This window comes from Pseudomonas sp. TAA207 (genome assembly GCF_001529285.1).
Lineage (GTDB): Bacteria > Pseudomonadota > Gammaproteobacteria > Pseudomonadales > Pseudomonadaceae > Aquipseudomonas > Aquipseudomonas weihenstephanensis.
The window spans coordinates 115,343-230,685 of the sequence record NZ_LLWJ01000068.1 but is presented as its reverse complement, the minus strand read 5'-3'; the positions used below and the strand labels follow the sequence as shown (position 1 = coordinate 230,685).

Genomic DNA, 115,343 nt, shown 5'->3' with positions numbered 1-115,343 from the left:
AGCGGGTGATTCGCACCTTGCGCGATTGGGATATCCGGCTGGATGAGTCATTGTTTTTGGGCGGGCTGGACAAGTCGGCGTTTCTGGAGGCCTTTGCCGCCGATGTCTTTTTCGATGATCAGGCGGGGCATTGCGAAAGGGCGCGCCAAGTCGTTGCCACCGGTCACGTGCCCCACGGCATCAGCAACCCATTGCGTGATTTGCCCGCCGACTGAGTGCAGCGATGTTAGCCATCGCACTTGCCATGGCGCTGCTAAGCTCAATCCATCTCGGCCATTCAGGCAGTCGGGGAGGTCGCATGATTCGCTCGATACTGTTTGCCACTGACCTCGGTATTTATGCGCCGGTGGTGATGCAGCACGCCTTGGGCATGGCACGCACATTCGGCGCTGACTTGTATGTCGTACACGCGGTTGAACCGATGGGATTGTTTGCAGAATCAGTGTTGCAAAGTTACCTCGATGAGCAGGCGTTCAATGACCTGCACCAATTGGGCATGAGCACCATGCTCTCGAACATCGAATCACGCGTACTGGACAGCCTTCGCGAAGAGTTGGGCGAAGGCGAGCAAGAGCTTGACCTGATTCGCTCGGTCAAGGTGATACAAGGCGAGCCAGCGCAGGTGATTTTACAGCAGTCGCAGAGCTTGTCGGTTGACCTGCTGGTGCTGGGCAGTCATGGCCAGCCTGCCGGGGGCATTACGCATTTGGGGCGTACAGCCGCGCGGGTGATCGAGTTGGCTCAAATGCCGGTCTACCTGGTGCCGCTTCTTCAGCGTCGACGTCGCACTGATGCATAAAGGGTGGGCGCCGCTAAAACGATAAAAAAGTTCTAGATTTATTCTTCTTACCTTCCATATAGTTATATACCGCCGCCGATACCCTTGGCGTCTATTTGCTTTGAGGGATGCATATGAAGCTTCAACAATTGCGCTACATCTGGGAAGTGGCGCACCACGACCTCAACGTTTCCGCCACTGCGCAGAGCCTTTACACCTCACAGCCGGGTATCAGCAAACAGATTCGCCTGCTTGAAGACGAGTTGGGCGTCGAGGTTTTTGCCCGTAGCGGCAAACACCTGACCCGCGTCACACCGGCCGGTGAACGCATCATCACCACGGCCGGCGAAATTTTGCGCAAGGTTGAAAGCATCAAGCAAATCGCCCAAGAGTTTTCTAACGAGAAAAAGGGCACGCTGTCGATTGCCACGACGCACACCCAGGCGCGTTACGCTTTGCCCCCTGTCATCAGCAATTTCATCAAACAATACCCGGATGTTTCGCTGCACATGCATCAGGGTTCGCCGATGCAAATTGCAGAGATGGCCGCTGATGGCACGGTTGATTTTGCAATTGCCACCGAGGCTCTGGAGTTGTTCGGCGATCTGGTGATGATGCCGTGCTACCGCTGGAACCGCTGCGTGGTGGTGCCGCAAGGTCATCCGTTGACCAAATTGCCAAAGCTGACCCTCGAAGCGCTGGCTGAATACCCGATCGTGACCTACGTGTTCGGCTTCACCGGCCGCTCCAAACTTGATGAAGCATTCAGCCATCGCGGCCTCACGCCCAAAGTGGTATTCACTGCCGCCGACGCCGACGTGATCAAGACCTATGTGCGCCTGGGTCTGGGTGTGGGCATCGTGGCCAAGATGGCCGTTGATACCCAGCTTGATAAAGACTTGGTAGTACTGGACGCCAGCGAACTGTTTGAGTCCAGCATCACCAAAATTGGCTTCCGTCGCGGTACTTTCCTGCGCGGGTTTATGTGCGACTTTATCGAAAAGTTTGCCCCCCACCTGACCCGCGAAGTCATGGCTAAAGCCATCCAGTGCCATAACAAGCAAGAGCTTGAGGACCTGTTTGAAGGGGTTGAATTGCCCGTGCATTAAGTGCTTGGAGCTACACGCGCTCTGCAAGGCTGCGGGTGAACTGTGCAACATTGCAGAGGCAGTTGGTCAGAGGCAAGGGTTCAGGTCGCACTTATCCTGAACCCCCGGTCTAGAGGGTTATTGCTGTGCGTTGCGTGTATGGCGGTATTCACTGATTGAGTCATAGACCGCCTTGCGCAGGCGATTGATACCACCAATCGGCCGGTGCGCCTCGATGCCATGCCACGGGCTGAACGACAGGTTGTCACAGGCCAGGTTTTGGCTCGGGGTGTCAAAGTCTTGCGCTGGCACGGTCACACGCGCCACCGTTTCAAACGGTGCATCCGATTCACGCCATTCGATACTGGTGTCTTCGATAGGCATGAATCGGTTGGCGTTCTGACGCTGAATTTGCAGCACGAAACACGCAGGTACACGGTCGGTCGACAGTTGCCGGGTCAGTGCGCTGCGCAAAAAATTAGGCAAGGCCTGGTTTTGCTCGGGCAGGGCATAGGCTGGGCAACTCTCAGGATCGGGCGCTACGCGGTACTTGGCGTTCACGCTGCCAAATTTGTAAGGCGATACCGAAAAGTAGGTGGTTTGAGTCGGGCTGGCCGGAGCCGGTGCCAGTGTGGCCAGGGCAATGAACAAGTGGCGAACTTGCCATTCCTTCGGGTTCCATGAAGGAAAAAACGCCATGACTTTTTTGCCGTCGGCCTGTGCGCCAATGTTTTGCCGGTACTCGGCCACATCGCTGACAAAGAAGTTGGGATGGTTGAACATCACAAAATCCTGTTCGTTGCGACCTTGCTGGCTCGGCATCAGTTGAGTGCCGGGTACTGCTTGCAGCTTGATCGCCATGCCCCGCGCATCACGAATGCTGTCGAACTGTGGATACGCATTGCCATTGGACAGGCGCATTACCGCTTGCCAGGTTTTGCCTGGTTCGGCAAACACCCCTTGGCGCAACGCCGGCTCAAGATCTGTCAGCACCTGAACCTCGGCTTTGACGCAGCCGTGGGCCTTGGCATGGGCATCGCGCAGGTAGCGGGTGTTTTCACGGTGTTGATCCACGATTTTGATCGCGGTCTGGATCGTGTCTTGAGTCATCGCGGCTTCACCCGCCGGGATTTCTTCCTGGGTAGACACCGGGCCTCGGTGTTGCCACGCGTACCAGCCGGTGGCCATTGCCCAGCCGATCAGACCCAGCGCGATCAACATCACAATCAACGTGCCCAGCCACGTGCCGAGGCGAAGCCAAAGTTTAGTCAGCATGTAAATATCCTTTTAGCCAAAGAGGCGGTGCGTGTAAGAGGGCACCTCATGGTGTGGGCAACTGTTGTTCGAGCGGGCTGCCCAAGACTTTCAAATACTCCAGCAGCGCCCAACGTTCCTCAGGTTGCAGCAGACGCCCGATGACGCCATTGCCGCGTGGCCCGGGGCGGAACTCGTGGCCGCTGTTGTGGTTGCCGCTGATACGGGTGTCGAGCACAAACCCGCCCTCAAATGCGGTGGTGCGATACCCCAGGTGGCGCGGGTCGTATTCAAACGTACCGCGATAAAAGGTCGGGTCCCGTTCGGACTGAGGTGACAGCAGTTGATAGAGGGTTGGCACCGATCCGTTGTGCAAATACGGCGCCGTGGCCCATATGCCATCCAGAGGCCGGGCTTTGTACGCGCGCACTTCCTGTACCGCAATCGGCAGGCCAAAACCATTGAGGCGGTCTTGCTCTTGCGCGCTGATCCCCGCTACGCCGTACGCATGCTTTTCAACAAACGCGGTGATGTAGGCCAGCCCTTTGGCCACGGACAATGCGTGCAAGTCCAACGGTTCGTCGGTCTCGGGAAACAGCGTCACGTTCATTTTGGCCAACTCGGTCGGGTCCCATTGCAGGGCGCTGACGTCATAGCGGTTATCGGCGATGTTGTTGGCGGTATTGGGGTCCGTCCCGATGAACTCAAGCGGGATGACCTTGAGTTGTTGTACCCAGCGGCCATTTTCATCCTTGACCTGCGGGACGTGGCACCCCGCACAATTTTCAGCAAACAGGGCACGGCCTTTGGCCGCCAGAGGGCGATCTACCTGACCAAAAAGCGCTTCAGGCCACGCCGGTGGTTTAAGCTTTTGCAGGGTTTGTTCGATCACATGCAAGTCATGCACGCGCACGCTCGACGGATAGCGAGCGTCACCTTGCAGCGGCTGGCCGTGGCTGTCGAAGAAGTTCAGCGTTGCACCTACGCCCAGTGCTTCGCCGATGTTGCGCGCCATAGGCTGTTTGGCCGAGGCGTTCCATTGCACCCAGTCGAATGTCCACATATCCCACAGATGCGGGTAATCGACTGGCGCGTTCGCGATGCGGTAGTTGTCCGGGGAAATAGCGTCACCAAAGCTTGCGTTGGCAATGCGCCCGAAAGCATCCGTACGGCCGGGGCCTTCCTGTGTGGGGTACAGGCCGCGATGGGTGTCGTTCCAGGCCACCGCGAGGAAGTTGTCCAGTGAGGCTTTGAACTCGCTGCGCAGTTGAGTGTGCTGCGCCTCATAGTCGTCACCCAACACGGTGCGTGCGAAGCGCTCAAATTTCCACGGGTTGTAGTAGGTGGCTGCCAGGCTGGCGACCAGTGCTTGCCCAAAACTGCCGCCGCGCAAGGTGGGTACGCTTGAAGGCAGGACGTGTTGCGCCGGAGCGCCATCAATGCGCAGCGCCTGGCCGTTGTAATGCAGTTCACCGGTGTGGCAGGCCGCGCAGGTGATGTCCAGATACTGGACGTCGCTGCCCGGGTTGGTGTGACGCGTAAAGCCTACGGGCAAATTGCCAGGGTTGGCGACGCTGGCTTTTTGTTGCGGCTCCACCAGAAACCCGAAGCGCGCCAAGTACTCAGGGGCTGCAAACGGTTGCTTGGAAAACGGCAGCTCCAGCGCGCTGAACCAGTTATAGCGCAAGCCTTTCACTTGCGTGCCTTGGGGCGTGTAGTAGTAGGTCTGGCGGTCGGCCTGGCTCCATTGATCAAGGTAATGCAGTTGTTGCGGCGCTTTATAGGTCGGTAATTTGGGGTTGGCAGTGAAATACACAATCAGGCCAAGCAACCCTCCCAGGGCCACCAGCAGTACCAGCAAAACACGGTAAAACAGACGCACAGTCATGCTCCTTATAAGATTTTTCACACTCTTATGCCTTAGCTCATGTCTGTCATCAAGTGGCCATAAGTTCCCTCTGAATAATCCAGGCCAGGCTTGACAGGTGCCCAGATGTGTTAGCAAAAGTTACGCTGAATATGAATTGTGTTTTAAGCGTGAACTTCTGCGCCATTTACCGCTCTCATGCCGGTAGCCATTGGTCGCGGCCGCCTGATAAGCTCGCGGCTTTATTCGATTGCCCATTTGGCGCATGAACAAGGAAATAGCATGAAACAGCATCGGTTGGCGGCAGCTGTGGCTCTGGTAAGCCTGGTACTGGCGGGTTGTGATTCGCAGACCAGCGTAGAGCTGAAAACTCCGGCGCAAAAAGCTTCTTATGGCATTGGCCTGAACATGGGCAAGAGCCTGGCTCAAGAGGGCATGGATGATCTGGACTCCAAAGCCGTTGCTTTGGGCATCGAAGATGCCGTGGGTAAAAAAGAGCAAAAACTTAAGGATGACGAGCTGATCGAAGCTTTCTCTGCCCTGCAAAAGCGTGCAGAAGAGCGCCTGACCAAGATGAGCGAAGAAGCGTCATCTGCGGGTAAAAAATTCCTCGAAGAAAATGCCAAGAAAGCCGGTGTGACCACCACAGCTTCTGGCTTGCAGTATGAAGTGATCAAAAAAGCCGACGGCCCTCAGCCTAAGGCCACAGACGTGGTGACCGTTCACTACGAAGGCAAGCTGATTGACGGCAAGGTGTTCGACAGCTCCGTTGAACGCGGCAGCCCGATTGATTTGCCAGTGAGCGGCGTGATCCCGGGTTGGGTTGAAGGCTTGCAACTGATGCACGTCGGCGAGAAGTACAAGTTGTACATTCCTAGCGAACTGGCTTACGGCGCACAAAGCCCAAGCCCGGCCATCCCGGCGAACTCGGTGTTGGTATTCGATCTGGAACTGTTGGCCATCAAAGACCCGGCCAAAGCTGAGCAAGAAACTGCACCGGCAGCCCCTGCCAGCAAATAAGCGGTTCTGGCTTCACGTAACGCCCCGTCTCGACGGGGCGTTTTCGTTTCTGTAGTTCTATTCCTACGCGCCTGATGAACCCGATGCAGACTATTACTTCACCCGTAATCCTCTGTCGCTAGTGGTTGCTGACTGCCAAGTCAATGAATTTATGGGTTTTTTTATGTGTGTAAAAAACGCCCGATCTGAGCGCAGCCCTTATGGTGCGGGGCTTTCAGCGATGAAAATCAGCTCTGTTCACAAGGTTATCCACAATTTGTGTGGATAACATTTGTCATTCTTCGGGCTGTTTATCCTCACTCAATGATTTTTTCCTACGCAAGATCAAAAACCCCAGAGACCTTATCCGCTGTTAGGATTAAGCTTCTAAGGAAAGTTCCGACTCGATTTACTTAAAAGTCTGACGGGGTTTAGTAATGGATCTTCAAATTATCAAGCGCAATGGTGAGCCCGAGTACGCGGTTTTGTCATGGGAAAGCTATCAGGCACTCCTCACAGCGGCGGGTCTTAATCAGCCGTCGGCCCCTGTTGAGCCAATACCGGCGCCCTCCACCGAGCAGGTGCTACCAGGGCTTGATCAATTGCGCACTCTGCGCGAAGCCAAGGGGCTGGCGCTTGAAGCGTTGGCCCGTACGGTAGGCATCAGCCCGTCTTACCTGAGCATGATTGAAACCGGAGAGCGAAAGCCCGACAGCGCCATCAGTCGCAGCCTGGGTTGGGAACTTGGCATTGCCGGGTGGAGGGACGCGTCATGAGCGTACGCATCAGTCGTCAACATTGGGAAGGTTTACTGACTGAGCTTGACCAGGCGCGTCGACAGCGCCACTTGCTGACCTATCGCGCGTTGCTGGAGCGTTTGCAACTGCCCAGTCCAGCCATGTTGACCCTGACCGCTGCGCTTGAGCATTTGGCAGCCCTGGACGCCAAATCGGAACAGCCGCTGCGCAGCTCGCTGGTGATCAGCCAGGGAGCCAGCCGCTTGCCGCGCACTGGTTTTTTTGAATGTGTTGAGCGGCTAGGACGTTTTAGCGGGCCGCCTGATGGTATTGCAGCGGCTTCATGGCACGCCTCCGAGGTGGTCCGCGTTTTTGAGTACGCTTATGAACACGAGGAGGCTTGAGTGGTGTGGCGTCTTAAGGCGCGCTTAAGCTACTGGGTGGCGCGCAAGTTGTTCCACTGGCCGTGGTGTGTACGCCAGCCACGGCTGTGGCGCTGGATGGAGGGTCAATTCGCGCGCATGGCGAACTTGGGCGATACCGATGCTCAAAGCTTCTATGGGCACATTCTGGCCTTTCGCGGGCAAGGGCTGGGCGCCAAGCAGGAGGGTGTGCGCTTGTTGCGACTGGCAGGTCTGGCGGGCGATGGCAAAGCAGCGTATCAAGTGGGCGCTTTCAGCCTGGCGGGCAGCGTGAATAAAGCCCCGGATGCTGCTGAAGCGGTTCGCTGGTGGACGATGGCCGCCAAGGCGGGTCATCCGCTGGCGTCCATCAAGCTGGTGGAGTTATATCAGCAGGGCGGCCCAGGGTTGATGCCGGATCCCGATCTGGCACGGCGCTACCAACGCGACGCGAATTAAGTCAGCTCAGTGACCAATAAAAAGGGCGGATCGCATAATGCGACCCGCCCTTTTTACATTGAGTGAACGCCGGTGTAGTCGCTAAGGCGCTTAGCGACGCGACGGGTTCTGTTTTAGCGTTTGGCCACCTGACCATTAAGCTTGAGGTAGTCCAACAGAATCCGCCCGGTTTCACTCAGGTAGGCGTCATCTTCCGGTTTGGTCTTTTCAGGTTCTACCGGCAGGGCGTCTTCGTCTTCTTTCTTCATTTCTTTGAGTGGCGCTTCACCTTTGGCCTTGCGACGGGCGTTTTCCATCGCCAGTTGCTTGGCTTCAATGTCTGCATGTTGCGCGCGGCGCTCAGCTTCATTGAGGCTGACGGTCTTCTCACTCATCAGCTTTTCGGCCAACGCCAGCTTGTCACGGATAAAGATGAACTCGGCATCTTTGGCCGTGCGCGCATCATGATCAGCCTTGAGCTGAGCAATGAATGGCTTGAACGGGTCAGAAGCAGGTTTGATGGCCGGGCGGATGGTGTCCCACGGCATGGCTTCAGGCAGTGCGCTTTCGCCGATTTCCTTGGTGTCGATGATCGACGGGAAGGCGACGTCAGGCAGGACGCCCTGGTGCTGGGTGCTCTGGCCGGAAACCCGGTAGAACTTGGCCAGGGTCAGTTTCAGTTCGCCATGATTGAGCGGCTGAATGGTTTGCACTGTTCCTTTGCCGAAGGTCTGACCGCCGATGATCAGTGCGCGGTGATAGTCCTGCATGGCACCGGCAAAAATTTCAGAAGCCGAGGCTGACAAACGGTTAACCAACAGTGCCATCGGGCCTTTGTAGAACGCGCCAGGGTTTTCATCTTCAAGGACATCGACTTTGCCGTCGGCATTACGCACCAGCACGGTTGGGCCTTTGTCGATAAACAGGCTGGTCAGTTCTGTCGCTTCCTGCAACGAACCGCCACCGTTGTTGCGCAAGTCGATGATCACACCGTCGACTTTTTCTTTCTGCAATTCGGTCAGCAGTTTTTTAACGTCGCGGGTGGTGCTCTTGTAGTTCGGATCACCGGCACGGAATGCTTTGAAGTCCAGATAGAACGCCGGGATTTCAATCACGCCCAGTTTGTAGTCTTTGCCATCCTGTTTCAGGTTGAGAATCGACTTTTTCGCCGCTTGCTCTTCAAGCTTCACGGCTTCACGGGTGATGGACACGATTTTGCTGGTCTGGTCATTTGGCGCGTTGCTGGCCGGAATCACTTCCAGGCGCACCACAGAGCCTTTAGGGCCGCGAATCAGCTTGACCACTTCGTCCAGGCGCCAGCCGATCACGTCGACCATCTCTTTGTCGCCTTGGGCAACTCCGACGATTTTGTCCGCCGGGGCCACTTGCTTGGTCTTGTCGGCAGGGCCTGCCGGCACCAGACGCACGACCTTCACCTGATCGTTATCGCTTTGCAACACGGCGCCGATGCCTTCCAGCGACAGGCTCATGTTGATGTCGAAGTTTTCCGCGTTATCGGGTGACAGATAGTTGGTGTGCGGGTCGTAAGACATGGCGAAGGTATTGATATACGCCTGGAAGATGTCTTCGCTGCGCGTCTGATCGAGGCGCGAGAGTTGATTCTTGTAGCGCTTGGTCAGCAGTTCCTGAATTTTTGCAGGCTCTTTGCCAGCAATTTTCAGGCGCAGGACTTCATCCTTGATGCGTTTGCGCCACAGGTCATTGAGTTCGGCTTCGGTTTTGAGCCACGGTGCGTCCTTGCGGTCGATCTCCAGCGCTTCTTTTGCGTTGAAGTCGAACGAATCGACGCCCTTGTTCAGTTCGGCAAGGGCAAAGTCCAGACGCGATTTGACACGGTCCAGATAGCGCTTGTAGATCGTGAAGCCAGGGTTGAGGTCGCCGCTTTTGAGGAAATCGTCAAATTGGGTTTTCCATTTGTCGAATTCGGCTATATCGCTGGCCAGGAAATAACTGCGCGAAGGATCGAGCAGCTTCAGGTAGCTGTCATAAATGATCGCGGAACGCGCGTCATCCAGTGGCGGCTTGCTGTAATGATGGCGTTTGAGCAGCTCAACAACGTTAAGACTGGCAATTACCTCATCACGATCGGGCTGAAGGTTATCCCAACTGTTAGCGGCGAATGTATTGGCCGACAGCGGCAAAACGCCGAGGCCAATGAATAGGGCGAGTGCGGTGCTAGGGAATAAATGCTTCATGCTGATTCGACGCGGGGGCAATTGATAACGCATATTAGGCCGTCTTTGAAGTCGCCGGTTCCATCAAGGACCGGTCGCATAATGCAAAAAGCCCGGTGCTTCAGCGCCGGGCTCAGTCCAGACTCACTATGGAGGCACTGTGAAAGCATTGCAAGGCGTTGAAGGTCAGGTGAAGTGGCTAGAAGAGCCAAGTCCTACCTGTGATGCAGGACAAATTCGGATTCGTGTGGCGGCAGCGGGGCTTAATCGTGCCGACCTTTTACAACGTGCGGGGCTGTATCCGCCACCACCGGGGGCGAGCCAAGTGTTGGGGCTTGAGTGCTCCGGGATCGTCAGCCAAGTAGGACCTGGCTCGTCATGGCAGGTCGGCGACCGCGTATGCGCGTTGCTGGCCGGGGGCGGCATGGCTGAAGAAGTAGTCGTGGATGCGCGCCATGCGCTGGCGGTGCCAGAAGGTTTGTCTCTGGTTGAAGCGGCAGCTGTGCCAGAGGTCTACAGCACCGCGTGGCTGAACCTGTTCCAGCTCGCGGGCCTGCGCCCCGGTGAAAAAGTGCTGTTGCACGCTGGGGCAAGTGGTGTTGGATCAGCGGCTATTCAGCTGTGCAAAGCGTTTGGCAGCCCGTGCTGGGTGAGTGTGGGGTCTGAGGAGCGACTGGCATATTGCCAATCCTTGGGCGCTCAGGGTGGGGTAGTACGCACCGAGGGGATTGATGCGCTGGGCGCATTTGGCCCCTTCGATGTCATCCTCGATCCGGTGGGCGCCAATTACGCTGCCAACAACCTTAAGCTGCTGAATCTGGATGGCCGTTGGGTGCTGATTGGCCTGATGGGCGGGCGCAATGCGCAACTGGATTTGGCCCAAGTGCTGGCCAAGCGGGTGCAATTGCTGGGTTCGACGTTACGCAGCCGCGATGATCAGTTCAAGGCGCAACTGTTAAGTGACTTGAACCAACACGTGTGGCCCTTGTTTACAGAGGGTCGCTTGAGCCCGCAACTGGCCAAGACCTTCCCGGTAGAGCAGGCAGAAGCCGCGTTTAATGAGCTGGCGGACAATAACGTGTCAGGCAAGTTAGTGTTAGTGATTGATAGAACACTTGTTTAATAGCCTCTCGTTCTATAAGCCAGTTTAATCAAACAGTGGGGGCGGCCAGCGCCCCTCTTCTGCACCTGGTGAATACCCATTCCCAATGCCCGCCACTCGTAAAATGAGTTAATACCGCCGTTAGCCCGTTAGCCCGTTAGCCCGCCAGCCTGTCATTTCTGACAGTAGACACAGCCTTTCAATAAGAGTGCAGTAGCACTGTGCTCAAAGTGCAAAACGTGGCTGCATTTAGGGTTATCGCTTCTAGCAAAGACTTGTGGGTCTACGTTGTCATCCTGCGTGTTAACTATATGTGATCAAAACATGACTAGAAAAATTGAGACTTTATTGGGTGCTTCTGATACGGACCTCGTACCGTTAGTAGAGCTGAGCGTTCCCGTAGTAATTGATCCTGATGATCCGGTCGGTTTACTTCCCAGTGGCTCTGACACAAAAGACCTGGAGGTGTTCATTGATTCGCTTTGGCCAAACCCGGCCAGGGCGCCTTTTTATGATGTGGTCAAATGGTATTGGGCCGAGTATAAAACAGAGCCTGCCGACGAGAACAATTTGGCGGGGAGTCGAACGCTTGCCGGGGATATTGATCCAAGTTTGTTTCCCTTGAAGTTGGTGTACGACCAACGATTTCTGCAAACGGACGGGCCGTTTGAGGTCTGGTACACCGTCACCAGTTCTTTCAGTGGTGAAACCGTATCTTCTTTTGCAAGGACGTTGACTGTCGACTCACAAACACCCGGTGAGGATAGGCAAGGCGAAGCACTTGTTCCGCCTGCCGATCTGGGGGGGGTGATTACTGATGCTTATCTGCAGGCGCATGGCGATACAGTTGAATATACACTTCCGTTGCCCCTCTATAACGGTGCGCGAGACCTGGATGTGGTGGCGTTGTATTGGTTCGAGAGCATTCCTGGTGTAGGCCTTCCCGTCGCTGAAGTGACGGTGTATCAAGCGGATATCGATGCCAATCTTATTAAAGTTATTTTGCAGGGGGATGTGATTCGCGCCCCCATGAAAAACGGAACGTTCTATGCGGCTTACAAACTAAGAGACCGCGCCGGTAATGAGTCGTTAACCATTTCCAGAGAGATCAGTGCTGTGGTGGCGTTGACACCCTGGCCCAGCGTGCTGCCGCCGCCCAGGGTTCCTTTACATGAGGACGATGCACTGATTCACCGAGCGGATGCTCGCGCGGGCGTAAAAGTAGTCATAGATTGGATCGTCGATATTCAACCGGGGGATGTTATTGCGTTTGATTGGGATGGCTTCGCACTGTTAGAGGTGCCCGCTGTTTTTCCGTTGTCTGTGCTTGTGCCATGGAGTGCGCTGACAGCTAAAGGGGTAGGTCCACTGAGCGCGTCGGTCAGTTATAAGTTGCGCCGTGGCTCAACGTCAAAGGTATCGCCCTCTACTGTAGTGAACATTGATTTTACCGTCGCAGGTCAAGATCACCCCGGTGCGCCAGCCTTGGTGAACCCTCTGCTGGATCGGGTCGAGGTGATGGGTGAGTCTGGAATACCCAACGAACTCAGGGCCACTGACAAAGCGTATCCGGTGAAGGCGAGCGTACAGCTGTATCAAAGCCCAGTCGCTGGGCAGATACTCAATCTTTACTGGGGGGCGTGGCCCGAGATCGCCGCCACTTATACCGTGCAGCCTCGTGATCAGGCGGGGCAGAGCGTATTTTTCACGGACGTCCCCTGGCACATTATTGATGCCGATCCCCATAATCTTGCGTTACCGGTGTATTACACCACCAGTAATAACGTAAACCAGCAGTCCTCATCCAATACGCTGGTTAAAGTTCAGGTTGTCACGATTGACGATCTGTCAACGCCCAAGTTTCCTGGGGCTGATAAATGGGGTTACATCAATTGCACCAGTCTAGAAAAGCCATGGGACGGGATCCGGATCAATATTGAGTTCAATGGCGGTTATTTTGAGCTAGCTGATGAAATAACCGTCTTTTGGCAGGGGTGTAATAACTTTAATGGCACCGATCCAATCGCAGGCACTGAAAAAGTTATTAGCCTACGAGTGCTACACACACACCTCGTCTTAGGGTATGCAGAGGTGATAGTTGGCCCTTATGAGCCGCATATTAAACCCATGGTGGAGGGGTCGGGGCTGGTGTACTACACCCTTTCGAAAACAGATGGGCGATTCGGTGAATCCGCACCGGACTTTGTAAAAATTACCCGGGCCGTTCCTGGAGGAGATCCCTGCGAGCCGCCGAGCAGCACAAAGGGGTAATGAATATCTACGTATGCCCGGCTGCCTGCTCGCGTATTCATAGTTGGCACGTTTGACCGGTATCACTAACAAGTCTCATTGTTTGGAGGTCTGTTCAGTTTTAAAGGTTGAACTTTATAAGCACGCAACGTGCCGTTGTTGCTCGGTTGTTACATGGCGTATTTCGCAGGTTTCCAGAGAGTGTGTTGATTGTCTAAGTAGCACTTTCTGAATGCGGGGTGACTCCATGTGCGGGATTCACAGATTCAGCAGTAACGCATTCAGCAGTTCATGCTGATGCAGACGGTGTGCAAAAGGTTGTTTGATACCTTTGTCTGGTATGTATTTTTAGTGTTGACGGCAGGTGAGGTGTCTTGAATGTAAAGGGCGAAATCTGGAAGTGACGGGGCAATGCGCAAGGCCGCTTGTTATTGAAGGTGGTCGATTAAGTTGGTTTTATTCTTTCGTTTCGTGGAGATCAAAACAGTGAAAAAAACTCAGAATACGCTGACCTCTCAGCAAGCACGCGAACGCTACAGCCATTGGCTTAGAAATCGTACTGCCGCCGATAGCACGCTCCGGGCTGATGACAACCTGCCGCTTCCCACGTTTCCAGAATATTTCTATTGGCCTGAGCAGCCTGAGTATGACGGTCTGCTTCCTGTCGCTCATCAAAACCAGGATTTAATTATTAATGTGCCCGCATGGCCTTTGGGTGCTGCCGCGCCTATTTTTGAAGATCTCTTGACGATTGAGTGGAAATATCGTGAGGAAGCAGATTTTAAAACAATTATTACTTTGCCGCAGCCTGGGCCTAACTTGCCTACAGATCCAGATGTTCAAGTAACTATCCCGAAATTTTTCTTTCGGGATAACGGTGTGTTTGATATGCGCTATCGAGTGACTGGTTCTAACGGCACCAGTGACAGTTCCTTGGTGCAATCGATCACGCTGGATAGGATTGCGCCCAATTACGGGCATGAACCAGATCAGTTGTCATTTGTTGAACCCGACGCTGAAGCTGGCGATATAACGCAGGCTTATTTAGACGCCCATGGGGATATGTTGAAGGTTAGCATACCCGATTATTTGCAGGCCAAAGAGGGTGACACGGTACAAGTGTTTCTTGAGGGGAGCGATCCTGATCCCGCCGGTATCCCGGCTTATGAGGGGGATATTTTTATAGATCCTCGTGAAGTTGATATTCCAGGCAGTCGCATTCGACGAGTGCCGGACGGCCCGCTGTTTATCAGGTATCGTCTGATTGACAAGATTGGTAATGCCAGTCCGAGATCGTCGGCCAAAGTTTCTTACTTAGCCATTAAACCATTGCCCACAGGCCCGTTAGAGGCTCCGCGTATTTATCTGGCAGAAGATAACTCTACGCTGATCAATATGGCGGATGCAGCAATGGGGGTTAACGTTTACATAAAACGTTACCCGAATTGGTCTCCAGTGGATGATATCGAGGTGAGTTGGGGGGGGGAGGTTCGTGCACTTTTCTCGGTCGGCCAAACCTCCGCCGATCCTATTGAAATTCCGATACCCTATGCGATTTTGAAAGCGGCGTATGGTGCAACAACCCTTGGAAACAAAATTACGACTGTAAAATACTCGGTGATTCGAGGCAGTAACCGTGTTGATTCTCTTGAAACCATTATCAATGTGGATCTTTCACTGCCCGGCCCGGTTAACCCTGATGAACCAAGTCCGGTCAACCCCGATTTGCCTCTGGTGACGGTGCGCGGGGGAGGGGGGGCTCCGGAAGATAACAAGTTGCTTGCCTCGGATATTGGTCTTTCAGCGATTGCATTGGTAAATCTCTATGATCCGGTCGAGGTGGGTCAGCGTATGGAGCTTTATTGGGGTAGTCTTGAACTTCCCGTTGCGACCTATGACATTCGAGCCGCCGATGTTCCGGGGCAATCGGTGTCTTTTATCATTCCCTGGAGTGACATAGAAACAGAACCGGGCAGTTCAACCCTTCCTGTGTACTACAAAATACGTCTTATTTCTGGCGGGGGTGATGCCAATACGCAGCAGTCGGCTAATCGGCTTGTCGATGTCACCGGGGCTTTACCGCTGTCCTTAGGTAACCCTGAATTCCCCGATCAGGGTATGACATCTGGGAGTAACCCACTACCAGTACTTAACTGCAGGTCTTATATCAGTGATGGCTCAGGTGATTACTACGTTCGGGTAAAAATCCCAGGGAATGCACCACTTCTAAAAGGCGGCGATACCGTCAGTGTTATTTGGCAACCCTATAGTGACTATACGGCGACCACGCCCGTCGACTCTGGCAGGCTGGTACTGCCGAATAAAGTACTGACAAATAATGAAGCGATCAACGGGTATGAAATTCAGATTAAACCTTATGCCACCCATATTGAAGTAGTGGGTAACTTCGGTGCTGTAAAAGTCAGTTATACGGGCACGCCGGTTGGAGGTAGCCCTATTCCCGGGGAAGCGACAATTTACGCGTCTTCTACCAGTCCAGCTGGCCCGTGCTACATAATAACGCCGTAAATGTATAACCAGGCGTCTTAAATTAAGGGGGCTGTACGCCCCCTTTTCATTCACAGGCAATTTGTGCGTATTCATTAGGCGGTATTTTAAGTAGTGAGCTTTTGAGTGGCTTGGTTCAATAAAGCTTCGTCACAATGTATGTATGTTTCTGTCGATGATGACAAAGACAAATGTAGGCGTTTTCCTACATGCATACAGGGTTTTTACTACATTGGGCGAACAGCTTTGTCAGTACTCTAGCGCACTTACGCTTGGCCTGACTTATTTGTGTTGATTTGAGAGGGCCTGCTCGTAACTTTACTACTAAACTTTAAGGAGTGCCTGCATGGGTATCTTACGGACTTCACGGTGGTTCCCCTCTGTATTAGTTCCTCATAGCGTCTTGCTGGGCTTTTTTATATTGGCGAGCCCCTCAGTCGGTGCTGTGGTCATCGAAAATGGCGCGGTGGTAACGTTAAATCCCGCAGTGCCTGCAACCAATTACACACTTAAAACAGGGGCCACGCTCAATATACAGGGTGCTACCACGAATGAGATTCGTTCTGATGCGTCAACCCTGAATATTGCAACGGGTAATACTGCAGCACTCTACGGCAGCAATAATTCGAACTTTACGATCAGTGGTGCAACCGTTACGGCGGCGCCGGGAAGTACAGCAGGCATACAGTTGCTCAATAGTGAAGCCACTATAACCGCGGGTAGCACTGTGATCAGTGACCGTATTGGTTTGTTGGCGCAACAGAGTGCAGGGCAAGACAAAGGCTCAACGTTCAACGTTTTTGACAGCACGATTATCGGCACTACAGCAGGTGCTCAAGCGTCAGCTTTTAGTACGCTGAATTTTACCAATTCACATGTGCAAGCCACGGGAGAGGGCAGCGCCGGGATTATTGTTTTCAGTTCAGATGTCACGGCTAAAGGCAGCACTATCATTGGCGAGGCCAATGGCATCCAGATTTATTCCAACGGTTCCCTCTCGCCCAGAGCTGGCCATGTGGTCCTGGACGGGACATCGGTTGAAGGTAAAACCGACTCGGCGATTGTTGTGAATGGATTTGATCTTGATGGCACCGATATCCAGCTGGATATTCTTAACGGCTCAACGCTTCACGCCGGTAACAATATCTTGCTGGATGTTACAGGTGGCGCTTTAGCGACGATGAATGTGCAAGACAGTGTCTTGAACGGCAATATACAGATTGCAGGCGACAGTACTGGCAATTTGAATTTTACGCATGGCTTCTTGAACGGAGACGTCAGTGCCGAAGCCGGTAGTACAGCGCGTATTGCCTTGGACCAAGCCTCTGTATTTACGGGCAATGTGGATAATGTCGAGCGTATTGCCATCAGTAATGCTTCGCGTTGGAACATGATGGGCGACAACACCGTGGGTGAGTTGGCACTACAAAACGGCACCGTTGATTTTGGCTCAAGCGCGCCTGGAACCTTTTACCAGTTGAATATTGGCCAACTTTCAGGCCAAGGCACATTTGTCATGGACGTGGATATGGCACAAAATCTGGGCGACAAGCTCAATGTGACAGGAGATGCCACCGGCAACCATAGCCTGCTGGTCACTGCGACAGGGGCTGATCCAGTGACCGACCCGGCCAACCTGACGTTGGTGCATATTGCGTCTGGTGATGCAACGTTTGGGCTGGCCAATGCGGCACCCCGCGTTGATCAGGGCACGTACTCCTATGCGCTTGAATCAAAGGCTGATGGCGCTGGCGGCACAGAGTGGTATTTAGGGGCTAACAAAAAAATCAGCCCTAGCACAAGTTCGGTGTTGGCTCTGTTCAACACGGCACCGACTGTTTGGTACGGTGAGCTGAGTTCGTTACGCAGTCGTATGGGGGAGTTGCGTTTCGATGGTGGCCGGTCAGGTTTCTGGATGCGTTCGTACGGTAACAAGTTCAATGTCTCTGAAAGCACAGGCCTGGCTTACAAACAAACTCAGTACGGTTTCTCGTTGGGCGCCGATGCTCCCCTGCCAATCGGTGATGGGCAGTGGTTGGTCGGGGTGTTGGGGGGGACCAGCAAATCGGACCTGGACTTGAGTCGTGGTACTTCGGGCACAGTAAAAAGCTACTACGTAGGTGCCTACACCACCTGGCTTGATCAAAGCAGCGGCTATTACGTCGATGCTGTGCTCAAGTTCAACCGTTTTAACAACGAGGCCAAAGTTTCCATGAGTGATGGCGTCCGCGCCAAGGGCAGCTACGACAACGTAGGTCTGGGGGCATCTGCTGAATTCGGTCGGCACATCAAGCTGGATGATGGTTATTTCATCGAACCCTTTGCCCAAGTTGCGGGTGTTGTGATTCAGGCCAAGGACTACGATCTGGATAACGGGATGGAAGCTGAAGGTGATCGTACACGTTCATTATTGGGCAAAGCGGGTATGACCGCAGGGCGTAACGTGGCATTAAAAAATGGGGCCATAGTTCAGCCTTATATTCGGGCAGCCATGGTTCATGAGTTCGCCAAAAACAATGAAGTTCAGGTGAATAACAACGTGTTCAACAATGACCTGTCGGGTTCACGCGCCGAGTTCGGGGCGGGTTTGGCAGTGTCAGTTACGAGCAACCTGCAAGTGCATGCCGACTTTGATTATGGCAACGGTAAAAATATCGAACAGCCATGGGGGGCTAATGTCGGGTTGCGCTACAGCTGGTAATCAGTGCTCGGCTTAGCTTAATGGCTGTTTGAGAACACGTGCGCATCACGGGTATCTCCTTAATAACCTCAATCTCCCTGACTGTGGAGATTGAGGTTTTTTTATGGGGGGAGGGGAAGTGGGACATGTTTAATAAACGCCTCGGATGAGGCGTTCAGGGGCAGTGTGGGTTTATTTTTTCAAGTACAGTGCTTCCCACTTAACAAAGTCAAAGTAAGCGAAGGTGGAACCGTTCAGTAAGTTGTAGGCCCAATACTTTTTAGGGAAGAAGAGCGCCTCGTCTGAGGTCCAGAGTGGTCCGCCAAAGGGAAAACCACTTCCCCCGAACGTTTGGTAAATCCTGGACATGTCGCCGCGCGACGGTAACCAGCCTCCTTTTGACTGCGCGAATCGGGTTAATGAGGGTTGTGATCCACTCCCTGCATACAGGATCTGGGTGACACCTGAAACGATGACGCGATAGGTTTGCCGCTGTCCCGCTCTGTCCTGCACAGTAATGTTGGATTGCCCGTTGCCGAATGCACGGACGTACCCGGAGCTGGAGTCGACTTTCGCAACGTCTGTATTGGATGAGTAATAGGTGTAAGGGGGAACACCGCTGCTGGGGGTGCGAGTCAGTGAGTTGCCGGAGCCGTGCTGAGATTGAACCTGTCCTTGCGGGAAAATATAAATATGCCCGGACAAACGTGCGTCACCGTTATCGATGACGAGTGGCGGCGTGGCCACTGAGATAGTAAAAGCCCGTGCGGCTGAAGTAAGGCCACTCCCGTACAGCGCTTTGGCTGTGATGCTATGGGATCCCGTAGCCAGCCCTGGCAGTGAATAGATCCAGTTTGCGTTTGAGTCTACGTTTGCCACTCCCTTGGTCGTGGCGCCATCAAAGATCTCCACTTTCTCACTTGGCATTGCCGTGCCGGCTGCTGTGAAACTGGTAGACGTCGTTGTACCGCCGTTGGGGATTTCTGTTCCTCCCGAATCCTTGACTGAGCTGATGAGAGGCACTATTTGGACGGTCACGGTAAAGGTCCACGGTGCAGAGGATAAGGCGTTGCCATACAACGCTTTTGCCGTGAGGCTGTGCGCCGTCGAGGCCAGTCCGTTGAGTGTGTAAGTCCAAATACCAGCGGCGTTAACGTTTACTTTGCCCTTGGCGGTGCTGCCATCGTAGATTTCCACGCTTTTACTGGCCTCTGCACGGCCGTTTACTGTCACGCTGGTGTCGCTGGTGCTACCGCCATTGGCGATAGCTACCCCGCTAGAATCCCTGACTGAAGAGATCTGTGGTACGACTTCGTCTGTGACGGTGAATGACCAGACGGCTGAAGTGGGTTGGTTATCGTAGAGGCCTTTGGCGGTGATGTTGTGCACTGCCAGGGTCAGCCCGCTAAGTGTGTACACCCATTCTCCGGCACTAGTTACGAGGGCCTGGCCCAAAGATTTTATGCCATCGAAAATTTCAACCGTTGCACCCGCCAATGCTGTGCCAGCCAGTCTTAGCTGGGTTTGCGTCGTGGCCCCACCATTAGGGATCTCCAGATTATTTGAATCCCTGAGCGAGGTAATGGCAGGAAAAACCGGCTCCTCGATGGTGAGCGTCCACGGCAAAGAGATCAATTGCTCGCCATACAGCCCCTTTGCGGTAAAGCTGTGGCTGGACACGCTTAGCGTGCCCGGTTCCAGGCTCCATTTTCCTGATGGTTCAACGGCGGCTTCACCCAGTGAGTTGGCACCGTCGAACACTTCAACTTTGAATCTGGCGCGGCCTGTCCCAAACACTCTCAGGTGTGTGTCGCGGGTGGTGCCACCATTGACGATATCTGTGCCGTTAGAGTCCTGGACCGAAGCAATGATGGGGGCTTTATCTGATTCCACTCTCAAGTGCAAAGTAGCGGAGTAACGGTATAACCCATTGCTGGCTTGCAGCACGTTGTAGCGAACTTTGGCACCTACATCTCGGCTGGCCTCAATGTATGAGTACGGCACGTGAAAGCCCACAGGTTTGCCAGCAGATCCTATCGTGATGGGTATCCAGTCGCTGACGGTTCCTTCTGGCGAAAAAGAGGTCCAATAGTAGGTCACGACATCGCCTGGCTCAGTGCCCAGGTAATTAATCCGTACATCCGCACCGTTGGGGACCCACTCAGGTTCTAGTACATCATCAGGCGCCTGTTCAACTTTTGGGGCAGGCAATTCCTGACGTAATTCGCCCACGTTTATCAGTAAATGGTCCGATTTGCTGGTACCGAATGTCTGCACACGATCATCGTTGAAGGCGGTATACGATAAATCCAGTTTCCCGTTTGCCAGGCCTGTGAAGTGTTCAGGTTCCACATACAGGGTGAGGACTTTGCCTGCCTCGTTACTGGTCACGGAGTGCTGGATTTCATGAACATACGGGTTACCGCTGGCGGTGGTGCCCAGCCAGATGACGTCGAGAGTGTCGCCGGCTTTGATCAATTGCGACGCAGGAATTTGTACCGTTGCCCAATTATTCGAGGGTTCCAGAGTGTCCCCGACGACTTCAAGAATAGAGGGCGCGGCCAACGGATTAGTCTCACCGATGACTTTGGCGAAGGCCCTTTTTGAGGAGACGGGCGGATCGCCATTGCCTCGCATGACCATATAAGAGGCCACGGCGGACCCTTTGATAATGTCTTTGATTTTGGCGTTAGGCACCCTCGCGTCAATGACGGAGGGGATATTGAAACCGTCAAAGCGTTCTTCGTGAGGGACGATAGCGCCATTCATGGATGTCCCTAGCCAGCTCATGATGACTGAATCGCCGGGGCCGAAATCACTGGCGCGAACAACGATTTGAACAATCACATCCGCCGTACCAAGCTGTTCGAAATCAATGATGCCGGCCGCGTTGACATTCTTGATGATGGGCGCATCAAGGCGCCAGCCGCCGGCCTCCACTGCCACCTTGGTGTTTTTCGACCAGTCCTCGGAGAAATTCCACACCTCGTCGAATACTTGATACTCCACGAGCAGCTGGTTGGTATCGCCTGCGGAGAGAATCGTTTGTTGATCGACTAATACAGTGACTGGTGCAGTACCGGCGGCTTCTGCTGGCGTGATTGGCCGACGTAGAAAAACAGTTCCCCATTTCAATTGCACGGTATCGCGGCGGAATCTCCCGGGATAGTTCTCTATCACGACGGGTACGCCTCTGCTGGCCCATTCGGCGCTGACCCCGTTGTCGATGACATCCTGGGGCAGCCCCGGCTTCTTCAATTTTGAATGTCCGGGAAGATGTGGATCGCCGTCTGGGCCGCCGGGCAAATCGAGCTTGACCAGTAAGGTGAGGGGGATGGAGTCTTCGGGAGGTGTTGTGGGGTTAACGCGGTTCAGCGTGTAATACACATCGTCTATCAGGCCGGGTACGATTTTGTCTTCTGGCAGATAGAGAAACAGTCGCGTATCAACTTCGGAGGCACTCACCCGCCGCGTGGCGATCTTGTTACCTGCGCCCCAGTAAATATCAATACTGTCGTTGGTGCTCATCATGTTGTAGGGGTCAATCGCGCAGAGCAGGCCGAACGAACTGCCATAAACCACACTGTGTCCTATCCCGCCATCAGCATCCACGACCGGTCTAGCCAAACCTGAAATCAGGATCGGGCGCAACGTAAGTGTCGAGTTGTCCTGGTTTACAGGCGGGAACAGGCGAGTTGTAAATCGAGTCATTGTCTTATCCTCGAGGCGATGTTTTTGTGTTGCGCTCTGAAGTGGACTTAGGTGTGAACTAACGCCTGAGTCCTGTTGGCGTTGTTGTGCAGCCAGGCACAGGAGGGGGGGAGCTTCCAATCATGGTTATGGCCTCCCGCTGTAAACGAGAGGTACAGCAGATAGTCGTGATGCCACTGCTTGATCGCGCAATTGAAATAATACGCAGGGTTCAATCACGCACCCAGACGAGCATCTGTGACGGCTGCTGACTCGCGCTTTTACGCAAAAATGGAGCCTCGACATCGCTGATCTCTGGCTTCTTTAACTGATCCGGCGGCCCGCAGGCGCGCCGGAATAACGGTTAAATGCAGATGAATCAGCGGGGTTGAGGTTTGGACGACGTGTGCTTAAGCAACCAGCGGTTAGCCATCAGCCCACGGCCACGTGACGCGCTTGTGGCTTTGTAGGTGACTTTATCTTTGAGGAACTCCTGGACAGCGCTGCTGTTGCCACCACCGGTCGGATCCCCCCATGTCACGACACGGCCGTCGGAGGTCAGGGCTACGAAGGCATTGTTGTTGGCGTATATCGCTTGAACATCGGTCAGGTGCGAGGCCACAGGCGATACATCCCCACCGGTAGATGCCAGCCCCCATGCCACCACCCTGCCGTTTTTACGCAAGGCCGCAAATGCGTTGCTGTTACCGGCCACCTGTACGATATCGTCCAACTGCGCGATGCTGGCTGGCACCGTTCCGCCCGTATTGACAGACCCGCCCCAGGCCACAACATGGCCGTTTTCCCTGATCGCCGCGAATGATGACCAAGTGCTCACAACCGATACGATATCAGTCAAACTGGCGATGTCGGAGGGGACGCTTCCTCCATACGCGGAAGCTCCCCATGCCACCACAGATTTCGTCTCAAGCAGCGCGGCAAAGGCATAGAAGTTTCCGCTAGCGATGTAATCGACATTATCGAGGCTTGCAATGATTGCCGGGACGGCACCACCATAAATAGCATAGCCCCAGGCTACGATGCGTTTGTTTGCACGTACCGCTGCAAACGCGTAGTAATTGCCAACAACTTGCTTGATGTCCGTCAGTCCAGCGATGTCGGTTGGGACGGTCCCTCCCATGCCGGCAGCGCCCCAGGCAACCACTGCGCCATTGTTGCGCAGACCGGCGAACGCGGTTCCGGAACCGTACAGATGACGAAAGTCGTCATACTCCGAGAGCTTAGGGGGAACTTGACCCCCATTCGCTACGGTGCCCCATGCCGCGATCTTGCCGTCGGTTTTAATCCCCGCAAAAGCAACCGTATTGGGGATGACCTCTACAAAGTCCGACAACGGTAAATTATAAGAACCGCCCTCGCCGGGAGCTCCCCAGACCGCCACGCGTCCGTCTAGCCGGCGTGCTGCATAAGCACTGTGGGTGCAACTGACTTCGGCGACATCGTCATAGGTGATGATGGTCGACGGAATGTCGCCTCCACTGCTCCCGTGGCCCCAGCCAGTCATGGCGCCTTTGTTGCGATGAGCGACGAAGGCCGAGTAGGTTGAGGTATAGCTCTCATGGCCGGAGCCAACAATGTTGGCCGGATTTAAATTGACGGCATCATCTGTGGTGCGCACGTGAAGGACTTTCCAGGGCGCAGTGTCGCGCCACACGGAGGCAGCCACCCACGCTGTATCACCCTGATACTGCCATTGAGCCGTAAGGGGCTGGTCAGTGTTGGCGTTAAAAGCCATCAATATTTGCGATGAGCTATATGCCCGAGAGGTACTGCGGTTGTAGCGCGCGCCCATCACCTTTATCACACCTGAGCCGACCGTGCTCATGACGCTATATTCTGCGCTCGCCGAAGGATCCTGCGGCGAGCCGTCTGCACGCGCTACGCTGTAGAACAGTTCAATATCGAATCCGTCATTGGCGACAACCGTCGCGTACTCGACCGTGATTTCAAGATCTTCACCATCCTGGCTCACGGTTTTATGTTTCGACACCGTGCCACTGCCAGGCTGGCCTTTCCATTCAAGAGTGACCTGGTCGTTCTTTTTGAGGCCGGCCTTTTGAATCAGAACCGTAGCCCCCTCGCGCGCGTCACCAGGATTGAGGATGTCACCCCTCGCTTCCTTGATCTGCGGCGCCGGTAACTGGCTCTCAGCAAGGCTGACCACGAACGTCAAGGGTGCCGATGTTCTGTCATCAGCCTCAGCGTCATACGGGTCCACGCTATAGGTCACGGTTACAGTCGCGTCAAGAAACTTGATGGCGTCGGCATAGGGAACATAGAAAAGCACAGGTTTATTGTCCATGCTCCCGCTAATGGACCGGTAATCAGTGTAGGGAGCGGCCCCATTGGCAGCCGTCCACGTCATAAATACCTGATCCCCCGGATTCATTTCGTTATTGGGGTCTTCAGGAGAACTTATCCAGGGTTCTATCGTGACAATGACTTCGCCTTTTTCACCAATTCCTTTCAGGTCCAGAACCCCGCCCTCGACTACCCCTTCTATAGAGGCAGGGGTAAGCAGTTCGCTTTGAGCTTCGCCCACGCTCAGGGGCAAGATGTTGGATTGGCTGACATCACCGTTGGCGCGCTCAACCCAATAAGACGCTTCAATCGTGCCGCCCAGATTGGGTGTGACGTGTTCTTTGGCGATCTGAAAAGGAATTTCGCGCGTAGCCGAACTGCTGTTGAGTTTGATCCAGTCTTCGGTCTTGCCGGTTTTGGAGCCGACCCAGTTGTAATGCACGGTGTCGCCAGCCTCTATGCCGTTATACATCGGCACAATCAGTGTGACGCCGCGCGGAAACAGCTCAGGATCAATGACCCCATCCACCTTGTCGACATGAGGTGCAGGCAACTCTGCACGGGGTTCGCCGACATTCAACCGGGCGGTATGCAGTGATTTACGTTCGGAATCACTACCCATCAGTATGTAAAAAAGCTCTAGCGTTCCCCCCTCGATAAGCTTTAGATGCTGCCCGTCAATATACATATTGATGGGTTGTTGGGCAGACCACTCTGAACCGGTAATCAAGTGCGGCCGCAGTTTTGGTAAATAGATGCTGCCGTCGGGCAGTGTGCCGAGCCATTGCAAGTCAATCGAATCACCGGCGTTCATGGACGCGTCGAATGGGATTTCGATGGTGGTCTCGATCAGGTCAGGGTCGAGCGCGCCCGCCGATGCGTCGATAGCTGTCGGGGCTTTAAGCAGGTAAGGCTGTCCTGTGACTATGGCAAAAGTGGCCTTGGACTTAAATGTCCCCGAGCCATTGCCTTTGGTCAGCTCATAGGAAAACGAGACGGTCGTTTTGACTAACGTGCGCAGCAGAGCAACGGAAACAGGGATGTCATAAACACTAGGGACATTTTCGATGCGCTGTGGGTAGGTTTCTAACACGGCGACGCCGGCTATCGTGGTGCCCTTGAGTGTCAGAACTAAATTGTCCCCACTGGAAAATGCAGGTGGAAAACAGGCCACAGCCACATCCGTGGTTTCGCCCTCAAGCAGGTCTAGATCCAGAGTGTTGCCATTCACCAGTTTTCTAGGAATGGGGGGTAGTAGCCGATTGCTCGCGGTATCCACCACGATACGTTGTTCTGCACTCCAGTCCTCAGACTGGTTATCAACAAGGTCATAGACCTCGAAGGCCACCGGTAACTCATCCGAATCCTCGGCAGCGAGAATCGTTTCATAATCGACGACTATTTCAATAGGGTTCTGTATCGGGTTTTCAGCTTGCGCATTGCTCACCTCGTGCCTGATGTGCTGCGAGCCCCAGATCAAGTCGATAATATCCAGCTCGGTAATGTGCATATAAGGAAGGATGGTGACTTTGATGCCCGCCATTGCCATCTCTTTATCGACGCCGTTCGCGATAACCTCTTCGGGTAAGCGAAAGAGCAGTGCCGAATGGCCGGGGGTGTCACCATTCTGATCCTGGCCGCCTGGCAGTGTCAGTTTGACGTAGATATCTACCGGGACCGAGGGTTCGGGCGTTGAGGCCCCTGTGCGCAGTACGTTATAGCTGATGCTATAAGAGCCTTCTTTAAGACGTGAAGACGCAATAAAAGCAGTAACAATCTGATTCTCTTCACCGATATTAATGCTTTTGCTAGCCACGATAACGGGGCCACTGTTATCCGTCAGGATGACATTAAGCCTGTCGCCGGGTGCCATGTTAGTCCAGGGGTTAATCCGAACTTGCAGGCCCCTGTCCGGGAAGTTTTTTTGCGCGGCGGCAATATTGATACCCAACTCACCGCTGTCTAGAGCACCGGTTGAGCCAGGAATGTCTATCGGTTGAAGGGTGGTCAGTGGCGTATGCATTGTGACGGCTCCAGATTGTCGTGATGACTGGAGTCATTTCATACTCAATGCCAAGGCTGCGCTACTGTCAGAAATGACAGTGAACCTAGGTTTCCCCCTGTGCTCAAGGGCCTTGCCGTGGGGCGCCAGCCGGGCCCTGGTCGAAGCGGGAGGCGGTTAAACCCAATTAAGAATCGGCCACCCGGCCTGTTGCGCGTGTTCACGTAACACCGGATCAGGATTCACAACATGCGGATGATCGACTTTCTTCAACAGCGGCAAATCATTACGCGAATCGGAATAAAAACTCGCGCCTTCCAGATTTTCTTCCTCGGCGTCCAGCCACTCCAGCAAACGCGTGATTTTGCCCTCGCGGTAGGTCAGGGTGCCGACAGTGTGCCCGGTATACACCCCATGCTTGACCTCAAGTTCGATACCCAGCACTTCATCGATACCCAGACGCTCAGCAATCGGTTTCACCAAATACGTACCTGATGCCGAGATCACCAGAATCCGGTCACCGGCTTTGCGATGATCGGCGATTGCTTTGCAGGCATCGCTGAAAATGATCGGCTCGATGCGGTCCTCTACCCACGGCTCGACCAAATGTGCGACCTCCTCAGGTGTACGGCCGATCAACGGCTCCAGGCTGAAGGCCATGAAGTCTTCCATCGCCAGTTCACCCCGGCTGTACGCTGCCATCAATTCGTTATTGCGCGCCATGAAGGATGTAGGATCGACCCAGCCCAGGCGGCCCATTTGCTCGCTCCATAGGGTGGCGCAGTCGCCATGAATCAGGGTTTCGTCCAGATCAAAAATTGCCAAGGCCATCAGCGCAGCTCTCTTTTCAGTGAATTCAAGAACATCAGGCTACCTCACACAGGGTGCCTGCATCGATGGACAGTGCCACGCGTTGGCCGTCGGGGTACAGATCGGTCGGTGAGCGGTTGAGCACATCGACGATCAACTCCACGCCGCGTACCTCGACGCGATAGCGAATCACATTGCCCAGCAGGCTGTGACTGCGGATCAGTGCATCGGGTTCACCGTGCAGGCTTAAGCCCAACGTTTCCGGGCGAATCGCGATACGGCTACTGACCGGGCGTTGCAACAGACGGCTGGCCGCCTCGGGGTCGAGCAGGTTGTAATTGCCGATGAAGCCTGCCGCAAACGCATCCACGGGTGCGGCATACAAGGTTTGTGCATTACCGCTTTGTACGATGCGTCCCTGATTCATCAGAAAGATACGGTCGCTCATGGTCAGCGCTTCTTCCTGGTCATGGGTGACAAAGATCGTAGTCAGGTTCAGTTCACGCTGAATTTGCCGGATTTGCTCGCGCAAGTGCTTGCGAATACGTGCATCCAGCGCAGACAACGGCTCATCGAGCAGCAACAGGCGCGGGCGGGTGACCAGCGACCGGGCCAGGGCCACACGCTGGCATTGCCCGCCAGACAACTGATGCGGGTAGCGCTTGGCAAAGTCATTGAGCTCGACCAGTTGCAGGGCCTCGGCCACGCGCTTGTGGCTGTCAGTGGCCTTGACCTTTTGCATGCGCAAGCCGAAGGCGACGTTTTGCTCGACGGTCATGTTGGGGAACAGCGCATAGCTCTGGAACACCATGCCGATGCCGCGCTTTTGCGGACTCAGCGGCACGATGTCTTCGCCATCGAGCAGGATCTTGCCATCATCCACCGGCGTCAGCCCCGCGATGCAGCGCAACAGGGTGGACTTGCCGCAACCCGAAGGGCCGAGCAGGGTGACGAACTCGCCCTGGGCGATGCTGCAATTGATGTCGCTGAACACCGGGGTGGAGGCGTAGCTCTTTTGCAGGTGTTCGACGCTGACGAAGCTCATGGGGTTTTGTCCTTGTTCAGAAAGGTGGCAACCCAGGTCAACACCCATACAAAGAGGAAGTAGGAGATCACCAGCGCGCTGGTGAAATGCCCGCTGCTGTTGCGCATGTTGTTCAGGAACACCTGCAAGGTTTCGTAGCGGGTGCCGACCAAGATATTGGCGAATACAAACTCGCCGAACAGGAATGAGAACGACAGCAACAGTGCCACCAGCAAGCCTTTGCGCAGGTTGGGCAGCACCACCAGAAATGCGGCTTGCCACGTATTGGCGCCCAGCAGTTGCGCGGCATCCATCAGGTCTCGCAGGTTGATCGCTTGCAGGTTGTTGGTGATGGCGCGGTACATGAACGGCAACGCCACCGTGAAGTAACAGCCGATCAAAATCCACGGAGTACCGACCATTTGCAGCGGGCCGGAGCCATACAGTTGCAGTAACCCCACGGATGACACCACCGGCGGCACAGCGAAGGGCAGCAGGATCAGGATATTCATCAGCGCATCGAGTTTGGGGAAGTGGTAATGCACGACAAACAGCAGCGGCAAAATCAGCACCACCGACAGCACCAGTGCGGCCACACACACCAGCAACGACTGGCCAAAGGCGGTCAAAAAGCGCGGGTCACCCCAGAGTTGGCTGTACCACTTGAAGGTGAAACCGCTGGGTAAAATGGTCGCCGACCAACTGCTGGCAATGGAGTAAACCAGCGTGCCGAGCAGCGGCAGCAGCAGGATGAGAAACAACAGCCACACCACACAGCGGTGGTACACACTGCCCGACGCAGATTCAGCGCGCGACATGGTAGGTCCTCTTTAGCAGCCACTGGTGCACCAGCGTGACCAAGGTCATGAGCCCAACCAGAATTACCGCCAGAGCGCTGGCCATGTTGGGGTCCAGGCTGATGTCACCCGACACCATTGCGGCTATCCGAATCGGCAGCACGTTGAAGTTACCCGTGGTCAGTGCGTACACCGTGGCATAAGCGCCCAGCGCATTGGCCAGCAAAATCACGAAGGTGCCGAGCAGGGCGGGGGTCAGCACGGGCAGACCGATGAAGCGCCAGAACTGCCAGCTGTTGGCGCCCAGCAAGGAGGCTGACTCGCGCCAGTCTTCACGCAGCGAATCGAAGGCGGGGTACAGCAGCAACACCCCCAGTGGAATCTGAAAGTAGGTGTACAAAATGATCAGCCCGGTTTTCGAGTAAAGGTTGAAATCCTCGATGATCCCCGCCTGTTTGAGCATGATCGTGATGCTGCCGTTGAACCCCAGCAGGATGATGAACGCAAACGCCAGTGGCACTCCGGAGAAGTTACTGGTCATGTTGGCGAAGGCGTTAACGAAATTGCGCAGGCGCGAATCCACTTTGCGCAATGAATAGCTGCCGAGCACGGCAATCACAATGCCAAACACACTGGACCAAAAGCTGATCTCCAGACTGTGCTGGATCGCCTGCAAGTAAAACCTGGAGCTGAAAATCTTGCTGAAATTGGCCAGGCCCCAGCCGCTGTCTTCCGATTGCACGCTGTGGATCAACACCCACACCAGCGGCGCGATCTGGAACACGATAAAAAACACCGCGAAGGGCACCAGACACAACAGCGCGAGCCATTTACCTCGGCTCATACGGCGGGCCTCAACAGGTCGCGGCACAGCGGTTTGTCATGGGCAACGCCCAGCAGCTCGCACACGGTGCCGCACAGTTCGATTTGTTTGGGCTCAACATCCGGGTTGAAACTGAACGCATCGCCCAGAACAAACAGCGGCACCTGGCGTTCTTCGTCCAACAAGCCATTGTGCGAGCGATCGTTGTTCATGCCGTGGTCGGCGGTGACCAAAACCTGGTAACCCGCCTGCAGCCAGCCTTGCAGGTAGTCGGCCAAAATGATGTCGGCCGAGCGCGCACTGTTGCGGTATTGCGCAGAGTCCAGCCCGTGTTTGTGACCGGCATCGTCGATGTTCATCGGGTGCACCAGTAAAAAATTGGGAGCGTGCTGCGTACGCAGGTGTTCGGCATCTGCGAACAGGTGCGAGTCGGGGTAGTGGTCGCTCCAGTAAAAATGCCCGTATTGAATCGCCAGGTCGGGCGCTTGAGTGTGACGATCACGCGCGATGACAAATGGCGAGCGGTTATACAGCTCGCTCACCCAGTGATAGGCCGCGGCGGCGGTGCTCAGTCCGCCTTCACGCGCGTAATGGAACACGCTGCGTTGGTTGGACAGGCGCGAAACAGCGTTGTGCACGATGCCGCTCTCGATGGGCGGCACGCCCGTGAGGATGCACTCATAGAGCGGGCGCGATAGCGCAGGTAACTCACACGTAAGCTTGTACAAGGCGGCGCGCTCGGCACCTACATACGCCTGCAGATGGCCCATGGCATGGCGGGCGACCTCGTAATTCAAACCGTCGAGGATCACCAGAATCACGTTGTGTTTCATGTACGACTCCGCAAACAGGGGGACAGGTGCTTCCCGGCCACGTAGGCGCTGGCGAAGGCGGCGATCTTTTGCTCAATAAAAAGATCGCCGCCTCCGTGCCTCGGCAGCTTCTACGGGGTTATTGCATGTTGATGATGACTTCTTCTTGCCACAGCTGCGGCAGGGCTTTGGAGGTTTTCTCCCAGGCAGCGGCATCTTTGATCGGCGTTACGTTCTTGTACTGCTCGTTTGGCAGCAGTTGTTTTTGCACGTCTTCGGGCAGCTTGAGGTGTTCAGCGCGAATCGGCCGCGCATTGCCTCGCGCCAGGTTGGTCTGGCCCGCATCACTGAAGATGAATTCGCGGGTCAGCTTGGCCGCGTTCGGGTGCTTGGCGTATTTATTGATGAGGGTGGTGTAACCCGAAATCACCGAGCCATCGGAGGGGATCAGCACCACGTAATCATCGGGGTTAGCCATTTTTGCCTTGTAGCTCAAGCCATTGAAATCCCAGACCACGCCGACTTCCACTTCACCTTTTTCCATCGTGGCGATGGTCGGATTGGCCAGTGACAAGCGACCTTGTTTGGCGATGTCGGCAAACATCAACAACGCGGGCTGGATGTTGGTCTCATCACCTTTATTGGCGATCGCGGCAGCCAAGACGCCGTTGGTGGCTTGCGCCGCCGTGCTGACATCACCGATGGACACTTTGTACTTGCCGGTTTTGAGGTCGGACCACGTGGTCGGCACTTCGGAGCCGTGCAAAAGTTTTTTGTTGACGATAAACGCAATGGTGCCGGTGTAGGCCAATGCCCAGTTGCCGTCTTTGTCTTTTGCCCAATCCGGGATTTGCTCCCACGTTGTCGGTTTGTACGGCTGGGTGACGCCTTTGGCCACGGCGATCGGGCCGAAGGCTGCACCCACGTCCCCGATATCGGCACTGGCGTTGTCTTTTTCGGCCGCAAACTTGGCCACTTCTTGTGCCGAACTCATGTCTGTGTCGATGTGTTTGAGGCCGTAAAGCTTATTCAGGTCTGCCCACGTGCCTTTCCAGTTGGCCCAGTCATCGGGCATGCCCACGCTGTTGACAGTGCCTTCGGCACGGGCCGCTGCTTCGAGGGTTTTCAAGTCGACGTCAGCGGCCATGGCCGTGGTGCACAGGGCAATGCTTGAACCTAACAGTGATGCCAGAAAAAACTGTTTCATCCGTAGCTCCTGGGGCGTTTTCACGCTGGGTTTTATTGATTTTTTGCAGTGGGTTGGTCTAGGTCAGCAATACCTGAGCCAATTTAAGGCGCACGTATGACACTTTAATGTCGGCCTCCACCAGACACGGCCCAGTTGGGGTTTCAGTACTTGTTGCGGGTAAGCGTAGACCATGCCGAAAGCCCCGGATTCAGGGGCTTTGGCCGCATGGGTCGGGGCATGATGGCCAGGCGTGTCATCGAACAGTCATGTGATCTGCCTAGGCTTGGCAGTCTCACGGCGCGGCTATTGAACAGCGCGCTGGCCCGTGTTTGGTGCTGGACTAGTCCAGATAGGTAACGTTGATGCAAACAGGTGCACCCAAAGCGGTGACAGCGATCAGCCGCGCGCTGCAAGAACAAATTGAATGTGGCCTGTTGGCCTGCGGCAGTCAGTTGCCGGCCGAGCGCAAACTCAGCGAACTGTTCTCCACGACCCGCGTGACGCTGCGCGAGGCGTTGTTACAGTTAGAAGCGCAAGGGTTGGTGTACCGCGAGGAGCGCCGAGGCTGGTTTATTTCACCGCCGCGCCTGGCCTACAACTTGATGCAGCGCAGTCACTTTCACGCGATGGTCAGCGCTCAAGGCCGGGTGGCCACCACGCAGGTGCTTTCGGCGCGCCTGCAACCTGCGTCAGCCGCGGTGTGTGAGCGCTTGAAGTTGCCCGCACTGTCGAGCGTGATTCAGATCTGTCGCGGGCGGTGCATTGATGGGCGACGGGTGTTGTATGTCGAGCACTATCTCAACCCGCAATATTTCCCTCGGATTCTTGAGTTCGACCTCACGCAGTCAATCACCGAACTGTATGCCCGGCACTACGATTTGCACTATGGCCGGGTGCAGTTTGAAATCGTGCCCACGGCATTGCCTGGGCAAGCTGCCGCCACCTTGAAGGTGTCAACGGGCAGCCCCGGCCTGCGCATAGCGCGGGTTAACTACGATCAGCACGAGCGGCTGATTGATTGCGACCTGGAGTATTGGCGACATGACGCGATCCACGTCGGGGTCGACGTACTGGCGCAATAATCTGATCGGCGTAGTCTTTAATCCTTTTGCAAAATGCCACTCCCCGCGGTGACGACTTGCACGCTCAAGCGCGGGGTTGCCAAGTCCAGCCCCGCCTCATCCAGATGCCGTTTGAGCGACAGGTTAAACGCGCGGGACACTTCCCATTGCTTGATCGGCGCGGTCTTGAAGCGGGCACGCAAAATCGCGCTGCCGGACTCGAAGCTCTCCACGCCCTGAATCTCCAGGGGCGACCAAATGTTGCGACGCTGAAGCGGATCGGTGCGCATTTTTTGCCCAACGTCACGCATCAGTTTGATCGCATCGTCGATTTCCATGTTGTACGGGATCGCCACGCGAAAGATCGCGTAGCCGAACTCGCGGGAATAGTTCTTGATGCTTTTGATTTCGCTGAACGGGATGGTGTGCACAATGCCGTCGATATCGCGCAGACGCACGGTGCGAATCGTCAGCCCTTCAACGGTGCCGAGGTGGCCGCCGACGTCCACGTAATCGTCGATGGCCAGCGAGTCTTCAATGATGATGAACAGGCCGGTAATCAAGTCCGCAACCAGCGATTGCGCACCGAAACCAATGGCCAGACCGATCACACCGGCACCGGCCAGCAGCGGCGTTACGTTCATGCCCATGTTGGCCAGGGCGACGATCAGGGCAATGATAAAAATGGCCGCGAACAGCACGTTGCGAATCAGCGGCATCATGGTTTGCGCGCGTGCATTCGCCAGCCCTTTGCGCGAGCGGGTCAGGGCGTGGTGAATGGCGGTGTCGGCAAGAATCCAGATCAGCCAGGCAAATAACAGCGTGCCGCCCAGGCCAAACAGTTTGACGGTGATTTCATGGCCATCACCTTCGGTGAAGCGGATCAGCGACAAGCCCCACACCCGCAACCCCAATTCAATGAACACCAGCCACACCACCAGATGCGCCAGAGTGTAGACAAAGCTCTTGAGGCGCTCCGAATACAGCGCGTGACGTTTGTGCCCGCGTTGAGGCTTGTGCGCATGTCGGCGCACCAACCCGTTGATCACCATGCACAGCACCACCAGCACGGTGCAGATCAGCGATTGGCGCAAGGCGGTGCTGGTGTCGCCAGCGGAAATGAAGGTGGCGGCCAACGAAATGCCCACCAGAATCAATGCTGCGATCCACCAGTAAGTACCGAGTAACTCGATGGTGTCACTCAAGGCGCGGCGGGTCAGGCGTCGCGATAACGGCTGGTTACGGATCAGGTGCGCAATCGGTCGACGGAAGCGGATGATAAACAGCCCGGTGGACAGCGCTGCCATCACATTGGCGAACGTCGCGGCGGTATGGGCCAAATGCACGCCCAGCGTGGCCACCAGTCGCGGGTCGCTGAGGGCTTCGCCGAACGCTGCAAAACTGCCGATCCACCACAACGGGCGGAATGCCTGATGACGCAGAATGTGCAGCGCGCGATGGCGGTGCGGGCCATCGAGCAGCGAGAACGCGATCACACAAATCGCCGAAAAGCAGGTGCCAATAACCAGCGCGTAGGCCAGCACCATCGCCAGATCTTTGCCTAGCGAGGACGGCAGCGAGTAACTCATGTACACGGTGATCATCAAGGCCACCAGCCACGGCCCCAGTTTGCGCAAGGCAAAGCGCAGCATGTCCACCGCCTTGGGGTGCTGCGGCAGCTCTTCACTCAAGCCAAAACGCAAGCGCACCCGATGGCTGACCCAAATCAGCAGGGCGGCCAGCAGGCTCCACAGCATGATGATCAGGGCAAAGGCGAAGATGATCGGCAGCCACTGACTGGCGGGCAGCATCAGGGCTTTGAGTTCGTCCTGGGCTTGTTCAATTTCCCGTGCCCAACGATAAGACGGGCTGTCCGTGCCGGTGAATTGTTTTTCAAGATCACCCAGCGTGCTGCCAATCAACCCGAGCACTCCCAGCTCGGCCTCGGGTTGGGCTTTTTTGGTCGCATCGCGCAGTTTTTTCAGGTCGGCCAGCAGTTTGCTGCGTTGCTGGTCGCTCTCAAGGTTCTTGATCACCTCGTCCAGCGATTGGCCCAGCGGCTCGGCGGGTTGGGCCTGGGACTTATCCGAACTGCCCAGCAAACCGGGCAAGCCAACGGCCTGGGCTGAGGCCAGGGGGAGCAGCGTCAGCACGCAAGCGAGCAGGAAATAGGGCAGGGCGAGCAGACGAAGAAACAAGGGCGATCAACCTCAAAGGAAGCGGGTTGAGCGAGTGTACGCTAGGGCCAGCGATGATTCATTTCTTGTCACACATGAAATCAATCATCGCTGGATTTTACGAAAAGAAACGAAACGTTTATGAGTTCAGCTTGGCAAGTATCTTGAACACGATGGTGCCGAAAATCAGCAGCATGCCGCACCAGATCATCAGGACGCCGATGCCGCTGGTTCGCTCGCGAAGGGTGAAACCGATGGTCAGCAGCAGCATGCCGCACACAATGGGAATCATCATGGAGTGGAACGCAGACATCTCAATCATTGTTATGGACCTGAAGGAATGAATGCGCTCAAGTCTAGGCGTCTTTACAAAATTTTGCGGTGACGTGTATCAAATTTGAGCCTTTCGCCTGGAGCACCGCTGCGGTGCTCCAGAGCATGCGCAGTGAAATGCTTTTTAAGGCAGTTGCTGGCTGGCGTAGAACGCACTTAACACTTTGACCAGATGCGCCAGGTCATGGCTGCCCGCCAGTTCGCGAATGGAGTGCATGGCAAATGTCGGCAGGCCGATATCCACTGTGCGCACACCCAGGTGGCTGGCGGTAATCGGGCCGATGGTCGAACCACATCCCATGTCGCTGCGCACCACAAAGCTTTGCACGGGCACTTCTTCGGCCATGCACAAGTGACGGAAGAAGCCGGCTGTTTCGCTGTTGGTGGCGTAACGCTGGTTGCTGTTGACCTTGATCACCGGGCCTGCGTTGAGCTTTGGACCGTGGTTGGCGTCGTGCTTGTCGGCGTAGTTGGGGTGTACGCCGTGAGCGTTGTCAGCAGACACCAGCAGCGATTTTTGAATGGTGCGTACGAACTCATCACCTTCAGGCAGCAGGCGTTGCAGGATTTGCTCCAGCATCGGGCCGTCAGCGCCGCAGGCTGAACAGGAGCCGACTTCTTCGTGGTCGTTGGCCACAAACAGGCAGGTTTCATCGGTTTCGGTATTGAGCAGCGCTTGCAAACCGGCGTAGCACGACAGCAAGTTGTCCAGACGTGCCCCGGCAATGAAGTCGCTGTTCAGACCAATCACCGCGGCACTTTGGGTATCGTAGAAGCTCAGCTCGAAATCGAGCACCACGTCGGCATTCAGGCCGTGCTCGCGCGCCAGTTGGTCGGTCAGCAAGGCGCGAAAGTCTACCCGCTCATCGCCCGCGACCTGCGCCAGAATCGGTGGCAGCTCGGTTTGCGGGTTGATCGCCCAGCCTTCGTTGGCGGCGCGATTGAGGTGAATCGCCAGGTTGGGAATGGTGGCGATAGGCGTTCTGAAGTCAATCAGTTGGCTTTCGACCATGCCGTCGCGGCGGAAGGTGACACGCCCGGCCAGCGACAGGTCGCGGTCAAACCAGGGGGCGAGCAACGCGCCGCCATACACCTCAACGCCCAATTGCCAAAAACCCTGACGTTGCAGTTCGGGCTGAGGCTTGACTCGCAGGCAGGGGCTGTCTGTGTGCGCGCCGACCATGCGAATACCACCGTGCAAAGGTGAGTGGCGGCCCAGCTTGAAGGCAACGATAGAGGAGTCGTTGCGAGTGACGTAATAGCGCCCGTTGGCTTCAGTGAACCAGGTTTCGCGTTCGTCGAGGCGCTGATAACCGGCGGCCTCCAGACGCTGAACCAGACTGGCGGTGGCATGAAAGGGGGTAGGGGAGGCCTTGAGAAAGTCGATCAGGCCTTGGTTCAACTCTTCGCGCATAAGTTACTCCAGACAGCAAGGCCGCGAGTTTAGCGCATTGGTCGCAAGAATTGACCTCAAATGAACGTGAAACCTGTAGTCGCTGCCCAGGTACGCAGGCTGCGATCGGGCGCGAAGCGGCCGTAAATCCAAATCACTGCGGTACAGCTGACACAGCGGATTTAACGGTTTTACGACGGCTTTGGCGCCGATCACAGCCTCGTTTTACTCGTCAGTGCCTACAGGTGTTATCCGTCCACGCGCTAACGGGCAGGGCCTGGTTTAAAACGGAGCGGGGCATTCGAAGCGCAAGCGTTCACCGGTTTGCGGGTGAGTGAAACTCAGCATGCTGGCGTGCAGGCACAGGCGCGGGTAAGCCGCGAGCGCTTGCTCATGGGCATACAGACCGTCACCCAACAGCGGATGGCCGATAGACAGCATGTGGACGCGCAGTTGGTGCGAGCGCCCGGTAATGGGCGTCAGTTCAACCCGGCAATAATCCCCGCAGCGCTCCAGTACTTTCCAGAACGTCAGCGCATTTTTGCCGAACTCGTGATCCACCACATGCCGGGGCTTGGTCGGCGGGTCGTAGCGCAGTGGCAAATCAATGCTGCCGCTGTCCAGTTCTGGCTGGCCCCATGCCAAGGCGGTGTAGGCTTTTTCGGTTTCGCGGTCATGAAATTGACGAGACAGTTCGCGGTGGGTGTCGGCGTCACGCGCCAGCAAAATGATCCCGGAGGTTTCCCAGTCCAGCCGATGCACGATCCGCGCTTCGGGGTAGCCGTTTTCTTGCAGGCGGGTGATCAGGCAATCCTTGTTGTCATCTGCACGGCCGGGCACGGACAGCAGCAACGTCGGTTTGTTGACCACAAGAACACCAGCGTCCTCGTGGATGATATGGATGTTCGACAACGGCATTAAAACAGCCTCATGAGAAACGCCAACGGCGACGTGGGAGCCTTCTTATAAGAGAAGGCGCCCAGGTCGCCGTGGTGTCAGCCGGATTGATTAACGATCTGGCAGGGTGATATTGAGTTCCAGGATCGAGCAGCTGCCTTCGTTTTCAAGGGCAATTTGAACTTGATCAGACTCGATGTTGACGTACTTGCGGATCACTGCGACCAGTTCTTTTTGCAGAGCTGGCAGGTAATCCGGCGTACTGCGCTGGCCGCGTTCATGCGCCACGATGATCTGTAGACGCTCTTTCGCCACCGACGCCGTGGTGGGTGATTTCCTTGTACGAAAGAAGTCAAAAATATTCATTGCTTAGTTGCCTCCAAACAGGCGCTCGAAGAATCCCTTCTTCTGTGCATCGAGGAAACGATGCTCAACGGTTTTGCCCAGCAAGCGATCAACCGCATCGCTGTAGGCCTGACCGGCGTCGCTTTGATCATCAAGGATCACGGGCACGCCCTGGTTGGAAGCCTTGAGCACGGCCTGAGATTCCGGAATCACGCCCAGCAGGGCCACGGCCAGAATTTCTTTGACGTCTTCAACGCCCAGCATCTCGCCTTTACTGACGCGCTCAGGGTTGTAGCGGGTCAGCAGCAGGTGTTCTTTGATTGGGTCTTCACCCAGCTCGGCGCGACGCGACTTGCTCGCCAGCAGGCCCAGCATCCGGTCGGAGTCACGTACCGAGGACACTTCCGGGTTGGTCACGACAATCGCTTCATCGGCGAAGTACATGGCCAGGTGAGCACCGGTTTCGATGCCGGCCGGGGAGTCGCAGACCACGAAGTCGAAGGTTTCTTTAAGTTCCATCAGAACTTTTTCGACGCCTTCTTTGGTCAGCGCATCTTTGTCACGGGTCTGGCTGGCGGCCAGCACGTACAGGTTTTCCAGGCGCTTGTCTTTGATCAGTGCCTGTTGCAGGTTGGCTTCGCCATTGACCACGTTAACGAAGTCATACACCACGCGGCGCTCGCAGCCCATGATCAAGTCCAGGTTACGCAGGCCAACGTCGAAATCGACGATGACTGTTTTGTGACCGCGCAGTGCGAGGCCGGTACCGATAGCGGCGCTGGTGGTGGTCTTACCCACACCACCCTTGCCGGATGTAACCACGAGAATCTTGGCCAAGGTGTTTCACCCCTAAGGAAAAAGGACTTTTTAGCCCCTGAATAACATCTCTATTAACGACGGCAGGTGAACAGGCCTGGCGGGTTGTCGTTCGGGCTAACACTGACGTGCAGTCAATACCGCCTGATTACGTACTTCCTACAAGATTTAAACTGTTTTCTCTGCGCTTTTGAGACGGTTGGAAAATGGCGAGAGTATCCGTTAAAGACGGGTGATGTTCAACATGTCACTTGACAGACTGATTTGAACCCCTGCGCCCCACAGCGGATCGCGGCGCAGGTCTTCGGATACTTTGTACTTGCCGGCAATCGACACCAGCTCGGCGCTCAGCTGCTGACAGAAAATCCGCGCCTTGGTGTTGCCTTTATGTCCGGCCAGTGCGCGACCGCGCATAGGCCCGTACACATGGATGTTGCCATCGGCCATAAGTTCCGCACCGGGGCTGACGGCCGCCATCACCACAAGGTCGCCGCCTTCGGCGTACACCGTCTGCCCACCGCGTACCGGGGTGGTAATGATTTTGGTCGGCTTGATCACGGGCTCGGGCGGTTTTTCGGGCTTTTTCTTGACCTGGGCTTCAACCGGTTCAATCGGCCGTTCACGTGCACCGGAGGGCGGCAGCACTGGCAGGTCGATAGCGATGGCGGCGGCAATGTCTTCAATGCGGCTGGCACGGATCGCCAGGGTGCGCAGGCCATGTTGGCGGCACACGCGCATCAGGCCGGGCAAATCAATGGCGCCTTCGCCTGCGGGCATTTTGTCCAGAGCCAGCACGAGCGGTGTGTTGCTGAAAAAATTGGGTGCTTGAGCCACCTTGGCGGCCAGTTGGCGATCAAGGGCTTCAAGGTTGTTTTTGGCCAGTTCCAGCACCGTGATGGCGAGCATACTGCCCTTAAGCTGGAACACAGGGGCTTGGTCTAGCGATTCGGTTTGGCTCATGGTCGGCTTAATGCGGCTTGTCACTTAAAGTGCTGAGACTTATAACGAGAACGCCCGCCAGCCGCAAGCGGGGTCTAACGATGTAGAATGCCCGGCCCTTGTGTCTGTCCGGAATCATTAATGGATCGCCCGCGTTTTCGTGCCACTTTTTTTCACCCGCGTTTTTGGCTGCTTTGGCTCGGCCTGGGCGTGCTCTGGCTGGTGGTTCAACTGCCCTACCGGTTACAACTGTGTAACGGTCGCGCGCTGGGTGCGCTCATGTACCGTGTGGCCGGTGACCGTCGACGTATTGCCGCGCGTAACCTCGAACTGTGTTTTCCCGACAAGTGCGCGGCCGAGCGCAAACACCTGTTGAAAGAAAACTTCGCCTCCACCGGCATCGCCTTTTTTGAAATGGCCATGAGCTGGTGGTGGTCCAAACCACGTTTGGCCAAGCTCGCCCATATAGAAGGGCTGGAGCACCTCAAGCAGGCGCAACTGGAAGGCCGGGGCGTGATCTTGATGGCGTTCCACTTCACCACGCTGGAAATTGGCGCCGCCTTGCTCGGTCAGAAGCACACCATCGACGGCATGTACCGCGAGCATGGCAACCCGCTGTTCGACTTTATTCAGCGTCGAGGCCGTGAGCGGCACAATCTGGATTCATTGGCCGTGGAGCGCGACGACGTGCGCGGCATGCTCAAATTGCTGCGCTCCGGGCGGGCGATCTGGTACGCACCTGACCAGGACTACGGCGCCAAGCAAAGTATTTTCGTGCCGCTATTCGGTATTCAGGCGGCGACTGTCACGGCGACCAGCAAGTTTGCCAAGTTGGGCAAAGCGCTGGTTGTGCCCTTTACTCAACAACGACTGGCGGATGGCAGTGGTTACACGTTGGTGATTCATCCGCCGATGAAGGATTTCCCTGGAGAAAGCGATGAGGCGGACTGCTTGCGCATCAATCAGTGGGTCGAGCGGGCTATCCGCGAGTGCCCCGAGCAGTACCTGTGGGCGCATCGTCGGTTCAAAACACGTCCACCGGGCGAGCCGAAGTTGTACGACAAACGCCGCTGAGGGTGATCGCCTCTTCGGAGTGCTGCGTTGAGTGCCACGCAGGCGGTCACAGGTCTGATTCTTTCCGGGGGTGGTGCGCGCGCGGCCTACCAGGTGGGCGTGCTGGCCGCGATTGCCGAGTTGCTGCCTGAGGGTGCGGCTAATCCATTTCCGGTGATTGTCGGCACCTCCGCCGGTGCTATCAATGCGGTCAGCCTGGCCAGCGGTGCAATGAACTTTGCCAGTGCGGTGGAGCATTTGACCGCGTTCTGGCAGGCGTTTGAAAGCCGTCGCGTGCTGCGCAGCGACTGGCCGGGGGTGATGCGCCAGGCCAGTCGTTTTGTGGGCCATAGCCTGCTGGGGCTTGGCTCGCAGGTGCCGGTGGCGCTGCTCAACAGTTCACCTCTGCGCGAGCTGCTCAGCGACAAAATCAATTTTTCGGGCATCAACCAAGCGATTGAGGCGCAGCAACTGCGTGCGGTGGCGGTCACCGCGTTCGGCTATTCATCGGGCCAGGCGGTGACGTTCTACGAGGGTAAGGGCGCAATCGACGGCTGGTTACGCCATCGCAGGATCGGAATGCCGACGCCATTGACGATTGAGCATTTACTGGCCAGTTCAGCCATCCCCTTGTTGTTTGCCCCGGTCAAAATTGGCGAAGAGTATTTCGGTGATGGCGCGGTCCGTCAGTCTGCCCCCATCAGTCCTGCGCTGCATCTGGGCGCCAACCGCGTGTTGGTAGTCGGGGTCAGTGGCAACCCGCGCGGGCCAGATGCGCAAGACAGCCAGCTACGTCAGTTCAGTGCGCAGCAACCGACGTTGGCACAGATAGGCGGTCACATGCTCAACAGCACGTTTATCGACAGCCTTGAGAGTGATATCGAACTGCTGGAGCGTTTGAATCACTTCAGTCGCGTGCTGCCTCGGCAAACCGACCACTTGGGTTTGTCTCCGGTGGAGGTACTGGTGATTGCACCGAGCCAGCCCATTGACGAAATTGCCGCACGTCACCGACATGAGTTGCCTGCGGCGCTACGCCTGTTTTTACGTGGGCCGGGAGCGACTAAAACCAGTGGCGCGGGGGTGTTGAGTTATTTGTTGTTCGAAGCGGGATATTGCCGCGAGTTGATCGCGCTGGGGCGCATGGATGCTTTGGCCAAACGCAAACAGTTGTGCACGTTTCTGCGGATTTAGCCGTCGGGCTGCGCGCAGGCAGCGCAGCCCGGAGGGGAGAGGTTTACTCGGCGATTTGCAGTTTTCGCGCTTCTGTATAGATGTAGCGCAGCTTGTCGTATTCAAACGGCGAGTCGAACTGGCCATAGCGGAAGCTGGTGTTGTAGCGCTTGTCGACTGCGCCCAGCACCCAGATTTCCGGGTGGCGGGTGCTTTCGTGGGGCACGTTGAGGAAGTTGATTTCCTGGTTCGCGCCGTAGTCGACCACCAGGCCGGTGGTGTCTCGCAGGTTGGATGGCCCCAGAATCGGCAGCATCAAGTACGCGCCGCCGGGCACGCCATAGAAGCCCAGGGTTTGCCCGAAGTCTTCGCTCTGGCGTGGCAGCCCCATGGCCGTGGCCGGGTCCCACAAACCGGCTACGCCCAGTGTGGTGTTCAGCAGCAGGCGCCCGGTGGTTTCCAGTGAACGATGGCCCTTGAGTTGCAGCAGACTATTGAACAGGTTGGGCACATCACCCAGGTTGTTGAAAAAGTTGCTGACGCCGGTGCGCAGGAAACTGGGGGTCACGTAGCGGTAGCCGTTGACCACCGGTAGGAACACCCATTGATCGAACCGGTAGTTGAAGTGGTAGATGCGGCGGTTGACCGACTCCAGCGGGTCATAAACGCTCAAGGCGTTCATGGTGGCGCGTTCGAATTCTCGCTGATCCAGCCCCGGGTTGAATTTGAGCAGCTTCAATGGCTCAGTGAAGCCATCGGCATCTACTGTGCGTTCGGTCTGTGCTTTGCTGTTGTCCGCTTGGGCGACGCCGGCGCTCAGTAGAGCGGCAGCCAGTAATAGATGTTTAGCCACGGAAGAACTCCAGCATAGCGTCAGCGTTGACACGGTAGTTGAGGTTGCCGCAATGGCCACCATACGGGTACACCGTCAGGCGATTGCCGAACGTTTCACGCAAAAAGCCCAAATCGCCAGGGCCGAGGATGATGTCGTCGGCATTGTGCATGACCGCGATCTTCGGGCTGTTTTTCAGGTAGTCCTTGAGGGCGTACAGGCTGACCTGATCGATCAGTTGCAACAGGCTGCCGCCATCGGTGCGGGCGCGCCACATCGGGATGACTTGCTCGGTCAGGTAACAGTCAAAGTCGCACTGCAAGGAGCGCTTGAGGAAAGGCGTCAGGCTGGTGCCTTCGGTGATCGGGTAGTTGGGCGGGGTAATCAGACCGCGGCGGTTGATCAAGTCCGAGGTGAACACGATGTCGGCCGACGAGAAACGGAACATAGTGCCGATCAGCATCGCCATTTGTTCGTTGGTCAGTCGTTCTTTGGAGTTCTGGATGTCGTACACCAGCGCTGCGTTGAGGTCGACATAGCCTTTTTGCTTGAAGTACTCGGTCAGTTTGTTCAACACCAGCTCGTAGAACGTGGTGCTGTTGTTGATGCCTTTAACTTCTGTTTGCACCAGTTTGTCGAGGTTGCTGATGGAGGTGTACAGGTTGACTGGCGGGTTGAGCATCAGCACTTTTTTGAAGTTGAAGCTTTTACGGGTTTCATCCAAGTGGCTGACAAAGGCGGCATTCAGCGCGCCAAGGCTATACCCGCTGAGGTAATAGTCGGTGACGGGCACGTCGGCCTGCTGCGCGCGAATGGCCTGCATCACGCGATACAAATCTTCGGCGTCGTATTGGCTGATACCGGGGGTGGCATAGCGTGAGGCTGCGCTCATAAAGTCATAGCTGGTGGGCGATGACAGCTGCACTACGTGATAACCGGCCTGGTAAAACAGCTTTTTCAGGAATTCGTTGAGGCTGCTGTCATAGGGCGCACCGGTGCCTGCGATCAGGAAGATCAGAGGGGCCGGATGATCTTGCCTGGCCATGCGGTAGGAGAGTTTTTTTACCGCCCAAAAGTTGGCCGGCAGCGTGAACTCACGTTCAGGGCGCATCGTCAGGCTGTAGTCCGATTGACGGATGTCATCTTCGCTCGGCAGATAGGGGCGCATCTGCGGTGGTGTTGTCGCGATGGTGGCTTCAAACGGATTAGTAATCGGGTAGCCATAGGTGGCGGGGTCGACATCGACCGCCTGCGCGGACGCACTCAGTAATAGGCCGCCCAGAAGGGCGACGAGGGGCAGAGAACGAAGCATGAAGGCTATCCCTAGAGAAGGTGCGGAGAAGATTCGCAGGCTATGACCACAGGGCTGACGTCGAAGTGCCGTGGTGCACCCCTAAATAAATCCCCAAGTTGTCGCAGGCAGGCAATTAGCTATCGCAAGATACACGTTGAATGACTTTAGTGAACAGATATCTGATTGCAAGGCTTGCATAGCCCATAAGTGCGATTAAGCTGGGCGCCGCTTTTGCTTATCGGAGTTGTTATGCGTCCTCGTTTGCCATTTATATTGCTTCTAATTGCTTTGCCTGTATGGCTGGCGGCCGGCTATGGCCTGCGTTATGGCCTGATGGAAGATGCGCAGTGGGTAGGCACGTGCGTGGCAGAAGCAACACGTTGGGAGTGTCAGTTGCGCGCCAACCTGGGGTGGTTGATCCACTTCAGGGCGATGGGTTGGGTTGCCGTGGCAGTCGCAGTGGTGGCGTTTTTTGTACGCGGGCGCGTTGGCAGTGCACTGGCGGTTGTGGCGTTGGCATTCGGGTTGCCTGCACTGGCGTTGTATAACGCCAGTCTGGCCGTGTTTGCAGTGGTGATTGCGGGGCTGCGGCTGGTAAGAGCGCGCACAGTTTGAGGAGGGCCAGTTGCAGTGGCCGGGGAGCAGGCCGAGACCGCTGCACCTGATGTGTCTGGCGCAGCGGCTACTGAGTGAGTAGCCGCGGCCTGCTCGAGCCTCGTTCAGCGAGTGCGTATGCTGCGCCACAAAGCGAGTACCAGCAGCAGACTAACCAGCGCCCACCCCCATGCCTGTTCGTTGCTCACTCCTTCGCGATACAGCTGTAACGGAATGCCAGCGCCGATGATAAACGCCAGCAAGCCAAACTCACGCCGTGGTCCGCACACGGGGCGCAGCAGGTAAACCAGCGCGGGCAGCAACAAGGCTGCACTGGGGAAGCTGCGGTAGCGCGGTTCAAACACCAGCCCCAGCATCATCACCGCCCCGGCAAATCCGGCAGCAGCCAACCACCAGCCCGCACGGCGTTCCAGGTGATTGAACAGGCGCTCGCGCCACCCCTCTTTTTGACCCAAGGCCAGTGCCGCATGGGTCATCACAATCAGGTTCAAGGCCAAGAGTGCCCCGGCCCACACCCATTCCCCGGCAAAGCGGCTGGTGACGGAGGCCAGTTCAGCCCAGGCAATGATCGTGCACCCTGACACTGCGCCCAGTGCGGGCAACAACAACGCTGCACGCGTGCTGCGAACGCGCCCGCCAATCAGCAGGGTGGCGAGGAGCAGGGCTGTACCCAAGCCGAGCCAAACGGGCCAATGCGGCAAGTTGGAGACCGGCCCGGCCAGAATGCCTTTGTCCTGGCGGTCAGCGTCAAACAACCCCCAGTAGCCACCTACTGCTCCTTCGCTGCCACGTTTCCAGGGCTGGTCAAAGGCTTCGATCAGGTTGTACTTCCAGCCGTTTTGTTCGGCCAGGGTGACAAAGCCGCGAATGAACTTGGCTTCGTTGACGCGACTTGGCAGGGCTGTTTCGCGCTGTCGGCCTTCGCTGGGCCAGCCGGTCTCACCAATCAGGATGTCTTTAGGGGCGAATTTGCTGCCGAAGACTTCACGGATCTGTTCAACGTGTTTCACGGCTTGGTCGACGCCTGCCGGGTCATCTTCCCAGTAAGGCAGCAGGTGAATGGTCAGAAAATCCACCGCAGGTGCGATTTCAGGGTGTTGTAACCAGAACTCCCATACGTCTGCGTACGTCACCGGTTGTTTGATTTGATGCTTTACCTGCTCGATCAGTGTGACCAGTTGCGGGGCAGTGATTTCTTTACGCAGCAGGGCCTCGTTACCCACGATCACGGCACTGACGACGTCGGGGTTGGCATTGGCCGATGCAATGAGCGCCTTGACCTCTGCGGCGGTCGCTATCGGGTCCGGGCTTACCCAGGCGCCGATCATCAACTTGAGCCCGTGCTTGCGGGCCAGCTCGGGTAATGCCTCCAGCCCGGCCTGCGAGTAGGTGCGAATGCACTGAAAGCGCGTGGCGAGTAACGCCAGGTCTGCATCCATGCGCTCAATGCGCGGCACGAACGGTTGGTCGAAGGGCGATTGATCTTTGTCGAACGGGGTGTAGGAGGCACATTGCAGTTTGTGTGTCGCAGTGGCCGCGTCGGGCAACAGGACGGGTTGGCCCAGGCCGTACCAGAAGCCGGCAACTGCAAACAGGCTAAGTAGACAGGCGAAGAGGTAGGGCAGGGCTGGAAAGCGGGCAGTCGCGGACATGGGCAGGCCGTATAGGAGCAAAGCCGCGCATCTTACCTGCAATTGAGTGTGCTCAGCGCTTGTGAATAATTTTGTTACGTCTACGCGTGATGTCGCTTGCGGCTGCCTTGATGTCGTCGTCAGAGCAGGTCGATCGTACCGGGGCGTTGATGATCAAGGTGTGGGTTCGGGCGGTCCGGCACTCGTCGGGCCCGACACAGTGAGGAATCAGTGATGAGCATGCGACGACTCTTGAGTGTGGGGGCTGCTGTAGTGCTGGCGATGAGTGCGGGGTTGGCCAGCGCGCAAACCAAACCGACGTTGACCATTGGGTATGTGGACGGCTGGTCTGACAGCGTGGCAACGACTCATGTGGCCGCTGAAGTGATCAAACAAAAGTTGGGGTATGAGGTCAAGTTGATGCCGGTCGCAACGGGCATCATGTGGCAGGGCGTGGCCACGGGTAAGCTGGACGCCATGTTGTCCGCCTGGTTGCCTGTCACGCATGGCGAGTATTGGGCCAAGAACAAGGACAAAGTGGTGGATTATGGTCCCAACTTTAAAGACGCCAAAATCGGTCTGATTGTGCCTGAGTACGTGAAGGCCACCTCCATCGCGGATCTGAAAGATGACAGTGGCTTCCAGCAAAAAATCGTCGGAATTGATGCCGGGTCAGGGGTGATGCTCAAAACGGATGAGGCCATCAAGGATTACGGTCTGGGCTATAAATTGCAGGCCAGTTCTGGCGCGGCCATGACTTCGCAACTGGGGCGCGCGTATGCCAAGCAAGAGCCGATTGTGGTCACGGGGTGGGTGCCGCACTGGATGTTTGCCAAATGGAAGCTGCGCTTTCTGGATGACCCCAAAGGCGTGTATGGCGCCGCGGAGACAGTTAATAGCATTGGCAGCACAGCATTGGGCACCAAAGCGCCTGAAGTGGCGGCCTTCCTGAAAAAATTCCACTGGAACTCAAAGGACGAAATTGGCGAGGTCATGTTGGCGATTCAGGAAGGAGCCAAGCCTGATGTTGCTGCCAGAGAGTGGGTGGCAAAGCACCCTGAGCGCGTGGCTGAGTGGGTCCAGTAAAAACCGCTGAAGTGTCTAGCTCGCAGCCCCCAGAACCGCCCGGCGATATTGCCCGGCGGTTTTTTCATTTATAGGCTGGCAAATTGATGTCGTTATCCTTGCAGGCTAGATAAACCGGGGGCTACAGCAGATTGAGGGTTCTACTACTAAAGTCGTCTGGCTTAGAAATTGAAGCCCCCTAATAGTGAAAACGTTCCATCTCATCTGTGCTGCGAGGACAAAAATAATGAACGACAGCATTTACCTCAAGATTCAAAACAGCCCGCGTTTCAAGGAGCTGGTTAAGAAAAGAGAGCGTTTCGCCTGGATTCTATCGGCGATCATGCTTGGCTTGTACGCCGCTTTTATCCTGTTAATTGCCTACGGGTCGCACATCATGGGGGCGAAACTGAGCCCCGATTCGTCTATCACCTGGGGGATTCCGATTGGTGTGGGGCTGATTATTTCGGCTTTTATACTGACCGGTATCTATGTGCACCGGGCCAATGGCGAATTTGACGACCTGAACAACGCAATTCTCAAGGAGGCTGCGCAATGATCCGGCGTCTATTGGCAACATTGGGCCTTGCAGCCTTGTCTTCCGGCGTCTGGGCAGCCGATGCCTTGACCGGTGAAGTTCAAAAACAACCGCTCAACGTGTCGGCGATCATTATGTTCGTCGTCTTTGTGGGGGCGACCCTGTGTATTACCTATTGGGCTTCCAAGCGCAATAAGTCGGCAGCGGACTACTACGCAGCGGGCGGTAAGATCACAGGCTTTCAGAATGGTCTGGCGATTGCGGGCGACTATATGTCTGCGGCGTCTTTTCTGGGTATTTCCGCGCTGGTGTACACCTCTGGCTACGATGGCCTGATCTACTCGATCGGCTTTCTGGTGGGCTGGCCCATCATTTTGTTCTTGATCGCAGAGCGTTTGCGCAACTTGGGCAAGTACACGTTTGCTGACGTGGCCTCGTACCGGTTGGGTCAGACTCAGATCCGCTCCTTGTCTGCCTGCGGTTCGTTGGTGGTGGTGGCGTTTTACCTGATCGCGCAAATGGTCGGTGCAGGCAAGCTGATCCAATTGCTCTTTGGTCTGGATTATCACGTTGCGGTCATTCTGGTCGGCATCCTGATGTGCCTGTACGTGCTGTTTGGCGGCATGCTGGCCACTACGTGGGTACAGATCATCAAGGCGGTGCTGTTGTTGTCGGGCGCAACCTTCATGGCTGTCATGGTAATGAAGCACGTCAACTTCGACTTCAACGCATTGTTTGCTGAAGCGGTGCAGATTCACCCTAAAGGTGAAGCGATCATGAGCCCGGGCGGTTTGGTCAAAGACCCGATTTCTGCCTTCTCCCTCGGCCTTGCACTGATGTTTGGTACGGCTGGCCTGCCGCACATTCTGATGCGCTTCTTCACGGTGAGCGACGCTAAAGAAGCCCGTAAGAGCGTGTTCTATGCGACTGGCTTCATTGGTTACTTCTACATCCTGACGTTCATTATTGGTTTTGGTGCAATCATCCTGGTCAGCACCAACCCGGCTTTCAAAGACGCTGCTGGCGCCTTGTTGGGCGGTAATAACATGGCGGCGGTGCATTTGGCTGACGCGGTGGGTGGCAGTATCTTCCTGGGCTTTATCTCGGCGGTCGCGTTTGCCACCATTCTGGCAGTCGTTGCGGGCCTTACATTGGCGGGCGCCTCGGCGGTGTCTCACGACTTGTATGCCAGCGTCATCAAGAAGGGCAAGGCGAACGACAAGGACGAGATTCGCGTCTCGAAGATCACCACCATCGCGCTGGGCGTGTTGGCGATTGGCCTGGGTATTCTGTTCGAAAGCCAGAACATCGCGTTCATGGTTGGCTTGGCGTTCTCGATTGCGGCCAGCTGCAACTTCCCGGTACTGCTGCTTTCCATGTACTGGAAAAACCTGACCACGCGAGGGGCCATGATTGGCGGCTGGCTGGGTCTGATCAGTGCTGTTGGCTTGATGATCCTTGGCCCAACCATTTGGGTGCAGATCCTTCATCATGAAAAAGCCATCTTCCCTTACGAGTACCCGGCACTTTTCTCAATGATCATTGCGTTTGTGGGTATCTGGTTCTTCTCGATTACTGACAAGTCCAAGTCGGCCGAGAAAGAGCGGGCACTGTTCTTCCCGCAGTTTGTACGTTCCCAGACAGGGTTGGGGGCGAGCGGGGCGGTGGATCATTAATCCGCGCTAGACAGCTTGCTTAAAACAATCCCCCTGTCGTGAGGCAGGGGGATTTTTTATTGGCCCCGACATCTGCGGCACGCACAAATCCCGTAGCAGTCGCAAAGTCATGCGCAGTGGTGTGTCAGTTCAACCTCGCTTGGCATTTACGATGGCTTTGCCATCGGACGTAGCCTCGCGGAGCTTGGCAACTGCTAGGAAATGGGTTTGGTGTTTGTGGGCACAAAAAAATACGGCCTCTATTAGATAGAGGCCGTATTCGGTGCAGCTAAGACACTGTCGTGCAATGACAGGCCTTACTTGCGGTCTTCCAGGTTGGTCAGGTCACGCTGCTCGTAGCCGGTGTACAGCTGGCGCGGACGGCCAATCTTGTACGGGCTGGAGAGCATTTCTTTCCAGTGCGAGATCCAGCCGACAGTGCGCGACAGGGCGAAGATCACGGTGAACATGCTGGTTGGAATGCCGATCGCCTTGAGGATGATCCCCGAGTAGAAGTCGACGTTCGGGTACAGCGAGCGTTCGATGAAGTACGGGTCGGTCAGGGCGATCTCTTCCAGGCGCATGGCCAGTTCGAGTTGCGGATCGTTCTGAATGCCCAACTCTTTGAGGACTTCGTCGCACGTCTTCTTCATGACCGTGGCGCGCGGGTCGCGGTTTTTGTAAACCCGGTGACCGAAGCCCATCAGCTTGAATGGATCGTTTTTGTCCTTGGCCTTGGCGATGAATTTGTCGATGTTGGACACATCGCCAATTTCGTCGAGCATGGTCAGCACGGCTTCGTTGGCGCCGCCGTGGGCAGGGCCCCACAGTGCAGCGATGCCCGCCGCAATACAGGCGAACGGGTTGGCACCCGAAGAGCCTGCCAGACGCACGGTAGAGGTTGACGCATTCTGTTCGTGGTCGGCGTGCAGGATAAAGATCTTATCCATGGCCTTGGCCAGTACCGGGCTGATCGGTTTGATCTCGCACGGGGTGTTGAACATCATGTGCAGGAAGTTTTCGGCGTAAGTCAGGTCGTTACGCGGGTACATCATGGGTTGGCCCATGGAGTACTTGTAAACCATCGCTGCCAGGGTCGGCATCTTGGCAACCAGACGGATCGCGGAAATTTCGCGATGCTGCGGGTTATTGATGTCCAGAGAGTCGTGGTAGAAGGCCGAGAGGGCGCCGACTACACCGCACATGACTGCCATAGGGTGGGCATCACGACGGAAGCCGTTGAAGAAGGTCTTCAACTGCTCGTGAACCATGGTGTGGTTCTTTACGGTGCTGACAAATTGAGCTTTCTGCTCTGCGGTCGGCAGTTCGCCGTTGAGCAGTAGATAAGCGGTCTCAAGATAGTCAGAGTGTTCGGCCAGCTGTTCAATCGGGTAGCCGCGGTGCAGCAGGATACCGTTGTCACCATCAATATAGGTGATCTTCGACTCGCAAGACGCGGTCGACATGAAGCCAGGGTCAAATGTGAACCGGCCCGTGGCCGTCAGGCCTCGCACATCGATTACATCGGGACCCACGGTGCCAGTTAAAATGGGCAGCTCGACGGGGGCTGCGCCCTCGATGATCAACTGCGCTTTTTTGTCAGCCATGTGGCCTCCTATTTATGCTTGAAATCATCAGACAGACCCCCCACGCAGGGCCCGCACCACTATAGTGAGATAAATTTGAATGTCAATTTGCCTAAAGTCTTGCTGTACAAGGCTTTGAGGTGTGTTTTTTAGCGATTATCCCTGCCGTTTACGCCTTTTATAGCCTGAGCGCAATGCGCTATTAGAGGCAGGTGATTGCGTTGTCATTAGTAAGCCAACTGTCTATACTCGGCAGCCGACCGCCAGAGGCTTTAGGGCCTGTTTAGATGGGGGTCGTCACTCCCCGGGTGGTGGGTACCTGACCAGTGCGCATCCCAACAAACTTGCCCTGATTGTTAGGGGCTCTTCAGTGTGAAAAAAGCCGTGAATAGCCAACGACCTGTAAACCTAGACCTAAGGACCATCAAACTCCCCATCACCGGCGTTACGTCATTCCTGCACCGTGTATCGGGCATCATTCTGTTTCTTGGCCTGGGCATCATGCTTTATGCATTGAGCAAATCCCTGGGTTCGGAAGAAGGTTTTGCCGAGGTGAAGGCGTGCTTGACCAGTCCGCTGGCCAAATTCGTTGCGTGGGGGCTGCTATCTGCCTTGCTGTATCACCTGGTGGCAGGTATTCGCCATTTGATCATGGACATGGGTATCGGTGAGACGCTGGAAGGCGGCAAGCTGGGCTCGAAAATTGTCATCGTCATTTCCGTGGTGATGATCGTTCTGGCAGGAGTTTGGATATGGTAACCAGCGTTACGAACCTATCGCGTTCGGGCCTCTATGACTGGATGGCACAGCGTGTGTCTGCGGTCGTTCTAGCGGCTTACTTCATTTTCCTGATCGGATACCTCGTTGCGAACCCTGGCATTGGCTACGCCCAATGGCATGAGCTGTTTGCAAGCAACTGGATGCGTATCTTCAGCCTGCTGGCCCTTGTTGCACTCGGCGCTCACGCCTGGGTCGGCATGTGGACCATCGCGACCGACTACCTGACGCCAATGGCGCTGGGCAAGTCCGCGACCGCAGTACGTTTCCTCTTCCAGGCAGTTTGCGGCGTTGCAATGTTCGCTTACTTCGTCTGGGGTGTGCAGATTCTTTGGGGTATCTGATTCATGGCTAACACAGTTAATACACTTTCGTTCGACGCCATTATTATTGGCGGCGGCGGTGCTGGCATGCGCGCTGCTTTGCAGCTGGCACAAGGCGGTCACAAGACTGCTGTAATCACCAAGGTCTTCCCGACCCGCTCCCACACCGTTTCGGCTCAGGGTGGCATCACCTGCGCAATCGCCTCTGCCGATCCAAACGATGACTGGCGCTGGCACATGTACGACACCGTCAAGGGCTCCGACTATATCGGTGACCAGGACGCTATCGAATACATGTGTTCCGTAGGCCCTGAAGCCGTATTCGAGCTGGAGCACATGGGTCTGCCATTCTCCCGTACCGAGCAAGGCCGCATCTACCAGCGTCCTTTCGGCGGTCAGTCCAAGGACTTCGGTAAAGGCGGCCAGGCTGCACGGACTTGCGCTGCGGCTGACCGTACCGGTCACGCGCTGTTGCACACCCTTTATCAAGCCAACCTGAAGGCCGGCACCGTATTCCTGAACGAATACTACGGCGTCGATCTGGTGAAGAACGAAGCTGGCGATTTTGTCGGCATGATCGTTATCTGCATCGAAACCGGCGAAACCTCGTACGTTCGTGCCAACGCCACCGTATTGGCGACGGGCGGTGCAGGCCGTATCTACTCCTCGACCACCAACGCCTTGATCAACACCGGTGACGGTATTGGCATGGCGCTGCGTGCTGGCGTGCCGGTACAAGACATCGAAATGTGGCAGTTCCACCCAACCGGTATTGCCGGCGCCGGTGTACTGGTTACCGAAGGTTGCCGTGGTGAAGGTGGATACCTGATCAACAAGCATGGCGAGCGTTTCATGGAGCGCTATGCGCCGAACGCTAAAGACCTTGCTGGTCGTGACGTTGTGGCTCGCTCGATGGTTAAAGAAATCATCGCGGGCAACGGCTGCGGTCCGGATGGCGACCACGTCATGTTGAAACTCGATCACCTCGGTGAAGAAGTTCTGCACAGCCGTCTGCCAGGCATCTGCGAACTGTCCAAGACGTTCGCTCACGTTGACCCGGTACTGGCTCCGGTTCCAGTAGTTCCAACTTGCCACTACATGATGGGCGGCGTTGCCACCAACATTCATGGTCAGGCAATCACTCAGGACGCCGACGGCAACGACCAGATCATTCCTGGCCTGTTCGCAGTGGGTGAAGTGGCGTGCGTATCGGTTCACGGTGCCAACCGTCTGGGCGGTAACTCGTTGCTCGACCTGGTGGTGTTCGGTCGTGCTGCCGGCCTGTTCCTTGAGCAGACCCTCAAAGAAGGCGTCGATTATGCGCGCCCACGCCAGTCCGATATCGACGCTGCGCTGGCACGTCTGGACGGCCTGAACTCGCGTACTGACGGCGAAGACGTGGCAACCCTGCGTAAAGAACTGCAAAGCTGCATGCAGAACTACTTCGGTGTATTCCGCACTGGCGAATACATGCAGAAGGGTATTGCCCAGCTGGCTGATCTGCGCAAGCGCATCGCCAACGTGAAAATCAACGATAAGAGCCAGGCGTTCAACACGGCCCGTATCGAAGCCCTTGAGCTGCAAAACCTGCTCGAAGTGGCTGAAGCGACTGCAATCGCTGCTGAAGTCCGTAAAGAATCGCGCGGTGCTCACGCCCGTGAAGACTTCGAAGATCGTGACGACGTTAACTGGCTGTGCCACACCCTGTACTTCCCGGGTGACAAGCGCGTAGCCAAACGTGCGGTGAACTTCTCGCCGAAAACCGTTCCGACCTTCGAACCTATGGTTCGGACTTACTAAGGGTGGCCGATATGTTGAAAGTCAGTGTTTATCGCTACAACCCGGATCAAGACGCTGCGCCGTTCATGCAGGAGTTTCAGGTCAATACCAACGGTAAAGACCTGATGGTGCTGGACGTACTGGCCCTGATCAAAGAGCAGGACGAAGGTTTCTCCTATCGTCGCTCTTGCCGTGAGGGCGTATGCGGCTCCGACGGCATGAACATCAACGGCAAAAACGGCCTGGCGTGCGTAACGCCACTGTCCGCTGTCGTTAAAGGCAACAAGCTGATCGTTCGTCCTCTGCCAGGTTTGCCGGTTATCCGTGACCTGGTCGTCGATATGAGCATCTTCTACAAGCAATACGAGAAGGTGAAGCCGTTCCTGCAGAACGATACGCCGGCCCCGGCCATCGAACGTCTGCAATCGCCAGAAGAGCGTGAAAAGCTCGACGGTCTGTACGAGTGCATCCTGTGCGCTTGCTGCTCGACCTCCTGCCCGTCCTTCTGGTGGAACCCGGACAAGTTCCTGGGCCCTGCTGCACTGCTGCAAGCCTATCGATTCCTGGCTGACAGCCGTGACACCAAGACCAGCGAGCGTCTTGCTTCACTGGATGACCCGTTCAGCGTATTCCGCTGCCGCGGGATCATGAACTGCGTCAACGTGTGTCCGAAGGGCTTGAACCCGACTAAGGCCATCGGTCACGTGCGTAGCATGCTGCTGCAAAGCGGCGTTTGATACACAAGCTGTAACGTAGATCGCTGTAACCGTAGATGCTACGGCGCAGGCTTCAACCGGCGCCGTAGTTATAACCTGAGCAGCAGCTCACAAAGTTGCGGCTCTTATTTTGAAGAAATGAGACCAGCAGGGGCATCCGGGCTGGTACCCGGACTATCAGCGTGATCCTAAGTGGCTTGTTTTAGTCGCTGTATTCGGACTTTCTCAAGCGTGCTCTGGTGTTCTCGTCGATGGTGTCCCCTAACCGAGGGTGACCAAGCATGCAAGAAAGCGTGATGCAGCGCATGTGGAACAGCGGCTATCTTTCAGGTGGTAACGCTGCCTATGTGGAAGAGCTCTATGAGCTCTACCTGCACGACCCTAACGCTGTGCCAGAAGAATGGCGCACCAAATTTCAGACGTTGCCGACTGACGGCAACTCTGCCAACGATGTTTCGCACTCCACAATCCGCGACCATTTCGTGCTGCTGGCAAAGAACCAGCGCCGCGCCCAACCGGTTTCCGCCGGGAGCGTGAGCAGTGAGCACGAGAAGAAGCAGGTTGAAGTGCTGCGATTGATCCAGGCCTATCGGATGCGCGGCCACCAGGCAGCCCAGCTTGATCCGCTGGGGCTGTGGCAGCGTCCTGCACCTGCAGACCTGTCGATCAATCATTACGGCTTGACCAATGCCGATCTTGATACGACCTTCCGTGCCGGCGACCTGTACATCGGCAAAGAGGAAGCGAGCCTACGCGAAATTCTCGAAGCGTTGCAGCAGACATATTGCCGCACCATTGGCGCAGAGTTCACGCACATCGTCGATTCCGAGCAGCGCCACTGGTTTGAACAGCGCCTCGAAAGCGTGCGCGGCCGCCCAACGTATTCGGCAGATGTCAAAAGCCACCTGCTTGAGCGCGTCACGGCTGCTGAAGGTCTGGAAAAATACCTGGGTACCAAATACCCCGGCACCAAGCGTTTCGGCCTGGAAGGCGGCGAGAGCCTGATTCCTTTGCTGGACGAACTGATCCAGCGTTCGGGCAACTACGGCACCAAAGAAATCGTCATCGGCATGGCCCACCGTGGTCGTCTGAACGTATTGGTGAACACCTTCGGTAAAAACCCGCGCGAATTGTTCGACGAGTTCGAAGGCAAGAAGAAGATCGAGCTGGGTTCCGGTGACGTTAAATACCACCAGGGCTTCTCCTCCAACGTCATGACCTCCGGTGGCGAAGTTCACCTGGCAATGGCGTTTAACCCTTCCCATTTGGAGATCGTTTCTCCTGTGGTTGAAGGCTCTGTACGTGCCCGTCAGGATCGTCGTAACGACAAGACTGGCGAGAAAGTGCTGCCAATTTCCATCCACGGTGATGCTGCTTTCGCAGGTCAGGGCGTGGTCATGGAAACCTTCCAGATGTCGCAGACCCGCGGCTTCAAGACGGGCGGTACGGTGCATCTGGTGATCAACAACCAGGTTGGCTTCACCATCAGCAACCCGGAAGATTCCCGTTCTACCGAGTACTGCACTGACGTCGCGAAAATGATTCAGGCGCCGATCCTCCATGTGAATGGTGATGATCCGGAAGCCGTATTGTTCGTGACCCAGTTGGCCATCGACTACCGCATGCAGTTCAAGCGCGACGTCGTAATCGACCTGTTCTGCTACCGCCGTCGCGGTCACAACGAGGCCGACGAGCCAAACGGTACGCAGCCGCTGATGTATCAGCAAATCGCCAAGCAGCGCACCACCCGTGAGCTGTATGCCGAGCGTCTGACGCAAGAGCAAGTGGTTGACGCAGAGCGCGTTCAGGCCAAGATCGACGAATACCGCAACGCGCTGGACAACGGTCTGCATGTTGTGAAAAGTCTGGTCAAAGAGCCGAACAAAGAGCTGTTCGTTGACTGGCGTCCATATCTGGGCCACGCCTGGACGGCGCGTCACGACACGCGCTTTGATCTCAAAACCCTGCAAGAACTGTCTGCCAAGCTGCTGGAAATTCCAGAAGGCTTCGTGGTACAGCGCCAGGTTGCGAAGATCTACGAAGACCGTCAAAAAATGCAAGCCGGCGGCCTGCCGATCAACTGGGGTTATGCCGAAACCATGGCATACGCGACCCTGGCGTTCGAAGGTCACCCGATCCGCATGACCGGTCAAGACATCGGCCGCGGTACGTTCTCGCACCGTCACGCCGTGTTGCACAACCAGAAAGATGCGGGCACCTACATTCCGCTTCAGCACCTGTACGAAGGTCAGCCACGTTTTGACCTGTACGACTCGTTGCTGTCGGAAGAAGCCGTACTGGCATTCGAATACGGTTACTCGACCACTACGCCAAACGCGCTGGTGATCTGGGAAGCCCAGTTCGGTGACTTTGCCAACGGTGCACAAGTCGTGATTGACCAGTTCATCACCAGCGGCGAGCACAAGTGGGGTCGCCTGTGCGGTCTGACCATGCTGCTGCCACACGGTTATGAAGGTCAGGGCCCTGAGCACTCCTCGGCACGTCTTGAGCGTTACCTGCAACTGTGTGCCGAGCACAACATTCAGGTGTGCGTACCGACCACGCCAGCGCAGATCTACCACCTGCTGCGCCGTCAGGTTATCCGTCCGCTGCGCAAGCCGCTGATTGTGCTGACACCCAAGTCGTTGTTGCGTCACAAACTGGCCGTTTCGACCCTGGAAGACCTGGCCGAAGGTTCGTTCCAGACCGTTATTCCAGAGATCGATGCACAAGATCCGGCCAAGGTCGATCGCATCGTGCTGTGTAGCGGCAAGGTCTACTACGACCTGCTGGAAAAACGCCGTGCCGAAGGTCGTGAAGACATCGCCATCGTGCGTCTTGAGCAGCTGTACCCATTCCCTGAGGACGACTTGATTGAAGTCCTGGCTCCGTACAAAAACCTCAAACACATTGTTTGGTGTCAGGAAGAGCCGATGAACCAGGGTGCCTGGTACTGCAGCCAACATCACATGCGCCGCATCATTGGCGGTCACGACAAGTCGCTCGTACTCGAGTACGCGGGCCGTGACGCTTCTGCTGCACCTGCTTGTGGTTATGCATCGATGCACGCTGAGCAACAGGCCAAACTGTTGCAAGACGCGTTTACTGTTTAACGCCTTCGCGCACTGAACCGAATTAAAGGAACCACGAACATGGCTATCGAGATTAAAGCCCCAACTTTTCCGGAATCGGTTGCCGACGGCACCGTTGCCACTTGGCACAAGCAACCAGGCGACGCTGTAAAGCGTGACGACCTGATCGTTGATATCGAAACCGACAAGGTTGTGCTGGAAGTGCTGGCCACAGCTGATGGCGTGCTGGGCGCTATCGTCAAGAACGAAGGCGACACTGTTCTGTCCGACGAAGTGCTGGGTTCCATCGTTGAAGGCGGCGCTGCTGCTGCCGCTCCAGCCGCACCAGCCGCTGCACCGGCTGCCCAGGCTGCTGCACCTGCCGCTGACGGCGAAGACGATCCGGTTGCTGCTCCGGCTGCGCGCAAGATCGCTGAAGAAAACGGTATCAACATTGCTTCCGTTGCCGGTACTGGCAAAGGCGGTCGTGTGACCAAGGAAGACGTAGTCGCTGCTGTTGCTGCCAAAAAGGCCGCGCCTGCTGCTGCACCTGCCAAGGCCGCCGCGCCTGCCGCTGCTGCTCCGGTATTCGCTGCTGGCGACCGCGTTGAAAAACGTGTACCGATGACCCGCGTTCGCGCCACCGTGGCCAAGCGTCTGGTTGAAGCACAGTCGAACATGGCGATGCTGACCACCTTCAACGAAGTAGACATGACCGAAATCATGGCACTGCGTTCGAAGTACAAGGACCTGTTCGAGAAGTCCCACAACGGCGTACGCCTGGGCTTCATGTCGTTCTTCGTTAAAGCGGCCACCGAAGCGCTGAAACGCTTCCCGGCGGTTAACGCTTCGATCGACGGTTCCGACATCGTTTACCACGGCTTCGCCGACATCGGTGTGGCTGTTTCCAGCGACCGTGGTCTGGTGGTTCCGGTTCTGCGTAACGCAGAACTGATGAGCCTGGCTGAAATCGAAGGCGGCATTGCCGCTTACGGCAAGAAAGCCCGTGACGGCAAACTGTCGATCGACGAAATGACCGGCGGTACGTTCACGATCACCAACGGTGGTACTTTCGGTTCGATGATGTCGACCCCGATCGTCAACCCGCCGCAGGCTGCGATCTTGGGCATGCACAACATTCTTCAGCGCCCAATGGCAATCAACGGTCAGGTCGTTATCCGTCCGATGATGTATTTGGCTTTGTCTTACGATCACCGTTTGATCGATGGCAAAGAAGCTGTAAGTTTCCTGGTAGCAATCAAAAACCTGCTGGAAGATCCAGCGCGTCTGCTGCTGGATATCTGATAGAAGCAGCCCTGCGCTGCAAGTCTGGAGCCTTCAGTCGTTCGCGACCGGGTTCTGACTTGCAGCGGTCGGCTTGAAGCGTGTCGCTAAAAGAGGATTCTTTTACATGTCTCAGAAATTTGACGTTGTAGTGATTGGTGCGGGCCCTGGCGGCTACGTTGCAGCCATCAAGGCCGCGCAACTGGGCCTTTCGACTGCATGCATCGAAAAATACACCGACAAGGAAGGCAAACTGGCGCTGGGCGGTACTTGCCTGAACGTTGGCTGCATTCCATCCAAGGCGCTGCTGGACAGCTCCTGGAAGTATCACGAAGCTAAAGATGCGTTCGCCATTCACGGTATCACCACCGGTGATGTGAACATGGACGTGCCAGCGATGGTCGGCCGCAAAGCCAACATCGTTAAAGGTCTGACTTCCGGCGTTGCAACCCTGTTCAAGGCGAACGGCGTTACTTCCCTGCAAGGCCACGGCAAACTGCTGGCCGGCAAGCGTGTAGAGCTGACCAAGCCAGACGGCAGCGTAGAAATCATCGAAGCCGAGAACGTGATTCTGGCCTCGGGTTCGCGTCCGATCGACATTCCGCCAGCACCTGTTGACAACAACGTCATCGTTGATTCGACTGGCGCACTGGAATTCCAGTCGGTGCCTAAGCGTCTGGGCGTGATCGGCGCGGGTGTTATCGGTCTGGAGCTGGGTTCGGTATGGTCCCGTCTGGGCGCCGAAGTGACTGTTCTGGAAGCGTTGGACACGTTCCTGATGGCAGCTGATGCTGCTGTGTCCAAAGAAGCCTACAAAACCCTGACCAAACAAGGTCTGGACATCAAGCTGGGCGCTCGCGTAACCGGTTCCAAGGTTAACGGCGACGAAGTCGTTGTGACCTACACCGATGCCAACGGCGAACAGACCATCACCTTCGACAAGCTGATCGTAGCGGTAGGTCGCCGTCCGGTGACCACTGAACTGCTGGCAGCTGACAGCGGTGTGACCATCGATGAGCGCGGTTTCGTGTTTGTTGACGATCATTGCGCCACCAGCGTTCCGGGCGTATTCGCCATCGGTGACGTGGTACGCGGCATGATGCTGGCTCACAAAGCGTCCGAAGAAGGCATCATGGTGGTTGAGCGCATCAAAGGTCACAAGACCGAGATGAACTACGACCTGATTCCATCGGTTATTTACACTCACCCGGAGATCGCGTGGGTCGGTAAAACCGAACAGGCCTTGAAAGCTGAAGGCGTTGAAGTTAACGTCGGCACCTTCCCGTTCGCAGCCAGTGGCCGTGCCATGGCAGCAAACGACACCGGTGGCTTTGTAAAAGTCATTGCTGATGCCAAAACTGACCGCGTACTGGGTGTCCACGTGATTGGCCCGAGCGCAGCAGAGCTGGTACAGCAGGGCGCAATCGGTATGGAATTCGGCACCAGTGCCGAGGATCTGGGCATGATGGTTTTCTCCCATCCAACCCTGTCCGAAGCGTTGCACGAAGCAGCGCTGGCAGTGAATGGCGGCGCCATCCACATTGCCAACCGTAAGAAACGTTAAGACCAGACAATAAGAAACCACGGCGGTTTGCCCGTCGTGAGCCTTGCTTGCAAGCCTCACCGCGGAACTTCCGCCGGACGCAGTCTTGTCTTTTGTCAAACAGGCCCGGCCCTGCTTTCGCGGGTGCCGGGGGTGTTGAAACAGCACAAGCAGCAGTCACAGGTGGTGCGGCACTAATAAAAGTGCAGCGCCGAATGCGCAGTACCTAACGAAGACGGTAAAAAGCATGAATCTTCACGAGTATCAGGGTAAGCAGCTGTTCGCTGAATACGGCCTGCCAGTATCCAAGGGTTATGCAGTAGACACCCCGGAAGCGGCCGCAGAAGCTTGCGACAAAATCGGCGGGACCGAATGGGTTGTAAAAGCTCAGGTTCACGCAGGTGGTCGCGGTAAAGCGGGCGGCGTAAAGCTGGTTCGCAGCAAAGAAGACGCTAAAGCGTTTGCACAACAGTGGTTGGGCAAGCGTCTGGTGACTTACCAGACTGATGCCAATGGTCAGCCGGTCACCAAGATCCTGGTTGAATCGTGCACTGATATCGCTAAAGAGCTGTACCTGGGCGCTGTCGTTGACCGTTCGAGCCGTCGTATCGTGTTCATGGCGTCCACCGAAGGTGGCGTGGACATCGAGAAAATCGCTCACGACACTCCAGAAAAAATTCTGAAAGCCACTATCGACCCACTGGTTGGCGCTCAGCCATTCCAGGGTCGCGAGCTGGCTTTCCAGCTGGGTCTGGAAGGCAAGCAAGTTGCTCAGTTTGCCAAGATCTTCGTAGGCCTGGCCAAGCTGTTCAAGGATCACGATCTGGCGCTGCTGGAAGTGAACCCGCTGGTTATCAAGACTGACGGCGACCTGCACTGCCTCGATGCGAAAATCAACATCGACGCAAACGCCATGTACCGTCAGCCCAAGCTGAAAACTTTCCACGATCCGTCGCAAGACGATCCGCGCGAAGCGCACGCTGCCAAGTTCGAACTGAACTACGTAGCGCTGGAAGGCAACATCGGCTGCATGGTTAACGGCGCTGGTCTGGCCATGGGCACCATGGACATCGTTAACCTGCATGGCGGCAAGCCAGCCAACTTCCTCGACGTTGGCGGCGGTGCTACCAAAGAACGCGTTACCGAAGCGTTCAAAATCATTCTGTCCGACAGCAATGTCGCCGCAGTACTGGTTAACATCTTCGGCGGCATCGTTCGTTGCGACATGATTGCCGAAGGCATCATCGGTGCAGTGAAAGAAGTCGGTGTGAAAATCCCGGTAGTTGTGCGCCTTGAAGGCAACAACGCTGATCTGGGCGCTAAAGTACTGGCAGAAAGCGGTTTGAACATCATCGCTGCTACCAGCTTGACCGACGCTGCTCAACAAGTTGTTAAAGCTGCGGAGGGCAAGTAATGAGCGTCCTGATCAATAAAGACACCAAAGTTATCTGCCAGGGCATCACTGGTTCGCAGGGCAGCTTCCACACCCAGCAAGCCATCGAATACGGCACCAAGATGGTCGGTGGCGTTACTCCGGGTAAAGGCGGCACCACTCACCTGGACCTGCCGGTTTTCAACACCGTGAAAGAAGCTGTAGCTGCCACTGGCGCAACCGCCAGCGTTATCTACGTACCGGCTCCTTTCTGCAAGGATTCCATCCTTGAAGCAGCATTCGGCGGCATCAAGCTGATCGTTTGCATCACCGAAGGCATTCCTACCCTGGACATGCTGGACGCTAAAGTTAAGTGCGACGAACTGGGTGTTACCCTGATCGGCCCTAACTGCCCAGGCGTTATCACCCCAGGCGAATGCAAGATCGGCATCATGCCAGGTCACATTCACTTGCCAGGCAAAGTAGGCATCGTGTCGCGTTCCGGCACCCTGACTTACGAAGCTGTCAAGCAAACTACTGACGCCGGTTTCGGTCAGTCGACTTGCGTAGGCATCGGTGGTGACCCGATCCCGGGTTCCAACTTCATCGACATCCTGAAGTTGTTCCAGGAAGACCCGAAGACCGAAGCGATCGTCATGATCGGTGAGATCGGCGGTTCGGCTGAAGAAGAAGCGGCTGCCTACATCAAGGCAAACGTGACCAAGCCGGTTGTTTCCTACATCGCTGGTGTGACTGCCCCTGCGGGCAAGCGCATGGGTCATGCGGGCGCAATCATCTCTGGCGGCAAGGGCACAGCAGACGAGAAGTTTGCTGCCCTGGAAGACGCAGGCGTTAAAACCGTGCGTTCGCTGGCAGACATCGGCAAGGCTCTGTCCGAGCTGACTGGCTGGGCAATCAAGTAAGCCTCTCGCTTAACTGATCGCTACACCAGGCAAAGGCCACCTTCGGGTGGCCTTTGTGCGTTTACAGATACCCTAAACTCGGCAGCTCCCAGGTGGTAGTTGCGTAGGAAAACAAGAGTTCGCGGCATGGAAATCACACCGAACCAAATTTAGATGTCATTCAGGCGACAACTGCGTGCGTTCATCGGACAGAACGCCCTGCAACAGTGCGTTACAGGAAAAAACTCGGTAATCTGGCAGCCAAATCTGCGTACGCATCCCACAAGGAAGCCGCGCGCTAGACGGGTTGGACTTATACAGTTCGACAGCATTTCCCACATCCGCACGGGAAATTCCCCTCTAAATTCCGATTCAGTAGTGTGGTATTTCCGTAATGAAAGTATTGAAAGGCCAGGACATCCTGGCACTTGGGTTTATGACATTTGCCCTGTTCGTTGGGGCTGGCAACATCATTTTCCCGCCGATCGTTGGCCTGCAAGCCGGACCTAACGTCTGGATCGCTGCATTGGGCTTTCTGCTCACCGCGGTAGGCCTGCCGGTCATCACCGTTGTTGCCCTGGCCAAAGTCGGGGGTGGCATGGATGCACTGAGCAGCCCGATTGGTAAAATTGCTGGCGGTTTGCTAGCCGCTGTCGCGTACCTGGCGGTGGGGCCGTTGTTTGCCACGCCACGTACCGCCACGGTCTCGTTTGAGGTCGGCCTTGCGCCGTTGACCGGTGAAAGCCCGCTGGCGTTGTTTTTGTACAGCTCGGTGTACTTCCTGATCGTGTTCTTTGTGTCGCTGTACCCAGGCCGCCTGCTTGATACCGTGGGCCGTTTTCTGGCACCCCTGAAAATCATCGCGCTGGCGATTCTCGGTATTGCCGCTTTCGCTTTGCCCGCTGGTGACATTGGCGTGGCAACCCCGGAATACGTAGCGGCGCCGTTCTCTCAAGGGTTCATCAATGGCTATCTGACCATGGACACCTTGGGCGCTTTGGTATTCGGCATCGTGATTGTTAACGCGATCCGTTCCCGTGGGGTTGAGTCACCCAAGCTGATCACCCGTTACGCCATCATTGCGGGCCTGATCGCAGGTGTGGGTCTGGCACTGGTTTATGTCAGCCTTTTCCGCCTCGGTGCTGGCAGTCACGAAGTGGCCGCGGGTGCAACCAATGGCGCGGCCGTTCTGCACGCGTATGTTCAACATACCTTTGGCTCGCTGGGCAGCGGTTTCCTGGCCGTACTGATTGCCTTGGCCTGTCTGGTAACAGCGGTCGGCCTGACCTGCGCGTGCGCTGAATATTTCAGCACCGTGCTGCCGCTTTCGTACAAGACGCTGGTGGTGATTCTGGCCGTGTTCTCACTGGGTGTGTCCAACCTGGGGTTGACGCAGTTGATCGCGTTCTCGATTCCGTTGCTGACCGCTATCTACCCGCCGTGCATCGTGCTGGTTGCGTTGAGCTTCTGCAAAGGACTGTGGCATGCACAGGCGCGGATTGTGGGCCCGGTGATGCTGGTGTCATTCATCTTCGGCTCGATTGATGCGCTCAAGGGCGCTGGCCTGGCTGACTGGATTCCGACCCGCCTGGCCAATATGCCTTTCAGCGAACAGGGTCTGGCGTGGCTTGTGCCGTCGCTGGTGGTTTTGCTCGGTGCATTCATTTGCGATCGCATGCTGGGTAAGCCTCAACAAGCGTTGGCTTAAGTGTTCAGCAAGCCAAAAGCTTGCACTGAATAAACAAAAATGCCCTGTATCAATTAGATACAGGGCATTTTTTATGGGCGTGTCTTTTTGCTGGGCAAAGCGTCGAACTCAGGTGCATAACGTTCACCTCACGCGCTTCGGGATATCCCATGTCGTTCATACAGTCCAATTTGATTCATCTGCTGGCGGCTTTATGGTTTGTGGTGTGTTGGGGCGGCTACACCCGCTACGCGACCTTCAAAGCCCGGGACACCGCCTGCCTGGCCAGTGTGTTGCACCTGTACCGCAAAGACTGGATGCGCCGCATGCTGTTGCGGGACAACCGTATCGCCGATGCCAGCGTGATTGGCAATCTGGAGCGCAACGCATCGTTTTTTGCCTCCAGCACGTTGATTATTCTGGCGGGTATTTTGACAGTACTGGGCGCCTCGGAGCGCGCTGTGTCATTGCTGGCCGATATTCCGATGGTGCAGCAAGCCTCGCAGGGTATGTCAGAGATCAAGTTGCTGTGCCTGGCGCTGGTGTTCGTGTACGCCTTCTTCACGTTCAGTTGGTGCATGCGCCAATACAACTTTGCCGCGATTCTGATCGGCTCGGCACCGATGATCGGTGAGCGCGATGTGACGGAGCAAGAACGCAAGGCATTTGCGCTACGCGCCGCCAAAGTGATTTCGATGGCCGCTAACCAGTTCAACTTTGGGCTGCGCGCCTACTATTTCGGCATGACCATGCTGGCCTGGTTTGTCAGCCCCTGGTTATTTATGTTGATGAGTGCAGGGGTCGTTGTGGTGTTGTATCGCCGCGAGTTTCATTCCGACGTACTGAGTGTGATGTTCTATACCCCGACTGAAGGGCCTGCGCCTGAATCCGCCAAGGATTCTGCCCTCTGAGCAAACAGCAGGCAAAGTAAAGCCCGCGCGAAGCGGGCTTTCTTTTGCAGCCAGGTAAATGAATTACTTGGTAGCAGGTGCGGCTTCTGGAGCAGCCGGTGCAACTGGAGCTGCTTCTTCAGCAGCTGCTTTGTTCGACTCAGCCTGATCTTTAGCGGCTTCAGCGTTTTCTTTTGCAGCTTCGTTCACTTTGTCTTGTGCTTCATTCATTTTTTCTTGAGCTTGCTCAGCGTGCTGAGTAGCGTCTTGTGCTTTGTCTTCGGATTTTTTGTCGCAAGCAGCGAGACCGAGGGAAGCAGCCAACATCAAAGCAACAGCGAAAGTCTTACGCATGGGGTGTTTCTCCTTATTGAGTATATCTACCGGCCGTTTGAGCACAGGCCAATAGCTTAAGTTCCTTGGGCGTGCAGATATATAAGTGCATGCCGCGCGCGGATTCTACGCAGTCCCTGGCTGCCAAGCCAAGCAGATTAATAAATGACCTGATGCCTACCCCGGATGCCTTGTTTAGAGCGTGTCGAGCCAGTGGTTCAACATTCTGTAAAAGGTAGCGGTGGGTTGTTTTGAGCTGTGGCCTTGAATTTTCACCGTCAGCCCCAACTTTTATGACATCCCGCCGCCAACCCTCTAGGGCGTGGCACATGCCATCTAATTGGAGCTTTATAACAATGAGCGTGGACACTCAAAAAGAAACCCTGGGTTTTCAGACCGAGGTTAAACAACTGCTGCACCTCATGATCCATTCGCTGTACTCCAACAAGGAAATCTTCCTTCGCGAATTGATCTCGAACGCTTCCGACGCGGTCGACAAATTACGCTTTGAAGCGCTGTCCAAGCCAGAACTGCTGGAAGGCGGCGATGAACTCAAGATCCGTGTGAGCTTCGACAAAGATGCCAACACCGTCACCCTTGAGGACAACGGTATCGGCATGAACCGTGATGACGTGATTGCCCACTTGGGTACGATTGCGAAATCCGGCACGGCCGACTTCATGAAAAACCTCTCGAGCGATCAGAAGAAAGACTCGCACCTGATCGGTCAATTCGGTGTGGGCTTCTACTCAGCCTTTATCGTGGCGGACAAAGTGGATGTTTACAGCCGTCGTGCAGGTACACCTGCAAGCGAAGGCGTGCACTGGTCCTCCAAAGGCGAAGGCGAGTTCGAAGTCGCCAATATCGACAAGCCTGAGCGCGGCACCAAAATCGTTCTGCACCTAAAGTCGGGCGAAGAAGAGTTCGCTGACGGCTGGCGTCTGCGCAATATCATCAAAAAGTATTCCGATCACATTGCCTTGCCGATCGAGCTGCCTAAAGAGCAGACCGTGGCTGAAGGCGAAGAAGTACCTGCGCTGGAATGGGAAACCGTCAACCGCGCCAGTGCGTTGTGGACCCGTCCTCGTACTGAAGTCAAAGACGAGGAGTATCAGGAGTTCTACAAGCACATCGCCCACGACTTCGAGAACCCGCTGGCGTGGAGCCACAACAAGGTTGAAGGCAAGCTGGAATACAGCTCGCTGCTCTACGTTCCGGCCCGTGCACCGTTCGACCTGTACCAGCGTGAAGCGCCTAAAGGCCTGAAGCTGTACGTACAGCGTGTATTCGTTATGGATCAGGCTGAGTCGTTCTTGCCGCTGTACCTGCGTTTTATCAAAGGTGTCGTTGACTCCAACGACCTGTCGTTGAACGTGTCGCGTGAAATTCTGCAAAAAGACCCGATCATCGACTCCATGAAGTCCGCGTTGACCAAGCGCGTGCTCGACATGCTGGAGAAGCTGGCGAAGAACGAGCCGGAAAAATACCAGGGCTTCTGGAAAAACTTCGGTCAGGTGCTCAAAGAAGGCCCGGCTGAGGATTTCGCCAACAAAGAAAAAATCGCCGGCCTGCTGCGCTTTGCTTCGACCCACGAAGACGGTGGCGAGCAAACGGTTTCTCTGGCGCAATATCTTGAGCGTGCCAAAGAAGGCCAGGACAAGATCTACTACCTGACCGGTGAAACCTACGCTCAGGTTAAAAACAGCCCGCACTTGGAAGTCTTCCGTAAAAAAGGCATCGAAGTGCTGCTGTTGACTGACCGTATCGACGAGTGGCTGATGAGCTACCTCAGCGATTTTGATGGCAAGTCGTTTGTAGACGTGGCCCGTGGCGATCTTGATCTGGGTAACCTGGACTCGGAAGAAGACAAGAAAGCCGCAGAAGAAGTCGCCAAGGCTAAAGAAGGTCTGGTTGAGCGGATCAAAGCTGCACTGGGCGAAAGCGTCAGTGAAGTACGCGTCTCGCACCGTCTGACTGACTCTCCAGCCATTTTGGCCATCGGCGAGCAGGACCTTGGCCTGCAAATGCGCCAAATCCTGGAAGCCAGTGGCCAAAAAGTGCCGGACTCCAAACCGATTTTTGAATTCAACCCGGCACACCCGCTGATTGAAAAACTGGATACGGAGCAGAGCGAAGAGCGTTTTGGCGACCTGTCGCACATCCTCTTCGACCAGGCGGCACTGGCAGCCGGTGACAGCTTGAAAGATCCGGCGGCTTATGTCCGTCGTCTAAATAAGTTGTTAGTTGAGTTGTCAGCGTAAGACGTCTATAAAAAACCCGCTTCGGCGGGTTTTTTTTGTTTCGCATTCAGGAGTTTTCGATGGAATCAATAACGCTGCAACCGGTGGTCTATCAAATTGATGGCCAACCCTACGAAGGCCTTCTTGCCTATGACTCCAGCCGCGTCGATCCGTTGCCGGGCCTGCTGATGGCACCTAACTGGATGGGCATCAGTGATGGGGCCCAAGAGATTGCCAAGTCTGTGGCCGAGCAGGGTTATGTCGTATTGATTGCCGATTTGTATGGTCAAGGCATTCGCCCCGCCAATGCAGACGAAGCGGGCGCTGCGATGATGCCGCTGAAAAATGACCGAGCTTTGCTGCGCAAGCGCATGTGGGCGGCGTATGACACGTTGCGCAATACCTCGTTCGCCCAAGTCGACAGCAGCAAACTGGCGACGTTCGGCTTCTGCTTCGGCGGCTGTTGCTCACTGGAGCTGGCACGCGGCGGGGCGCCATTGAAAGCGGCGATCTCGTTCCATGGTTCTCTGGACACGCCAAACCCGATTGACGCAAACAGCATCAAGGGATCTGTGCTGGTTCTGCACGGGGCTGCTGATCCGTTGGTGGCGAACGAACAACTGCCTGCGTTCGAGGCAGAGATGACAGCGGCGGGGGTGGACTGGCAATTGACCAGTTACGGCGGCGCAGTGCACTCCTTTACAGATCCCCACGCCAACGTACCGGGCAAGATGATGTACGACGCCAGGACGGCAAAGCGTGCCTTTATAGCGATGCACAACTTGTTGGATGAAGTGTTCCGCGACTGAGCCTCTAACTCTTTTGCGCACAGGCATCACCTACTGTCCTCTGTAGGAGCCGCCGCAGGCTGCGATTGAGTGCGCAGCGCGTCAGCACCGACAGAGGTGTTTATTCAAGCCGGGCGTTCGAGGGTCTCGGTGACGGTCAAGTCGCGCATCAGCAGGGCATAGCGCAAATCCACCTGGTCCGGAATGGGCAGGTACACCGTGTGACCATCCCCCGGCGCCACTTGAATCGGCAAGCCAGCACTGTTGTGCAATTGGTCGAGATCAAAATGGTAATTGCCGCGCGGGGTCATCAATTCCAGATGATCAGCCAGGGCGAAGCGGTTTTTGACTTTGACCTCTGCCAGACCATTGCGACGCTCTCCGGTCAGTTCCCCGACAAATTGCTGGCGATGTGACAGTGAGCTGCCATGCAGGTAATTCTGGTATTCGTCATGCACATGGCGGCGCAAGAAACCTTCGGTATACCCTCGCTGTGCCAATGATTCGAGGTCGGTCATCAGGCTGCGATCAAACTCACGTCCTGCCACCGCATCATCGATGGCCTTGCGGTACACCTGTGTCGCGCGGGCACAGTAAAAGTGCGACTTGGTGCGGCCCTCAATTTTCAGGGAGTGAACACCCATCTGCGTCAGGCGTGCGACGTGTTGCACCGCGCGTAGGTCTTTGGAGTTCATGATGTAGGTACCATGCTCGTCCTCAAAGGCAGCCATCGGCTCATCAGGGCGATTTGCCTCATGCAGCACGAATACCTCATCCGTTGGTGCGCCAATGCCCAGGGTCGGCTCTACCGGCGGTTCTACAATCTGCACCACATTGCCCAGTTCGTTCTCTGTGGCCGGTGTGGCCTCGTATTTCCAGCGGCACGCATTGGTGCAACTGCCCTGATTCGCGTCGCGCTTGTTCATGTAGCCGGACAACAGGCATCGGCCGGAGTAGGCCATGCATAGCGCGCCGTGTACGAAAATCTCCAGCTCCATATCAGGGACTTTTTGGCGAATTTCTTCGATTTCTTCCAGTGACAGTTCACGCGACAAAATGATCCGGCTCAAGCCTTGTTGGTGCCAGAACTCAACACTGGCCCAGTTCACCGTGTTGGCCTGCACAGACAAGTGAATCGGCATCTGCGGGAAGTGTTTGCGCACCAGCATGATCAGGCCCGGGTCTGACATGATCAGCGCGTCCGGCGCCATCGCGATTACCGGCTCCAGATCCTTGAGGAACGTGCGTAATTTGGCGTTGTGCGGTGCAATGTTCACGACCACATAAAAACGTTTGCCCAGGGCTTGGGCTTCTTTGATGCCAACGGCCAGATTGTCATGGTCGAATTCGTTATTGCGCACCCGCAGGCTGTAGCGCGGCTGGCCTGCGTACACGGCATCGGCGCCATAAGCGAAGGCGTAACGCATGTTTTTCAGGGTGCCGGCGGGGGCGAGGAGTTCGGGCGGTGCAAGGGACATAGTCGAGCCATTCGCAAAAGGGCGCGATGGTAGTCGAGCTCAAACGGCGCAATGTTGATCTGGATCTATGCTTTATGCAGCAAAAATGGCACTCGGCGGTATATTGGCGGACTAAGCTGCGGCTAACCGATCAATTTGCGCCTTACCGACATGGACGGCATATGAACGAAACAAGTCTGCAACGTAAAACCCTGCTGTTATTGCTGGCGCTAGTCACCCTTGCTTTTATCTGGATACTGCTGCCGTTTTATGGCGCAATTTTTTGGGCGGTTGCTCTCGGTATTTTGTTCGCGCCCTTGCAGCGCAAGTTGCTGCTCAAGCTCAGGGGGCGGCGTAATCTCGCAACATTTTCCACGTTGGGGATATGCACCGTAATCGCCATTTTGCCGGTGATTATCACCACGGCTTTACTGGTACAAGAAGTGGCCACGCTTTACAGCGATGTCCAAAGCGGCAAGATCAACGTCGCCAGCTACGTCATGCAGTTCAAGGACATTTTGCCAACGACTGTGCAGGACTGGCTGGATCGCTTTGGCCTGGGCAATATCGACGGCCTGAGCGAGAAAGTGTCCAAGGGCGCGCTGGAAGGCAGCCAGTTTTTCGCTACCCAAGTGTTCAGTTTCGGTCAGAGCACGTTCGAGTTGGTGGTGAGCTTTTTCATCATGCTCTACCTGTTGTATTTCTTTATTCGTGACGGCCAGCAAATGGTGCGCCTCATCCGCAATGCTGTGCCGTTGGCAGAGCAGCAAAAGCGCTTGTTGCAGCTTAAGTTGCGACGCGTGGTGCGGGCATCGGTCAAAGGCAATCTGGCAGTCGCCATTACTCAGGGTGCGCTGGGCGGATTGATGTTCTGGTTTCTGGGCATCCACAGCTCGCTGTTCTGGGCGGTGCTGATGATGTTCCTGTCATTGCTGCCAGCCGTTGGAGCGGGCATCGTGTGGGCGCCGGTTGCGGTGTACTTTCTGGTCACGGGCCAGATCTGGGAAGGTGTGGTGTTGGCGCTGTACGGGGTATTGGTGATCGGTATGGTCGATAACGTATTGCGCCCGATCCTGGTAGGCAAAGACACCAAGATGCCGGACTTTCTTATCCTCATTTCAACGCTGGGCGGTATGGCGATCTTCGGCCTCAACGGCTTTGTGATCGGGCCGTTGATTGCCGCGTTGTTCCTCTCCAGCTGGGGGTTGTTCAGCGGTACACGCCGTAAAGTGCGACTGCCCGCTGATATCGAGCCGGGCAATTAACGAAAGCTGTATGACACCCCGACATAAGCCCCCATGCCAACGCCTGGGGTTGAGCGCGCAGCGTCTTTGCCGTTGTCGTCATACCCTGGCGTGACCGTGGCAGCATAGCGCTGGTTAGTCAGGTTGCGCAGGTCCAGCCAGGTGCTCCAGTCTTGTTTGGGCGAGGCGTAACCCAGGCTGGCGCCAAACAGGGTGTAAGACGAGGCGTAATACGAGTTGGCGTAATCCACGGCTATGCGCGAGGCCGCTTGGGTATTTACCCCGGCATAGAAACCTCGGGGGTGGTCGTATCGCACTTCGGCCTGATAGTAGTGCTGCGCGATACCGGGCAATGAATGACTGCCAAATCGTGCATCGTCGCGGTAATGGAAATCACTGAAGGTGTAAGCCTGACGCAAAGACACCTTGCCGATCGCATCGTGCTCCCACAGCACGCTGTTCAGTCCCGCTTCGAACCCTTGGTGCACGGTCGGGCTGGCGTTGTACTCGCCGACAATGAGCGGCTCGATTTCAACCGTCAGCAATTCGTGACGCACAGCGGAGTAGTACCAGGCCAAATCCCACTGTCCGATCCAGGACTGGCCACGGGTGCCGAGTTCAAGCGTGGTTGCTGTTTGATTATTCATGGCGATGGGCGTGCTTTGACGACCGGTAGCCGGACCGCTACCACCAGGGAATCGAGCAGGCGAACTCCAGATCAATGACCACGGGTGCGGTGGCTCAACCGAGCGGCTCAGGTTGCCGTACACCTGCACGTCTGGGCTGAGCTCATAACGCAGGCCAATACGTGGCGCGTAGTCCCAATCATGCTGGCTCACTTTGCCACCGGTTTCGGGGTAGCTCACGTCGCTTTCGCGGCGGGTATAAATCAGCGCCATGCCGGTGGTCAACCACAGGTCAGGCATCAGTTCCAGATCATTGCTGACGTGCAGCACGGTGTCTGACCCTTGATAGCTGAAGTCGCGCATTTTGGTGCCGGGCGCGTAGCGGGCTGTCGCGTCACGCGGGATGCGCACATATTCCGACGCACCGCTATTGGGTAAATGCCGGGTTGTACGCCAACCGACAGTGGTTGCGCTTTGAAGCCCGAACAACGTGTCACGCCGTTTATAGTTCAACGTGCCGCTGACGTCGGTGTAGGCCACCTTCAATCGATTGGGTCCTTCGCGCAGATCCATGGGGTAGTCGTGATAAACCACCCCCGCCTCCAGTTGCGAGTCGTCATCCAGATACATCGTGGTTTTGTTGGCCAGCCAGGTGCTACCCGGTTGTGGGCGCGAGTAGTCGCCGCTGACATACGCCGGGTTGGCCGAGCGCGGGTGATGTTTGATCTGGTCTTGGGTCACACGACCTGCCAGTTCGTTATCCGTTTCGCGATAACGCAGATAGAAGCGTGTCTCAAGTTGCGGGTTGAAGCGATAGCCGATGTTGGCCGCAATGCCTTTACTGCTGCCTCGCGTGTGATCCTGATAACCGTCAGTGTCGGAATCGGTCAGCGAAACGTAGTAATCAAGGTCTCCCAGTACCTGTCCTGTGCTGATCTGGCGTTTGCGATAACCATAGCTGCCCGCTTCGTACCGTACTTGCAGCGGCGCAGCGTCGTAGCCCGTATGTGTTACGTAGTTGATGGAGCCGCCCAAGGCCAGCGAGCCGGCGCCGAATCCATTGGCGCCGCGCAGCACTTCGGCGCGGCTCAACCACAACGGTTCGAACAGTTCATAGGGAGTGCCGCCCGGGCCCGTCAGCGGCAGGCCGTCGAACATGACATAGAGGCCAGAACCGTGGGCGCCGGGCGCGCGGTTGATTGCGGAACCCCGCACCGACACTTTGGCGCCATCATTGCCCGCTGATTGAGCGTAGATACCGGGCTGGTAAGCCAATACATCAACGTTGCTTGCCGTGCGGCCGTTTTCGACACGGGTTAAATCAATCAGGTTGCTGGCGCCGGGCACTTCACGCAGTGCCGACTGCGCGGCCTCCAGGTCACTACTTTCTTCACTGCGAACTTGCACCTCGCTCAGTTCCAGCGCACTGCCATAGGAGGGGGCAGCGCAAGCAAGCGCCAAAGGTAGAAGTGAAGTAAAGGCGCAGCGCATTAACGGAGATTCCAGGTCGATTGGCGAGGGCGCGCCAGCCTATACAAGCCGAGAATCACTCGCAACTGTTAGCGCCGTACCGATGGCCTTAACCATAAAGCTCATGCAGTTGAAGACCCCGCGCTTGCGGAATGACGACATTGCCACTGGTGACGATGTAAAAACGTTCCAGCCCCGGAATGACCACATTGGCCAGTGTCGTACCCAGTGCGGTGTGGTACATGACACTGACGCCCAGCTCTTTTTGGTGACTGCGAATATCCTCGGCCAGCCTGCGAATATGTTCGGATACGGGCTGTTTGGGCTGAGGGACGGGAAGTTGCACACGGTGAGTCACGGCACGTGCCAGCAAATCGTCGGTGTCGAGTTGAAGGCAGCGCTGCAAACGTGGGAACGGTGCCAAGTGACAGTCTTGAAGGCGCAGCAGCCGCGCTACGTCCGGCTGCTGGACGGCCAGTACCATTTGCGCCAATTCTGTCAACGCGCGACTGACCGCATGTTCAGGGCATAGCGAGGTACCGGAGCCGAACAGACCCACAGGCCGGATACAGGGGACAGTGAAGGCAAGGTAGGTACGCGCTAAAAACTCACTGCTGATATCCAGCACGATGACTTGCGTGTCCAACTCCTTTTCTACATCGCTCCAGAGTTGGAACAGAGGCTCGTGGGCGGCAGGGCGGTTGAGCATGCGCAAGGGGTGGTCATGTAAATAGTAAAAGTGATGAAGCAGAAACAGCGAGAGGGCGTCGCGCTCCAGGCATTCATTGATGGCATGCAGGACCGCTTCGTTCCAGGTCGCACCAATGGCGATGCCGCTGTTGCAGCAATAGCGTTTCAAGCTGGCATAGTTGAATGTATCGCCGTTGACGGGGGCCTCTGAGTAGCCTGGCAGGCTTAAGGCGAGCGGGTAGCAAAAACTGTGGTCATCCAATGGGCTGGTATAGCGGCGGCAGGCAAGCGTTGAGTCCTGATCTTGGTAAATAACATCCAGAACGCTGTCATCGGTTAAATAATCACGGCGGCTGAAGTGGTGTGCAGGTATTAGCTCTATCGGTGCTTGCTTGCCATGGAACTCGGTCAAGTAGTGCTCCAGGGCCTCGAAGTACGCCCCTGTGCAGGCGGCTTCTTTGTAACCCTTGCCCGAGCCGCCGGTTTGGCGGCTCGCGTCTGAAGAACTCAAGAGCACACGAGCATTGACGACCGTGTTGCCCGCGACGTGCAGTGTGCTGGAAAGGCCGAGGCTGGCCAGTTCTTGATGAATACGAACATGAGCATCAAACAATGAAAGTTCACGTTCATCAGGGGGCGAGAGTGCGCTCATGGAAGTCTCCGGTGAAGAAGGGCGTTTGCAACACCCTTCTTGCAGTAATTACACAGCCTCGAGTTCCGACTTTTCAGCGTCGGTAAGTTCGAGAGGTTCAAAAGAGGGCAGGCCTGTTTCAGTGTCGGCGGTATCTTGCTCTTTCAGTTTTTGTGCGTTCAGTGCCATGTAATAACCCATGTTATTAACCTCGTGGAATTGTCGGACTCAGGTGAGTTTGCGTGTGTCAGTAATGTCACGCGCAGGGCGAATGTAGGTAAGCACTTCTGGGTTGTCAAATGCGAGTTAAAGGTTAATAAGCGATGGGTAATATTCTGTTCAGTGTTCGTGTGTTGTCGTGAGTGTTGCCCTCTGTGTGTTTAAAGTCAGGTGTGTAATCAGGGTATTTTCTGAGGTGGGTGCTGCAAAAAAGTGCAGTGCTTATTGGTAAGTGTTGGGTGTGTTTAATGGGGTGAAGGCGTTAGTTGTGCATGCCTGGCTTTTTCATTACATAGAACTCAAACAGTTCTGTGTGGCCAGGGCGCGCAGCTAAAGACGATATCAGGCGTAACCCTAAAGCTTGAGCCCTATTACGTACATTGATCAGGACCGGTGTATGGCCAAATACAATGAGCATGGCACCAGGTTTGAGCGTGTTGACCATATGTTTAAACACGCAGTGGGCGTCATCTCGGTGAATAACTTCTGCATTCAAAAAACGCAGGATCAACACATCACACAGGCTTGCGAGTTGCGTCAGGCCAGCGTCCATGTGTTTGAAGACCAGCGCAGGAAACCGGTTGCGCGCGTGCTCAATCATGGTTGCCGACTGATCGGAGCCAATGCAGTGTGCTTCAGGAAAGGCTTGGGCTAAGGATCCAATGAACGTGCCGGTTGAACAGGCCGGATCGTAAATAACCATGCCGGGTTGAATCATGGTCTGTAAAAAAAAGGCGCAGTAGTCGCGAAAGTGCTGCTCGTCGTTGTCGAGTTGTCCCGCCAGTTGTGGGGTACAGGCCCATTGCTCCTGCGAGAGCGTGCACTCCTGTCCGGTGCTATCAAGTAACGGGAAAGGAAAATAAACCTCGCTGTCAGGGTGTTGAGCAGCGGCGTTAAAAAGCTCATGCCTTTGAGTGTCTTCGAGTGAAATGAAATGCACCGCCAAACCATGATCGGTATACGCCATGCTTAAAAGTTGCCCTAAAAGTTGTGAAGGCTTCAGGCAACTGGATTGATACCAGCCGCGCTCGTCTGAGTGAGTTAAAAGTTTACGTCCTGCGTAGGTCACATCATTCACGGATAAGAAGAACAGGTTGTTTAATTCGGGCCCTGGCGGTGAGTTAAAGCGCAAGGCTTTCCTCGGTGTGATGCTGATTGCCTGGAATTGACGTATGAGCGCAACTTCATTGGCCAGTAGCTTGCAATTAACCGAATCAGGCATTGTCGTCCCCTTGCCGTATGAAGGTTCGCGAAAGGGGAAAGCCACGCGCTTTCCCCTCTGGGGAGTTACTCGATGTTTAACTCGGCTTTTTCTTCTTCGCTAAGCTCTAATGCTTCAATTCGTTGTTCTTCGGTTTCAGAATGTTGAAGTTCATTGTCAGGAAGTGCCGCTCCGATGAAGCCGCGTGCCATATAGCCCATGATGAGGTGCCTTTTTATTAGAGGTAATGTAGGGAATGGTTTAAGTGACTCTTTCAAGTTGCGGGATCAATTTATGGCGGTGCAGAGAAAGTGTCAATGCAAGGGTGGGTGTGCCTGCTGAAGGATTAAGAAGTGTGTTTGCCTGTCTGCACATATTTACAAATGTTTATAGCGTTGACACGCCAAGCTATTAAACAGTGAGACGTGGGTGTTGATGTAGGCAGCCTGTGGCCAAGGCCCATTGGGGTAGGGGGTGTATACAGATAGGAAGCGCTGATACGACTGGCGGGGTTGCGGTTTTAAACGCGTGGCCTGGATCGCAAAAATAGGTGGGACAACGCAAGGCAGTTTAGTGATTTGAAGGTTTATCGATCTCTACAAAAGGATGCGTCTTGGTCGAGAGTGGGGCTGTACCCGGTGAAGCGGGTGCGTGAGCCCTGACCGTGAGCAAAAAAATACCCCGTGAAAGCCAGGCTTTCACGGGGTATGGGTCAACCACTACTGTTTAGCCCATAAGGCCCAAGGTTGCGCGTTGTACAAGTTCCAGCATCGGCTGCGGGTACACGCCCAGGAAGAACACCAGTACCGAAACCGCCAGCAGCATGACGCCGCCTGCTTTCTGCTCCCAGTTCAGCGGAGCGTCGTGGCGATGCAGTTTTGGTTCAACCAGATACAGGGTCACCATCACACGCAGGTAGTAGAACACGCCGATGGCGCTGCCCAGGATCAAGGACGCTACCAGCCACCATTGATGAGCCTCAACACCGGTCGCGATGATGTAGAACTTGCCGATAAAGCCTGCGGTCAGCGGGATGCCGGCCAGCGAGAGCATCATCACGGTCATCACCGCGGTCAGGTACGGACGGCGCCAGAACAGGCCGCGGTACTCGTACAGCGCATCGGCGTCACGGCCTTTGTACGGCGAGGACATCAGGGTGATCACACCGAATGCACCCAGGCTGGTGAGCACGTAGGTGATCAGGTACACACCGATGGCTTCCATGGCCATGCCTTTGCTCGCCACCAGGGCGATCAGCAGATAGCCGAAGTGAGCGATGGAGGAGTAACCCAGCAGGCGCTTGAGATTGTTCTGGGTCAGGGCCAGCAAGTTACCAAACAGGATCGAAGCAATCGCGATCACGGTCAGCACATCGCTCATCACTCCCGTCGTGGCCGACGGAGTGATTTGGAACAGACGCACCATTACCGCAAACACGGCCACTTTCGACGCAGTCGCCAGGAACGCAGCCACTGGAGCCGGAGCACCTTCGTACACGTCCGGCGTCCACAAGTGGAAAGGTACCAGCGACAGTTTGAATGCCAGGCCGACCAGCATCATGCCAAGACCCAACTGGGCCAAGGGCGCAGGTACGCCAGTGGCTGCCAGAGCCTGACCGATTCCGCTGAAGCTCAGGCTACCGGCTTCGGCGTAGAGCAAAGCCATACCAAACAACAGGAACGCAGAGCCGGCGGCTGACAGCACCATGTACTTGATGCCGGCTTCCAGCGAACGCTTGTTGAAGAAGGCATAAGCCACCAGACCGTAAACCGGCACCGACAGCAGCTCCAGGCCGATAAACAAACCGGCCAGATGTTGTGCGCTGACCAGAACAATACCGCCGGTCGCAGCCAGCAGCATGAGCAGGTACAGCTCTTCGCGATTGCCCGGATAACCCGTGCCGCCTTCGCCGAGGTAGGCGTGAGCCAACGTGACGCAGGCCAGCGTCGCGGCCAGAATCAGCCCGATGTAGAGATAGGCAAAGTTGTCCATCATCAACAGCGGGGTGACTGCCAGTGGCGCGACTTTCAACGCCGGGAAAATCGACAGCAGGGCCAGGTTAAGGCCCGCTACCGAGAGCAGGAAGGTTTGCGAGTGGTTGCGGCGCCACGCGATTGCCAGCATCACCACCACAACGGTGAGGCTGGTAATCAGCAGCGGAGCAAGCGCGATAAAGTGTTGGATCGTGAATTCCATAGCGCTCTTACCGGGCCGAAGCGAGTTGAGTGAAGGCGGTGCCGATCCATTGCTGCACGCCATTCATGGTGGCAGCCGAGGTATCGAGGAACGGTTGTGGGTACACGCCGATGAAAATCAGCAGTACGGCCAGACCGAGCACCATGATCAGTTCACGTGCATCCATACCGGCCAGTACAGCGTCCGATTTGGAAGGGCCGAAATAGGCGCGGTGAATCATGATCAGCGAGTAGACCGAACCAAACACCAGACCGGTCGTTGCAATCGCCGTAACCCAAGGGAAGTGTGCAAACGAGCCCATCAGAATCAGGAACTCACCGACGAAGTTACCGGTGCCCGGCAAGCCCAGCGAAGCGGCCGCGAAAAACAGGCTGATGGCCGGCAGGTAAGCGATCTTGGACCACAGCCCACCCATTTCACGCATGTCGCGGGTGTGCAGACGTTCGTACAGTTGACCGCTGAGGATAAACAGCGCGGCTGCCGAAACACCGTGGGCCAGCATCTGGATCACCGCGCCTTGAAGGGCCAGCAGGCTACCGGAGTAGATACCGATCAGTACAAAGCCCATGTGCGAAACGCTGGAGAAAGCGATCAGACGTTTGATGTCGGTTTGTGCGAAGGCCAGGAACGCACCGTAGAAAATCCCGATCAGACCCAGGGTCATGGCAATCGGCGCAAACTCGGCCGACGCATTCGGGAACAGCGGCAAGGCAAAACGCAGCAGACCATAGGCCGCGGTCTTCAACAGGATACCGGCCAGATCGACCGAGCCTGCGGTAGGCGCCTGTGCGTGAGCATCCGGCAGCCAGGAGTGGAACGGCACAACCGGCAGCTTCACGGCAAAGGCAATGAAGAAGCCGAGCATCAGGATGTACTCGGTGGTGAGCGACATCTTGGTTTTCAACAACTCGGCGTAGCTGAAGGTAATGACGCCGGTGTTGTTGAAGTTGACCAGTACCAGGCCCAGGATCGCCACCAACATGATCAGACCTGAGGCCTGAGTGAAGATGAAGAACTTGGTGGCGGCGTAGATACGGGTTTTCTTGCCGTCGGATGAACTGTGACCCCAGAGCGCAATGAGGAAGTACATCGGTACCAGCATCATTTCCCAGAAGAAGAAGAACATGAACAGGTCGATGGCGAGGAACACGCCCACCACACCGCCCAGGATCCACATCAGGTTCAGGTGGAAGAAGCCCACGTGACGCTGAATTTCTTTCCAGGAGCACAACACCGACAGTACACCGAGCAAGCCGGTGAGCAGGATCATCAGCAGCGACAGGCCATCGAGTGCCAGGTGCACACTGATGCCGAAGCGCTCGATCCAGGTGTGCTGGAACTCAAGCGCCCAGGTTGGAGCGACGCCGGGGTTGGGTGCCAGTGAATAGTTACCTTGAGACCACAGCCAAAGGCCGAGGGCAAGTTCAAGGGACATGGTCAGCAATGCAATCCAGCGGGGCAGGGTGGAGCCGAAACGCTCACCCAGCCAGCACAGGAGGCCGCCGATAAAGGGGATCAGGATTAGCCAAGGCAGAATCATGACGGGCTCAATTCCTTTCGCAAAGTCGAAGGTTCATATCAGACCGCTACCAGTACGATGGCGCCCATGACCAGTACAGCACCGGCGGCCATGGATGCAGCGTACCAACGCAGTTGACCGGTTTCGCTGCGGCTCAGGGCGTTATGCCCGGCCTTGGCCATCTTCGGGATCAAACCAATGGTCTGGTCCAGAGGATCTTTGGCCAGCAAGCGGCAGATCAACAGGTACGGTTTGACGAACAGTTTGTCGTACAGCCAGTCGAAGCCCCATGCAGCGAACCACCAGGCAGACAGGAAGCGACCGATGCCGCTGTTGGCGACGGCGGTGACAAAGCTACGCTTGCCCAAGTACAGCAGGGCGGCGAGCAGGATACCGGCCAGGGCAATGGCACCCGAGGCGATTTCGAGGCTGTGCTTGGCTTCACCGCCCGCATGGCCAACGCTTTGTGGCAGAACACCGGCCAGTGGCGGGGTGATCATGGCGCCGATGAAAGTCGACAGTACGATCAACACGCTCAATGGCAGCCAGTAGGTCACGCCGTGGCCTGCGTGAGCTTGGGTCTTGGCTTCGCCGTGGAAGGTGACGAAGATCAGGCGGAAGGTGTACAGCGAGGTCATGAACGCACCCACCAGACCGGCATACAGCAGCTCGTTGTTACCGCTGGCGAAGGCTTCCCAAAGAATTTCGTCCTTGGAGTAGAAGCCGGCCGTCAGCAATGGCAAGGCAGACAGCGCCGCGCCACCGACGATAAAGCTGGCGTAGGCCAGTGGCAGTTTTTTCCACAGGCCGCCCATCTTGAAGATGTTCTGCTCGTGATGGCAGGCAACGATCACTGCGCCGGAGGCAAGGAACAGCAGGGCCTTGAAGAAGGCATGGGTCATCAGGTGGAAGATCGCGCCGTCCCAGGCACCCACGCCCAGCGCCAGGAACATGTAGCCGATCTGGCTCATGGTCGAGTAGGCGAGGATACGTTTGATGTCGGTTTGCACCAGTGCCGCAAAACCTGCCAGCACCAGGGTCACACCGCCGACAATGCCCACCAGGTGCAGCACATCAGGCGCCAGCGTGAACAGGCCGTGGGTACGGGCAATCAGGTAAACACCGGCCGTAACCATGGTTGCAGCGTGGATCAGTGCCGACACCGGCGTCGGGCCAGCCATTGCGTCTGCCAACCAGGTTTGCAGGGGCAGTTGCGCCGATTTACCGACCGCGCCGCCCAGCAGCATCAGGGTCGCAAGAACGATCCAGAAATCACCGGCCTTGAACTTGATCGGGGCCTGAACCAGCAGCTCTTGAATGTTCAATGTGCCCAGTTGCTGGAACAGGATGAACAGGCCGATGGCCAGAAACACGTCGCCGATACGGGTCACGATAAAGGCTTTGAGTGCGGCGTTACCGTTGTTGCGGTTGCTGTAGTAGAAACCGATCAACAGGTACGAACACAGGCCCACGCCTTCCCAGCCGAAGTACACGAACAACAGGTTATCGGCCAGGATCAGGAACAGCATGCTGGCAATAAACAGGTTGGTGTAGGAGAAGAAGCGCGAGTAGCCGTCTTCTCCGCGCATGTACCACGAAGCGAAGACGTGGATCAGAAAGCCTACACCGACGACAACGCCGAGCATGGTGACTGACAAACCGTCCAGGTGCAGGGCGAAGTTGGCCTTGAAATCACCGGCCGCCATCCACTGCCACAGCACTTGCGTGTACTGACCGCCTTCAGGCGGCGCCACGTTGAATTGCCAGATCACATACGCGGCCACGATGGCTGACAGGCCAATGGAGCCGACGCCGATCAGGGCCGAGAGGTTTTCGCTGAAGCGTCCACGGGAGAACGACAACAGCAAAAAGCCGATCAGGGGGAATACGAAAGTCAGAAAGAGAAGGTTCATCCGCGCATCTCACTGGCAGCATCGATATCAAGCGTGTGGAAGCGGCGATACAGTTGCAGCAGGATCGCCAGGCCAATACTGGCCTCGGCCGCTGCCAGGGTGATCACCAGGATGAACATCACTTGCCCATCCGGCTGCGCCCAACGTGCACCCGCCACAATGAACGCCAGTGCAGCGGCGTTCATCATGATTTCCAGACTCATCAACACGAAGAGAATATTACGGCGAACCATCAGTCCAACCAGACCGAGGCAGAACAGGATGCCCGCGACTGCGAGACCATGTTCGAGAGGTATTGATGGCATGTTATTGCTCCTTCGCCTCAGTGCGGCCCAAGTGGAACGCCGTCACGGCTGCGGCAAGCAACAGCATCGAGGCGAGTTCGACCACTAGCAGATACGGGCCGAACAGGCTGACGCCCACGGCTTTTGCATCGATGGTGGTTTGACCGATTGCGGCACCGCTCGACTGGGCGAACAGCACGTACAGCAGTTCGGCCAGCAGGATGGCGGACAGAATGCTCGGTCCGACCCAGATACCGGGCTTGAGCCAATGGCGCTCCTGAGTCACCGAGGCCGGGCCTTGGTTGAGCATCATCACCACAAACACGAACAGCACCATGATGGCACCGGCGTAGGCGATCACTTCGAGCACACCGGCAAAGGGTGCACCGAGGCTGAAGAATGTCATCGCCACGGCAATCAGCGAAATAATCAGGTAGAGCAGGGCGTGCACAGGGTTGGTGTTGGTGATCACGCGTAGCGTGGACACGACAGCGACACCCGATGCGAAATAGAAAGCGAATTCCATCGTTCTTCCTTAAGGCAGCAAGCTCTTCACGTTGATCGGTTCGGCTTCGTTCTGAGCAGCACCTTTCGGTTTGCCCTCAACGGCCATGCCCGCAACACGATAGAAGTTGTAATCAGGGTTCTTGCCCGGCCCTGCGATCAGCAGATCTTCTTTTTCGTACACCAGATCCTGGCGTTTGAACTCGGCCATCTCGAAATCCGGTGTCAACTGGATCGCGGTGGTCGGGCAGGCTTCCTCACACAGGCCGCAAAAAATGCAGCGTGAGAAGTTGATGCGGAAAAACTCCGGGTACCAACGGCCGTCTTCGGTTTCGGCTTTTTGCAGCGAGATGCAGCCCACCGGGCACGCGACTGCGCACAGGTTACAGGCTACACAGCGCTCTTCGCCGTCCGGGTCGCGGGTCAGGACAATACGGCCACGGTAGCGCGGTGGCAGATAGACCGGCTCTTCGGGGTATTGCAGCGTGTCACGCTTGCGGAAGGCATGGCCAAACACCATCACCAAGCTGCGAAGCTGGGTGTAGGTGCCATGCACGATGTCAAACAGATACTTGAACATGGGTCTCTATCCTCACTGAACCGCGCCGGCAGGCGTGTTCAACAACACGACTGCGGCGGTCACCAGCAAATTGATCAGGGTCAGCGGCAGGCAGAACTTCCAGCTGAAGTCCATCACTTGGTCATACCGTGGGCGCGGAATAGAAGCGCGCAGCAGGATGAAGATCATGATGAAAAACGCGGTCTTCAGGGCGAACCAGATAAACGGAATCTGCGGCAGGATGCCGAAAGGCCCGTGCCAGCCACCGAAGAACAAAGTCACCAGCAACGCCGAGATCAACACGATCCCGATGTATTCACCGACGAAGAACATGCCCCATTTCATGCCGGCGTATTCGATGTGGTAACCATCGGCCAGTTCCTGCTCGGCTTCTGGCTGGTCGAAGGGGTGACGGTGAGTCACGGCCACGCCAGCGATGAAGAAGGTCAGGAAACCGAAGATCTGCGGAATGATGAACCACAGGTTCTGCGCTTGGTATTCAACAATGTCGCGCATGTTGAACGAGCCTACCTGCACCACGATGCCCATCAGCGCCAGGCCCATGAACACTTCGTAGGACACGGTCTGGGCCGAGGCACGCAAGGCGCCCAGCAGGGCGAACTTGTTGTTGCTCGACCAGCCGGCAAACAGCACCGCGTACACCGACAGACCGGCCATGGCGAAGAAGAACAGGATGCCGATGTTCAGATCCGCCACACCCCAGGTCGGGGTGATCGGGATGATCGCGAAGGCAATCAGCAAGGCGCTCATGGCCACTACCGGTGCCAGGGTGAAAATCACCTTGTCGGCAAACGGCGGCGTCCAGTCTTCCTTGAAGAACATCTTGATCATGTCGGCGGCGATCTGGAACGCGCCGAACGGGCCCACGCGGTTAGGACCGTAACGGTCTTGCCACAGGGCCAGCAGACGACGTTCAACCCAGCTGAGCAGCGCGCCGCACACGACGACCGCCAGCAGAATGACCACGGCTTTGACCACCGATATGATCGCGTCGATTACTTCAGGCGTGAACCAGGTCATTGGGCTGCCTCCTGCAAACCGTCAACGGTAAGGCCAAAGATCGCAGGCGGGATCCCGGCAAGCCCGGCAGGCAATGCCACCAGACCCGCACCCAGCTCTTCATTGATGCGCAGTGGCAGACGCAGGGTCACACCGGCAACGTTGAGGCTGAGCAGGGCGCCATCGTTGACACCCAGGCGGTCGGCTTCAGATTTGGCCAATGCAATGTACGCGGCCGGGATGCGTTCCTGAACAGGTGCGGCTTTGGACGAGTTTTCTTCGCTGCCCAGCAGGTGGAAGAACGGCACCACTTGCCAGCTGCCACGTGCCGGGTTGAAAGCGCCCGGAATGTTGGCGCACCAGTTCAGTGAATCACCTGTGCTTTCGATCAGGCGGGTGCCCGGGTCGCCTGCACGGATATGCCCACCGACTTCATCCTGGAACTTGTTCCACGCTTGTGGCGAGTTCCAGCCCGGCGACCAGGCGAACGGCACTTGCTGGCGCGGTTCGACGGAGCCTGAGTAACCTTCCATCGAGAACGCGAACGCGGTGTCCGGGTCTTGTGGGGTGCGCGGCTCGTGCACGCTGATGTTGGCGCGCATCGCGGTGCGGCCGCTATAACGCAGCGGTTCGCGGGCCAGTTTCATGCCCTTGATGCGGAATGCAGCGGACGGCGCTGCATCGACGATGCGGGCCAGTTCAGGTGTGCTGGCTGCCGTGGCTTGCGTGACGTGGTCGAGCAGGGTCCAGTCAACCGGCTTGTTCAGCAGGGTACTGCGCAGGGCATGCAACCAGCGCCAGCCTTCGTGGACCAAAATGTTGGCGTCCAGGTAAGTCGGGTCGAAGACCTGGAAGAAGCGCTGGGCGCGACCTTCCTGGCTGACCAGAGTGCCGTCGCCTTCAGCAAAGCTGGCCGCTGGCAGTACCAGATCGGCACGGTCGGTGGTGGCGGTCTTCTGGTGGTCGGCAACGATCACGACCTTGGCAGCGTCCAGTGCAGCATTGACTTTGACCGCGTCAACGCGGGTGAACAGATCGTTTTCCAGCACTACGATGGCGTCGGCGTTACCGTCGATCACCGCTTGCAGGGCGGCGTCTACCGAGTCGCCCCCCAGCATGGCCAGGCCGAGGCTGTTGGCTTCCGGCACGATCAAGCTGATGGAACCGGCCTTTTCACGCAGGTGCAAGGCTTTGGCGATGTTGCCTGCGGCTTCGATCAGGGCGTTGTTGCCCAGCGAAGTACCGGCAATGATCAGTGGGCGTTTGGCGGCGAGCAGGGCGTCGGCAATACGTTTGGCCAGCTCCAGCGCCTCAGCGTCCAGACCGGTAACGGCCGGTGCGCTGGCATCGATGGCATGAGCCACGGCAAAACCGATGCGCGCCAGATCGTCCGGTGCCGCATGGACGCACTCTTCAGCCACGTCATCGAGTTTGGTTTCAGCCAGGCTCGCGATAAACAGCGGGTTCAGCGCGTGCTGACCGATGTTCTTCACGGCGGCGTCGAGCCAAGGCTGAACGCGCATGGCATCGGCCATTTCTTCAGCTTTGCCCTTCACCGACTGACGGACCGACAGCGCCATACGGGCAGCGGTTTGCGTCAGGTCTTCGCCCAGTACGAACACGGCGTCGTGATCTTCGATCTCGCGCATGTTCGGAACAGGCAGCGGGCTGTCTTTCAATACTTGCAGCACCCGGCGAATGCGCGCCAGCTCACCGGCTTCGATGCCTGAGTAGAAGTGTTCGGCGCCGACCAGCTCGCGCAACGCGTAGTTGCTTTCGAGGCTGGCGCGTGGCGAGCCGATACCGACAATGTTGCGCCCGCGCAGCAGGTCAGCGGCTTTATCCAGCGCAGCGTCGAGGCTCAGCTTGGTGCCGTCGGCCAGGAGTGGCTGACGTGGACGGTCGGTACGGTTGACATAGCCATAGCCAAAGCGGCCACGGTCACACAGGAAGTACTGGTTGACCGAGCCGTTGAAGCGGTTTTCGATACGGCGCAATTCACCATAACGCTCGCCGGGGCTGATGTTGCAGCCGCTGGAGCAGCCGTGGCAGATGCTTGGCGCGAACTGCATGTCCCACTTGCGGTTGTAACGCTCGGAGTGGGTTTTGTCAGTGAACACGCCGGTCGGGCAGACTTCTGTGAGGTTGCCCGAGAACTCGCTTTCGAGCACACCGTCTTCAACGCGACCGAAGTACACGTTGTCGTGGGCGCCGAACACACCGAGGTCAGTACCGCCTGCGTAGTCTTTATAGAAGCGCACGCAGCGATAGCAGGCAATGCAGCGGTTCATTTCGTGGGAAATGAACGGGCCGAGTTCCTGGTTCTGGTGAGTGCGCTTGGTGAAGCGATAACGGCGCTCGTTATGGCCGGTCATCACGGTCATGTCTTGCAGGTGGCAGTGACCGCCTTCTTCGCACACAGGGCAGTCGTGCGGGTGGTTGGTCATCAGCCATTCGACGACGCTGGCGCGAAACACTTTCGCCTCTTCGTCTTCGATGGAAATCCAGCTTCCGTCAGTGGCCGGGGTCATGCAGGACATGACGATACGACCACGGGTGTCGTTTTCGTCGGTGTATTGCTTGACTGCACACTGGCGGCAGGCGCCAACACTGCCCAGGGCAGGGTGCCAGCAGAAATACGGAATATCGAGTCCTAGCGACAGACAGGCCTGTAACAGGTTGTCTGCCCCATCGACTTCGAGCTCTTTGCCGTCTACGTGGATAGTGGCCATGGTTCAAAGATCTTCGTTGGCCCGGTGTCAGCGGGCGTGGCTAATGGAATCTTGTTATGCGTTCGAAGCAACCCAGCCTTACGGCGTTATCGAACGATCAGAGGGCGGCACGGACCGCCCTCAGTCAGAGCGTTACGCGCCGATAACAATCGGGCGTGCCAGAGGCGGAACACCGGGGGTTGCTTGCGCAATACCGGCTTCAAACTCTGGACGGAAGTACTTGATCGCGCTGCCCAAAGGCTCCACGGCACCCGGTGCGTGTGCACAGAACGTCTTGCCAGGGCCGAGGAAACCGACCAGACCCAGCAGGGTCTCGATATCGCCGGGCTGACCTTCGCCGTGCTCGATTGCCATCAGCAGCTTGACGCTCCAGGGCAGACCATCACGGCAAGGGGTGCAGAACCCGCACGATTCGCGCGCAAAGAATTGTTCCATGTTGCGCAGCAAGGACACCATGTTGACGCTGTCGTCGACGGCCATCGCCAGACCGGTACCCATTCGGGTGCCGACTTTAGCAATACCACCGGCGTACATTTGTGCGTCCAGGTGTTCAGGCAGCAAAAAGCCCGTACCGGCGCCGCCTGGCTGCCAGCACTTGAGCTTGAAGCCGTCGCGCATGCCACCGGCGTAATCTTCGAACAGCTCGCGTGCAGTCACGCCGAACGGCAGTTCCCACAGGCCGGGGTTCTTCACTTTGCCGGAGAAGCCCATCAGCTTGGTGCCGTGGTCTTCGCTGCCTTCGCGGGCGAGGGATTTGTACCAGTCAACGCCGTTGCCGATGATGGCCGGTACGTTGCACAGGGTTTCAACGTTGTTCACGCAGGTCGGCTTGCCCCATACGCCCACAGCAGCCGGGAATGGCGGCTTGGAACGCGGGTTGGCGCGACGGCCTTCGAGGGAGTTGATCAGTGCGGTTTCTTCGCCGCAGATGTAACGCCCCGCGCCGGTGTGCACGAACAGTTCGAAGTCAAAACCCGACCCTAGAATGTTCTTGCCCAGCAGGCCTGCTGCTTTGGCTTCTTCGACGGCGCGGCGCAGGTGTACGGCGGCAGTGGTGTATTCGCCACGCAGGAAGATATAGCCGCGGTAGGTTTTCAGTGCACGGGCACTGATCAGCATGCCTTCGATCAGCAGATGGGGCAGTTGCTCCATCAGCATGCGGTCTTTCCAGGTGTTGGGCTCCATTTCATCGGCGTTACACAGCAGGTAACGGATGTTCATGGATTCGTCTTTAGGCATCAGGCCCCACTTCACGCCCGTGGGGAAGCCCGCACCGCCGCGACCTTTGAGGCCCGCGTCTTTCACGGTCTGGACGATGTCGTCCTGAGCCATGTCAGCGAAGGCTTTGCGCGCAGCGGCGTAGCCGTCTTTTGCCTGATATTCGTCGAGCCATACCGGCTCGCCGTCATCACGCAAACGCCAGGTCAGCGGGTGAGTTTCAGCCGAACGCTTGATCAGGTTGGCAGGGCCGAAAGAAGTCAGGCTCATGGGTAGCCCTCCAGCAACGTGGCGACGCCAGCAGGCTGCACGTCACCGAATGTGTCGTCGTCGATCATCAACGCCGGCGCCTTGTCGCAGTTGCCCAGGCAGCACACCGGCAGCAGCGTGAAGCGCCCGTCCGCAGTGGTCTGGCCCAGGCCGATGCCCAGCTTGTTCTGGATCTCGCCGACCACCGATTCGTGGCCGCCGATGTAGCAGACCATGCTGTCGCACACACGGATGATGTGGCGGCCCACCGGCTGGCGGAAGATCTGGCTGTAGAACGTGGCCACGCCTTCAACGTCGCTGGCCGGAATGCCCAGCAGTTCGCCAATGGCGTACACCGCGCCGTCCGGCACCCAGCCGCGCTCCTTCTGAACGATCTTCAGGGCTTCGATCGACGCTGCGCGTGGATCTTCGTAGTGATGCATCTCGTGCTCGATGGCCGAGCGCTCGGTTTCGCTCAGGGCGAAACGGTCTGTCTGGATAAGCGTGCTGTTCATGCTTAGCGGTCCACGTCGGCCATAACGAAATCGATACTACCCAGGTACGCAATCAAGTCCGCGACCATTTCACCTTTGATCACCGAAGGGATCTGTTGCAGGTGCGGGAAGCTTGGGGTGCGAATCCGGGTGCGGTAGCTCATGGTGCCGCCATCGCTCGTCAGGTAATAACTGTTGATGCCCTTGGTCGCTTCGATCATCTGGAAGGATTCGTTGGCCGGCATTACCGGACCCCACGAAACTTGCAGGAAGTGTGTGATCAAGGTCTCGATGTGCTGCAACGTGCGCTCTTTGGGCGGCGGCGTGGTCAGCGGGTGATCCGCCTTGTACGGGCCTGCTGGCATGTTGCGCATGCACTGCTCGATGATTTTCAGGCTCTGGCGCATTTCTTCGACACGCACGATGCAACGATCGTAGGCATCGCCATTGGCCGCCAGCGGGACTTCGAATTCGAAGTTTTCGTAGCCGGAGTACGGGCGCGCTTTACGCAGGTCGAAGTCGCAACCGGTCGAACGCAGGCCTGCACCGGTGACGCCCCATTCCAGGGCTTCTTTGGTGTTGTAGGCGGCAACGCCGATGGTGCGGCCACGCAGGATGCTGTTGTCCAGAGCGGCTTTTTGGTATTCGTCCAGACGCTTTGGCATCCAGTCGATGAACTCTTTGACCAGGCGTTCCCAGCCGTTTGGCAGGTCGTGGGCAACGCCGCCGATGCGGTACCAGGCCGGGTGCAGACGGAAACCGGTAATGGCTTCGATCACTTTGTAGGCGCGCTGACGGTCGGTGAAGGTGAAGAACACCGGGGTCATGGCGCCTACGTCCTGGATATAAGTCCCCAGGAACAGCAGGTGGCTGGTGATGCGGAAGAACTCGGCCATCATGATGCGGATGGTGTCGACCCGATCCGGCACCTTGATCCCGGCGAGTTTCTCGACCGAGAGCACGTACGGCAGGTTGTTCATCACGCCGCCGAGGTAGTCGATACGGTCGGTGTACGGGATGAAGCTGTGCCAGGACTGGCGCTCGGCCATTTTTTCGGCACCACGGTGGTGGTAGCCGACGTCAGGCACGCAGTCGACGATTTCTTCGCCGTCCAGTTGCAGGATGATGCGGAAGGCACCGTGAGCCGAAGGGTGGTTCGGGCCCAGGTTGAGGAACATGTAGTCCTCGTTTTCGCCGGAACGCTTCATGCCCCAATCTTCAGGACGGAAGCGCGCGGCTTCTTCTTCCAACTGCACTTTGGCCAGGGTCAGGCTGTATGGATCGAATTCTGTGGCGCGGGCCGGGAAGTCCTTGCGCAGCGGGTGACCTTCCCACGTCGGCGGCATCATGATGCGCGACAGGTGCGGGTGACCTTTGAAGTCGATACCGAACATGTCCCAGACTTCACGCTCGTACCAGTTGGCGTTCGGCCAGATGCTGGTGATGCTCGGCACGCTCAGGTCGGTTTCGGACAGCGCCACTTTGATCATCACGTCGCTGTTACGCTCCAGCGACATCAAGTGGTAGAAGACAGTGAAGTCTGCGCCTGATGGCAAGCCCTGACGCTTGGTACGCAGACGCTCGTCCACACCGTGCAGGTCATAGAGCATGACGTAAGGTTTTGGCAGGTTGCGCAAGAAGGTCAGGACTTCAACCAGTTTGGCGCGGGTAACCCAAAGCACCGGCATGCCGGTGCGCGTGGCCTGGGCGGTGAACGCCTCGGGGCCAAAACGGGTATTGAGTTCGACAACCACATCTTGGTCGTCAGCCTTGTAAGGCGGGATGTACAGAGCGGAGCCTGTAGTCATGGTTTTTTTATCGCTTTCGTTCAACGTAAAGAATGAAGCCAGTGTCTCGTTCTAATAAATAGACGCGGGGCTGGATCAGACTTCGTCGGGGCTGCGCAGGTTAGTGACCTGAATACGCTGTTCGCGGCGCTGTTCCTTTTGCGATGGCATCTCGGCGCGGTACACGCCTTGTTCGCCAACGACCCAGGAAAGTGGGCGACGCTCCTGGCCAATCGACTCTTGCAAGAGCATCAAGCCTTGCAGAAAAGCTTCAGGGCGGGGTGGGCAGCCGGGTACGTAAACGTCCACGGGCAGGAACTTGTCGACCCCTTGAACCACGGAGTAGATGTCGTACATGCCACCGGAGTTGGCGCACGAACCCATGGAAATAACCCATTTAGGTTCAAGCATTTGCTCGTAGAGACGCTGAATGATCGGCGCCATCTTGATGAAGCAGGTACCGGCAATCACCATGAAATCCGCCTGACGCGGCGATGCCCGGATCACTTCGGCGCCAAAGCGCGCGATGTCGTGGGGCGCCGTGAAGGCGGTGGTCATTTCCACGTAGCAGCACGACAGGCCGAAGTTGTACGGCCACAGGGAGTTTTTACGCCCCCAGTTGACCGTGCCGTTCAGCACGTCTTCAAGCTTGCCCATGAAAATGTTTTTGTGGACTTGATCTTCTAACGGATCGGCAACGGTTTCCCGTGTGCCGATCGGGTACTGCTCGTTAGGAGCGTCCGGGTCGATCCTGGTAAGTTCGTATTGCATCGCCAAAGCCTCATTGTTTCAGCTTGGCCTGTCGCTTACGACGAGCTTCTGGCGCCCAATCAAGAGCACCCACCCGAAATAGGTAGACAAGGCCTGCCAACAGAATTGCTATGAAAACGAGAGCTTCGACGAATCCGGTCCAGCCGCTTTCGCGTACAGACACAGACCAGGCAAAGAGAAAGAGGGCTTCGATATCGAAGATCACGAACAGCATCGCGACCAGATAGAATTTGGCTGAGAGCCGCAAGCGGGCGCCACCGGTAGGTAGCATGCCGGACTCGAACGGTTCGTTTTTGCTGCGGCCCCAGGCTTTTGACCCAAGGAGGCTGGAGACGCCAAGCATGAAGGCGCAAAGGCCGACAACGCCGAGAAGGAAAATGGCAAAGCCCCAGTTATGGGCTATGAGTCCTGTCGCTTCGGGCATGCTGGTAATCCTTAACAGAGAGCACGTGTCTCTGAACTCAAAAAGGTAATAAAGCAGTGACGATATGTCGCAGCGCAATTGATGGGCGCGATTTTATGGCTAAACACCCAGCAAGTAAATTTTCTAAGATGAATTAATTCAGTCCTTTAGTGGTATGGCTTCTCCTAAAGTCTGCGCAAGCCTCGTGGTCCGGGCATTACAGCGTATTTGAGTGATTATGTTTTGTTAGGTAAGTAATGAACAAAAGCGCTTCTAAATGATAATGAATATCGTTTAATGGCTGATTAATTGTTCCTATGCTTCGCTCGCCTTTGAAAGTTGGCTTATATAAGCATTCTTGGCAAGTTTTGAACTTGGCTTTCTACCCTGTTTTTGTATGGGGTTCATGGATCTGGGTCAGGGTTAGGGTTAGAAAATGTGCACGCGTGTAGTCGCGGCTGATGAAGGGATGCTGCGCTTGAGAGGCGCTATTTAAAAGCTCGCGGTGTCCGTACCTCGGCAGCGACTGCCAAGGCGTGTGAAATTCAGGCAAAAAAACGCCCCGAACCAGTCGGGGCGCTACGTTCAAGGCATTGCGATTGTTCTTTACAGGCTAGGCAATGGCCGTGGTTCCACGATCAATCAGTGGAACTGTTCTTCTTCGGTCGAGCCGGTCAGGGCGGTCACCGAGGACGAGCCACCTTGAATCACCGTGGTCATGTCGTCGAAGTAGCCAGTGCCCACTTCCTGCTGGTGTGCCACAAAGGTGTAGCCTTTGGCCGCGTCAGCAAATTCCTGCTCTTGCAGCTTCACGTAAGCCGTCATGTCGTTGCGGGCGTAGTCGTGCGCCAGGTTGAACATGCTGTGCCACATGTTGTGGATGCCTGCCAGGGTAATGAACTGATGCTTGTAGCCCATTGCCGACAGTTCGCGCTGGAACTTGGCGATGGTCGCGTCGTCCAGGTTCTTCTTCCAGTTGAAAGAAGGCGAGCAGTTGTACGACAGCAGTTGGTCCGGGTATTCCTTTTTGATCGCTTCGGCAAAACGACGCGCTTCTTCCAGGTCCGGCTTGGCAGTCTCACACCAGATCAGGTCGGCGTAAGGCGCATACGCCAAGCCGCGTGCAATCGCCTGGTCCAGCCCTGCACGCACTTTATAGAAACCTTCCTTGGTGCGCTCGCCAGTCACGAACGGTTGGTCGTACGGGTCGCAATCGGAGGTCAGCAGGTCAGCCGCGTTGGCGTCGGTGCGGGCCAGAATGATGGTCGGAGTACCTGCAACGTCAGCCGCCAGACGCGCTGCGGTCAGTTTTTGCACGGCTTCTTGAGTCGGTACCAGCACTTTGCCGCCCATGTGGCCGCATTTTTTCACTGAGGCAAGTTGGTCTTCGAAGTGAACGCCGGCGGCGCCTGCTTCGATCATGCTTTTCATCAGCTCGTAAGCGTTCAGCACGCCGCCAAAACCGGCTTCGGCATCCGCCACGATCGGTGCGAAGTAGTCGATGTAACCTTGGTCGCCCGGATTTTTACCGGCTTTCCACTGGATCTGGTCAGCACGACGGAATGAGTTGTTGATGCGCTTGACCACGGTTGGCACGGAGTCCACCGGGTACAGCGACTGGTCGGGGTACATGGATTCGGCAGAGTTGTTGTCTGCCGCCACTTGCCAGCCCGACAGGTAGATTGCCTGGATGCCGGCTTTAACCTGTTGTACCGCTTGGCCCCCGGTCAGGGCGCCCATGCAGTTGACGAAATCTTTCTCAGGACGGAAGGACGGGTGTGCGCCCTGTGTCACCAGTTTCCACAGCTTGTCAGCGCCCATTTTTGCAAAGGTGTGCTCGGGTTGAACCGAGCCGCGCAGGCGGACCACGTCAGCAGCGGAATAATCGCGAGTCACGCCTTTCCAGCGTGGGTTTTCGGCCCAGTCTTTCTCAAGGGCTGCAATTTGCTGTTCGCGTGTCAGTGCCATGGTGATAAACCTCGTCGCATAGGTCTGGGTTGAAAAAATCAGCTCCACCAAGCACACAGCAATATTGTTTGAGTGAGTGCGTGAATGGCGTCTCGCCTTTGATCCAGGGCCTTTGCAAGGCGCTGGATCGGCGGGAGCGGGGCCATCATGCCTCTGCTTTTTTGAGTCGTCAAACGTTTTGTAGTGACTTTTTTAATTCACTACATATTTTCTCGATTACGACTTGCCAGTCAGTTTTGGGCCTTTTAGTCGAGTGCGTCGACTTTGACCCGCAATGTCATGTCATCGCGGTTCTGAGTCGAGTACGTGCGGGTTGCGCCTTGTTGGTCGGCCTGACTCTGGCCATTGATGCCTGCCACCGTGATCCATTGCCCGAGTGGGCCGCTGACCTGTGTGTCGGTACTTTGCACGTTCACTACATCTGGTTGTGCCTGGCTCATGCGGTCGCGGTTGGTACTGATCGCCAAGTGTACCGTTTCACCTGTGACGCTTGCGGTGACATAAAACCCTTTGGTGACGTTGCGGTAACTGGTTTGCGCCGACAGGCGACCGTAGGCATCTGTCTGAGCGCTGGTGAGCGGTACGCTTTGGCCGGTCTGGATCAGTGCCGGTACGCCTTCGGTAGCTTGTATCTGCTGGACACCGCCGTCGCGGCTGGCGGTGCTATAGACCCGAGTGTTGCTGTCGGTGTCGGGGGAATTGTTGTCGCTGGTGTCAACGGTGATCAGCAGGCGCTTGGCAGGTGTGTCGAGGTCGGCCAGCAGGTCCTCCAAGCCCTGAATTTTCTGTGCGGGCGCTTCGACGATCAGTTGGTTGCCATACTGGGTGACTTTGCCTTCGGTGCCGATAAAGCTCTGCGCCACCGGCAGCAAGGCCTCACCCGTGCGATTTTGCAGGGAGATGACTTGGGTCTCGGCGAGGGCGTTGAAGCTGAGCATCAATAGCAGGCTGACGATGAGAGGGCGTAGGGACATGTCCGTTATCTCCGCAATGTGTAAAGGGTTATGACAGGAGTGTGCCAGTTTGTCGGCGCCAATGGGGCGAGGTTGAATGCCACCTAGCAAAACGCCCTGCGATCCGAAAATGGCAGGGCGTTTTGTAGGGTGTTGCAGTCGCTGGCGCAGGCTGCGACTAACGGCGGATATCAGGCACCGCGCACCATGTCGACGTGCGGGATTCCGGCTTCCAGAAACTCGTCACTGACGACCTTAAAGCCCAGTCGTTCATAGAAAGGCGTGGCATGCACTTGCGCGCTGAGCTTTTGCTCTTTAAGGCCACGCTTTTCGGCTTCAACGATGGTCGCCTGCATCAGCGCATCACCCACTTTCAAGCCGCGCCAGTCCTTCAAGACTGAGACGCGGCCGATATGGCCGTCTGGCAGTAGCCGGGCGGTACCAATCGGAAAGTCACCTTCGTAGGCCAGGAAATGCACGGCGCTACTGTCGTCCGAGTCCCACTCCAGCTCAGGCGGGACTTTTTGTTCGGCAATAAACACCGCCTCACGAATGCGTCGAAGTTCGGCGTTGTCCTTTTGCCAGTCGGCGACACGTACGTGAATGCTATTCATCGGCGAACCCCAGGCTTCCTTGTTTAACCAGCTCGCAGAGCAGGTTGCGTCCATCTTCATCGGCCAGCCATGCGCCGAGGTTGTCGCTGTGCAGCGCGTCGGCGGCACAAATCATTTTCAACAGATCACGCAGTTTGCCCGGCAGCAGGCGGCTTTGGCCGCTGGCGAACAACAGCAGGTCTTCATCGACTTCAGACCAGGCCAGGCGAGCGCTCGGGTTGCGGATCAGTACCGCACCTTGATCCAGGCTGCCCAGCAGGTCTTCTTCTTCGAGCTCGGGGCCGACCACGAGTTCCGGATATCGTGGCTCGGTCATGAATTGGCCGAACCAGGTCAACAGCATGCGCTCATCGCTCATGTGTTCTGCGAGCAGACCCTTGAGGCGGTCGAGCGCGTCGTGCTGGATTTGATGCGGGTCGCTGACCGGCTGAGCGTCGGCGTCGGTATAGCGCTCTTCGTCAGGCAGGTATTGGCTCAGGAAGTCGGTGAAGTGGGTGAGCACTTCAGCGGCGCTCGGGGCGCGGAAGCCTACCGAGTAGGTCAGACAGTCATCGACCGCAACGCCACAGTGGGCCAGGCGCGGCGGCAGGTACAGCATGTCGCCCGGCTCCAGGGTCCACTCATCGGTGGCCTGGAAGTCGGCCAGAATGCGCAGGTCGGCATGCTCCAGCAACGGGCTTTCGGAGTCGCACATCTGGCCGATCTGCCAGTGACGCTTACCGGCGCCTTGCAGCAGGAACACGTCGTAGTTGTCGAAGTGCGGGCCAACGCTGCCGCCAGGTGCGGCATAGCTGATCATCACGTCGTCAATGCGCCAGCTCGGCAGGAAGCGGAAGTTTTCCAGCAGCTCGCCGACTTCTGGCACGAACTGATCGACGGCTTGAACCAGCAAAGTCCATTCACGCTCTGGCAATTTGCCAAACTCGTCCTCGGCAAAAGGGCCACGGCGCAGTTCCCATGGGCGTTCGCCGTGCTCAATCACCAGTCGCGATTCGACTTCCTCTTCAAGCGCCAGACCGGCCAGTTCGTCGGCATCGATCGGGCTTTCAAAGTCAGGAATGGCCTGACGGATCAGCAGCGGTTTCTTCTGCCAGTAGTCGCGCAGGAATTCGCGTGCAGTGATGCCGCCCAGAAGTTGAAGAGGAATATCAGGATTCATGTGTAACCTATTGAAAAATTGCGCTTTGTATTCGGGAATAAAAACGCCCGGCACGGCCGGGCGTTAGTAGGTCGTTGCAGCAATCAGATGCGCTTGGCCTGCTCAACCGCGTTGCCAATATAGTTGGCAGGGGTTAGCAGTTTCAGCTCGGCTTTGGCCGCTTCCGGCATTTCAAGGCCGTCAATGAAGGTTTGCAGTGCTTGAGGGCTGATGCCTTTGCCGCGCGTCAGCTCTTTGAGCTTCTCGTACGGGTTTTCAATGTTGTAACGGCGCATGACGGTCTGGATCGGCTCGGCCAGAACTTCCCAGCAAGCGTCCAGGTCAGCCGCGATCTTCTGAGCGTTTAGCTCCAGTTTGCTGATGCCTTTGAGGCTGGCTTCGTACGCGATCACGCTATGAGCAAAACCTACGCCCAGGTTACGCAGTACGGTGGAGTCGGTCAGGTCGCGCTGCCAGCGGGAGATCGGCAACTTGCTGGCCAGATGCTGGAACAGCGCGTTGGCGATACCCAGGTTGCCTTCGGAGTTTTCGAAGTCGATCGGGTTGACCTTGTGCGGCATGGTCGAGGAGCCGATTTCGCCTGCGATGGTGCGCTGCTTGAAGTAACCCAGGGAGATGTAACCCCAGATATCGCGATCGAAGTCGATCAGGATGGTGTTGAAGCGCGCAATCGCGTCGAACAGCTCGGCGATGTAGTCGTGCGGTTCGATCTGCGTGGTGTACGGGTTGAAACCCAGACCCAGTTCGTCTTCGATGAAGGCGCGGGCATTGGCTTCCCAATCGATCTGCGGGTAGGCCGACAGGTGGGCGTTGTAGTTGCCCACGGCGCCGTTGATCTTGCCCAGCAGCGGTACGGCCGCCACTTGAGCGATTTGGCGCTCCAGGCGGTAAACCACGTTGGCCAGCTCTTTGCCCAAAGTGGTCGGCGAAGCCGGTTGGCCGTGGGTACGCGACAGCATCGGGACGTCGGCGAACTTGATCGCCAGTTCGCGGATGGCGTCGGCGGTTTGGCGCATCAGGGGCAGCATCACCTCATCCCGGCCTTCGCGCAGCATCAAAGCGTGGGACAGGTTGTTGATGTCCTCGCTGGTGCAGGCGAAATGGATGAACTCACTCACGTTGGCCAGTTCAGGCAGCTTGGCGGCCTGTTCTTTGAGCAGGTACTCAATGGCTTTTACGTCGTGGTTGGTGGTGCGCTCGATCTCTTTGACGCGCTCGGCGTGCTCCAGAGAAAAGTTTTCGGCCAGTTCATTCAGCACAGCGTTAGCTTGCGCGGAAAAGGCCGGGACTTCAGGGATGGCGGCGTGAGCGGCCAAACGCTGGAGCCAGCGAACTTCAACCAGTACACGGGCACGAATTAAGCCGTATTCGCTGAAAATGGGGCGCAGGGCCTGGGTTTTGCCGGCATAGCGGCCGTCAACAGGGGAAACCGCAGTGAGCGAAGAGAGCTTCATGGGGTGTTCTCGGACAGTCGGGCAACGAAATGGGGCGCGTATCATACATGAAAAAAACGGCCGGTCCGTTGCCAAGTGACCGGCGTCATACGCGTATCGACGTTACAGCGTGTGCTTGCTGGCGGCGATCAGCCGCGCAGCATGGGATAAAGCTCTTTGAGCAATTTGCGTCGGCTGAATACCAGCTGCCAGCGATGGCCACCCAATTGACGCCATAGGCGTGCCGAGCGAATACCGGCCAGCAGCAAGGCGCGAATTTTGGCGGCGTTGTTCGGTTGTTGCAGGTTGCGCATGTCGCCATGCACTTGAATGCGTTGGCGCAGCGTGCTCAGGGTGTCCTGATAGAGGGCACCGCACGCGGCGACCACGTTCTCGTGAGCGGGGCCGAAGTGTTCAACTTGCGACTGGATCTGTGGCAAGCGCTTGCCAATTAGTTCCAGCATGTCGTCGCGCTTGGCCAGTTGACGTTCAAGGTTGAGCATCGACAGGGCATAGCGCAGCGGTTCGCGTTGCAGGGTATTGGGGTCGCGCTCCAGTGCGCCGATAAGGGCGCGGTAGCCCTCGCGCAGGTTGATGTCATCACCCCCGAAGACTTCAAGCGTGTCCTTGGGGTCGCGCACCAGCAAACTGCCCAGCATGCAGGCCAGATCAGCCTCGCTGACCTGACCGGTCTTGGCGATTTTATCCACCAGTACGGCGGCCAGAAACACGCCGCCCAGGGCTACCAGTTGTTCCTGGGTGGGGTTCATGCCTGTGCGCTCTTGCTGGTCCAGGGTTCGGCCACTTCGATCACGCCGCCGCCCAGGCACACTTCGCCATCGTAAAACACCACGGACTGGCCCGGCGTGACCGCGCGTTGCGGATCGTCAAAGGTGGCGCGGTAACCGGTCGCGGTTTGCTCAAGCGTGCAGGGTTGATCGCTCTGGCGATAGCGCACCTTGGCCGTCAGGCGCAACGGAGTGCTCAGGTCGACCGGGTTGACCCAGAAGATCTCCGAGGCGAGCAGGGCGCGCGAGAACAGCCACGGGTGATCGTTACCTTGGCCGACGATCAGTTCGTTGTTCTCAAGGTCTTTGTGCAAGACGTACCACGGCTCATCGCTGGCGTCTTTCAGGCCGCCGATGCCCAGACCCTGACGCTGACCGATGGTGTGATACATCAGGCCGTGGTGGCGGCCAATGACTTCACCTTCGGTGGTTTTGATCTCGCCCGGTTGGGCCGGCAGGTATTGCTTGAGGAAGTCACTGAAACGGCGCTCGCCGATAAAGCAAATCCCGGTGGAGTCTTTTTTCTTGGCGGTGGCCAGGTCGTGTTTTTCGGCGATCTGGCGCACTTCGGGTTTTTCCAGTTCGCCGACCGGGAACAGGGTGCGGGCGATTTGTTCACCGCCGACCGCGTGCAGAAAGTAGCTCTGGTCTTTGTTGGGGTCCAGGCCTTTGAGCAGCTCGGTGCGGCCGTCGATGTCGCGGCGACGCACGTAATGGCCGGTAGCAATCAGGTCAGCGCCGAGCATCAGGGCGTAATCGAGGAACGCCTTGAACTTGATCTCGCGGTTGCACAGGATGTCCGGGTTTGGCGTGCGTCCGGCTTTGTATTCGGCCAGGAAGTGCTCAAACACGTTGTCCCAGTATTCGGCGGCAAAGTTGGCGGTGTGCAGCTTGATGCCAATTTTGTCGCACACGGCCTGGGCATCTGCCAGATCATCCATGGCGGTGCAGTAATCGGTTCCGTCGTCTTCCTCCCAGTTCTTCATGAACAGGCCTTCCACCTGATAGCCCTGCTCGATGAGCAGAACGGCGGAAACGGAAGAGTCGACACCGCCGGACATGCCGACAATGACGCGCTGTTTTTCGGGGGCGACTAAGGCTGGATCACGCATAGGGTTTCAATGAGTGTCTTGAAAAAGGACGCGATTCTAGCAGGCCCGAGCGCTCAAGGCTAAACCGAAGGGCGGATTAGCGAGAGGTCGAACAATTTGCCGCTCAGATAATCGTCGATACAGTGCAGGGTCAATTCGCTGCGCCAGCGATGGCGCTGTGTCAGCAGCTCGTCGCGGGTCAACCACAGCGGGCCGATGATGCCTGTGTCGAGCGGGGCCTGGGCATGGTGTTTGATCGCGTTACCGGCAAAGCACACGCGCTGATACGTCACACCGTTGCTGGGCGCTGTGTACAGGTAAATGCCAATGACACCGGTGAGTTCGACGTCATAACCGGTTTCTTCAAGGGTTTCGCGGATAGCCGCCTCGATCAGGCTTTCATTCGGGTCCAGGTGGCCTGCGGGCTGGTTGAGCACTGCGCGGTCGTGTTTTAACTCTTCGACCATCAGAAAGCGCCCGTTGTCTTCGACGACAGTGGCAACAGTGATGTGGGGTTTCCAGTCCATGTGTGAGGTCTCGATTTTTTGTCGGGGCTGCTGAAGGCTGCGTTTTTTATAAAAATCAAAAGATCGCAGCCTTGGCCAGCTTCGACAAGTTTTGTGTTCGATTTAAAAACACAAACCCCGGCGTCGTGGGCCGGGGTTTGTGGTGTTGCGATGTTGCTCTTACACGGCGGCGATGATCGCGTTCAGTGTGGCGCTAGGGCGCATTACTTTGCTCACCTTGTCTGCATCGGCGTGGTAGTAACCACCGATATCAACAGGCTTGCCCTGCACGGCGTTGAGTTCAGCAACGATAGTTGCCTCGTTCTCGGTCATGGCTTTTGCTACAGGAGCAAATTGGGCTTGCAGCTCTTTGTCTTCAGTCTGGGCTGCCAGGGCTTGTGCCCAGTACAGCGCCAGGTAGAAGTGGCTACCGCGGTTGTCGATGTTGCCGACTTTGCGCGATGGCGATTTGTTGTTGTCGAGGAACTGGCCAGTGGCCTGATCCAGGGTTTTGGCCAATACCAACGCTTTCGGGTTGTTGTAGGTCGTGCCCAGGTGCTCCAGCGAGGCCGCCAGTGCGAGGAACTCACCCAGCGAGTCCCAACGCAGGAAGTTTTCTTCCAGCAATTGTTGAACGTGCTTTGGAGCCGAACCGCCTGCGCCTGTTTCGAACAGACCGCCGCCATTCATCAGCGGTACGATCGACAGCATTTTGGCGCTGGTGCCCAGTTCCATGATCGGGAACAGGTCGGTCAGGTAGTCGCGCAACACGTTGCCGGTCACCGAAATGGTGTCCAGACCCTTGCGGGTGCGTTCGAGCGTGAACTTCATGGCCTCAACAGGCGACATGATGCGGATATCCAGGCCGCTGGTGTCGTGATCCTTCAGGTACGCCTGAACTTTCTCGATCATCACGCCGTCGTGGCTGCGCTGGGGGTCGAGCCAGAAAATCGCCGGGGTGTTGCTGGCGCGAGCGCGGTTGACGGCCAGCTTGACCCAGTCGCGGATCGGCGCGTCTTTGGCCTGGCACATGCGCCAGATATCGCCTTCTTCGACGTTTTGTTCCATCAGCACGTTGCCGTTGCTGTCGGATACGCGAACTACGCCAGGCTTTTTGATTTGGAACGTTTTGTCGTGCGAGCCGTATTCTTCGGCTTTTTGCGCCATCAGGCCAACGTTCGGCACGCTACCCATGGTGGTTGGATCGAAAGCGCCGTGCTTCTGGCAGTCTTCGATGGTCGCCTGATAGATAGTGGCGTAGCAGCGGTCCGGGATGATGGCCTTGGTGTCTTGCAACTGACCTTCGGTGTTCCACATCTTGCCGGAGTCGCGGATCATGGCCGGCATCGAGGCGTCGACGATAACGTCGCTCGGCACGTGCAGGTTGGTGATGCCTTTGTCGGAGTTCACCATTGCCAGGGCAGGGCGATTGGCGTAGACCGCCTGAATGTCTGCTTCGATTTCGGCTTGCTTGTCGGCTGGCAGCGCTTTGATGCGAGCGTACAGATCGCCAATGCCGTTGTTGAGGTTGAAACCGATCTCTTTCAGGACGTCTGCGTGTTTTTCCAGCGCATCCTTGTAGAACTCAGCCACGATCTGACCAAACATGATCGGGTCGGAGACCTTCATCATGGTGGCTTTCAAGTGCACCGAGAACAGCACGCCTTTGTTTTTGGCGTCTTCGATTTCGGCCGCTACGAACTGGCGCAGGGCTTTTTTGCTCATGACGGAGCAGTCGATGATCTCACCGGCTTGTACGGCGGTTTTTTCTTTCAGGACGGTGGTGGTGCCGTCTTGAGCGATCAGCTCGATTTTGACGCTGTCCGGGGCTTCGATCAGGGCGGCTTTTTCGCTGCCGTAGAAGTCGCCTTCGCTCATGTGAGCCACGTGGGACTTGGAGTCTGCGGCCCATGCGCCCATTTTGTGCGGGTGCTTGCGCGCGTAGTTTTTGACCGACAGCGGGGCGCGACGGTCAGAGTTGCCTTCGCGTAGCACCGGGTTTACGGCGCTGCCCATGACTTTGCTGTAACGCGCTTTGACTTCTTTGTCGGCGTCAGTGGTCACGGTCTCCGGGTAGTGCGGGATATCAAAGCCATGCGCTTGCAGTTCTTTGATGGCGGCCTGCAATTGCGGCACCGAGGCGCTGATGTTAGGCAGCTTGATGATATTGGCTTCAGGCGTAACGGCCAGGGCGCCCAGTTCGGCGAGGTGGTCGGCTACAGCCTTGGCACCCAATTGCTCGGGGAAGCTGGCAAGGATTCGGCCTGCCAGAGAGATGTCGCGCGTCTCAACAGCGATATCAGCCTTGGCGGTAAACGCTTCGATGATAGGCAGCAGTGAATAGGTGGCGAGCGCCGGAGCTTCGTCGGTGAAGGTATAGATGATCTTCGAACGGGTGGGCATTTCGGATTAACTCTCTTCTTTGCTGAGCGTGCTCAGATTCTCGAGATGCGCAGGGTAGGCGCTTTCGTTCACAGTGAACAATGAGCCGAAAGTCGAGGTTCTTCGCGGTGATGTGAATGCATCAGTAGAGCGTCAAGCGGTCGAGCCGGGGTAACGGCTCAGCCTTTCTAGGCCTGAAAGACTCATTGCAATGTGGTGCCTCGCGATGACTCCGCGGTCACCGGCGCAGTATACATAGGTCACTAATGTTCCGGCGAGGGCTGCGGTGGGTCAGGGGTCATCCATTGGTCTAAGAAGCGTTCGCATATCGCCCTGCGTTTTGGCACTAACCCCTTTGTTTTCGCACTTGTCAGGCAGGTTGTCGTAAGCATGTAACCGGGTATGTGGAACATTCGATTTGCCTGTCCATTTAACTGGGTTACGCTCCAGAACGGCATAGATGTTAAACCCACATATGGAGTTCAGCATGGGATACAACAAGATCAAGGTTCCAGCCGCAGGTGAGAAAATCACCGTCAATGCAGACCACTCCCTTAACGTGCCCGACAATCCCGTCATTCCCTACATTGAGGGTGACGGTATTGGTGTCGATATCAGCCCGGTCATGATCAAGGTTGTCGATGCGGCCGTTAGCAAAGCCTACGCAGGCAAGCGAAAAATCTCCTGGATGGAGGTCTATGCGGGCGAAAAAGCGACGCAGGTCTACGATCAGGACACTTGGCTGCCGCAAGAAACCCTGGACGCCGTCAAGGATTACGTCGTTTCCATCAAGGGCCCGCTGACTACGCCGGTTGGCGGTGGCATTCGCTCTCTCAACGTTGCCCTGCGCCAGCAGCTCGATTTGTATGTGTGCCTGCGCCCGGTGCGTTGGTTTGAAGGTGTGCCCAGCCCGGTGAAAAAACCAGGCGATGTGGACATGACCATCTTTCGTGAAAACTCCGAGGACATCTACGCCGGTATCGAGTGGAAGGCCGGCTCACCGGAAGCGATCAAGGTTATCAAGTTTCTGAAAGAAGAAATGGGCGTGACCAAGATCCGTTTTGATCAGGACTGCGGGATTGGCGTCAAGCCAGTGTCCAAAGAAGGCACTCAGCGCCTGGCGCGCAAAGCCTTGCAATATGTGGTGGATAACGACCGCGAGTCGCTGACCATCGTGCACAAAGGCAACATCATGAAATTTACCGAGGGCGCCTTCAAAGAGTGGGCCTATGAAGTCGCGGCCCAAGAGTTTGGTGCGACGCTGCTCGACGGCGGCCCGTGGATGCAGTTCAAAAATCCCAAAACGGGACGCAATGTCATTGTTAAAGACGCCATTGCCGATGCGATGCTGCAACAAATTCTGCTGCGTCCGGCTGAATATGACGTGATTGCCACGCTGAACCTCAATGGCGACTACCTCTCCGATGCCCTGGCAGCGGAGGTGGGCGGTATCGGTATTGCGCCGGGAGCCAACCTGTCCGACACCATTGCCATGTTTGAGGCCACTCACGGCACGGCGCCTAAATATGCAGGCAAGGACCAGGTGAACCCAGGTTCGCTGATTCTCTCCGCTGAAATGATGTTGCGGCATATGGGTTGGACCGAAGCCGCAGACCTGATCATCAAGGGCACCAATGGTGCGATATCGGCCAAAACCGTGACCTATGATTTTGAGCGGCTAATGGACGGCGCAACCTTGGTTTCGTCTTCGGGCTTTGGTGATGCGCTGATTGCGCATATGTAAACGCGCAGTGACTAAAAAGGCCGATTCAAGTGAATGAATCGGCCTTTTTTAACGCTGACTGTGGAGCCGGTGGGTCAGACCGAGAGGGTTTTAACCTCTGTCGCAGTCATTTGCGGTAGGGCGTTGAGTGGGCTGCTTGTGATTTTCACGGCGTGCAGCCCTTTAGGGCCTTGTGTAATCTCGAAACTTACCGGCTGGCCCGCTTTCAGGGTTTTATAGCCGTCCATGTCGATTGCCGAAAAATGGGCGAAAAAGTCGATCTTGTCTCCTTGTTCATCTTTGCCTTCCTTGGCATCTGTATTGATAAAGCCGAAGCCTTTGGCATTGTTGAACCACTTGACCGTGCCTTGCATGCTCATATCCCTCTGCTGCAAACAACTCCATCACTGGAGTATCATCCAGTTCACTCGCACATCGACCACCAAAAGTGGTTGACTGTGCGGACCTTTATTCCCCACTGTGGGTACCAATGGTTGTAACACCGTTTTACCGATAGTCAAGGTCACGCGGCGGCGCTGTTGAAAATTGACACGCTTGCCTCCATCTCTGTAATTGCTCAACGACGAACCTTTCTTTCCATGCATGCAATCAGCCAGATTCGACTAACATTCAATCAGGATCGACCCGATTTTGATGACGACGACTCCGCTGGCTTGGCTGTGCAAGAAGCTAAGCCTGCTCTTCAGGCGCCGCCGATGTACAAGGTGGTTTTGTTCAACGATGACTACACACCCATGGATTTCGTTGTCGAAGTGCTTGAGGTGTTTTTTAACTTGAATCGCGAATTGGCGACCAAGGTCATGCTGGCCGTTCATACAGAAGGACGGGCAGTGTGCGGCATCTTTACCCGCGACATCGCCGAGACCAAGGCCATGCAGGTAAACCAGTACGCACGCGAAAGCCAGCATCCGCTACTCTGTGAAATCGAGAAGGACGGTTAACGCCGACCACTTGGGTATGAGGTGAAGCCATGTTAAACCGCGAGCTCGAAGTCACCCTCAATCTTGCCTTCAAGGAAGCCCGCTCCAAGCGTCATGAATTCATGACGGTTGAGCACCTCCTTCTTGCGCTTTTAGATAATGAGGCGGCCGCAACCGTTCTACGCGCTTGCGGCGCAAACCTCGACAAACTCAAGCATGACCTGCAAGAGTTTATTGATTCCACAACCCCCTTGATCCCCGTTCACGATGAAGATCGCGAAACCCAGCCTACGCTCGGGTTCCAGCGTGTTCTGCAACGTGCCGTGTTCCACGTGCAGAGTTCGGGCAAGCGTGAGGTAACCGGCGCTAACGTGCTGGTCGCGATTTTCAGTGAGCAGGAGAGTCAGGCAGTATTCCTGCTCAAGCAGCAGAGTGTTGCGCGCATTGATGTCGTCAACTTCATCGCTCACGGTATTTCCAAAGTGCCTGGCCATGGCGATCACTCTGAAGGTGAGCAAGACATGCAGGATGAAGAAGGCGGTGAGCCGTCTTCTTCCAGCAATCCGCTGGATGCCTACGCCAGCAACTTGAATGAACTGGCCCGTCAGGGTCGGATCGATCCGCTGGTTGGGCGCGAGATGGAAGTTGAGCGCGTGGCTCAAATCCTGGCGCGCCGCCGTAAAAACAACCCGTTGCTGGTGGGTGAGGCCGGGGTGGGTAAAACTGCGATTGCCGAAGGCCTGGCCAAGCGTATCGTCGACAATCAGGTACCTGACCTGCTGGCTAACAGCATCGTTTACTCCCTTGATCTCGGCGCATTGCTGGCGGGTACCAAGTACCGTGGCGATTTCGAAAAACGTTTCAAAGCGTTGCTCGGTGAGCTGAAAAAGCGCCCGCAGGCGATTCTGTTCATCGACGAAATCCACACCATTATTGGTGCTGGCGCGGCGTCAGGTGGCGTGATGGACGCTTCCAACCTGCTCAAGCCTCTGCTGTCTTCGGGGGATATTCGCTGCATTGGCTCGACGACATTCCAGGAATTTCGCGGCATTTTCGAGAAGGATCGTGCATTGGCACGACGCTTCCAGAAAGTCGATGTGTCCGAGCCGTCGGTGGAAGACACCATCGGTATCCTGCGCGGCCTGAAAGGGCGTTTCGAGCAGCATCACAATATCGAATACAGCGATGAGTCACTGCGTGCAGCGGCCGAGCTGGCGTCGCGTTATATCAATGACCGGCACATGCCCGACAAGGCCATCGATGTGATTGACGAAGCGGGTGCTTATCAGCGTCTGCAGCCGGTCGAGAAGCGCGTCAAGCGCATTGAGGTCGAGCAGGTCGAAGATATCGTGGCAAAAATTGCCCGTATTCCGCCAAAGCATGTGTCCAGTTCTGACAAGGAGCTGCTGCGTAACCTTGAGCGTGACCTGAAGCTGACGGTATTTGGTCAGGACGCAGCGATTGATTCGCTGTCGACGGCAATCAAATTGTCGCGTGCCGGTCTGAAGTCGCCAGACAAGCCCGTAGGTTCGTTCCTGTTCGCTGGGCCAACCGGTGTCGGTAAAACTGAAGCGGCTCGTCAGTTGGCCAAGGCATTGGGTGTTGAGCTGGTACGTTTCGATATGTCCGAGTACATGGAACGTCACACCGTCTCTCGCCTGATCGGTGCACCTCCTGGCTACGTTGGCTTCGATCAGGGTGGTTTGTTGACCGAAGCCATCACCAAGCAGCCACATTGCGTGCTGCTGCTTGATGAGATCGAGAAGGCGCATCCTGAAGTCTTTAACTTGCTGTTGCAGGTTATGGATCACGGCACGCTGACCGACAACAACGGGCGTAAAGCTGACTTCCGCAACGTGATCGTCATCATGACCACCAACGCGGGTGCCGAAACAGCGTCGAGGGCGTCGATCGGCTTTGCCTTCCAGGATCACTCGTCCGATGCGATGGAGGCGATCAAGAAGAGCTTCACGCCGGAGTTCCGTAACCGTCTGGACACCATTATCCAATTTGGTCGCCTCAGCCATGAGGTGATCAAGCATGTGGTGGACAAGTTCCTCACCGAGTTGCAAGCGCAGCTGGAAGACAAGCATGTGCAGCTTGAGGTGACGGATGCGGCGCGTGGTTGGCTGGCAGCCGGTGGATATGACGTGTTGATGGGCGCGCGCCCGATGGCACGTCTGATTCAGGACAAGATCAAGCGTCCGTTGGCGGAAGAAATTCTCTTCGGTGAGCTGGCCGATCATGGCGGTGTGGTGCACATCGACCTGAAAGACGGTGAGTTGACCTTTGAGTTTGAGACCTCAGTCGAAATGGCTTGATGTGATGTAGCTTTAAAAAAAGCGCCGAAAGGCGCTTTTTTTATGGTGTTCGGCATAGCCTTTTAGGTGTTTGGCGAATCCGCAAAGGCTCGCAGCCTGCGAATAGGGGGCGCGACAAATCTCAGGCAAACAAAAACGCCCGGCATAACCGGGCGTTTTGTATTGACTAGATTAACGGGCGCGGTAAGTGATGCGCCCTTTGCTCAAGTCATAGGGCGTCAGCTCGACGCGCACTTTGTCACCGGTAAGAATACGAATGTAGTTCTTGCGCATCTTGCCGGAGATATGCGCGGTTACGACGTGCCCATTTTCCAACTCCACGCGAAACATGGTGTTGGGCAGGGTGTCGACGACAGTGCCTTCCATTTCGAAGCTGTCTTCTTTCGACATGCAGTAAAGCCCTCGGTGTCCAGTGAATGGCCCGGTGCAACTGCGCCAGGCAAAAGCGGCGTGCATTGTGCCCGAAAAATGGGGTTCAAGCCAAGGGGGGGTTAGTAAAGAGTGCTCCATCTTTGATTAATCAGCAGATCAATGGGCCTGTATTCGGTCTTGTAATTCATTTTTTTGCAGTTTTTGATCCAGTAACCCAGGTACACGGCGTCCAGTCCCAAGCGCCGGGCTTCGTCTATTTGCCACAGGATGGCGTAGCGGCCCAGGCTGCGGCGCTCTTCAGCGGGTTCGTAAAAGGTGTAGACCGCCGATAAACCATTGGGCAGCACGTCAGTCACCGCCACTGCCAGCAACCGTCCGTCCAGTCGAAACTCATAAAACCTGGAAAACGGCAGGTCGCGTACCAAAAAGGTCGAAAACTGATCGCGGCTCGGCGGATACATGTCGCCATCGGCATGACGCTGTTCGATGTAGCGCTGATACAGGTCGAAATGCTCTTCGCTGAACCCCGGCTTGGCCACCTGTACGTGTAAGTCGGCATTGCGCTTGAAAATGCGTTTTTGCTGACGATTGGGGGTGAACAGGGCAACGGGTATGCGTGCAGGGGTACACGCGTCGCATTTGAGGCAGTGCGGACGATACAGGTGGTCGCCACTGCGCCTGAAGCCCATTTCGGACAAGTCGGCATACACCTGCACGTCCATTGGCTGGCTAGGGTCGAGGAACAGCGTGGTGGCTTGTTCGTCGGGCAGGTAGCTGCAAGCGTGAGGTTGAGTGGCATAAAACTTCAAGCGCGCCAGCTCGGTCATGATCGGCCCTCGGGAAAACATTGAATTAAGTGTAAGCCAGCTCGTAAAACTCGCCTACAAAACCCACTGTGCGGTTGTAGGCTGGTCGAGGTGGTTATGCAGGAAGTCGGCGAATTGTTCGCGAGGTATCGAGCGAGCGCCCAGGCTTTGAAGGTGCTCGGTGGGCATCTGGCAATCAATCAGGACAAAGCCCCATGCTTGTAGCTGTCTGACCAGGGTGGCAAAGCCGACCTTTGATGCGTTGTCTGCGCGGCTGAACATGGATTCGCCAAAAAATAGTTGGCCCATCGCCAGACCATACAGGCCGCCGACCAGTTCGTTGTTGTCCCACACTTCAACCGAATGGGCGTGCCCGCGGGCGTGAAGCTCAATGTAAGCCTGTTGCATGTCATTCGTGATCCAGGTCCCGTCTGCATACGGGCGCGGCGCGGCGCAAGCGCTGATGACGGCGCTGAAATCGCGATCAAACGTTACCTGGTAGCGCTGCTGGCGCAACAGTTTGCCCAGACTGCGCGATACGTGCAGCTCCCCGGGAAACAATACGGTGCGCGGGTCTGGTGACCACCAGAGGATGGGCTGGCCTTCGCTAAACCATGGGAAGCAGCCGTGGCGATAGGCCTGGATCAACCGGTCGGCCGACAGGTCGCCGCCTGCCGCCAGCAAGCCATTGGGTTCGCGCATGGCTTTGCTCAGGGGTGGAAACGTCAACGTGTCGCGTTTTAACCAGGTCAGCATGGCAGTCAGTCTTACACAAGGAGGGGAGGGGGGCTGCAACTCTCTCGCACACGTGCGGTCTCAGTCGATCTGCCGGTGAAATGTAAGCTCTGTTTTGAGAGTGGTATAAGTCTTTGTCACAAAAGGTAATGCATGCTCAAATTGGCGCATGGCAGCCTTGCACAAGACAATTTCTGTTACGTCCTGTGCCAGCATGGCATCAGTGGCCTAAACCCGTACAATGGCCCGCCTGTTTGAGCTGTTCTAAGCTGCACAGTGTTCAATGTCTTTCATGGCGGGCTGGTCATGAAAAAGACGTAATAGTACAAGGCTGTGTGCAAGGCTAGTCCAGTTTCATGTCTGAACTTGTCACCTGCTCTCTGTGAGCAGTATTTTGCAGTCAATCAATAGTTGGGCGCGCCACAGGCGCAGGAAAACACGCGTTTTGAAGAAATCCACAGCAGCACCTAAAGATGTTCCTCTCTGGCGTCAGCAATTGCACTACCGTCTCAAGGAAGGTGCATTGATCGCTATTGGCGCCTTATGCCTGTTTCTGATGATGGCCTTGCTCACGTATGGCAAGGACGATCCCGGCTGGAGCCACAACAGCCGCGTGGTCGATGTGCAGAACTTTGGCGGGCCCGCTGGCTCGTACAGCGCTGACATCCTGTTCATGGTGCTCGGTTACTTTGCGTATATTTTCCCGTTGCTGCTGGCGGTCAAGGCGTATCAGATTTTTCGCGAACGGCATCAGCCCTGGCAGTGGAGCGGCTGGCTGTTTTCGTGGCGCTTGATTGGCCTGGTTTTTCTGGTGCTCTCGGGGGCCGCGCTGGCGCATATTCACTTCCACTCGGCTGCGGGCTTGCCAGCGGGTGCGGGTGGGGCATTGGGCGAAAGCCTGGGCGATCTGGCCAGAAACGCGCTGAACGTGCAGGGCAGCACATTGCTGCTGATTGCTTTGTTCCTGTTTGGCCTGACGGTATTTACCGACCTGTCATGGTTCAAGGTGATGGATGTCACCGGCAAAATCACCCTTGATCTATTTGAACTGATCCAGGGGGCCGCCAATCGCTGGTGGTCGGACCGTGCCGAGCGCAAACAAATGGTCGCCCAACTGCGTGAGGTCGATACCCGCGTGAGCGAAGTGGTGGCGCCCAGCGTTTGCGACAAGCGCGAACAGGCCAAGGCCAAAGAGCGTTTGATCGAGCGCGAACAGGCGCTAAGCAAGCACATGTCTGAGCGCGAGAAGCACGTGCCGGCCGTGATTGCCCCTGCACCGCCCAAAGCGCCGGAGCCTAGCAAGCGCGTACAGAAAGAAAAACAGGCGCCGTTGTTTGTCGACAGTGCGGTCGAGGGCACGTTGCCACCGATCTCGATCCTCGATCCGGCCGAAAAGAAACAACTCAATTATTCCCCCGAGTCTCTCGCGGCGGTGGGGCACTTGCTTGAGATCAAACTTAAAGAGTTCGGGGTTGAGGTGGCCGTGGATTCGATCCATCCCGGCCCTGTAATCACCCGCTATGAGATCCAGCCGGCTGCCGGGGTCAAGGTCAGCCGCATCGCCAACCTGGCCAAAGACCTTGCCCGATCACTGGCGGTGACCAGTGTGCGTGTGGTTGAAGTCATTCCCGGTAAAACCACGGTCGGTATCGAGATTCCCAACGAGGACCGCCAAATCGTGCGGTTCAGTGAAGTGCTCTCGACCCCTGAGTTTGACAATGCCAAGTCACCTGTCACGTTGGCGCTGGGGCATGACATCGGTGGCAAACCGGTGATTACCGATCTGGCAAAAATGCCTCACTTGCTGGTAGCCGGTACTACCGGTTCCGGTAAGTCGGTGGGTGTGAACGCCATGATCCTGTCGATCTTGTTCAAGTCTGGCCCAGAAGACGCCAAGCTGATCATGATCGACCCGAAAATGCTTGAGCTGTCGATCTACGAAGGCATTCCGCATTTGCTGTGCCCGGTCGTGACCGACATGAAAGACGCAGCCAACGCCCTGCGTTGGAGCGTGGCGGAGATGGAGCGCCGCTACAAGTTGATGGCCAAGATGGGCGTGCGAAACCTCGCGGGCTTCAATCAGAAGATCAAAGACGCAGAAGCGGCAGGCGAGCCGTTGACCGACCCGCTGTACAAGCGCGAAAGCATTCACGACGAAGCACCGCTGCTCACCAAGTTGCCGACCATCGTGGTGGTGGTCGACGAATTTGCCGACATGATGATGATCGTCGGCAAAAAGGTTGAAGAGCTGATCGCGCGTATCGCACAGAAGGCCCGTGCGGCGGGCATCCACTTGATTCTCGCGACCCAGCGTCCTTCGGTGGACGTGATCACGGGCCTGATCAAAGCCAACATCCCGACGCGCATGGCGTTTCAGGTGTCGAGCAAGATCGACTCACGCACCATCATCGATCAAGGCGGCGCCGAGCAATTGCTGGGCCACGGTGACATGCTCTACATGCCGCCCGGCACCAGCCTGCCGATTCGTGTGCATGGCGCTTTTGTATCCGATGAAGAAGTGCATCGCGTGGTAGAAGCCTGGAAACTGCGCGGCAGCCCGGATTACAACGATGACATCCTTAACGGCGTTGAAGAGGCCGGCAGCGGTTTCGAAGGCGGCAGCGGTGAAGGTGCAGACGATGCAGAAACCGACGCGCTGTACGACGAAGCGGTGCAGTTTGTGCTGGAAAGCCGTCGCGCGTCGATCTCTGCGGTACAACGCAAATTGAAAATCGGCTACAACCGGGCTGCTCGCATGATTGAATCCATGGAGATGGCCGGGGTCGTAACCTCAATGAACACTAATGGCTCGCGCGAAGTACTGGCGCCGGCTCCAATACGCGACTGATCAGCTCGCGGCGTGTCCGCGAACTGGGCTTACCTAATCAAAGAGGATTTTCATGCGTTTTGTCAGCATGCTGTTGCTACCGGTATTGGCTTTGTCTTCGCTTGCGGCCCATGCCGGCCCTGCGGATGTACAGCGCTTGGGTCAACTGCTGGGTCAGTCCAATACCATCACTGCGCGCTTCTCCCAATTGACGCTGGATGGCAGCGGAACCCAATTGCAAGAAACGGCAGGCGAAATGTCGGTCAAGCGTCCGGGCCTGTTTTACTGGCACACCGATGCGCCGAATGAACAAACCATGATTTCCGATGGCCAGAAGGTCACTCTCTGGGACCCTGATCTGGAACAGGCGACGATCAAAAAGCTGGATCAGCGACTGACCCAGACCCCGGCATTGCTGCTGTCGGGCGATGTATCGAAAATCGAACAGAGTTATGACGTCACCTCCAAAGAGCAAGGCGAAGTGATGGATTTCATCCTTAAGCCCAAGACCAAAGACACCCTGTTCGATTCGCTGCGCTTGTCTTTTCGCAATGGCAAGATCAACGAAATGCAGTTGATCGACAGCGTGGGCCAGCGCACCAACATCCTGTTTAACGGGGTAAAGGTGAATGAGGATGTCCCTGCGAGCAAATTCAAGTTCGACGTGCCTAAAGGCGCTGATGTCATCCAGGAATAACCCCGGCTCCCGTACAGATCATCGTCAGACCCCAGTGAGGTTGTTCAAGTAGTGATGGACCTGTTTCGAAGTGCGCCGATTGCTCAGCCGCTGGCCGCCCGTTTGCGGGCCGCCAACCTGGATGAGTACGTCGGCCAGCAACACCTGCTGGCGCGGGGCAAGCCCCTGCGTGAAGCATTGGAGCAGGGTGCGCTGCACTCGATGATCTTCTGGGGCCCGCCGGGCGTGGGTAAAACCACCTTGGCGCGGTTACTGGCAGAAGTCTCGGATGCGCATTTTGAAACCGTTTCAGCCGTGCTGGCGGGCGTGAAGGAAATCCGCCAGGCGGTCGAAATCGCCAAGCAGCAGGCGGGGCAATATGGTCGTCGCACCATCCTGTTTGTTGACGAAGTGCATCGCTTCAACAAGTCACAGCAGGATGCATTCTTGCCTTACGTCGAAGATGGCACGCTGATCTTCATTGGCGCGACCACTGAAAATCCCTCTTTTGAGTTGAACAACGCCCTGTTGTCTCGGGCGCGGGTCTACGTGCTCAAGAGCCTCGATGAAGCCGCCTTGCTCAAACTGGTACAGCGAGCGCTGACTGAAGAAAAAGGCTTGGGCAAGCGTGGCTTGACCCTCAGCGATGAGGGTTTTCATATTTTGCTGCGCGCAGCCGACGGCGACGGCCGGCGTTTGCTCAACCTGCTGGAAAACGCCGCCGATCTTGCCGAAGACAACAGCGAAATCGGTACGGACCTGTTGCAAAGCCTGCTGGGTGATACGCAGCGGCGTTTCGACAAGGGCGGTGAAGCCTTCTATGACCAGATTTCGGCATTGCACAAATCGGTTCGCGGCTCCAACCCTGACGGCGCCCTGTACTGGTTTGCACGCATGATCGATGGCGGTTGCGACCCGCTGTATATCGCACGACGCGTGGTGCGCATGGCCAGCGAAGACATCGGTAACGCTGACCCGCGAGCCCTGAGCCTGTGCTTGTCTGCCTGGGACGTGCAAGAGCGTCTGGGCAGCCCGGAAGGTGAGTTGGCTGTTGCACAGGCCATCACTTATCTGGCCTGCGCGCCCAAAAGCAATGCGGTGTACATGGGCTTCAAAGCTGCTTTGCGCAGTGCCTCTGAATATGGCTCGCTTGAAGTGCCGCTGCATTTGCGCAACGCACCGACCAAACTGATGAAGCAACTCGGCTACGGCGATGAGTACCGTTACGCCCATGATGAGCCGGATGCCTACGCCGCAGGCGAAGACTACTTCCCGGATGAGTTGCAGCCTTTGGCGCTGTATCAACCGGTGCCGCGTGGCCTGGAGCTTAAAATCGGCGAGAAGCTAAAACACCTGGCGGCCCTGGATCGCATCAGCCCGGTACAGCGGAGAAAACCGTGATTCCTTTGATTGCAGCCGTGGCTGTCGGCGGTGTCGCGGGCACCTTGATACGCTTTGCTAGCGGTAACTGGATCAACGCCAATTGGCCGCGGCACTTCTATACGGCGACGTTGGCCGTTAATATCGTGGGCTGCCTGCTGATTGGCATCCTTTACGGACTTTTTTTGATCCGCCCGGAAGTACCGATTGAAGTCCGTGCCGGACTGATGGTGGGGTTCCTGGGTGGCTTGACCACTTTTTCATCCTTTTCACTGGATACGGTGCGCCTGCTCGAAAGCGGGCAAGTGCTACTGGCACTGGGCTATGCGGCCCTCAGCGTATTCGGCGGGCTGCTCGCAACCTGGGCTGGCCTGTCCCTGACCAAACTTTGATAAACGAGAAACCGACATGCTCGATTCCAAACTGTTACGTAGCAACCTTCAGGACGTAGCGGATCGCCTGGCATCCCGAGGCTTCACGCTGGACGTGGCGCGCATCGACGCGCTCGAAGCCCAGCGCAAAGAAGTCCAGACCCTGACCGAGAAGCTCCAGGCCGAGCGTAATGCAATCTCCAAGAGCATTGGTCAAGCCAAGGCGCGCGGTGAAG

The 115,343-nt window shown here is 56.5% G+C and carries 95 protein-coding genes (2 of these 95 running past the window's edge); 40 read left to right on the top strand and 55 right to left on the bottom strand.

Annotation, left to right across the window (positions count from 1 at the left end; translation table 11 throughout):
- The 3 genes from AP059_RS15470 to cysB form a co-directional block, all read left to right on the top strand.
- Positions 1-215, top strand: the end of a protein-coding gene (locus AP059_RS15470; protein ID WP_059764282.1) for a 5'-nucleotidase. 703 nt of this gene lie to the left of the window's left edge; 215 of the gene's 918 nt are visible here — the last part of the coding sequence; its start codon lies off the left edge, out of view; its stop codon occupies positions 213-215.
- 83 nt (positions 216-298) lie between these two features.
- Positions 299-799 carry a universal stress protein gene (locus AP059_RS15465; protein WP_048398855.1) on the top strand — a complete coding sequence of 167 codons (501 nt, stop codon included), beginning with the start codon at positions 299-301 and terminating at the stop codon, positions 797-799.
- 113 nt (positions 800-912) lie between these two features.
- On the top strand, positions 913-1,887 hold the full coding sequence (gene cysB / locus AP059_RS15460; RefSeq protein WP_048365233.1) for an HTH-type transcriptional regulator CysB: 975 nt from the start codon (positions 913-915) through the stop codon (positions 1,885-1,887).
- Between the two features lie 117 nt (positions 1,888-2,004).
- On the opposite strand, the gene AP059_RS15455 is transcribed toward cysB, so the two are convergent.
- Entirely contained in the window at positions 2,005-3,141 is a 1,137-nt protein-coding gene (locus AP059_RS15455; protein WP_059764280.1) for a catalase family protein, read from the bottom strand.
- A 46-nt stretch (positions 3,142-3,187) separates the two neighbouring features.
- Positions 3,188-5,002, bottom strand: a complete 1,815-nt coding sequence (locus tag AP059_RS15450) for a di-heme-cytochrome C peroxidase (protein ID WP_059764362.1) — start codon at positions 5,000-5,002, stop codon at positions 3,188-3,190.
- Positions 5,003-5,269: 267 nt separating this feature from the next.
- On the opposite strand from AP059_RS15450, the gene AP059_RS15445 reads away from it, so the two are divergent.
- The 4 genes from AP059_RS15445 to AP059_RS15430 all read left to right on the top strand — a co-directional run bounded on the left by AP059_RS15445 (position 5,270) and on the right by AP059_RS15430 (position 7,583).
- Positions 5,270-6,007, top strand: a complete 738-nt coding sequence (locus AP059_RS15445) for an FKBP-type peptidyl-prolyl cis-trans isomerase (RefSeq protein ID WP_048365236.1) — start codon at positions 5,270-5,272, stop codon at positions 6,005-6,007.
- A 416-nt stretch (positions 6,008-6,423) separates the two neighbouring features.
- A complete protein-coding gene (locus AP059_RS15440) occupies positions 6,424-6,762 on the top strand; it encodes a helix-turn-helix domain-containing protein (RefSeq protein WP_059764278.1) in 339 nt (112 codons plus the stop codon).
- Entirely contained in the window at positions 6,759-7,127 is a 369-nt protein-coding gene (locus AP059_RS15435) for a hypothetical protein (RefSeq protein WP_048365238.1), read from the top strand. The genes AP059_RS15440 and AP059_RS15435 overlap by 4 nt, the downstream gene beginning before the upstream one ends.
- Positions 7,128-7,583, top strand: coding sequence for a sel1 repeat family protein (locus AP059_RS15430; protein WP_059764276.1), 456 nt, complete (start codon positions 7,128-7,130; stop codon positions 7,581-7,583). It begins immediately after the preceding gene.
- A gap of 113 nt (positions 7,584-7,696) precedes the next feature.
- Here AP059_RS15430 and AP059_RS15425 read toward each other — a convergent pair whose 3' ends face one another.
- Positions 7,697-9,778, bottom strand: a complete 2,082-nt coding sequence (locus AP059_RS15425; protein ID WP_165599943.1) for a carboxy terminal-processing peptidase — start codon at positions 9,776-9,778, stop codon at positions 7,697-7,699.
- A gap of 139 nt (positions 9,779-9,917) precedes the next feature.
- Between AP059_RS15425 and AP059_RS15420 the strand changes: the two genes are divergently transcribed.
- From AP059_RS15420 to AP059_RS15405, 4 genes are all read left to right on the top strand, one after another.
- On the top strand, positions 9,918-10,880 hold the full coding sequence (locus AP059_RS15420) for an NAD(P)H-quinone oxidoreductase (protein ID WP_059764272.1): 963 nt from the start codon (positions 9,918-9,920) through the stop codon (positions 10,878-10,880).
- Positions 10,881-11,183: 303 nt separating this feature from the next.
- Positions 11,184-13,130, top strand: coding sequence for a hypothetical protein (locus AP059_RS15415; protein ID WP_059764270.1), 1,947 nt, complete (start codon positions 11,184-11,186; stop codon positions 13,128-13,130).
- Between the two features lie 429 nt (positions 13,131-13,559).
- Positions 13,560-15,638 carry a hypothetical protein gene (locus AP059_RS15410; protein ID WP_059764268.1) on the top strand — a complete coding sequence of 693 codons (2,079 nt, stop codon included), beginning with the start codon at positions 13,560-13,562 and terminating at the stop codon, positions 15,636-15,638.
- A gap of 325 nt (positions 15,639-15,963) precedes the next feature.
- Positions 15,964-18,318, top strand: coding sequence for an autotransporter outer membrane beta-barrel domain-containing protein (locus tag AP059_RS15405; protein ID WP_082706818.1), 2,355 nt, complete (start codon positions 15,964-15,966; stop codon positions 18,316-18,318).
- A 171-nt stretch (positions 18,319-18,489) separates the two neighbouring features.
- Here AP059_RS15405 and AP059_RS15400 read toward each other — a convergent pair whose 3' ends face one another.
- From AP059_RS15400 to AP059_RS15365, 8 genes are all read right to left on the bottom strand, one after another.
- Positions 18,490-22,008: an Ig-like domain repeat protein gene (locus tag AP059_RS15400; protein WP_059764264.1), complete on the bottom strand. Its 3,519-nt coding sequence runs from the start codon at positions 22,006-22,008 to the stop codon at positions 18,490-18,492.
- 358 nt (positions 22,009-22,366) lie between these two features.
- The gene (locus AP059_RS15395; RefSeq protein ID WP_059764262.1) at positions 22,367-26,332 is read right to left on the bottom strand and encodes an RCC1 domain-containing protein; all 3,966 of its coding nucleotides are present in this window, start codon (positions 26,330-26,332) and stop codon (positions 22,367-22,369) included.
- A gap of 156 nt (positions 26,333-26,488) precedes the next feature.
- Positions 26,489-27,142 (bottom strand): HAD family hydrolase, encoded by a 654-nt coding sequence (locus tag AP059_RS15390; protein WP_059764259.1) that lies wholly within the window; start codon positions 27,140-27,142, stop codon positions 26,489-26,491.
- 34 nt (positions 27,143-27,176) lie between these two features.
- Entirely contained in the window at positions 27,177-28,166 is a 990-nt protein-coding gene (locus tag AP059_RS15385; protein ID WP_059764257.1) for an ABC transporter ATP-binding protein, read from the bottom strand.
- Entirely contained in the window at positions 28,163-28,963 is an 801-nt protein-coding gene (locus AP059_RS15380) for an ABC transporter permease (protein ID WP_059764255.1), read from the bottom strand. The genes AP059_RS15385 and AP059_RS15380 overlap by 4 nt, the downstream gene beginning before the upstream one ends.
- Positions 28,950-29,786: an ABC transporter permease gene (locus AP059_RS15375; protein ID WP_059764253.1), complete on the bottom strand. Its 837-nt coding sequence runs from the start codon at positions 29,784-29,786 to the stop codon at positions 28,950-28,952. Before AP059_RS15375 ends, AP059_RS15380 begins: the two co-directional genes overlap by 14 nt.
- Positions 29,783-30,598 carry an alkaline phosphatase family protein gene (locus AP059_RS15370; protein WP_059764251.1) on the bottom strand — a complete coding sequence of 272 codons (816 nt, stop codon included), beginning with the start codon at positions 30,596-30,598 and terminating at the stop codon, positions 29,783-29,785. The genes AP059_RS15375 and AP059_RS15370 overlap by 4 nt, the downstream gene beginning before the upstream one ends.
- A gap of 118 nt (positions 30,599-30,716) precedes the next feature.
- On the bottom strand, positions 30,717-31,784 hold the full coding sequence (locus AP059_RS15365) for an ABC transporter substrate-binding protein (protein WP_059764249.1): 1,068 nt from the start codon (positions 31,782-31,784) through the stop codon (positions 30,717-30,719).
- A gap of 344 nt (positions 31,785-32,128) precedes the next feature.
- Between AP059_RS15365 and AP059_RS15360 the strand changes: the two genes are divergently transcribed.
- Positions 32,129-32,848 (top strand): UTRA domain-containing protein, encoded by a 720-nt coding sequence (locus tag AP059_RS15360; RefSeq protein ID WP_059764247.1) that lies wholly within the window; start codon positions 32,129-32,131, stop codon positions 32,846-32,848.
- A gap of 17 nt (positions 32,849-32,865) precedes the next feature.
- Here the strand turns inward: AP059_RS15360 and AP059_RS15355 are convergent, their stop codons facing one another.
- The 7 genes from AP059_RS15355 to minC form a co-directional block, all read right to left on the bottom strand.
- Complete coding sequence (locus AP059_RS15355) at positions 32,866-35,025, bottom strand: mechanosensitive ion channel domain-containing protein (RefSeq protein WP_059764245.1); 2,160 nt, start codon at positions 35,023-35,025, stop codon at positions 32,866-32,868.
- A 118-nt stretch (positions 35,026-35,143) separates the two neighbouring features.
- Positions 35,144-35,326: a hypothetical protein gene (locus AP059_RS15350; protein ID WP_048365256.1), complete on the bottom strand. Its 183-nt coding sequence runs from the start codon at positions 35,324-35,326 to the stop codon at positions 35,144-35,146.
- Between the two features lie 135 nt (positions 35,327-35,461).
- Positions 35,462-36,751, bottom strand: coding sequence for a M18 family aminopeptidase (locus AP059_RS15345; protein ID WP_048365257.1), 1,290 nt, complete (start codon positions 36,749-36,751; stop codon positions 35,462-35,464).
- 261 nt (positions 36,752-37,012) lie between these two features.
- A complete protein-coding gene (locus AP059_RS15340; protein ID WP_048365258.1) occupies positions 37,013-37,648 on the bottom strand; it encodes an RluA family pseudouridine synthase in 636 nt (211 codons plus the stop codon).
- Positions 37,649-37,738: 90 nt separating this feature from the next.
- Positions 37,739-37,993, bottom strand: coding sequence for a cell division topological specificity factor MinE (gene minE / locus AP059_RS15335; RefSeq protein ID WP_059764243.1), 255 nt, complete (start codon positions 37,991-37,993; stop codon positions 37,739-37,741).
- A gap of 3 nt (positions 37,994-37,996) precedes the next feature.
- Positions 37,997-38,809 (bottom strand): septum site-determining protein MinD, encoded by an 813-nt coding sequence (minD, locus tag AP059_RS15330; protein ID WP_048365260.1) that lies wholly within the window; start codon positions 38,807-38,809, stop codon positions 37,997-37,999.
- A gap of 201 nt (positions 38,810-39,010) precedes the next feature.
- Positions 39,011-39,748, bottom strand: a complete 738-nt coding sequence (gene minC / locus AP059_RS15325) for a septum site-determining protein MinC (protein ID WP_059764241.1) — start codon at positions 39,746-39,748, stop codon at positions 39,011-39,013.
- A gap of 120 nt (positions 39,749-39,868) precedes the next feature.
- On the opposite strand from minC, the gene AP059_RS15320 reads away from it, so the two are divergent.
- Both AP059_RS15320 and AP059_RS15315 read left to right on the top strand, forming a co-directional pair.
- Positions 39,869-40,801: a lipid A biosynthesis lauroyl acyltransferase gene (locus AP059_RS15320; RefSeq protein ID WP_059764238.1), complete on the top strand. Its 933-nt coding sequence runs from the start codon at positions 39,869-39,871 to the stop codon at positions 40,799-40,801.
- Positions 40,802-40,828: 27 nt separating this feature from the next.
- Positions 40,829-41,974: a patatin-like phospholipase family protein gene (locus AP059_RS15315; protein ID WP_059764236.1), complete on the top strand. Its 1,146-nt coding sequence runs from the start codon at positions 40,829-40,831 to the stop codon at positions 41,972-41,974.
- 43 nt (positions 41,975-42,017) lie between these two features.
- Here AP059_RS15315 and AP059_RS15310 read toward each other — a convergent pair whose 3' ends face one another.
- Complete coding sequence (locus AP059_RS15310; RefSeq protein WP_059764234.1) at positions 42,018-42,806, bottom strand: MlaA family lipoprotein; 789 nt, start codon at positions 42,804-42,806, stop codon at positions 42,018-42,020.
- Entirely contained in the window at positions 42,799-44,097 is a 1,299-nt protein-coding gene (locus tag AP059_RS15305) for a serine/threonine protein kinase (protein ID WP_059764233.1), read from the bottom strand. Before AP059_RS15305 ends, AP059_RS15310 begins: the two co-directional genes overlap by 8 nt.
- Before the next feature lie 231 nt (positions 44,098-44,328).
- Here AP059_RS15305 and AP059_RS15300 point away from each other — a divergent pair, with 231 nt between their 5' ends.
- The gene (locus AP059_RS15300; RefSeq protein WP_059764230.1) at positions 44,329-44,694 is read left to right on the top strand and encodes a hypothetical protein; all 366 of its coding nucleotides are present in this window, start codon (positions 44,329-44,331) and stop codon (positions 44,692-44,694) included.
- Between the two features lie 104 nt (positions 44,695-44,798).
- Here AP059_RS15300 and AP059_RS15295 read toward each other — a convergent pair whose 3' ends face one another.
- Positions 44,799-46,346 (bottom strand): glycoside hydrolase family 17 protein, encoded by a 1,548-nt coding sequence (locus AP059_RS15295; protein WP_059764228.1) that lies wholly within the window; start codon positions 46,344-46,346, stop codon positions 44,799-44,801.
- A gap of 213 nt (positions 46,347-46,559) precedes the next feature.
- Here AP059_RS15295 and AP059_RS15290 point away from each other — a divergent pair, with 213 nt between their 5' ends.
- From AP059_RS15290 to AP059_RS15280, 3 genes are all read left to right on the top strand, one after another.
- Positions 46,560-47,411, top strand: a complete 852-nt coding sequence (locus AP059_RS15290; protein ID WP_059764226.1) for a glycine betaine ABC transporter substrate-binding protein — start codon at positions 46,560-46,562, stop codon at positions 47,409-47,411.
- A gap of 226 nt (positions 47,412-47,637) precedes the next feature.
- Positions 47,638-47,949, top strand: a complete 312-nt coding sequence (locus AP059_RS15285; protein WP_059764223.1) for a DUF485 domain-containing protein — start codon at positions 47,638-47,640, stop codon at positions 47,947-47,949.
- A complete protein-coding gene (locus AP059_RS15280; protein WP_059764221.1) occupies positions 47,946-49,604 on the top strand; it encodes a cation acetate symporter in 1,659 nt (552 codons plus the stop codon). The genes AP059_RS15285 and AP059_RS15280 overlap by 4 nt, the downstream gene beginning before the upstream one ends.
- A gap of 296 nt (positions 49,605-49,900) precedes the next feature.
- Here the strand turns inward: AP059_RS15280 and gltA are convergent, their stop codons facing one another.
- Positions 49,901-51,190, bottom strand: coding sequence for a citrate synthase (gene gltA, locus AP059_RS15275; RefSeq protein WP_059764219.1), 1,290 nt, complete (start codon positions 51,188-51,190; stop codon positions 49,901-49,903).
- Positions 51,191-51,541: 351 nt separating this feature from the next.
- Between gltA and sdhC the strand changes: the two genes are divergently transcribed.
- The 11 genes from sdhC (at position 51,542) to AP059_RS15220 (ending at position 65,534) form a co-directional block, all read left to right on the top strand.
- Complete coding sequence (gene sdhC, locus AP059_RS15270; protein WP_070411961.1) at positions 51,542-51,928, top strand: succinate dehydrogenase, cytochrome b556 subunit; 387 nt, start codon at positions 51,542-51,544, stop codon at positions 51,926-51,928.
- Entirely contained in the window at positions 51,922-52,290 is a 369-nt protein-coding gene (gene sdhD / locus AP059_RS15265) for a succinate dehydrogenase, hydrophobic membrane anchor protein (protein ID WP_003446906.1), read from the top strand. Before sdhC ends, sdhD begins: the two co-directional genes overlap by 7 nt.
- A gap of 3 nt (positions 52,291-52,293) precedes the next feature.
- A complete protein-coding gene (sdhA, locus tag AP059_RS15260) occupies positions 52,294-54,069 on the top strand; it encodes a succinate dehydrogenase flavoprotein subunit (RefSeq protein WP_016780168.1) in 1,776 nt (591 codons plus the stop codon).
- Positions 54,070-54,080: 11 nt separating this feature from the next.
- Complete coding sequence (locus AP059_RS15255; RefSeq protein WP_048365272.1) at positions 54,081-54,785, top strand: succinate dehydrogenase iron-sulfur subunit; 705 nt, start codon at positions 54,081-54,083, stop codon at positions 54,783-54,785.
- A gap of 260 nt (positions 54,786-55,045) precedes the next feature.
- Positions 55,046-57,877: a 2-oxoglutarate dehydrogenase E1 component gene (locus AP059_RS15250; RefSeq protein ID WP_059764217.1), complete on the top strand. Its 2,832-nt coding sequence runs from the start codon at positions 55,046-55,048 to the stop codon at positions 57,875-57,877.
- Positions 57,878-57,916: 39 nt separating this feature from the next.
- The gene (gene odhB / locus AP059_RS15245) at positions 57,917-59,140 is read left to right on the top strand and encodes a 2-oxoglutarate dehydrogenase complex dihydrolipoyllysine-residue succinyltransferase (protein ID WP_059764215.1); all 1,224 of its coding nucleotides are present in this window, start codon (positions 57,917-57,919) and stop codon (positions 59,138-59,140) included.
- 106 nt (positions 59,141-59,246) lie between these two features.
- Complete coding sequence (gene lpdA / locus AP059_RS15240; RefSeq protein ID WP_059764213.1) at positions 59,247-60,683, top strand: dihydrolipoyl dehydrogenase; 1,437 nt, start codon at positions 59,247-59,249, stop codon at positions 60,681-60,683.
- Positions 60,684-60,909: 226 nt separating this feature from the next.
- Complete coding sequence (gene sucC / locus AP059_RS15235; RefSeq protein WP_016780173.1) at positions 60,910-62,076, top strand: ADP-forming succinate--CoA ligase subunit beta; 1,167 nt, start codon at positions 60,910-60,912, stop codon at positions 62,074-62,076.
- Positions 62,076-62,957, top strand: a complete 882-nt coding sequence (sucD, locus tag AP059_RS15230; protein WP_016780174.1) for a succinate--CoA ligase subunit alpha — start codon at positions 62,076-62,078, stop codon at positions 62,955-62,957. The genes sucC and sucD overlap by 1 nt, the downstream gene beginning before the upstream one ends.
- Positions 62,958-63,330: 373 nt before the next feature.
- Positions 63,331-64,644 carry a branched-chain amino acid transport system II carrier protein gene (gene brnQ / locus AP059_RS15225; protein ID WP_059764211.1) on the top strand — a complete coding sequence of 438 codons (1,314 nt, stop codon included), beginning with the start codon at positions 63,331-63,333 and terminating at the stop codon, positions 64,642-64,644.
- 149 nt (positions 64,645-64,793) lie between these two features.
- Positions 64,794-65,534, top strand: a complete 741-nt coding sequence (locus AP059_RS15220; RefSeq protein ID WP_059764208.1) for a DUF599 domain-containing protein — start codon at positions 64,794-64,796, stop codon at positions 65,532-65,534.
- A 63-nt stretch (positions 65,535-65,597) separates the two neighbouring features.
- On the opposite strand, the gene AP059_RS15215 is transcribed toward AP059_RS15220, so the two are convergent.
- Positions 65,598-65,867 carry a hypothetical protein gene (locus AP059_RS15215; RefSeq protein WP_048365279.1) on the bottom strand — a complete coding sequence of 90 codons (270 nt, stop codon included), beginning with the start codon at positions 65,865-65,867 and terminating at the stop codon, positions 65,598-65,600.
- A gap of 335 nt (positions 65,868-66,202) precedes the next feature.
- Between AP059_RS15215 and htpG the strand changes: the two genes are divergently transcribed.
- Together htpG and AP059_RS15205 are read left to right on the top strand one after the other, a co-directional pair.
- Positions 66,203-68,107: a molecular chaperone HtpG gene (gene htpG, locus AP059_RS15210; RefSeq protein ID WP_059764206.1), complete on the top strand. Its 1,905-nt coding sequence runs from the start codon at positions 66,203-66,205 to the stop codon at positions 68,105-68,107.
- A gap of 59 nt (positions 68,108-68,166) precedes the next feature.
- The gene (locus AP059_RS15205) at positions 68,167-68,895 is read left to right on the top strand and encodes a dienelactone hydrolase family protein (protein ID WP_059764203.1); all 729 of its coding nucleotides are present in this window, start codon (positions 68,167-68,169) and stop codon (positions 68,893-68,895) included.
- A 104-nt stretch (positions 68,896-68,999) separates the two neighbouring features.
- On the opposite strand, the gene trhP is transcribed toward AP059_RS15205, so the two are convergent.
- Positions 69,000-70,352: a prephenate-dependent tRNA uridine(34) hydroxylase TrhP gene (trhP, locus tag AP059_RS15200; RefSeq protein WP_048365282.1), complete on the bottom strand. Its 1,353-nt coding sequence runs from the start codon at positions 70,350-70,352 to the stop codon at positions 69,000-69,002.
- A 161-nt stretch (positions 70,353-70,513) separates the two neighbouring features.
- Here trhP and AP059_RS15195 point away from each other — a divergent pair, with 161 nt between their 5' ends.
- Complete coding sequence (locus tag AP059_RS15195) at positions 70,514-71,596, top strand: AI-2E family transporter (RefSeq protein WP_059764201.1); 1,083 nt, start codon at positions 70,514-70,516, stop codon at positions 71,594-71,596.
- Here the strand turns inward: AP059_RS15195 and AP059_RS15190 are convergent.
- The 27 genes from AP059_RS15190 to AP059_RS15070 all read right to left on the bottom strand — a co-directional run bounded on the left by AP059_RS15190 (position 71,593) and on the right by AP059_RS15070 (position 102,976).
- Positions 71,593-73,692: a TonB-dependent receptor family protein gene (locus tag AP059_RS15190; RefSeq protein WP_059764199.1), complete on the bottom strand. Its 2,100-nt coding sequence runs from the start codon at positions 73,690-73,692 to the stop codon at positions 71,593-71,595. The two genes, AP059_RS15195 and AP059_RS15190, sit on opposite strands and share 4 nt — an antisense overlap.
- 88 nt (positions 73,693-73,780) lie before the next feature.
- The gene (locus tag AP059_RS15185) at positions 73,781-75,013 is read right to left on the bottom strand and encodes a YcaO-like family protein (protein WP_059764197.1); all 1,233 of its coding nucleotides are present in this window, start codon (positions 75,011-75,013) and stop codon (positions 73,781-73,783) included.
- 48 nt (positions 75,014-75,061) lie between these two features.
- Complete coding sequence (locus AP059_RS22800; protein ID WP_256209902.1) at positions 75,062-75,193, bottom strand: hypothetical protein; 132 nt, start codon at positions 75,191-75,193, stop codon at positions 75,062-75,064.
- 280 nt (positions 75,194-75,473) lie between these two features.
- Positions 75,474-76,433 carry a class I SAM-dependent methyltransferase gene (locus AP059_RS15180; RefSeq protein WP_059764196.1) on the bottom strand — a complete coding sequence of 320 codons (960 nt, stop codon included), beginning with the start codon at positions 76,431-76,433 and terminating at the stop codon, positions 75,474-75,476.
- Positions 76,434-76,498: 65 nt separating this feature from the next.
- Positions 76,499-76,633 (bottom strand): hypothetical protein, encoded by a 135-nt coding sequence (locus AP059_RS22795; protein ID WP_256209900.1) that lies wholly within the window; start codon positions 76,631-76,633, stop codon positions 76,499-76,501.
- A 505-nt stretch (positions 76,634-77,138) separates the two neighbouring features.
- Positions 77,139-78,608 (bottom strand): NADH-quinone oxidoreductase subunit NuoN, encoded by a 1,470-nt coding sequence (gene nuoN / locus AP059_RS15175; RefSeq protein ID WP_048365286.1) that lies wholly within the window; start codon positions 78,606-78,608, stop codon positions 77,139-77,141.
- Between the two features lie 7 nt (positions 78,609-78,615).
- Positions 78,616-80,148 (bottom strand): NADH-quinone oxidoreductase subunit M, encoded by a 1,533-nt coding sequence (gene nuoM / locus AP059_RS15170; RefSeq protein ID WP_048365287.1) that lies wholly within the window; start codon positions 80,146-80,148, stop codon positions 78,616-78,618.
- Positions 80,149-80,186: 38 nt separating this feature from the next.
- Positions 80,187-82,040, bottom strand: a complete 1,854-nt coding sequence (gene nuoL, locus AP059_RS15165; protein ID WP_048365288.1) for an NADH-quinone oxidoreductase subunit L — start codon at positions 82,038-82,040, stop codon at positions 80,187-80,189.
- Positions 82,037-82,345: an NADH-quinone oxidoreductase subunit NuoK gene (nuoK, locus tag AP059_RS15160; protein ID WP_048365289.1), complete on the bottom strand. Its 309-nt coding sequence runs from the start codon at positions 82,343-82,345 to the stop codon at positions 82,037-82,039. The genes nuoL and nuoK overlap by 4 nt, the downstream gene beginning before the upstream one ends.
- Before the next feature lies 1 nt (position 82,346).
- On the bottom strand, positions 82,347-82,850 hold the full coding sequence (gene nuoJ, locus AP059_RS15155; protein WP_048365290.1) for an NADH-quinone oxidoreductase subunit J: 504 nt from the start codon (positions 82,848-82,850) through the stop codon (positions 82,347-82,349).
- Between the two features lie 9 nt (positions 82,851-82,859).
- The gene (gene nuoI, locus AP059_RS15150) at positions 82,860-83,408 is read right to left on the bottom strand and encodes an NADH-quinone oxidoreductase subunit NuoI (protein WP_048365291.1); all 549 of its coding nucleotides are present in this window, start codon (positions 83,406-83,408) and stop codon (positions 82,860-82,862) included.
- Positions 83,409-83,420: 12 nt separating this feature from the next.
- The gene (gene nuoH, locus AP059_RS15145; RefSeq protein WP_048365292.1) at positions 83,421-84,428 is read right to left on the bottom strand and encodes an NADH-quinone oxidoreductase subunit NuoH; all 1,008 of its coding nucleotides are present in this window, start codon (positions 84,426-84,428) and stop codon (positions 83,421-83,423) included.
- Positions 84,425-87,139 (bottom strand): NADH-quinone oxidoreductase subunit NuoG, encoded by a 2,715-nt coding sequence (gene nuoG / locus AP059_RS15140; RefSeq protein ID WP_059764194.1) that lies wholly within the window; start codon positions 87,137-87,139, stop codon positions 84,425-84,427. The genes nuoH and nuoG overlap by 4 nt, the downstream gene beginning before the upstream one ends.
- 132 nt (positions 87,140-87,271) lie before the next feature.
- Positions 87,272-88,627 (bottom strand): NADH-quinone oxidoreductase subunit NuoF, encoded by a 1,356-nt coding sequence (nuoF, locus tag AP059_RS15135; RefSeq protein WP_048365294.1) that lies wholly within the window; start codon positions 88,625-88,627, stop codon positions 87,272-87,274.
- Positions 88,624-89,121: an NADH-quinone oxidoreductase subunit NuoE gene (gene nuoE, locus AP059_RS15130; protein WP_019412098.1), complete on the bottom strand. Its 498-nt coding sequence runs from the start codon at positions 89,119-89,121 to the stop codon at positions 88,624-88,626. Before nuoE ends, nuoF begins: the two co-directional genes overlap by 4 nt.
- A gap of 2 nt (positions 89,122-89,123) precedes the next feature.
- A complete protein-coding gene (gene nuoC / locus AP059_RS15125; RefSeq protein WP_048365346.1) occupies positions 89,124-90,908 on the bottom strand; it encodes an NADH-quinone oxidoreductase subunit C/D in 1,785 nt (594 codons plus the stop codon).
- A gap of 75 nt (positions 90,909-90,983) precedes the next feature.
- Entirely contained in the window at positions 90,984-91,658 is a 675-nt protein-coding gene (locus tag AP059_RS15120; RefSeq protein ID WP_016780200.1) for a NuoB/complex I 20 kDa subunit family protein, read from the bottom strand.
- 10 nt (positions 91,659-91,668) lie between these two features.
- Entirely contained in the window at positions 91,669-92,082 is a 414-nt protein-coding gene (locus AP059_RS15115) for an NADH-quinone oxidoreductase subunit A (protein WP_003446990.1), read from the bottom strand.
- 621 nt (positions 92,083-92,703) lie between these two features.
- A complete protein-coding gene (gene aceA / locus AP059_RS15110; protein ID WP_048365296.1) occupies positions 92,704-94,029 on the bottom strand; it encodes an isocitrate lyase in 1,326 nt (441 codons plus the stop codon).
- A gap of 245 nt (positions 94,030-94,274) precedes the next feature.
- Positions 94,275-95,003: a secretin N-terminal domain-containing protein gene (locus AP059_RS15105; protein WP_059764192.1), complete on the bottom strand. Its 729-nt coding sequence runs from the start codon at positions 95,001-95,003 to the stop codon at positions 94,275-94,277.
- 170 nt (positions 95,004-95,173) lie between these two features.
- Complete coding sequence (locus AP059_RS15100) at positions 95,174-95,596, bottom strand: GNAT family N-acetyltransferase (protein ID WP_059764190.1); 423 nt, start codon at positions 95,594-95,596, stop codon at positions 95,174-95,176.
- On the bottom strand, positions 95,589-96,755 hold the full coding sequence (locus tag AP059_RS15095; protein WP_048365299.1) for a ribosomal protein uL16 3-hydroxylase: 1,167 nt from the start codon (positions 96,753-96,755) through the stop codon (positions 95,589-95,591). The genes AP059_RS15100 and AP059_RS15095 overlap by 8 nt, the downstream gene beginning before the upstream one ends.
- Positions 96,756-96,838: 83 nt before the next feature.
- Entirely contained in the window at positions 96,839-98,209 is a 1,371-nt protein-coding gene (purB, locus tag AP059_RS15090) for an adenylosuccinate lyase (protein ID WP_048365300.1), read from the bottom strand.
- Between the two features lie 128 nt (positions 98,210-98,337).
- A complete protein-coding gene (gene hflD / locus AP059_RS15085) occupies positions 98,338-98,958 on the bottom strand; it encodes a high frequency lysogenization protein HflD (RefSeq protein WP_059764188.1) in 621 nt (206 codons plus the stop codon).
- The gene (gene mnmA, locus AP059_RS15080; protein WP_048365302.1) at positions 98,955-100,088 is read right to left on the bottom strand and encodes a tRNA 2-thiouridine(34) synthase MnmA; all 1,134 of its coding nucleotides are present in this window, start codon (positions 100,086-100,088) and stop codon (positions 98,955-98,957) included. The genes hflD and mnmA overlap by 4 nt, the downstream gene beginning before the upstream one ends.
- Before the next feature lie 59 nt (positions 100,089-100,147).
- Positions 100,148-100,594 carry an NUDIX hydrolase gene (locus tag AP059_RS15075; RefSeq protein ID WP_059764186.1) on the bottom strand — a complete coding sequence of 149 codons (447 nt, stop codon included), beginning with the start codon at positions 100,592-100,594 and terminating at the stop codon, positions 100,148-100,150.
- Positions 100,595-100,753: 159 nt separating this feature from the next.
- A complete protein-coding gene (locus AP059_RS15070) occupies positions 100,754-102,976 on the bottom strand; it encodes an NADP-dependent isocitrate dehydrogenase (RefSeq protein ID WP_059764184.1) in 2,223 nt (740 codons plus the stop codon).
- Positions 102,977-103,442: 466 nt separating this feature from the next.
- On the opposite strand from AP059_RS15070, the gene icd reads away from it, so the two are divergent.
- Entirely contained in the window at positions 103,443-104,699 is a 1,257-nt protein-coding gene (gene icd / locus AP059_RS15065; protein ID WP_048365305.1) for an NADP-dependent isocitrate dehydrogenase, read from the top strand.
- 74 nt (positions 104,700-104,773) lie between these two features.
- On the opposite strand, the gene AP059_RS15060 is transcribed toward icd, so the two are convergent.
- The gene (locus AP059_RS15060) at positions 104,774-105,052 is read right to left on the bottom strand and encodes a cold shock domain-containing protein (protein WP_125828513.1); all 279 of its coding nucleotides are present in this window, start codon (positions 105,050-105,052) and stop codon (positions 104,774-104,776) included.
- A 225-nt stretch (positions 105,053-105,277) separates the two neighbouring features.
- Between AP059_RS15060 and clpS the strand changes: the two genes are divergently transcribed.
- Together clpS and clpA are read left to right on the top strand one after the other, a co-directional pair.
- The gene (gene clpS / locus AP059_RS15055; protein ID WP_047274327.1) at positions 105,278-105,640 is read left to right on the top strand and encodes an ATP-dependent Clp protease adapter ClpS; all 363 of its coding nucleotides are present in this window, start codon (positions 105,278-105,280) and stop codon (positions 105,638-105,640) included.
- Between the two features lie 29 nt (positions 105,641-105,669).
- Complete coding sequence (gene clpA, locus AP059_RS15050) at positions 105,670-107,940, top strand: ATP-dependent Clp protease ATP-binding subunit ClpA (protein ID WP_048365307.1); 2,271 nt, start codon at positions 105,670-105,672, stop codon at positions 107,938-107,940.
- Between the two features lie 171 nt (positions 107,941-108,111).
- Here the strand turns inward: clpA and infA are convergent, their stop codons facing one another.
- From infA to aat, 3 genes are all read right to left on the bottom strand, one after another.
- Entirely contained in the window at positions 108,112-108,330 is a 219-nt protein-coding gene (infA, locus tag AP059_RS15045; protein ID WP_002553999.1) for a translation initiation factor IF-1, read from the bottom strand.
- Positions 108,331-108,431: 101 nt separating this feature from the next.
- Positions 108,432-109,139, bottom strand: coding sequence for an arginyltransferase (locus AP059_RS15040; RefSeq protein ID WP_059764182.1), 708 nt, complete (start codon positions 109,137-109,139; stop codon positions 108,432-108,434).
- A 54-nt stretch (positions 109,140-109,193) separates the two neighbouring features.
- Positions 109,194-109,874 (bottom strand): leucyl/phenylalanyl-tRNA--protein transferase, encoded by a 681-nt coding sequence (aat, locus tag AP059_RS15035; protein WP_059764180.1) that lies wholly within the window; start codon positions 109,872-109,874, stop codon positions 109,194-109,196.
- 424 nt (positions 109,875-110,298) lie between these two features.
- Here aat and AP059_RS15030 point away from each other — a divergent pair, with 424 nt between their 5' ends.
- The 5 genes in view from AP059_RS15030 to serS are tightly spaced (at most 54 nt apart) and all read left to right on the top strand, a layout consistent with a single transcriptional unit that may run on beyond the window.
- Complete coding sequence (locus tag AP059_RS15030; protein ID WP_082706817.1) at positions 110,299-112,701, top strand: DNA translocase FtsK; 2,403 nt, start codon at positions 110,299-110,301, stop codon at positions 112,699-112,701.
- 52 nt (positions 112,702-112,753) lie between these two features.
- On the top strand, positions 112,754-113,377 hold the full coding sequence (gene lolA / locus AP059_RS15025; RefSeq protein ID WP_059764176.1) for an outer membrane lipoprotein chaperone LolA: 624 nt from the start codon (positions 112,754-112,756) through the stop codon (positions 113,375-113,377).
- Positions 113,378-113,431: 54 nt separating this feature from the next.
- On the top strand, positions 113,432-114,757 hold the full coding sequence (locus AP059_RS15020; protein WP_059764173.1) for a replication-associated recombination protein A: 1,326 nt from the start codon (positions 113,432-113,434) through the stop codon (positions 114,755-114,757).
- The gene (crcB, locus tag AP059_RS15015) at positions 114,754-115,128 is read left to right on the top strand and encodes a fluoride efflux transporter CrcB (protein ID WP_048365313.1); all 375 of its coding nucleotides are present in this window, start codon (positions 114,754-114,756) and stop codon (positions 115,126-115,128) included. The genes AP059_RS15020 and crcB overlap by 4 nt, the downstream gene beginning before the upstream one ends.
- Before the next feature lie 16 nt (positions 115,129-115,144).
- Positions 115,145-115,343, top strand: partial view of a serine--tRNA ligase gene (gene serS, locus AP059_RS15010; protein WP_059764171.1) — the 5' end (the start) only. Its footprint extends 1,082 nt past the window's final position; the window shows 199 of its 1,281 coding nt (coding positions 1-199); the start codon lies at positions 115,145-115,147; its stop codon lies beyond the right edge, outside the window.

Bases quoted from the DNA above. Each gene is read 5' to 3' on its own strand.
- AP059_RS15465 (WP_048398855.1), top strand. From the start codon at position 299: ATGATTCGCTCGATACTGTTTGCCACTGACCTCGGTATTTATGCGCCG.
- cysB (WP_048365233.1), top strand. From the start codon at position 913: ATGAAGCTTCAACAATTGCGCTACATCTGGGAAGTGGCGCACCACGAC.
- AP059_RS15455 (WP_059764280.1), bottom strand. From the start codon at position 3,141: ATGCTGACTAAACTTTGGCTTCGCCTCGGCACGTGGCTGGGCACGTTG.
- AP059_RS15445 (WP_048365236.1), top strand. From the start codon at position 5,270: ATGAAACAGCATCGGTTGGCGGCAGCTGTGGCTCTGGTAAGCCTGGTA.
- AP059_RS15440 (WP_059764278.1), top strand. From the start codon at position 6,424: ATGGATCTTCAAATTATCAAGCGCAATGGTGAGCCCGAGTACGCGGTT.
- AP059_RS15435 (WP_048365238.1), top strand. From the start codon at position 6,759: ATGAGCGTACGCATCAGTCGTCAACATTGGGAAGGTTTACTGACTGAG.
- AP059_RS15425 (WP_165599943.1), bottom strand. From the start codon at position 9,778: ATGAAGCATTTATTCCCTAGCACCGCACTCGCCCTATTCATTGGCCTC.
- AP059_RS15415 (WP_059764270.1), top strand. From the start codon at position 11,184: ATGACTAGAAAAATTGAGACTTTATTGGGTGCTTCTGATACGGACCTC.
- AP059_RS15405 (WP_082706818.1), top strand. From the start codon at position 15,964: ATGGGTATCTTACGGACTTCACGGTGGTTCCCCTCTGTATTAGTTCCT.
- AP059_RS15400 (WP_059764264.1), bottom strand. From the start codon at position 22,008: ATGACTCGATTTACAACTCGCCTGTTCCCGCCTGTAAACCAGGACAAC.
- AP059_RS15395 (WP_059764262.1), bottom strand. From the start codon at position 26,332: ATGCATACGCCACTGACCACCCTTCAACCGATAGACATTCCTGGCTCA.
- AP059_RS15390 (WP_059764259.1), bottom strand. From the start codon at position 27,142: ATGGCCTTGGCAATTTTTGATCTGGACGAAACCCTGATTCATGGCGAC.
- AP059_RS15385 (WP_059764257.1), bottom strand. From the start codon at position 28,166: ATGAGCTTCGTCAGCGTCGAACACCTGCAAAAGAGCTACGCCTCCACC.
- AP059_RS15380 (WP_059764255.1), bottom strand. From the start codon at position 28,963: ATGTCGCGCGCTGAATCTGCGTCGGGCAGTGTGTACCACCGCTGTGTG.
- AP059_RS15375 (WP_059764253.1), bottom strand. From the start codon at position 29,786: ATGAGCCGAGGTAAATGGCTCGCGCTGTTGTGTCTGGTGCCCTTCGCG.
- AP059_RS15370 (WP_059764251.1), bottom strand. From the start codon at position 30,598: ATGAAACACAACGTGATTCTGGTGATCCTCGACGGTTTGAATTACGAG.
- AP059_RS15365 (WP_059764249.1), bottom strand. From the start codon at position 31,784: ATGAAACAGTTTTTTCTGGCATCACTGTTAGGTTCAAGCATTGCCCTG.
- AP059_RS15360 (WP_059764247.1), top strand. From the start codon at position 32,129: ATGCAAACAGGTGCACCCAAAGCGGTGACAGCGATCAGCCGCGCGCTG.
- AP059_RS15350 (WP_048365256.1), bottom strand. From the start codon at position 35,326: ATGATTGAGATGTCTGCGTTCCACTCCATGATGATTCCCATTGTGTGC.
- AP059_RS15345 (WP_048365257.1), bottom strand. From the start codon at position 36,751: ATGCGCGAAGAGTTGAACCAAGGCCTGATCGACTTTCTCAAGGCCTCC.
- AP059_RS15340 (WP_048365258.1), bottom strand. From the start codon at position 37,648: ATGCCGTTGTCGAACATCCATATCATCCACGAGGACGCTGGTGTTCTT.
- minE (WP_059764243.1), bottom strand. From the start codon at position 37,993: ATGAATATTTTTGACTTCTTTCGTACAAGGAAATCACCCACCACGGCG.
- minC (WP_059764241.1), bottom strand. From the start codon at position 39,748: ATGAGCCAAACCGAATCGCTAGACCAAGCCCCTGTGTTCCAGCTTAAG.
- AP059_RS15320 (WP_059764238.1), top strand. From the start codon at position 39,869: ATGGATCGCCCGCGTTTTCGTGCCACTTTTTTTCACCCGCGTTTTTGG.
- AP059_RS15305 (WP_059764233.1), bottom strand. From the start codon at position 44,097: ATGCTTCGTTCTCTGCCCCTCGTCGCCCTTCTGGGCGGCCTATTACTG.
- AP059_RS15300 (WP_059764230.1), top strand. From the start codon at position 44,329: ATGCGTCCTCGTTTGCCATTTATATTGCTTCTAATTGCTTTGCCTGTA.
- AP059_RS15295 (WP_059764228.1), bottom strand. From the start codon at position 46,346: ATGTCCGCGACTGCCCGCTTTCCAGCCCTGCCCTACCTCTTCGCCTGT.
- AP059_RS15290 (WP_059764226.1), top strand. From the start codon at position 46,560: ATGAGCATGCGACGACTCTTGAGTGTGGGGGCTGCTGTAGTGCTGGCG.
- AP059_RS15285 (WP_059764223.1), top strand. From the start codon at position 47,638: ATGAACGACAGCATTTACCTCAAGATTCAAAACAGCCCGCGTTTCAAG.
- AP059_RS15280 (WP_059764221.1), top strand. From the start codon at position 47,946: ATGATCCGGCGTCTATTGGCAACATTGGGCCTTGCAGCCTTGTCTTCC.
- gltA (WP_059764219.1), bottom strand. From the start codon at position 51,190: ATGGCTGACAAAAAAGCGCAGTTGATCATCGAGGGCGCAGCCCCCGTC.
- sdhD (WP_003446906.1), top strand. From the start codon at position 51,922: ATGGTAACCAGCGTTACGAACCTATCGCGTTCGGGCCTCTATGACTGG.
- sdhA (WP_016780168.1), top strand. From the start codon at position 52,294: ATGGCTAACACAGTTAATACACTTTCGTTCGACGCCATTATTATTGGC.
- AP059_RS15255 (WP_048365272.1), top strand. From the start codon at position 54,081: ATGTTGAAAGTCAGTGTTTATCGCTACAACCCGGATCAAGACGCTGCG.
- AP059_RS15250 (WP_059764217.1), top strand. From the start codon at position 55,046: ATGCAAGAAAGCGTGATGCAGCGCATGTGGAACAGCGGCTATCTTTCA.
- odhB (WP_059764215.1), top strand. From the start codon at position 57,917: ATGGCTATCGAGATTAAAGCCCCAACTTTTCCGGAATCGGTTGCCGAC.
- lpdA (WP_059764213.1), top strand. From the start codon at position 59,247: ATGTCTCAGAAATTTGACGTTGTAGTGATTGGTGCGGGCCCTGGCGGC.
- sucC (WP_016780173.1), top strand. From the start codon at position 60,910: ATGAATCTTCACGAGTATCAGGGTAAGCAGCTGTTCGCTGAATACGGC.
- sucD (WP_016780174.1), top strand. From the start codon at position 62,076: ATGAGCGTCCTGATCAATAAAGACACCAAAGTTATCTGCCAGGGCATC.
- brnQ (WP_059764211.1), top strand. From the start codon at position 63,331: ATGAAAGTATTGAAAGGCCAGGACATCCTGGCACTTGGGTTTATGACA.
- AP059_RS15220 (WP_059764208.1), top strand. From the start codon at position 64,794: ATGTCGTTCATACAGTCCAATTTGATTCATCTGCTGGCGGCTTTATGG.
- AP059_RS15215 (WP_048365279.1), bottom strand. From the start codon at position 65,867: ATGCGTAAGACTTTCGCTGTTGCTTTGATGTTGGCTGCTTCCCTCGGT.
- htpG (WP_059764206.1), top strand. From the start codon at position 66,203: ATGAGCGTGGACACTCAAAAAGAAACCCTGGGTTTTCAGACCGAGGTT.
- AP059_RS15205 (WP_059764203.1), top strand. From the start codon at position 68,167: ATGGAATCAATAACGCTGCAACCGGTGGTCTATCAAATTGATGGCCAA.
- trhP (WP_048365282.1), bottom strand. From the start codon at position 70,352: ATGTCCCTTGCACCGCCCGAACTCCTCGCCCCCGCCGGCACCCTGAAA.
- AP059_RS15195 (WP_059764201.1), top strand. From the start codon at position 70,514: ATGAACGAAACAAGTCTGCAACGTAAAACCCTGCTGTTATTGCTGGCG.
- AP059_RS15190 (WP_059764199.1), bottom strand. From the start codon at position 73,692: ATGCGCTGCGCCTTTACTTCACTTCTACCTTTGGCGCTTGCTTGCGCT.
- AP059_RS15185 (WP_059764197.1), bottom strand. From the start codon at position 75,013: ATGAGCGCACTCTCGCCCCCTGATGAACGTGAACTTTCATTGTTTGAT.
- AP059_RS22800 (WP_256209902.1), bottom strand. From the start codon at position 75,193: ATGGGTTATTACATGGCACTGAACGCACAAAAACTGAAAGAGCAAGAT.
- AP059_RS15180 (WP_059764196.1), bottom strand. From the start codon at position 76,433: ATGCCTGATTCGGTTAATTGCAAGCTACTGGCCAATGAAGTTGCGCTC.
- AP059_RS22795 (WP_256209900.1), bottom strand. From the start codon at position 76,633: ATGGGCTATATGGCACGCGGCTTCATCGGAGCGGCACTTCCTGACAAT.
- nuoN (WP_048365286.1), bottom strand. From the start codon at position 78,608: ATGGAATTCACGATCCAACACTTTATCGCGCTTGCTCCGCTGCTGATT.
- nuoM (WP_048365287.1), bottom strand. From the start codon at position 80,148: ATGATTCTGCCTTGGCTAATCCTGATCCCCTTTATCGGCGGCCTCCTG.
- nuoL (WP_048365288.1), bottom strand. From the start codon at position 82,040: ATGAACCTTCTCTTTCTGACTTTCGTATTCCCCCTGATCGGCTTTTTG.
- nuoK (WP_048365289.1), bottom strand. From the start codon at position 82,345: ATGCCATCAATACCTCTCGAACATGGTCTCGCAGTCGCGGGCATCCTG.
- nuoJ (WP_048365290.1), bottom strand. From the start codon at position 82,850: ATGGAATTCGCTTTCTATTTCGCATCGGGTGTCGCTGTCGTGTCCACG.
- nuoI (WP_048365291.1), bottom strand. From the start codon at position 83,408: ATGTTCAAGTATCTGTTTGACATCGTGCATGGCACCTACACCCAGCTT.
- nuoH (WP_048365292.1), bottom strand. From the start codon at position 84,428: ATGACCTGGTTCACGCCTGAAGTAATCGACGCGATCATATCGGTGGTC.
- nuoG (WP_059764194.1), bottom strand. From the start codon at position 87,139: ATGGCCACTATCCACGTAGACGGCAAAGAGCTCGAAGTCGATGGGGCA.
- nuoF (WP_048365294.1), bottom strand. From the start codon at position 88,627: ATGAGCCTGACTTCTTTCGGCCCTGCCAACCTGATCAAGCGTTCGGCT.
- nuoE (WP_019412098.1), bottom strand. From the start codon at position 89,121: ATGAACAGCACGCTTATCCAGACAGACCGTTTCGCCCTGAGCGAAACC.
- nuoC (WP_048365346.1), bottom strand. From the start codon at position 90,908: ATGACTACAGGCTCCGCTCTGTACATCCCGCCTTACAAGGCTGACGAC.
- AP059_RS15120 (WP_016780200.1), bottom strand. From the start codon at position 91,658: ATGCAATACGAACTTACCAGGATCGACCCGGACGCTCCTAACGAGCAG.
- AP059_RS15115 (WP_003446990.1), bottom strand. From the start codon at position 92,082: ATGCCCGAAGCGACAGGACTCATAGCCCATAACTGGGGCTTTGCCATT.
- aceA (WP_048365296.1), bottom strand. From the start codon at position 94,029: ATGGCACTGACACGCGAACAGCAAATTGCAGCCCTTGAGAAAGACTGG.
- AP059_RS15105 (WP_059764192.1), bottom strand. From the start codon at position 95,003: ATGTCCCTACGCCCTCTCATCGTCAGCCTGCTATTGATGCTCAGCTTC.
- AP059_RS15100 (WP_059764190.1), bottom strand. From the start codon at position 95,596: ATGAATAGCATTCACGTACGTGTCGCCGACTGGCAAAAGGACAACGCC.
- AP059_RS15095 (WP_048365299.1), bottom strand. From the start codon at position 96,755: ATGAATCCTGATATTCCTCTTCAACTTCTGGGCGGCATCACTGCACGC.
- purB (WP_048365300.1), bottom strand. From the start codon at position 98,209: ATGAAGCTCTCTTCGCTCACTGCGGTTTCCCCTGTTGACGGCCGCTAT.
- hflD (WP_059764188.1), bottom strand. From the start codon at position 98,958: ATGAACCCCACCCAGGAACAACTGGTAGCCCTGGGCGGCGTGTTTCTG.
- mnmA (WP_048365302.1), bottom strand. From the start codon at position 100,088: ATGCGTGATCCAGCCTTAGTCGCCCCCGAAAAACAGCGCGTCATTGTC.
- AP059_RS15075 (WP_059764186.1), bottom strand. From the start codon at position 100,594: ATGGACTGGAAACCCCACATCACTGTTGCCACTGTCGTCGAAGACAAC.
- AP059_RS15070 (WP_059764184.1), bottom strand. From the start codon at position 102,976: ATGCCCACCCGTTCGAAGATCATCTATACCTTCACCGACGAAGCTCCG.
- icd (WP_048365305.1), top strand. From the start codon at position 103,443: ATGGGATACAACAAGATCAAGGTTCCAGCCGCAGGTGAGAAAATCACC.
- AP059_RS15060 (WP_125828513.1), bottom strand. From the start codon at position 105,052: ATGCAAGGCACGGTCAAGTGGTTCAACAATGCCAAAGGCTTCGGCTTT.
- clpS (WP_047274327.1), top strand. From the start codon at position 105,278: ATGCATGCAATCAGCCAGATTCGACTAACATTCAATCAGGATCGACCC.
- clpA (WP_048365307.1), top strand. From the start codon at position 105,670: ATGTTAAACCGCGAGCTCGAAGTCACCCTCAATCTTGCCTTCAAGGAA.
- infA (WP_002553999.1), bottom strand. From the start codon at position 108,330: ATGTCGAAAGAAGACAGCTTCGAAATGGAAGGCACTGTCGTCGACACC.
- AP059_RS15040 (WP_059764182.1), bottom strand. From the start codon at position 109,139: ATGACCGAGCTGGCGCGCTTGAAGTTTTATGCCACTCAACCTCACGCT.
- aat (WP_059764180.1), bottom strand. From the start codon at position 109,874: ATGCTGACCTGGTTAAAACGCGACACGTTGACGTTTCCACCCCTGAGC.
- lolA (WP_059764176.1), top strand. From the start codon at position 112,754: ATGCGTTTTGTCAGCATGCTGTTGCTACCGGTATTGGCTTTGTCTTCG.
- AP059_RS15020 (WP_059764173.1), top strand. From the start codon at position 113,432: ATGGACCTGTTTCGAAGTGCGCCGATTGCTCAGCCGCTGGCCGCCCGT.